Source organism: Luteimonas deserti, assembly GCF_013425765.1.
GTDB lineage: Bacteria > Pseudomonadota > Gammaproteobacteria > Xanthomonadales > Xanthomonadaceae > Luteimonas > Luteimonas deserti.
Genome location: NZ_JACCJZ010000019.1, coordinates 114254 through 202500, shown reverse-complemented (window position 1 = coordinate 202500; position 88247 = coordinate 114254). Strand labels below are relative to the sequence as shown.

The 88247-nt window shown below is 69.1% G+C and carries 75 protein-coding genes, 1 rRNA gene and 1 pseudogene (2 of these 77 running past the window's edge); 31 read left to right on the top strand and 46 right to left on the bottom strand.

What is annotated here, in order from left to right:
- A 16S ribosomal RNA gene (locus H0E82_RS12470) occupies positions 1 to 1443 on the bottom strand; it reaches 102 nt to the left of the window's first position.
- 555 nt (positions 1444 to 1998) lie between these two features.
- Positions 1999 to 3831, bottom strand: a complete 1833-nt coding sequence (gene glmS, locus H0E82_RS12465; protein ID WP_180545785.1) for a glutamine--fructose-6-phosphate transaminase (isomerizing) — start codon at positions 3829 to 3831, stop codon at positions 1999 to 2001.
- 123 nt (positions 3832 to 3954) lie between these two features.
- Here glmS and H0E82_RS12460 point away from each other — a divergent pair, with 123 nt between their 5' ends.
- On the top strand, positions 3955 to 5223 hold the full coding sequence (locus H0E82_RS12460) for an aspartyl/asparaginyl beta-hydroxylase domain-containing protein (RefSeq protein WP_235974303.1): 1269 nt from the start codon (positions 3955 to 3957) through the stop codon (positions 5221 to 5223).
- A gap of 13 nt (positions 5224 to 5236) precedes the next feature.
- On the opposite strand, the gene H0E82_RS12455 is transcribed toward H0E82_RS12460, so the two are convergent.
- Entirely contained in the window at positions 5237 to 6718 is a 1482-nt protein-coding gene (locus H0E82_RS12455; RefSeq protein WP_180545783.1) for a sulfotransferase family protein, read from the bottom strand.
- Between the two features lie 63 nt (positions 6719 to 6781).
- On the opposite strand from H0E82_RS12455, the gene H0E82_RS12450 reads away from it, so the two are divergent.
- Both H0E82_RS12450 and H0E82_RS12445 read left to right on the top strand, forming a co-directional pair.
- A complete protein-coding gene (locus tag H0E82_RS12450) occupies positions 6782 to 7264 on the top strand; it encodes a hypothetical protein (RefSeq protein ID WP_180545782.1) in 483 nt (160 codons plus the stop codon).
- Positions 7261 to 9111 carry a tetratricopeptide repeat protein gene (locus H0E82_RS12445; protein ID WP_180545781.1) on the top strand — a complete coding sequence of 617 codons (1851 nt, stop codon included), beginning with the start codon at positions 7261 to 7263 and terminating at the stop codon, positions 9109 to 9111. The genes H0E82_RS12450 and H0E82_RS12445 overlap by 4 nt, the downstream gene beginning before the upstream one ends.
- On the opposite strand, the gene H0E82_RS12440 is transcribed toward H0E82_RS12445, so the two are convergent.
- Both H0E82_RS12440 and H0E82_RS12435 read right to left on the bottom strand, forming a co-directional pair.
- The gene (locus tag H0E82_RS12440; RefSeq protein ID WP_180545780.1) at positions 9108 to 10691 is read right to left on the bottom strand and encodes a tetratricopeptide repeat-containing sulfotransferase family protein; all 1584 of its coding nucleotides are present in this window, start codon (positions 10689 to 10691) and stop codon (positions 9108 to 9110) included. The genes H0E82_RS12445 and H0E82_RS12440 overlap by 4 nt on opposite strands.
- Positions 10692 to 10841: 150 nt before the next feature.
- Entirely contained in the window at positions 10842 to 13703 is a 2862-nt protein-coding gene (locus tag H0E82_RS12435) for a TonB-dependent receptor domain-containing protein (RefSeq protein ID WP_180545779.1), read from the bottom strand.
- A 367-nt stretch (positions 13704 to 14070) separates the two neighbouring features.
- Between H0E82_RS12435 and H0E82_RS12430 the strand changes: the two genes are divergently transcribed.
- The 7 genes from H0E82_RS12430 to H0E82_RS12400 all read left to right on the top strand — a co-directional run bounded on the left by H0E82_RS12430 (position 14071) and on the right by H0E82_RS12400 (position 21694).
- Complete coding sequence (locus H0E82_RS12430) at positions 14071 to 15384, top strand: efflux RND transporter periplasmic adaptor subunit (protein WP_180545778.1); 1314 nt, start codon at positions 14071 to 14073, stop codon at positions 15382 to 15384.
- Positions 15385 to 15386: 2 nt separating this feature from the next.
- Positions 15387 to 15584 (top strand): hypothetical protein, encoded by a 198-nt coding sequence (locus H0E82_RS12425; RefSeq protein WP_180545777.1) that lies wholly within the window; start codon positions 15387 to 15389, stop codon positions 15582 to 15584.
- 46 nt (positions 15585 to 15630) lie between these two features.
- Positions 15631 to 16353, top strand: coding sequence for an ABC transporter ATP-binding protein (locus H0E82_RS12420; protein ID WP_180545776.1), 723 nt, complete (start codon positions 15631 to 15633; stop codon positions 16351 to 16353).
- 10 nt (positions 16354 to 16363) lie between these two features.
- A complete protein-coding gene (locus H0E82_RS12415) occupies positions 16364 to 17662 on the top strand; it encodes an ABC transporter permease (protein ID WP_180545775.1) in 1299 nt (432 codons plus the stop codon).
- Between the two features lie 51 nt (positions 17663 to 17713).
- Positions 17714 to 18946: an ABC transporter permease gene (locus H0E82_RS12410; protein ID WP_180545774.1), complete on the top strand. Its 1233-nt coding sequence runs from the start codon at positions 17714 to 17716 to the stop codon at positions 18944 to 18946.
- An 86-nt stretch (positions 18947 to 19032) separates the two neighbouring features.
- Complete coding sequence (locus tag H0E82_RS12405) at positions 19033 to 20376, top strand: sigma-54-dependent transcriptional regulator (RefSeq protein WP_180545773.1); 1344 nt, start codon at positions 19033 to 19035, stop codon at positions 20374 to 20376.
- A gap of 1 nt (position 20377) precedes the next feature.
- Complete coding sequence (locus tag H0E82_RS12400) at positions 20378 to 21694, top strand: sensor histidine kinase (protein ID WP_180545772.1); 1317 nt, start codon at positions 20378 to 20380, stop codon at positions 21692 to 21694.
- A 15-nt stretch (positions 21695 to 21709) separates the two neighbouring features.
- On the opposite strand, the gene glmU is transcribed toward H0E82_RS12400, so the two are convergent.
- A complete protein-coding gene (gene glmU, locus H0E82_RS12395) occupies positions 21710 to 23074 on the bottom strand; it encodes a bifunctional UDP-N-acetylglucosamine diphosphorylase/glucosamine-1-phosphate N-acetyltransferase GlmU (protein ID WP_180545771.1) in 1365 nt (454 codons plus the stop codon).
- A 60-nt stretch (positions 23075 to 23134) separates the two neighbouring features.
- Between glmU and H0E82_RS12390 the strand changes: the two genes are divergently transcribed.
- Complete coding sequence (locus tag H0E82_RS12390) at positions 23135 to 25150, top strand: hypothetical protein (protein WP_180545770.1); 2016 nt, start codon at positions 23135 to 23137, stop codon at positions 25148 to 25150.
- Between the two features lie 247 nt (positions 25151 to 25397).
- Entirely contained in the window at positions 25398 to 25781 is a 384-nt protein-coding gene (locus H0E82_RS12385) for a GtrA family protein (protein WP_180545769.1), read from the top strand.
- Positions 25782 to 25914: 133 nt separating this feature from the next.
- Here H0E82_RS12385 and H0E82_RS12380 read toward each other — a convergent pair whose 3' ends face one another.
- The 9 genes from H0E82_RS12380 to H0E82_RS12340 all read right to left on the bottom strand — a co-directional run bounded on the left by H0E82_RS12380 (position 25915) and on the right by H0E82_RS12340 (position 33291).
- Positions 25915 to 26337, bottom strand: a complete 423-nt coding sequence (locus tag H0E82_RS12380; protein ID WP_180545768.1) for a F0F1 ATP synthase subunit epsilon — start codon at positions 26335 to 26337, stop codon at positions 25915 to 25917.
- A gap of 118 nt (positions 26338 to 26455) precedes the next feature.
- Positions 26456 to 27877 (bottom strand): F0F1 ATP synthase subunit beta, encoded by a 1422-nt coding sequence (atpD, locus tag H0E82_RS12375; RefSeq protein WP_180545767.1) that lies wholly within the window; start codon positions 27875 to 27877, stop codon positions 26456 to 26458.
- Between the two features lie 144 nt (positions 27878 to 28021).
- Positions 28022 to 28882 (bottom strand): F0F1 ATP synthase subunit gamma, encoded by an 861-nt coding sequence (gene atpG, locus H0E82_RS12370; protein ID WP_180545766.1) that lies wholly within the window; start codon positions 28880 to 28882, stop codon positions 28022 to 28024.
- 126 nt (positions 28883 to 29008) lie between these two features.
- A complete protein-coding gene (atpA, locus tag H0E82_RS12365; protein WP_180545765.1) occupies positions 29009 to 30559 on the bottom strand; it encodes a F0F1 ATP synthase subunit alpha in 1551 nt (516 codons plus the stop codon).
- Between the two features lie 51 nt (positions 30560 to 30610).
- The gene (locus H0E82_RS12360) at positions 30611 to 31138 is read right to left on the bottom strand and encodes a F0F1 ATP synthase subunit delta (protein ID WP_180545764.1); all 528 of its coding nucleotides are present in this window, start codon (positions 31136 to 31138) and stop codon (positions 30611 to 30613) included.
- Positions 31139 to 31143: 5 nt separating this feature from the next.
- Positions 31144 to 31614: a F0F1 ATP synthase subunit B gene (locus tag H0E82_RS12355; protein ID WP_180545763.1), complete on the bottom strand. Its 471-nt coding sequence runs from the start codon at positions 31612 to 31614 to the stop codon at positions 31144 to 31146.
- Positions 31615 to 31727: 113 nt separating this feature from the next.
- Positions 31728 to 32015 carry a F0F1 ATP synthase subunit C gene (atpE, locus tag H0E82_RS12350; protein ID WP_180545762.1) on the bottom strand — a complete coding sequence of 96 codons (288 nt, stop codon included), beginning with the start codon at positions 32013 to 32015 and terminating at the stop codon, positions 31728 to 31730.
- Positions 32016 to 32091: 76 nt separating this feature from the next.
- Positions 32092 to 32889 (bottom strand): F0F1 ATP synthase subunit A, encoded by a 798-nt coding sequence (gene atpB, locus H0E82_RS12345; protein WP_180545761.1) that lies wholly within the window; start codon positions 32887 to 32889, stop codon positions 32092 to 32094.
- A 21-nt stretch (positions 32890 to 32910) separates the two neighbouring features.
- Positions 32911 to 33291 (bottom strand): hypothetical protein, encoded by a 381-nt coding sequence (locus H0E82_RS12340; RefSeq protein WP_180545760.1) that lies wholly within the window; start codon positions 33289 to 33291, stop codon positions 32911 to 32913.
- Positions 33292 to 33673: 382 nt separating this feature from the next.
- On the opposite strand from H0E82_RS12340, the gene H0E82_RS12335 reads away from it, so the two are divergent.
- A complete protein-coding gene (locus tag H0E82_RS12335; protein ID WP_180545759.1) occupies positions 33674 to 34594 on the top strand; it encodes a porin family protein in 921 nt (306 codons plus the stop codon).
- 86 nt (positions 34595 to 34680) lie between these two features.
- On the opposite strand, the gene lpdA is transcribed toward H0E82_RS12335, so the two are convergent.
- The 4 genes from lpdA to aceF form a co-directional block, all read right to left on the bottom strand.
- A complete protein-coding gene (lpdA, locus tag H0E82_RS12330) occupies positions 34681 to 36549 on the bottom strand; it encodes a dihydrolipoyl dehydrogenase (RefSeq protein ID WP_180545758.1) in 1869 nt (622 codons plus the stop codon).
- Between the two features lie 60 nt (positions 36550 to 36609).
- The gene (locus H0E82_RS12325; protein WP_235974301.1) at positions 36610 to 37722 is read right to left on the bottom strand and encodes a mechanosensitive ion channel family protein; all 1113 of its coding nucleotides are present in this window, start codon (positions 37720 to 37722) and stop codon (positions 36610 to 36612) included.
- 63 nt (positions 37723 to 37785) lie between these two features.
- Positions 37786 to 39390, bottom strand: coding sequence for a bifunctional GNAT family N-acetyltransferase/carbon-nitrogen hydrolase family protein (locus H0E82_RS12320; protein WP_180545756.1), 1605 nt, complete (start codon positions 39388 to 39390; stop codon positions 37786 to 37788).
- 16 nt (positions 39391 to 39406) lie between these two features.
- Positions 39407 to 41134: a dihydrolipoyllysine-residue acetyltransferase gene (gene aceF, locus H0E82_RS12315; RefSeq protein ID WP_180545755.1), complete on the bottom strand. Its 1728-nt coding sequence runs from the start codon at positions 41132 to 41134 to the stop codon at positions 39407 to 39409.
- A 467-nt stretch (positions 41135 to 41601) separates the two neighbouring features.
- Between aceF and H0E82_RS12310 the strand changes: the two genes are divergently transcribed.
- Positions 41602 to 42243 (top strand): OmpW/AlkL family protein, encoded by a 642-nt coding sequence (locus H0E82_RS12310; protein ID WP_180545754.1) that lies wholly within the window; start codon positions 41602 to 41604, stop codon positions 42241 to 42243.
- Between the two features lie 369 nt (positions 42244 to 42612).
- Here the strand turns inward: H0E82_RS12310 and H0E82_RS12305 are convergent, their stop codons facing one another.
- The 3 genes from H0E82_RS12305 to H0E82_RS12295 form a co-directional block, all read right to left on the bottom strand.
- A complete protein-coding gene (locus H0E82_RS12305; protein ID WP_180545753.1) occupies positions 42613 to 43152 on the bottom strand; it encodes a DUF1453 domain-containing protein in 540 nt (179 codons plus the stop codon).
- A 79-nt stretch (positions 43153 to 43231) separates the two neighbouring features.
- Positions 43232 to 44146, bottom strand: a complete 915-nt coding sequence (locus H0E82_RS12300; RefSeq protein ID WP_180545752.1) for a DMT family transporter — start codon at positions 44144 to 44146, stop codon at positions 43232 to 43234.
- Positions 44147 to 44209: 63 nt separating this feature from the next.
- Entirely contained in the window at positions 44210 to 45259 is a 1050-nt protein-coding gene (locus H0E82_RS12295; protein WP_180545751.1) for an NAD(P)-dependent alcohol dehydrogenase, read from the bottom strand.
- A gap of 129 nt (positions 45260 to 45388) precedes the next feature.
- Here H0E82_RS12295 and H0E82_RS12290 point away from each other — a divergent pair, with 129 nt between their 5' ends.
- Together H0E82_RS12290 and H0E82_RS12285 are read left to right on the top strand one after the other, a co-directional pair.
- Positions 45389 to 45871 carry a YajQ family cyclic di-GMP-binding protein gene (locus H0E82_RS12290; protein WP_180545750.1) on the top strand — a complete coding sequence of 161 codons (483 nt, stop codon included), beginning with the start codon at positions 45389 to 45391 and terminating at the stop codon, positions 45869 to 45871.
- Positions 45872 to 45879: 8 nt separating this feature from the next.
- Positions 45880 to 46428 carry a DUF1415 domain-containing protein gene (locus H0E82_RS12285; RefSeq protein WP_180545795.1) on the top strand — a complete coding sequence of 183 codons (549 nt, stop codon included), beginning with the start codon at positions 45880 to 45882 and terminating at the stop codon, positions 46426 to 46428.
- A gap of 27 nt (positions 46429 to 46455) precedes the next feature.
- Here H0E82_RS12285 and H0E82_RS12280 read toward each other — a convergent pair whose 3' ends face one another.
- Positions 46456 to 48672: a Tle-like phospholipase domain-containing protein gene (locus H0E82_RS12280; protein WP_180545749.1), complete on the bottom strand. Its 2217-nt coding sequence runs from the start codon at positions 48670 to 48672 to the stop codon at positions 46456 to 46458.
- Positions 48669 to 49511: an ankyrin repeat domain-containing protein gene (locus H0E82_RS12275; RefSeq protein WP_219338532.1), complete on the bottom strand. Its 843-nt coding sequence runs from the start codon at positions 49509 to 49511 to the stop codon at positions 48669 to 48671. The genes H0E82_RS12280 and H0E82_RS12275 overlap by 4 nt, the downstream gene beginning before the upstream one ends.
- A 346-nt stretch (positions 49512 to 49857) precedes the next feature.
- Between H0E82_RS12275 and H0E82_RS12270 the strand changes: the two genes are divergently transcribed.
- Complete coding sequence (locus H0E82_RS12270) at positions 49858 to 50874, top strand: cation diffusion facilitator family transporter (RefSeq protein ID WP_180545747.1); 1017 nt, start codon at positions 49858 to 49860, stop codon at positions 50872 to 50874.
- A gap of 496 nt (positions 50875 to 51370) precedes the next feature.
- Here H0E82_RS12270 and H0E82_RS12265 read toward each other — a convergent pair whose 3' ends face one another.
- The 3 genes from H0E82_RS12265 to H0E82_RS12255 are packed head-to-tail and all read right to left on the bottom strand — an operon-like array spanning position 51371 to position 53815.
- The gene (locus H0E82_RS12265; protein WP_180545746.1) at positions 51371 to 52054 is read right to left on the bottom strand and encodes an HAD family hydrolase; all 684 of its coding nucleotides are present in this window, start codon (positions 52052 to 52054) and stop codon (positions 51371 to 51373) included.
- Complete coding sequence (locus H0E82_RS12260) at positions 52047 to 52754, bottom strand: pseudouridine synthase (RefSeq protein WP_180545745.1); 708 nt, start codon at positions 52752 to 52754, stop codon at positions 52047 to 52049. Before H0E82_RS12260 ends, H0E82_RS12265 begins: the two co-directional genes overlap by 8 nt.
- Positions 52751 to 53815: a class I SAM-dependent methyltransferase gene (locus H0E82_RS12255; protein ID WP_180545744.1), complete on the bottom strand. Its 1065-nt coding sequence runs from the start codon at positions 53813 to 53815 to the stop codon at positions 52751 to 52753. The genes H0E82_RS12260 and H0E82_RS12255 overlap by 4 nt, the downstream gene beginning before the upstream one ends.
- 184 nt (positions 53816 to 53999) lie before the next feature.
- Between H0E82_RS12255 and H0E82_RS12250 the strand changes: the two genes are divergently transcribed.
- Entirely contained in the window at positions 54000 to 54257 is a 258-nt protein-coding gene (locus tag H0E82_RS12250) for a hypothetical protein (RefSeq protein ID WP_180545794.1), read from the top strand.
- A gap of 43 nt (positions 54258 to 54300) precedes the next feature.
- Here H0E82_RS12250 and H0E82_RS12245 read toward each other — a convergent pair whose 3' ends face one another.
- Positions 54301 to 56829, bottom strand: coding sequence for an ABC transporter permease (locus H0E82_RS12245; protein WP_180545743.1), 2529 nt, complete (start codon positions 56827 to 56829; stop codon positions 54301 to 54303).
- Positions 56826 to 57524 carry an ABC transporter ATP-binding protein gene (locus tag H0E82_RS12240; RefSeq protein WP_328797024.1) on the bottom strand — a complete coding sequence of 233 codons (699 nt, stop codon included), beginning with the start codon at positions 57522 to 57524 and terminating at the stop codon, positions 56826 to 56828. Before H0E82_RS12240 ends, H0E82_RS12245 begins: the two co-directional genes overlap by 4 nt.
- A 99-nt stretch (positions 57525 to 57623) precedes the next feature.
- Between H0E82_RS12240 and H0E82_RS12235 the strand changes: the two genes are divergently transcribed.
- The gene (locus H0E82_RS12235; protein WP_235974300.1) at positions 57624 to 58316 is read left to right on the top strand and encodes an arylesterase; all 693 of its coding nucleotides are present in this window, start codon (positions 57624 to 57626) and stop codon (positions 58314 to 58316) included.
- Positions 58317 to 58560: 244 nt separating this feature from the next.
- Positions 58561 to 58731: pseudogene (gene rph / locus H0E82_RS12230) on the top strand (ribonuclease PH); the annotation flags it as partial.
- A gap of 196 nt (positions 58732 to 58927) precedes the next feature.
- Here rph and H0E82_RS12225 read toward each other — a convergent pair.
- Together H0E82_RS12225 and H0E82_RS12220 are read right to left on the bottom strand one after the other, a co-directional pair.
- On the bottom strand, positions 58928 to 59602 hold the full coding sequence (locus H0E82_RS12225) for a M23 family metallopeptidase (RefSeq protein ID WP_180545740.1): 675 nt from the start codon (positions 59600 to 59602) through the stop codon (positions 58928 to 58930).
- Between the two features lie 2 nt (positions 59603 to 59604).
- Positions 59605 to 60576, bottom strand: coding sequence for a L,D-transpeptidase family protein (locus H0E82_RS12220; RefSeq protein ID WP_180545739.1), 972 nt, complete (start codon positions 60574 to 60576; stop codon positions 59605 to 59607).
- 326 nt (positions 60577 to 60902) lie between these two features.
- On the opposite strand from H0E82_RS12220, the gene H0E82_RS12215 reads away from it, so the two are divergent.
- Positions 60903 to 61469: a DUF3016 domain-containing protein gene (locus tag H0E82_RS12215; protein WP_180545738.1), complete on the top strand. Its 567-nt coding sequence runs from the start codon at positions 60903 to 60905 to the stop codon at positions 61467 to 61469.
- A 140-nt stretch (positions 61470 to 61609) separates the two neighbouring features.
- Here the strand turns inward: H0E82_RS12215 and H0E82_RS12210 are convergent, their stop codons facing one another.
- Positions 61610 to 63610: a BCCT family transporter gene (locus H0E82_RS12210; protein WP_180545737.1), complete on the bottom strand. Its 2001-nt coding sequence runs from the start codon at positions 63608 to 63610 to the stop codon at positions 61610 to 61612.
- 121 nt (positions 63611 to 63731) lie between these two features.
- Entirely contained in the window at positions 63732 to 64820 is a 1089-nt protein-coding gene (locus tag H0E82_RS12205; protein ID WP_235974299.1) for a hypothetical protein, read from the bottom strand.
- Positions 64821 to 65122: 302 nt separating this feature from the next.
- Here H0E82_RS12205 and H0E82_RS12200 point away from each other — a divergent pair, with 302 nt between their 5' ends.
- The 3 genes from H0E82_RS12200 to H0E82_RS12190 all read left to right on the top strand — a co-directional run bounded on the left by H0E82_RS12200 (position 65123) and on the right by H0E82_RS12190 (position 66155).
- Positions 65123 to 65407, top strand: a complete 285-nt coding sequence (locus H0E82_RS12200; RefSeq protein WP_180545736.1) for a DUF4031 domain-containing protein — start codon at positions 65123 to 65125, stop codon at positions 65405 to 65407.
- Between the two features lie 116 nt (positions 65408 to 65523).
- The gene (locus H0E82_RS12195; RefSeq protein WP_180545735.1) at positions 65524 to 65766 is read left to right on the top strand and encodes a DUF3297 family protein; all 243 of its coding nucleotides are present in this window, start codon (positions 65524 to 65526) and stop codon (positions 65764 to 65766) included.
- 14 nt (positions 65767 to 65780) lie between these two features.
- Positions 65781 to 66155 carry a YciI family protein gene (locus H0E82_RS12190; protein WP_180545734.1) on the top strand — a complete coding sequence of 125 codons (375 nt, stop codon included), beginning with the start codon at positions 65781 to 65783 and terminating at the stop codon, positions 66153 to 66155.
- Between the two features lie 481 nt (positions 66156 to 66636).
- Here H0E82_RS12190 and H0E82_RS12185 read toward each other — a convergent pair whose 3' ends face one another.
- From H0E82_RS12185 to H0E82_RS12145, 9 genes are all read right to left on the bottom strand, one after another.
- Positions 66637 to 67857, bottom strand: coding sequence for a Tle-like phospholipase domain-containing protein (locus H0E82_RS12185; protein ID WP_180545733.1), 1221 nt, complete (start codon positions 67855 to 67857; stop codon positions 66637 to 66639).
- Positions 67854 to 68540, bottom strand: coding sequence for a hypothetical protein (locus H0E82_RS12180; protein WP_180545732.1), 687 nt, complete (start codon positions 68538 to 68540; stop codon positions 67854 to 67856). The genes H0E82_RS12185 and H0E82_RS12180 overlap by 4 nt, the downstream gene beginning before the upstream one ends.
- 84 nt (positions 68541 to 68624) lie before the next feature.
- Positions 68625 to 69923: a DUF58 domain-containing protein gene (locus H0E82_RS12175; RefSeq protein WP_180545731.1), complete on the bottom strand. Its 1299-nt coding sequence runs from the start codon at positions 69921 to 69923 to the stop codon at positions 68625 to 68627.
- 31 nt (positions 69924 to 69954) lie between these two features.
- Positions 69955 to 70947 (bottom strand): AAA family ATPase, encoded by a 993-nt coding sequence (locus H0E82_RS12170; protein ID WP_180545730.1) that lies wholly within the window; start codon positions 70945 to 70947, stop codon positions 69955 to 69957.
- Positions 70944 to 72071 carry a DUF4350 domain-containing protein gene (locus H0E82_RS12165; RefSeq protein WP_180545729.1) on the bottom strand — a complete coding sequence of 376 codons (1128 nt, stop codon included), beginning with the start codon at positions 72069 to 72071 and terminating at the stop codon, positions 70944 to 70946. Before H0E82_RS12165 ends, H0E82_RS12170 begins: the two co-directional genes overlap by 4 nt.
- Entirely contained in the window at positions 72071 to 73684 is a 1614-nt protein-coding gene (locus tag H0E82_RS12160) for a DUF4129 domain-containing protein (RefSeq protein WP_180545728.1), read from the bottom strand. Before H0E82_RS12160 ends, H0E82_RS12165 begins: the two co-directional genes overlap by 1 nt.
- Positions 73674 to 74675: a stage II sporulation protein M gene (locus tag H0E82_RS12155; RefSeq protein WP_180545727.1), complete on the bottom strand. Its 1002-nt coding sequence runs from the start codon at positions 74673 to 74675 to the stop codon at positions 73674 to 73676. The genes H0E82_RS12160 and H0E82_RS12155 overlap by 11 nt, the downstream gene beginning before the upstream one ends.
- A complete protein-coding gene (locus H0E82_RS12150) occupies positions 74672 to 75355 on the bottom strand; it encodes an RDD family protein (RefSeq protein ID WP_180545726.1) in 684 nt (227 codons plus the stop codon). Before H0E82_RS12150 ends, H0E82_RS12155 begins: the two co-directional genes overlap by 4 nt.
- An 80-nt stretch (positions 75356 to 75435) precedes the next feature.
- The gene (locus H0E82_RS12145) at positions 75436 to 75978 is read right to left on the bottom strand and encodes a gamma carbonic anhydrase family protein (RefSeq protein ID WP_180545725.1); all 543 of its coding nucleotides are present in this window, start codon (positions 75976 to 75978) and stop codon (positions 75436 to 75438) included.
- Between the two features lie 85 nt (positions 75979 to 76063).
- Here H0E82_RS12145 and H0E82_RS12140 point away from each other — a divergent pair, with 85 nt between their 5' ends.
- Positions 76064 to 77464, top strand: coding sequence for a coniferyl aldehyde dehydrogenase (locus H0E82_RS12140; protein ID WP_180545724.1), 1401 nt, complete (start codon positions 76064 to 76066; stop codon positions 77462 to 77464).
- A 6-nt stretch (positions 77465 to 77470) separates the two neighbouring features.
- On the opposite strand, the gene H0E82_RS12135 is transcribed toward H0E82_RS12140, so the two are convergent.
- Entirely contained in the window at positions 77471 to 78829 is a 1359-nt protein-coding gene (locus tag H0E82_RS12135) for an amidohydrolase family protein (protein WP_219338530.1), read from the bottom strand.
- A 135-nt stretch (positions 78830 to 78964) separates the two neighbouring features.
- Between H0E82_RS12135 and xth the strand changes: the two genes are divergently transcribed.
- Entirely contained in the window at positions 78965 to 79744 is a 780-nt protein-coding gene (gene xth, locus H0E82_RS12130) for an exodeoxyribonuclease III (protein WP_180545722.1), read from the top strand.
- A 29-nt stretch (positions 79745 to 79773) separates the two neighbouring features.
- Here the strand turns inward: xth and H0E82_RS12125 are convergent, their stop codons facing one another.
- Positions 79774 to 80037 carry a GlsB/YeaQ/YmgE family stress response membrane protein gene (locus H0E82_RS12125; protein ID WP_180545721.1) on the bottom strand — a complete coding sequence of 88 codons (264 nt, stop codon included), beginning with the start codon at positions 80035 to 80037 and terminating at the stop codon, positions 79774 to 79776.
- Positions 80038 to 80107: 70 nt separating this feature from the next.
- On the bottom strand, positions 80108 to 81505 hold the full coding sequence (locus H0E82_RS12120; RefSeq protein WP_180545720.1) for an AMP-binding protein: 1398 nt from the start codon (positions 81503 to 81505) through the stop codon (positions 80108 to 80110).
- An 84-nt stretch (positions 81506 to 81589) separates the two neighbouring features.
- Between H0E82_RS12120 and H0E82_RS12115 the strand changes: the two genes are divergently transcribed.
- The 5 genes from H0E82_RS12115 (at position 81590) to H0E82_RS12095 (ending at position 87818) form a co-directional block, all read left to right on the top strand.
- Positions 81590 to 82240, top strand: coding sequence for a 4'-phosphopantetheinyl transferase family protein (locus H0E82_RS12115; RefSeq protein ID WP_180545719.1), 651 nt, complete (start codon positions 81590 to 81592; stop codon positions 82238 to 82240).
- 4 nt (positions 82241 to 82244) lie between these two features.
- Positions 82245 to 82883, top strand: a complete 639-nt coding sequence (rsmG, locus tag H0E82_RS12110) for a 16S rRNA (guanine(527)-N(7))-methyltransferase RsmG (protein ID WP_180545718.1) — start codon at positions 82245 to 82247, stop codon at positions 82881 to 82883.
- 346 nt (positions 82884 to 83229) lie between these two features.
- On the top strand, positions 83230 to 84039 hold the full coding sequence (locus H0E82_RS12105; RefSeq protein ID WP_180545717.1) for a ParA family protein: 810 nt from the start codon (positions 83230 to 83232) through the stop codon (positions 84037 to 84039).
- Positions 84036 to 84956, top strand: a complete 921-nt coding sequence (locus H0E82_RS12100; protein ID WP_180545716.1) for a ParB/RepB/Spo0J family partition protein — start codon at positions 84036 to 84038, stop codon at positions 84954 to 84956. Before H0E82_RS12105 ends, H0E82_RS12100 begins: the two co-directional genes overlap by 4 nt.
- Positions 84957 to 86171: 1215 nt before the next feature.
- Positions 86172 to 87818, top strand: a complete 1647-nt coding sequence (locus tag H0E82_RS12095) for a MutS-related protein (protein ID WP_180545715.1) — start codon at positions 86172 to 86174, stop codon at positions 87816 to 87818.
- 174 nt (positions 87819 to 87992) lie between these two features.
- Here H0E82_RS12095 and H0E82_RS12090 read toward each other — a convergent pair whose 3' ends face one another.
- Positions 87993 to 88247 carry the end of a S41 family peptidase gene (locus H0E82_RS12090; protein WP_180545714.1) on the bottom strand. 618 nt of this gene lie beyond the right edge of the window, so only the last 255 of its 873 coding nucleotides appear in the window; its start codon lies beyond the right edge, outside the window; the stop codon is at positions 87993 to 87995.

The following is an 88247-nucleotide window of genomic DNA, read 5'->3' as shown; positions in this document are numbered from 1 at the left end:
ACCTGCTTCTGGTGCAACAAACTCCCATGGTGTGACGGGCGGTGTGTACAAGGCCCGGGAACGTATTCACCGCAGCAATGCTGATCTGCGATTACTAGCGATTCCGACTTCACGGAGTCGAGTTGCAGACTCCGATCCGGACTGAGAGAAGGTTTCTGGGATTGGCTTGCCCTCGCGGGTTTGCAGCCCTCTGTCCTTCCCATTGTAGTACGTGTGTAGCCCTGGCCGTAAGGGCCATGATGACTTGACGTCATCCCCACCTTCCTCCGGTTTGTCACCGGCGGTCTCCTTAGAGTTCCCACCATTACGTGCTGGCAACTAAGGACAAGGGTTGCGCTCGTTGCGGGACTTAACCCAACATCTCACGACACGAGCTGACGACAGCCATGCAGCACCTGTGTCACGGTTCCCGAAGGCACCAATCCATCTCTGGAAAGTTCCGTGCATGTCAAGGCCAGGTAAGGTTCTTCGCGTTGCATCGAATTAAACCACATACTCCACCGCTTGTGCGGGCCCCCGTCAATTCCTTTGAGTTTCAGTCTTGCGACCGTACTCCCCAGGCGGCGAACTTAACGCGTTAGCTTCGATACTGAGTTCCTAATTGAACCCAACATCCAGTTCGCATCGTTTAGGGCGTGGACTACCAGGGTATCTAATCCTGTTTGCTCCCCACGCTTTCGTGCCTCAGTGTCAGTGCTGGTCCAGGTAGTCGCCTTCGCCACGGATGTTCCTCCCGATCTCTACGCATTTCACTGCTACACCGGGAATTCCACTACCCTCTACCGCACTCTAGCCTGCCAGTATCCAATGCAATTCCCAGGTTGAGCCCAGGGCTTTCACATCAGACTTAACAAACCACCTACGCACGCTTTACGCCCAGTAATTCCGAGTAACGCTTGCACCCTTCGTATTACCGCGGCTGCTGGCACGAAGTTAGCCGGTGCTTATTCTTTGGGTACCGTCAGAACAATCGGGTATTAACCGACTGCTTTTCTTTCCCAACAAAAGGGCTTTACAACCCGAAGGCCTTCTTCACCCACGCGGCATGGCTGGATCAGGCTTGCGCCCATTGTCCAATATTCCCCACTGCTGCCTCCCGTAGGAGTCTGGACCGTGTCTCAGTTCCAGTGTGGCTGATCATCCTCTCAGACCAGCTACGGATCGTCGCCTTGGTGGGCCTTTACCCCGCCAACTAGCTAATCCGACATCGGCTCATCTATCTGCGCCAGGCCCGAAGGTCCCCGGCTTTCACCCGTAGGTCGTATGCGGTATTAGCGTAAGTTTCCCTACGTTATCCCCCACAAATAGGCAGATTCCGATGTATTCCTCACCCGTCCGCCACTCGCCACCCAAGGAGCAAGCTCCTCTGTGCTGCCGTTCGACTTGCATGTGTTAGGCCTGCCGCCAGCGTTCACTCTGAGCCAGGATCAAACTCTTCACTTAAAATTTTCGACATCACCGAAGTGACGTCTAATGCTTCGAGTGCAGATGTCCTTCCTGAGCCCGAACTACTCGCCAGCATTTGCATGCTGTTGAATCTTTCTTGCTCTTTCTGGAACGTCTGCTAATGGACTAACACCACCAGCCAGACGTCCGCATAAGTATCCTGCGCACACTGTCAAAGATCTGCGGAAGCGGCCTCAGCGCCTGCTCCCCACTGCTTCGCCGTTTCCTCCGAAGCGAGCCGCCCATCTTAGCGCGGTTTTGGCTTTCGTCAACACCCCGTGAGGGGGAGAGTTCTGCCGGCTTCAGCGTTCGGCCCGAAGGCGTTTCGTCGAAGCGAGCCGCACATCTTACCGCGGCTCTCGAGTCTGTCAACACCGCGTGAAACCCGGTCTCGACTGCCTCACCCCGCCCGACCCGCCACCCCGAAGAGCAGCCCGCCGTGCGGGGCGCGAATTATGCACAGCGACAGCCTGCTTGCAAAGAGGGTGTCACGAAAATCCGAGCAATAGACCTGAATACATCGCCGTGTTCAGGACGATGCGCGCAACGGCGCTATTCGACCGTGACCGACTTCGCCAGATTCCGCGGCTTGTCGACGTCTGTACCGCGCGCCAAGGCCGTGTGATAGGCGAGCAGCTGGACCGGGATGGTGTGGACGATCGGGCTCAACACCCCGACATGGCGTGGCGTGCGGATCACGTGCACGCCTTCGGACGCGCTGAAATTGCTGTCCGCGTCCGTGAACACGAACAGCTCGCCGCCGCGCGCACGTACCTCCTGCATGTTTGATTTCACCTTCTCGAGCAGGCCGTCCTTCGGCGCGATCACGACGACGGGCATGTCCGCGTCCACCAGGGCCAACGGGCCGTGCTTGAGTTCGCCGGCCGGGTAGGCCTCGGCATGGATATAGGAGATCTCCTTGAGCTTGAGCGCGCCCTCCAGCGCGATCGGATAGTGCACACCGCGGCCGAGAAACAAGGCATGGTGCTTCGGCGTGAACTTCTCGGCCCACATCGCGATCTGCGGCTCGAGGTTCAGTGCGTGCTGCACGCTGCCGGGAAGCTGGCGCAGATCCTCGATGTACGCCGCTTCCTGCGCCTCGTCGAGACGCCCGTTGAGCTTGGCGAGCGTCACCGCCAGCGCGAACAGGCCGACGAGCTGGGTCGTGAACGCCTTGGTCGAGGCCACACCGATCTCGGCGCCGGCGCGGGTGTAGAACACCAGGCCGCTGGCGCGCGGAATGGCGCTTTCGGGCACGTTGCAGATCGAAAGCGTGCGCTCGTGTCCGAGTGACCTGGCGTACTTGAGCGCTTCCATCGTGTCGAGCGTCTCGCCCGACTGGGAGATGGTGACGATCAGATGGTCCGGGTTGGCCACCGCGGTGCGATAGCGGTATTCGCTCGCGATCTCGACCGAACACGGCAGCCCGCTGATCGCCTCGATCCAGTAGCGCGCCACCGAACCGGCGTAGAAGCTGGTGCCGCAGGCGAGGATCTGCACCCCCTTGACTCCGCGAAGCACCGCCCCGGCCTCGCGCCCGAACAGGGTGGGCTCGAACGCTGCGGCGTCGATGATCGCCTCCAGCGTATCGGCCAGCGCGCGTGGCTGCTCGTGGATCTCCTTCTGCATGAAGTGCCGGTAGGGCCCGAGCTCGAGGGAGGCGAGAGACACATCCGAAAGATGCTCCGGGCGCTCGACCGGCACGCCGTCGGCGCGGAAGACCCGCACGGCATCACGGCCGATCTCCGCCGTGTCCCCCTCCTCGAGGAAAATCACGCGCCGCGTCGCCTGCAGGATCGCCGACACGTCGGATGCGACGAAGTTCTCCCCGTCCCCCCGGCCGACCAGCAGCGGGCATCCCATGCGCGCCACCACCATGCGTTGGGGTTCGTCGCGATCGATCACCGCCAGCGCATACGCGCCTTCCAGTTCGGCCGCGGCCGCCTGCAGCGCAGCGAGCAGGTCCAGGCCCTGCCCCTGGTGGTGATGGATGAGGTGTGCGATGACCTCGGTATCCGTCTGCGATTCGAACACGTACCCGAGCGCCGAAAGCCGCTCCCGCTGCGCCTCGTGATTCTCGATGATGCCGTTGTGGACCAGGGCGAGGCGGCCATCGCTGACATGGGGGTGCGCATTGAGCTCGGTGACACCGCCATGCGTGGCCCAGCGCGTATGGCCGATTCCGAGTGGCGCCTGCAATGCCTCGGCGTCGGCAGCGGCCTCCATCTCGGAAACGCGCCCGGTGCGGCGTACCCGCCGCACTGCGCCATCGGCGACGACCGCGATGCCGGCCGAGTCATAGCCGCGGTACTCGAGACGCTTCAGCCCCTCGACGAGGAGCGGCACCACGTTGCGGCCTGCGATTGCACCGACGATTCCACACATGCGCGGCATACCTTGATTGCGATGCCACGATTGTAGAGCAGAGGCATCGCAGCGCCCCAAGCCGGCCCTGCCGGAAGCAATCCCTGCAAGCGATCTAGAATGGAGACGTCAGGGGAGAGCAGAATGTCTGAACAGATCCAGGCCTTGATCGCAGCGGCGGGCCGCGCGGCGGGCGAGCGCCGCTGGCAGGACGCGGAGGCGCTGTGGCGCCAGGTGCGTCTGCGCGAACCGCGGAATGCACAGGCCGCCTACAGCCTCGGCGTCCACGCCCATCAACGTGGCGATTCCAGCGCCGCACTGGTGCTGCTCGAGGAAGCTCGATCGCTGGCGCCGAACGATCCGATGGTCATGCTCACGCTCGGCGTCGTGCACCGCGATCGCGGAGACCACGAAGCGGAATGGAACGCGATCGGGGTCACGCTGGCCATCGACCCCTATTTTCTTCCGGGACTTCTGGCCAAGGCGGAGTTTCTCGACGCCCGCGGCAAGCGCCGACCCGCAGCCGGGGTGTTCCGCGACGCGCTCAAGGTGGCGGGGCCCGAGACGAGCTGGCCGGACGTATTGCGCAGACGGCTCGACGAAGCGCGCGTCGCCGTCGACAGGGATGTCGAGGAGCTCGCGGCATTCCTGCAGCAGGCACTGCCGACCCCGGCGGATGCCGCCCACCCCCTTCTGGCGGGGCGCTGGGAAGAGGCGGTCTCGATAGCGGCGGGCCGCACCCGCGCCTACGTTCCCGACTGCAACCAGCTCTACGTCCCGCGGCTTCCAGCCCACACGTTTTACGATAACGCGCTGTTTCCGTGGATCGCGGGCCTGGAAGAACGGACGGACGCGATCCGTTCGGAGCTGACGGCCATCCTTGCGGAGGGCCCCGACGCACTGGAGCCCTACATCGCCTACAAGCCCGGCGAGCCGGTCAACCAGTGGCAGGCGCTCAACCATTCGCGGAACTGGAGCTCGTTTCATCTGTGGGCCCACGGCGCTCCGGTGCATGCCAACCTGGCACGCTGTCCGGTCACCGCGCAGGCGTTGTCCGGGTTGGAAACCGTGCGAATCGCGGGTCTGTGCCCGAACGCGATGTTCTCCGTCCTCGCTCCCCGCACGCATATTCCGCCCCACCACGGGGAGACCAACGCGCGCCTCGTGGCCCATCTGCCGCTCATCGTTCCGCCCGACTGCAGCATCCGGGTCGGCTTCGACCGGCGCGGCTGGGAACCGGGCAAGGTCCTGGTATTCGACGACAGCATCGAGCACGAGGCGCGCAACGATAGCGACGCGCTTCGAGCTGTTCTCATCTTCGACGTCTGGAACCCGCTGCTTTCTGAGGAGGAGCGCGAGATCGTGAGAGCGTTGGCCAATGCGCTCCGCAGTTACAGGGAGTCATCCACATAGCGCCCACACCCGGTCATCGGAGTCGATCGAAGAAGCCCGGAAGATGCGCGCGATAGCGGCGCCAGCGGCCAGATGCGCTCGTGTGGAGGGGTTGCCTCACCTGCCAGTAGCTCGCCGTCTTGACGGAGCGCGCGGCGGCTTGGAACTGGAGGCATTCGGGCGCCCAGTCCAGACCGAGCCATGCGAGCAGTGGCCGAAGCGTGGCCTCGGGGGCGCGGACGAACGCATCGTAATCGAACGCGGCGATATCCCCCGGATAGAGCGCATTCCAGTGGGCCATCGTCCGCTCGTGCAGGGTGATTTCGTGCGCGATGCCCTGGAGCGTTCCCGCGTACGGGAACGCGGAGGGATTGAGATGTTGCATGTAGATCGACAGCGCCACGTCGCGGGGCTCCCTGACCGTGTGAACGAAGCGGGCTGCAGGGAACAGCCTCTTGATCAGCCCGATCAGGCGGTAGTTGTCAGGCCGCTTGTCGGTGGCGAACCGGCAGCTGGCCCGGGCCTGCGGCAGCCGGGCGCGTAGCGCTGCATGGTATTCGGTCGCATGCTCCCGCGCGGCGTGCGCAGTCAGTGACCTCGCCCCTTCGGGAAACGGAGCGAGCTGTCGCCAGGCAAGCCGCGGCAGAAGATCCAGTTCACCGGCGGCAGCGATGTCCGGGTGGCATCCGAGGACCTGCTCCAGCAGGCTGGAGCCGGAACGGAACAGACCGACGATGAAGATGGGTTCGGGCGAAAGCAAGCCGACTGCAGTGTGGCCAGGCACTGCCGCGTCGAACACTTGCGTGAGTGCCTCGACCTGCGCCTGCGCCGCCGACGGATCGTACGGCGCCACCCCCGAGTAGCCCCAGCGTTTCCCTTCGGAGAATGCGCGAAGCGCGGCCTCGGTCGCGTTCAGGCGCTCGAACGCGTGGCCCAAGGCGAACCATCCGTTCGCACGGACATGCGCATTGACATCGCTTCTCTGGACGACCCCGAGCAGGCGCGCCAGCCGCGGATCATCCAGGCTGGCGGGCTCCACGAGGTGCAGCATCCGGCCGAGGGCCTCGATCGAGGCATCACTGGCGGTATCACCGGCGGCGAGCAGCGTGTCGTAACAGCCGACGGCGTCGCCCCTGCGTCCTTGTTCCTCGTACAGATTTCCCAGATTGAGCAGCGCGATCGGATGCTCCGGACGCAATGCAAGCGCGGTTCGTAACGCGATTTCCGCTCCAGCCTCGTCCCCGACATGATCACTGAGGATCACCGCGCGATTGACATGGATCATGGCCGGGTCAGCGGCGTCCGCCCGGAGGGCCTGCGCGTAGGCGTCGAGCGCCTCCTCGAACTTGCCTGCGTGACGCAGCCCGTATCCGAGATTGAACCAGCCGTCGGCGTCCGACGGATGGAGCCTCACGAGCTCGCGGAACGCTCGAACAGCCTCGTTCCACTGCCGACGCGTCAGTGCGTGCTCTCCCTGCCGCCGCAACATGTCGATCCGCCCGGTACCTGCTGCCATACGTGCTTCCTTACCGCACCACGACCTGCCTAATATCACAGTACCTCCCGTCGGATGCCCACGATGCGCCAGGCTCCCGAGTCCACCTGCAGTTATTTATGGATTCCCCCCCTCGCCGCTTTGGCGCTCTGGACCGGAGTGGCACATGCGGACGCCGGCCACCCGTGCGCGGCCACCCCCGAACCAGCGAGCCGACTCGCCTGTTACGACCTTGCATTTCCGCCACCGGCGGAGGTCCGCGAAGCGAGCGCAGCCCGTGCGGTGCAGGAGTTCGGCCTGCCACGCGCGTCCCCGGTGCTGCGCAACCCTGGACAGCCCGACGAGGAGGCCGATCCGACGCGGATCGAAGGACGCGTTTCCCAGGTCGTGCAGGAGGGCGGACGCCGAGTCGTCGTGTTCGATGGTGGTCAGCGCTGGGCCATAGAACCTGGCGCGATCGCGCCTCTCAAGTCTGGAGATGTCGTGGAGGTGCGGCGGGGCGCGCTGGGCAGCCATCTTCTGAAAACCGCAGGTGGAGTGAGCCTGCGCGCACGACGCCTGCCATGACCCGCGCGGCACGGGTGAGCGCGCTCACCCGCGCGCAGGCATACACCGTGATCGCGGCTCAGGCGCTGCGTCAGCAGGGACGCCACGGCGAGGCTCTGTCGCTTGCCGGGATGCTGGTCAATGAGGCGCCGCTGGCTGCGGATGCGCACCAGTTGCTGGGGATGTGCCTGGCCGACCACGGCGATTCCCCGGGCGCCGACATCGCCTTCGCGCGTGCGCTCGAACTCGCGCCCGGCAGTGATGTCATCGCGTTGAACGTGGCGACATGGTGGCGTCGGCGCGGGCGGATCGCAGATGCCGTGACCGCGCTTGCAGGCGTCCCCGCTACGTCCCGCACGTGTCTGATGCTGGGTCGTCTGCAGCAGCAGTCCAGGCAATGGGCGTCGGCGCGCGCGAGCTTCCGGCGGGCGCTCGCTCTCGAGCCGGACCTCGCCGAGGCCTGGCGTGGGCTCGGGCAGGTCCTGCATCAGGAGGGCGCCGTCGAAGAGGCCATCGATGCGACGCGACAGGCGGCCGCACTCGATCCCCCGCATGCACCCACGTGGATGTTCCTCGGTGTCGTCCTGAGGGAAGCAGGCCGGCTGGACGACAGCCTGGCCTGTCTGCGTCGGGCAGGCGCCACAGGGCATGACGAGCGCGAGGTTGCCGATGCCGTGCATGGCGTGTTGCATGACGCCGGCCGCATGTCCGAAGCGCTCGAGGGTGCGCATCGTCTCGTGGACAGGGATCCTGCATTCGTCGCGGGGCACGAGACGTTGGCCCATCTGCAGTGGGAGCGCAGCTCACGTGGCGACGCATCGCCCGACCCGCTGGCCCGGTTCGAGCGCGCGGCCCGGGAACAGCCGGGGCACGTCGCCCTGCATCTGGCGCTGGTCCGGGCCCTCCTCCAGGCGCGTCGGCCTGTGCAGGCGCTGGTCTGGCTGGAGCCGATGCTGGCACGGGAGGCGGACAACCCTGCCCTCCTCTGGCTGACCGCCGAGGCCCTCGATGCATCCGGGCGCAGCTCCGATGCCTATCCGCTCTACATCGCCGCCGCCCGCCGTTACGGGGCAACCCGCGCCGACTTCCTCAACGCCCACATCCGTCATCTGATCCGCTCGGGCCGCATCGAGCACGCCCGTCGGATCGCGGAGCAGGCAGTGAGCCAGCATCCCGACAACCAAGAGGCTTGGGCACTGCGGGGCGTGCTCTGGAGGCTCGAAGATGACCCGCGCGAGTTCTGGCTCTGTGACTACGACCGGTTGATCGGAGAGATCGAGGTCGAATGGAACACGCCGGAGATGCCGGACCCGCTGGGATCACTGAGGCAGGTTCTCGCCGGGCTGCACCTGCAGGCAGGCGAACCGATGGCGCAGAGCGTGCGCAACGGGTCGCAGACGCCCGGGCGTCTGTTCGGCCGGAATGAGCCGGTGCTGCAGGCTGCCGCTACGGCGCTCCGCGATGCGGTCGAGCAGTGGGTGGCTCGCCTGCCGGCCGACGTCCGGCATCCCTTTCTGGGAAGAAAAGGGACAGGCGTGCGCTTCGCCGGATCTTGGTCCGTGCAGCTTGTCGAGTCGGGGCGACACGCGAACCACATCCATGACCAGGGATGGATGAGCTCGGCCTTCTATGTGTCCGTGCCGCGCACGGTACGCGAGGCTTCGGCCGATGCAGCCAGCGGATGGATCCAGTTTGGCCAACCGCTGGAGACCCTCGGATTGACACTCGCTCCGCGTCGCCTGATCCGGCCGCAGGAGAACCGTCTGGTCGTGTTTCCGTCCTACATGTGGCATGGAACGGTTCCCTTCAACGGGTCGGAGCCTCGCCTGACCGTGGCCGCCGATCTCCTGCCGGGCAGCATGCCCTAGCGGGCCTGCAGGCCCGCCGCGGCAAATGTTTCAATCAATGGCGCAAGCCGCTCGCGATGGCGGCGCGAGCTGCCTACCGAGCGGGCGTGGACCGGCTCCCGCACCTGCGCCGCGCTGGCGGTGGTGAACGCGGCCTTCTGCGGCGCAGCGCCGTAGCGGATCGAAGCATCGTAGGGCAGGCGGCACCACTCCAGTACCCGCTTGGCCTCACCCTCCGGATCCGAGACCAGATCCTCGTAGCGCACGTCGAGAATCCCGTTCGGCATGACGGAATGCCAGTGCGCCATCGCCTGCGCGTACGCGACGTAATAGCGCCCCAGTTCCTCGAGGTCGTAGGAGAAATGGTAGGCGCTGAAGAACAGCGTCTTGAATATCGCCCAGCAGCTGTCGACCGGGTCACGCGTGAGATGGAGAATTCGAGCGTTCGGAAGCGCCTTGCGGATCAGCCCGCAATAGAGATAGTTGACGGGCATCTTGTCGATGAATCGCGTGGCCCCGGCCGCTTCGGAGGCGCCCCGCGCGTATTCGCGCCCGAGTGCTTCGAAGTCGATTCCGCGCGAAGCTTCTGCAGGCGACACCTCCGGTCGGCCGCCTGCGGCCTGCCGCGTGTACTGCGCGACGAGTTGAGCGAAATCCAGGGGCTCTCCGGCAGAGCGGACATCGCCCCCCTGCACGAGAATGCGCTCGAGCAGAGTGGTTCCGGTCCGCGGCATGCCGACCACGAAAATCGGATCCGCGGCCTCGTGGCCAGCGGCGGCCTCGTTCATGGCCGTCTCCGAATAGGCGTCGCACACGGACACGATCGCGGCGCACTCCGCGGCGATGTCGTAGGTCAGAGTCGAGCGCTTAACCGCTGCGCCGCGCACGATCGCATCGAAGGCGGCGTCATGCTCGCCCAGGTCCTCGAGTTCCTTGCCCAGTGCGTACCAGGCGCCAGCCTCCCACTCGGCACGGCCGACACCGCTGGCCAGTCGTTGCCGCAGCGCGTCGACATGATTGCGGGCATCCGTCTGGCGACGCACGGTGCTGCGCAGGTAGAGGGCGTGGCCGGCATCCGGGACCATGCCGAGCATCCGGTCCAGATTGAGCTCTGCACCCGCGAAGTCGCCGGTGAAGAACTGGGCCACCGCCAGATCGTACAGAAGGCCGGGATGATCCCCGAGCGAGACACGCGCCTGCTCGTACAAGCCGATTGCCTCGGCAGGCCGGTTGCAGTTGACCATGATGCTGGCGAGCTGCCAAAGGGCCTGCCCATTGCCCCGCGCCCCGGCCGATGTCGTCGTCTCCATGGCAAGCGCACGCGCATCCGCGCGACGCCGCATGTGCACCAGCAATCCGGCCTGCTTGATCTTCAATGGCAGGGAGCCTCCGCTTGCCTCGATTGCGCTCTGAAGGCGGCTGCGGGCCATCTCGAGATCGCCGACCGCGAAGCAGGCTTCGCTGAGGAACACCAGCACGTCGACGTCGCGTGGAGCCCGGCTGGCCAGGCGTTCGCCGTGTTCGACCGCTTCACGGAAGAGGCCCTGCCGGAGAAGGTCGTAACCTGCTTTGATCGGGGATTGCTCGGATTCGCTCTTCATCATCTCGTGGGTTGGCTGGAATGAAAGGGCATCACGCCGCACTGGGCGGCGCGCGTCGCCACTCTATCGGACCCGGAGCGCAAGGCCAGCTGCACTGGAAAAAAAACGGCGGGCCTATGCCCGCCGTTTCGATCACACTTGAACGCGACGTCAGAACGTCACAGCAACACTCGTGAAGAAGTAGCGCCCCGCCTGATCGTAGCCGCCGAGCGCATTGGCATTGGCCGGCGTCAGACCACTTCCCACCATCGGCGGCGCCTTGTCGGCGATGTTGTTCACGCCCGCAGTCCACGTGATCTTGTCACCGATCTGCGCGGAGCCGGACAGGTCGAAATAGTTGAACGCGGACTGCTTGCCTCTGCCACGCAGGAAGTAGTCGGTGGTCAGCGCATTGCCGTCCGTATCCCGGTAGTCCATCTCGCCGATGTAGCGCCAGCGCAGATTGACGGCGTAGCGGTCGAAGCCGTAGCGCAGGCTGGTGATGTGACGCCATTCCGGCGTCGCGCACTGCGTGTTGACCAGCCCCTCGCAGCTGTAGTCGGCGGAGTTGTCACCCGGCACCGGCTGGAACGAGCGCTCCAGCACATAGCTGCCGACGTAGGACGCGGACAGCCTGCCGACACCCACGTCCATCGCGTAGCGTCCGGTGAAATCGATGCCGCGATACCGCCGGCTGCCGAAGTTGCCGTTGGTATTGACCACCAGACCCGAGGTCTCGGGATCGCTGCCGCGGAAGAGGTCGCCAGTCACGGCATTACGACGGATCAGGCCGCATACCGCATCCTGCCCATCGGCACACAGGTTGATGATTGTGCGGGCGCCGATGGTGCCGATCACGTTCTCGAGCTTGATGTCGTAATAGTCGACGCTGAGGTCGAGGTTGTCGATCGGGCTGGCGGCGAAGCCGACCGTCCAGGTGTCGGCGATCTCGGGCTCGAGATTGACGTTGCCACCGATCAGCTGGTTGTTCTGTGCCGCCGCGTTGGCCGCGATGTTTCCGTACTGGGCCGCGGTCACACCCGTCCGCTGGCACTGAGCGAGGGTGAACTCCGGTGTGGCTCCGGCGCAGGGGTCGGTACCCGGCCACAGTGCGATCTGCTGGTCGGAGAAGAGTTCGTTGATATTGGCGCCGCGGATGGCGCGGTTGAAACCGGCGCGGAAGCGGAACCGGTTATCGAGGAAACTCGCGCCGAGTCCCGCTTTCCACGTGTTGACGTCGCCCGACGTGCTGTAGTCGGTGTACCGGTAGCCCAGCTGCAGATCCAGGCTGTTGAGCGGACCGGCATCGGCAACCAGCGGCAGGTTGGCCTCCATGAATACCTCATCGACGTCGTAACCGCCGCTCAGGTTCGTGGTCGGGCCGCCGAGACCGGTGAAATTGCCCGTCGCCATGTTGGTGTCGGCGACGCGGGTGAAGCGCTCGGAGCGGGTCTCGACACCCACCACCATGCTGGCCTGCCGGTCTGCCGCGGACGGGAGGGAAAACCCGAGGTCGCCGGTGACGTAGGCGTTGAACACCCGCATGTCGGTGCTGTAGTTGACGATGCCCACGCCCTGCAGGGCTTGCGCCTGCTCGGGCGTCACGCTGTTCGTCCACACGTCGTAGGGAAGACATCCGTTGAACGCGCCGTCGGGGCATCCGAGGAGCGCGTCGCGCACCCGCGTCGTGATGAAGTCGTTGATGTTCTCGGATTTCACGCTCGTGCGCGCGTACTGCAGCGATGCGTCCCAGGTCCAGCCGCCGTCGAAGAAGTTGCCACCGGCGCCTGCGGTGATGCTGTAGTTGGTGGCCTCCTCGTTCGTGATACGCGGCCCCCCCTCGACGTTGCGCTTGGCGACATACACTGTGAACTCGTCGTCGGTGATGCCGACATCGGCGCACATGGTGCCGATCACCGGCGTGTCACACCTCACCTGGATATCGGTGAAGAACGCACCGGACGGCGCGATCTGCGTACTGGAGCGCCGGTTGACGAACATCGTCTCGAGGTACGGCGAGAAGTATTCGTTGACGTCGTACTTGATGACGCTGCCCGCGGTGAAGCGCGTGTCCGGACGCTGGTAGTAGTTCACCGGCGCGAAGTTGTAGATGTTCGGGCCGTCCGGCACGAACCAGCCCGACGCCGACGGCAGCACATAGGTGTAGAGACCGGACGTCGGCGCGACGATGTAGAAGTTGGCCGGATCCGCGGTCGGCGATCCGCCGCAGGCGGTGCCTGCGGGGTTGAGGGCGCATGAGGAGTAGTCGCGCTGCCCCTGGAGCAGGGCGTCGTTCTTGCGCCAGGTGGCCCAGGCCACGGCGTGACCGGACTCGCCGAAGGCGCCGCCGATGGCCACGTCGACATTCTTGGAGATGCCGTCGAAACCCGAGTCGCCAGTCGGATAGTCGAAATCGCGCTGGTCCATCAGTCCCTGGATGTAGCGATCGTCGTTGTTGTGCTGGTAGGCCGAATACCCGAAGTTGACCGACACGCCTTCGAACTGGTCGTCAAGGATGAAGTTGACGACGCCGGCGATCGCGTCGGAGCCGTACACCGCGGACGCGCCGCCGGTGAGGATGTCGACGCGCTGCACGATGGCGGGGGGCACGATGCTGATGTCGGCGGTCTCGCCGAGGCCCTTCGGAATGCGCCGGCCGTTCACCAGCGCGAGTGTGCGATTCGCACCCATGCCACGAAGGTCGACCGTCGCGTAGCCCTGCGACCCGTTATTGAGGAAGTTGTCGAAGTCCAGCGCGAGCTGCGGGTACTGGTTGACCAGATCTTCCACCTTGCTGGCTCCGGAGAACTGGAACTCCTCCTTGGAGATCTCCGCCACCGGGCTCGACGCGGTCATGGTCTGGCTGCGGATACGCGTACCCGTCACCGTGATGGTGTCGAGACTGGTCGGCGACTGGGTCGACGCCGGATTCGCGTCCTGTGCCAGGGCGCTGCCGGCGGCGGTCACACTGCCGCCTCCCACCGCGAGCGCGACCAGAATCGCGTTGCGGAGCTTCGTGGTCTTCGGTGTCATCTTTCTCTCCAAGTGATGGGTCCCTCGATCCTCCCCATACCGCACCTGACGCAAATCGAAACGACAGGTTCGGCAAACACGCCCGATGGTATTCGTCTAGAAACAAAAAATAAACATGTGCTAAACGAACGCGTGGCAGAGGCTCAAGTTCGGCGCTTGGCTGTTCCGGCGCGCCACTTTGGGTCGCGCGTTGCCTGTCCGCGTGTCGACCTCGGGCGCCACCGAGTTCAGGGAAATGTCGTGCCGCCGGCACGCCCGACTCGTCCGGGCGGACGTCCAGCACGGATGCCGGACGCGGACGACATCATAAGAAATCATTTGCAATCAACGAGTTGAGATTGGCACGCGATCTGCTTGGGTAGAGGGCATGAACAGCTCTGACCCCCGCCTCCCTCACCGCCCTGCCGGGATCCGCGACACCTCCGCCCAGGACACCGTGAATCCGGTGATGCCCGTCCGACGCTATCGACGCTGGATGGTTGCCGGTGGCGCGGCCGTGTTGCTCGCGGGCGCGGGCCTGTGGCTGGCCGGTGGATGGGCGGGTGGGGCGCGCTCGGTGGACGCGGGCCGTCTGCGCTTTGCCGAAGTCACCCGGGGCGACCTGGTCCGCGACATCGCGGCCGAGGGCCGGGTCATCGCCGCCAACAGCCCCACGCTCTATGCGATCTCGGGCGGCATGCTGACCCTGCACGTGGTGGCAGGCGACCGCGTCGAGCGCGGACAAGCCCTGGCCGAGATCGACAGTCCGGAGTTGCGCAGCCGCCTCGCCCAGGAAGAGGCCACGCTGGCCGGATACGAGGCCGAGGCCGGCCGGGCCGCGCTCGACGCGCAACTCAGGCGGGCCGAGGCCCGCAAGACCCTCGACCAGGCGCAGATCGATCGCACCGCGGCCCAGCGGGATCTGGAGCGTTACCAGCGCGCGTTCGAAGGCGGCGCAGTCGCGCAGGTCGATCTGGCCCGTGCGCAGGACACGCTGAAGAAGACCGAGATCGGCGTTTCCGCCGCCACCGAGGACATGGGCCTCCAGGGGCGCGGCGCGGGCCTGGACACGCGCAACAAGCAACTGGTCGCCGAGCGCCAGCGCAGCGTGGTCAACGAGATGCGTCGCCAGGTCGAAGCGCTGACCCTGCGCGCGCCCTTCGACGGCATCGTCGGCCAGGTGCAGGCGGTACAGAGCAGCAATGTGGCCGCGAATGCGCCGGTGCTGTCGGTCGTCGATCTGTCGGTGTTCGAGGTCGAGATCCGGGTGCCGGAAAGCTTCGCACGGGATCTCGAGATCGGCATGCCGGCCGAGCTGCGCAGCGGCGGCACGGCGTATCCGGCGAAAGTCTCGGCGGTGTCGCCGGAAGTCGTCAACGGGGAAGTCGTCGCGCGTCTGCGTTTCGACGAGGGCAGCCAGCCGCCGGGCCTGCGCCAGAGCCAGCGCCTGACCGCGCGCATTCTGCTGGACACCCGCAACGACGTGCTGATGGTCGCGCGCGGCCCGTTCGTGGATCAGGACGGCGGCCGCGTTGCATACGTCCTCGATGGCAGCACCGCCGTGCGTCGACCCGTCGTCATCGGTGCCAGCAGCCTGTCCACGGTGGAAATCGTGGAAGGCCTCCAGCCCGGCGAGCGCGTCGTCATCGCCGGCACCGACCAGTTCGATAACGCGGAACGCATCCGCATCTCGGGACTCTGACCATGAACGCTCGATTCGACTGCCCCTTCCCTGCCGCCTGGACCGCCGATGAGCTCGCCGATTCGGTATCGCGGCCGGTGTCCTCGCTGTTCGTGTCCGGCATTCCGCTCGCCCCTGACGCCACGCGCCGGTCGACCGGCGCGCGGCTCCGCACACGACCGCTCGATCGCGGACTGCCGGTGCTCTTCCGCGTTCGCTGACCGCGACGCAGTCTCTTCCTTCCGCTCCAGCCCAGGACACACTCCCATGCTCGACATGCGCCAGGTCGCCAAGGTCTACCGTACCGAACTCGTCGAAACCCATGCCTTGCGCTCGCTCGACCTGCACGTCGCCGAGGGCGAATTCGTCGCCGTGACCGGCCCGTCGGGCTCGGGCAAGACGACCTTCCTCAACATCGCCGGCCTGCTGGAGACCTTCACCGGCGGCGAGTACCGGATCGACGGCGTCGAGGTCCGCGGCCTGGGCGACGATGCGCGCTCGAAACTCCGCAACGAGAAGATCGGGTTCATCTTTCAGGGCTTCAACCTGATTCCCGATCTGAATCTGTTCGACAACGTCGACGTCCCGCTGCGCTACCGCGGCATGGCCGCCGCCGACCGCAGGCTGCGCATCGAGGAGTCGCTGTCGCTGGTCGGACTGGGCTCGCGCATGAAGCACTACCCGGCTGAGCTCTCGGGCGGCCAGCAGCAGCGCGTGGCGATCGCACGCGCCCTCGCCGGCAGCCCGCGCCTGCTGCTCGCCGACGAGCCCACCGGCAACCTGGACTCGCAGATGGCGCGCAGCGTGCTCGAGCTGCTGGAGGACATCAACGCGCGCGGCACCACCATCGTCATGGTGACGCACGACCCGGAACTGGCCGCGCGCGCGCATCGCAACGTGCACATCGTCGACGGCCTGGCGACCGACCTCCAGCCACTTCGGGCCGTGTCGTCGCCAACGTCGACACCTCGTGTTTCAGCCGGCGCCTGAGGAGAGCGGCATGTTCGGTTACTACCTGCAGCTTGCGCTGCGCAGCTTCCGCAACAGCAAGGTGCTCACGGCGCTGATGGTGCTGGCGATCGCACTGGGCATCGGCGCCTGCATGACCACGCTGACCGTGTTCCGGGTGCTGTCGGGCGACCCGATTCCCGAAAAGAGCGATCGTCTGTTCTACGTGCAATTGGATCCACGCACTGCCCGCGGCGCATCGCCGGGCGAGGATCCGGAGACCCAGGTCACCCGTTTCGACGCGGAAACGCTGTTGCGCGAAGCCAAGGGCCTGCGCCAGGCGATGATGACCGGCGGCTCGGTCTCGGTGACGCCGGAGCGTGCGGACCTGCCTCCCTTCTTCTCCCCGGCGCGCTACACGAGTCGAGATTTCTTCGCGATGTTCGACGTTCCGTTCGAACATGGCGCGGGCTGGAGCGCCGAGGACGACGCAGGCAGCGCCCGCGTGGCGGTGATCACGAAATCGCTCAACGAGCGCGTCTTCGGAGGTGTCGACAGTGTCGGGCGCACGCTGATGATCGGCGGCAACGAGTTCCGTGTCGCCGGCGTCCTCGATACGTGGCGCCCCACCCCGCGCTTCTGGGACATGTTCAGCCAGACCTTCGGCGACGGCGAGGACATCTTTCTGCCCTTCTCGACATCGCGCGCCCTGTCGATGGGGCGCAGCGGCAACATGAACTGCTGGAACACCACCGCCGACGATACCGGCCTCAACGCGCCCTGCGTCTGGATCCAGTACTGGGTGGAGCTGGAGACACCTGCGCAGGCGGCCGACTTCAAGGCCTACCTCGACAATTACTCGGCGCAGCAGAAGGCGGCCGGCCGGTACGAGCGCGACCCCAATACGCGGCTGAGCAATGTCATGGAGTGGCTGACCTACAACCGCGTGGTGCCCCGCGACGTGGTGATGCAACTGTGGCTCGGTTTCGGCTTCCTGCTGGTGTGTCTGCTCAATACCGTCGGCCTACTGCTGGCCAAGTTCCTGCGTCGCAGCGGTGAAATCGGCGTGCGCCGTGCCCTCGGCGCATCGCGCCGCGACATCTTCATGCAATGCCTCGTCGAGGCCGGGACGATCGGCGTGGCCGGGGGCGTGTTGGGGCTCGGCCTGTCGCTGCTGGGGCTGTGGGGCGTTCGCCAACAGCCGGCCAGTTACGCCGGGCTGGCCCACCTGGACGTGCCGATGCTGCTGACGACGTTCGCACTGGCGGTCACCGCCAGCCTGCTCGCGGGTGTCCTGCCCGCCTGGCGCGCCATGCAGATCACTCCGGCGATCCAGCTCAAGACACAGTAACCCTCCTTTTCGTGCGCCGCATGCGCGGCGTCGATACCGTCCGAGGTCACCATGGAAATCCGTCCCATTCTTTCCACACTGCTGCGTCACAAGACCGCCGCCACGTTGATCGTGCTGCAGCTGGCAGTCACCTGCGCGATCATCTGCAATGCGATGTTCATGATCGGCGACCGCCTCAAGCAGATGGGCGAAGTCAGCGGCATCGCCGAGCAGGAACTGTTGCGGATCCAGATCGTTCCGGTGGGTGGGGACGGCAACGCAGAGGCCCAGACCCGATCCGATCTCGCCCTGCTGCGCGGACTGCCGGGCGTCACCGGAGCCACGTCGGTGAACCAGGTTCCGTTCGTCAACTCGTCCTGGAACAGCAGCGTGAACCTGCGCCCCGGCCAGGAACAACCAACGTTGAATGCGTCGAACTACATGGCCGACGAGGCGTTCATCGACACCTTCGGGCTGACGCTCGTCGCGGGACGCAACTTCCTGCCTGACGAGTACATCCCGTTCGCTTCGCTCAATGCGGCGGAGGGCGAGGCCGTCGTGCCGTCGGTGATCATCACCCAGGTCATGGCCGAGCGGCTGTTTCCGGGCCAGGACCCGCTCGGCAAGATCCTCTATGTCTTCGGCGACGCGCCGAGCCGGGTCGTCGGCGTGGTCGAGCACCTTGTGCGTCCAAGCATGCAGGGCGGTCCCACGGCGCGCGAGCTGGCCATGATCTTCCCGGTGGTCGCCAGTTACGACCTGGGCGGCAACTACGTGATCCGCACCTCGCCCGAGCGCCGCCAGGAGGTGCTCGAGGCGGCGACCGCCGCGCTGCAGGGCAACGGACCGCGTCGCGTCGTCATCGAGAACGCCACCAAGTCTTTCGAAGCGCTGCGGGACGAGTTCTACCAGCAGCAACGCTCGATGGCCTGGCTGCTGGGTATCGTGTGCGTGGCGCTGCTGGTGATCACGGCACTGGGGATCGTCGGGCTGGCGAGCTTCTGGGTGCAGCAACGCACCCGGCAGATCGGTATCCGTCGTGCACTGGGCGCGACGCGGGGGCAGATCCTGCGCTATTTCCAGACCGAGAACTTCCTGCTCGCCACGATCGGCATCACCCTCGGCATGCTCGCGGCCTATCTGCTCAACCACGTGCTGATGTCGCGCTACGAACTGGGCCGATTGCCGGCGATGTATCTGCCGGTCGGGGCGGTCGCCCTCTGGCTGCTCGGGCAGATCGCGGTCTACTGGCCCGCGCGCCGCGCCGCCTCGGTGCCGCCGGCGGTCGCGACCCGCGGCGCCTGACCGTCGCTCCGCCGGTTGCGTCCATCGCTGCCGGCGAGGACCATGCCTGTCGTTCTCGCACGCCGTTACCGGATCGCACGCGCCCGATGCCCACGATTCTCGTCATCGACGACAACCTCGCCGTCGCCACCGCGCTGACGGTGCTGTTCTCGCTGCACGACATCGCCACCGAACATGCGGCGTCCCCCGAGGCCGGCCTCGCACACCTGCGTGCTGGGGATATCGATCTGGTGGTGCAGGACATGAACTTCCATGCCGACACCACGTCCGGCGAAGAAGGGGTTGCCCTGTTCCACGCGATCCGCGCGATCGACCCCGATCTGCCGGTGATCCTGCTGACGGCGTGGACCCGTCTCGATGCGGCGGTCGAGCTGATCCGCTCCGGCGCCGCGGACTACCTGGGCAAGCCCTGGGACGATGGCAAGCTGATGGCCACCGTCAATACCCTGCTCGAGCTGTCGAGCACCCGTCGCGAACTCGCCACGCGCGTCCGCGACGATGCGCGCAGACGCGAGCGTCTCGCCGCGGACCACGCGCTCTGCGGGCTGGTCTACGCCGATCCGGCGAGCGAGGCGACCCTGCTGCTGGCCCTGCAGGTGGCGCGCTCGGACCTGCCCGTGCTGATCACCGGTCCCAACGGGGCGGGCAAGGAGAAGTACGCGGAGATCCTGCACGCCAACTCGGCGGTGCGTGGCGGTCCGTTCGTCGCACTCAACTGCGGCGCGCTGCCCCACGAGCTGATCGAAGCCGAGCTGTTCGGGGCCGAGCCCGGCGCCTATACCGGCGCGAACCGGGCGCGGGAAGGCAAGTTCGAGGCCGCCGACGGCGGCACCCTGTTTCTCGACGAGATCGGCACCCTGCCGCCGTCCGGCCAGGTGAAGCTGTTGCGGGTGCTGGAAACCGGGCGGTTCGAGCGGCTCGGCGGCAACCGCGAGCGGACCGTGCGCGTGCGTGTGATCAGTGCGACCAATGCGGACCTGGGGACGATGATCGCCGATGGGCGGTTCCGTGAGGACCTGTACTACCGCCTCAACGGCATCGAGTTGCGCCTGCCGCCGCTGGTCCGGCGCCCGCGCGACATCCTGCCGCTGGCCCGGCATTTCCTTGGCGATCGCAAGGTGCTGGGCGAGGACGCCGAACAGCGGCTGCTCGCACACGCGTGGCCGGGCAACGTGCGTGAGTTGCGCAATGTCGTCCAGCGCGCGGTCCTGCTCGCCCAGGGGCAACGCATCGGTGCGGGGGACCTCGGCCTGCCCGACGCGGCACCGGCATCGCCGTCACACCCCTCTGCAGACGAGCCCGACCGCGCGGACATCGAAGCCGCGCTCGCGCGGTGCGGAGGTGTTCTCGCGCAGGCCGCCAGCGAACTCGGACTGTCGCGCCAGGCCCTGTACCGCCGGCTGGACCGCCTCGGCATTCCGCGCAGCTGACATGCCCTGGCACCAGCGCCTGCCGCTGACACTGACCTTGACGCTGGTGGCCCTGCTGCACGTGGCCGGCGCCGTTTTCCTCGCCTTGACCCTGCTGCGCTGGTTGCCTGCCTGGCAGGCGGCAGGCCTGGCGACCGCGACCTCGTTGCCGAGCCTGATCTGGGCATTGCTGCGCATCGTCGCGCCGGCGCAGTCGCTGTTCCGGGCGCTCGCCGGCACCGTGAGCAGTTACCGCGATGGCGACTACAGCTTCAGCCTGTCCTGGCAGGGGCGCGGCACGCTGCGCGAACTCGTCAACGCGCACAACGAGCTCGGCGAGACGTTGCGGGCACAGCGCCAGTCACTGGTGCAACGCGAGCTGCTGCTCGACACCATGGTGCAGAACACGCCGGTGGCGATGCTGCTGGTCGATCCCAACGGTCGCATCGTGCACGCCAACCTGGCGGCGCGCAGAACCTTCGGCGGCGGACGCCGGCTCGAAGGCCAGGAGTTCGCCGCACTGCTCGCCAGCGCCCCGCCGAGCATGATCGATGCGTTCGCCGCGGGCGGGGACTGCATGTTCAGCGTGGGCGACGGCGATGCCGAGGACATCTATCACCTGTCCCGGCGGCGCTTCCGCCTCAACGCGCGTCATCACGAACTCATCCTGCTGCGCGAGATGACCAGCGACCTGCGCCGCCAGGAGGTGCAGACGTGGAAGAAGGTGATCCGCGTGATCAGTCACGAACTCAACAACTCGCTGGCGCCGATCGCATCGCTGGCGCATTCGGGACGCGAGCTGTTGCGCCGCGGCCAGCTCGAGCGCCTGCCCGAGGCGCTGACCACGATCGAGGAGCGTGCGCGTCATCTCGAAGGCTTCATCCGGGGCTATGCGCGGTTCGCCAAGCTGCCGGCGCCACGTCGCGACCCGGTGCAGCTGGCGACGTTCGTCGACCAGCTCTGCTCGCAGATTCCGTTCGCGCTGGAGGGAACGGTGGACCTGGCCGCGATCGCGCATTTCGATGCCGCTCAGGTCGAGCAGGCGCTGATGAACCTGCTGCGCAATGCGCACGAGTCGGGGTCGGCCCCCGATGCGGTCCGGCTCGCGCTCCGGCGCACGACCGACGGATGGCGCATCGACGTGCTCGATCGCGGCCCGGGCATGAACGAAGCCGTCCTCGACAATGCCCTGCTGCCGTTCTATTCGACCAAGCGCAACGGCACGGGCCTCGGGCTCGCCCTGGCACGCGAGATCGCCGAGGCCCACGGCGGGCGCATCGCACTGCTTAACCGGCCCGAAGGTGGCCTGTGCGTGTCCCTGCTCCTGCCCGCCGGCTGATCGCGCGCCGCGTCGTCAGCGCTTCTTCGGGCGCACCCAGCCCTCGACGACCGTCTGCCGGCCGCGTGCCACGGCGAGCTTTCCGGCCGGGACGTCGTTGACGATCACCGAGCCCGCGGCGGTGGTCGCGTCGTCACCGATGCGCAGCGGTGCCACCAGCGACGCATTGGAACCGATGAAGGCGCGATCGCCGATGACGGTCTTCGACTTGTTCACGCCGTCGTAGTTGCAGGTGATGGTGCCGGCGCCGATGTTGCTGCCTGCGCCGATTTCGGCATCGCCGAGATAGGTGAGATGGTTGGCCTTGCTGCCGACCCCCATCAACGTGTTCTTCGCCTCGACGAAGTTGCCGATATGCACGCCGTCGGCGAGCACCGTGCCCGGCCGCAGACGTGCGAAGGGGCCGATGGTCACGGCGCCCTCGGTCACGGCGCCATCGAGGTCGCAATGGGCGCGCAATTCCGTGCCCTCGCCGAGCCGCACGTCCTTCAGGCGGCAGAACGGCCCGATGCGCACGCCGTTGCCGAGCTCCACGCGGCCTTCGAACACCACGTCCACGTCGATCTCCACATCGGTGCCCACCACCACCTCCCCGCGGATATCCACCCGTGCCGGATCGGCCACGCGCGCCCCCTGCAGGCACAGCGCGCGTACCGCGCGCAGCTGCCAGGCGCGTTCTAGCTGGGCCAGCTGCCAGGGGTCGTTGGCGCCCTCGGCCTCGAGCGGGTCGTCCACCATCACGATCTCCGCAGCGCTGTACTCGCCGGCGGCCATCGCGAAAACGTCGGTCAGGTAGTACTCCCGCTGCGCGTTCTCGGCCGACAGCCCCGCCAGCCAGCGCTTCAGCGCCGTGGCCTCGGCGGCGATGATGCCGGTGTTGACCAGGGCGATGCGGCGTTGCTCGCCGGTCGCGTCCTTGTGCTCGACGATCGCGCCGACATGGCCCTCGGAATCACGCACGATGCGGCCGTAGCCCGTGGGGTCGTCGAGCTCGGCCGCGAGCACGGCCAGCCGTTGGCCCACCGCCACCAGCCGTGCCAGGGTTTCGCTGCGCAGCAGCGGGACGTCGCCATAGAGCACCAGGACCTGGGCCCCGTCCGGCACCCCGGGCATCGCCTGCCGCACCGCATGGCCGGTGCCGAGCTGCTCGGCCTGTTCGGCCCAGACCAGGTCGTCCGCGCCCTCGAAGGCCGCGCGCACCTGCTCGCCGCCGTGGCCGTGCACGATGTGGATACCCGCCGGCGCCAGCGCGCGTGCGGCCTCCACCACATGCCACAGCATCGGCCGTCCCGCGATCCGCTGCAGCACCTTGGGGCGCAGGGATTTCATGCGTTTGCCCTCGCCCGCGGCGAGGATCACGACGTGAAGCGGTGCGGTCATGGCATTCGGAACCTGGACGGCGTTCGATGATAATCCACGCCCGGATGGCCAGGATCGATGATGTCCCGCACTGACGCAGCGCCACATGCCGCTCCCGCACCACGCTGGGCCACCGCAGTGTGGCTGGCCGGTCCGGTGCTCGTCGTCGCCGGCATGTTCTGGCACGGACTGTGGAGCGAGCTGCCCTGGGAGCGCTTTGCGCTGTCGCTCGGGCTCGCCGGGGCGAGCGGCCTCCTGGCCTGCCCGCTGGTGCGCTGGCGGCAGTGGTCGTGGTCGTCCGCACTGGCGGTGGTGTGGTGCGCCGCGCTGGTGCTATATGCGGGCCCGGTACCCGCGCTGGCGACTACGCTGCTCGTAGCGGCATCGCTTGCGCTCGGTCTGCGCTGGACCCCGGACACACTGCCGAGCCGCGTCGCAGTGGCCGCGGTGTCCGGGTACGCGGTGCTCACGGGGGCTGCCGGCTGGGTTCTCTCCGCGCCGGTGCACGCCCCCGCGGTATGGGCGGTGCTGCTGGGCGGGTCGATCGTGATCAATCGTCGACCACTCGTCGCCGAACTGCGCAATTCGCACGCGGCGTGGCGGGTGGTCGACGCGGCACATCCACGGGGCCTGAGCGCGGTGGTCGTCCTGCTCGGGCTTGCCTCGACCGGCGCCTGGCTGCCGACAATGCAGGCGGACGACCTCACCTACCACCTCAATCTGCCGGCCCAGCTGGTGCAGCACGGGCGTTATCTCGCCGACCCCGCATTCAGCGCCTGGGCCTTCGCGCCGTGGATGGGCGACGTCGGCCAGGGCATCGCGTGGCTGCTGGGCGGGCAAGAGGCTCGAGGCGCGGTCAACTTCGGCTGGCTGGTGGCTGCGGCGGTCGGCCTCGCGGGTTGCATGCAGGCCCTGGGCGCGGTGCAGGCCGAACGCCTGGCGGGCGTTGCGCTGTTCGCCAGCTTTCCGCCGCTGGCCTGGCTCACGGCCGGCATGCAGACGGAACTTCCCGCGATGGCGGTGCTGTTCGCGCTGGTCGCACTGGTGCTGCATGACCGCCAGGGCCGGCACCTCGCAGCCGCGACGATCCTGTTTGCTGCGCTCGCGGCCCTGAAACCGATGCATGCGCTGGCGGCATTGCCCGTGCTGGCGCACTGCGCCCTGCGCAGCGACGCCCGGCTGTTGCTTCGACGGGTGCCATTGATGGTCGCCCTCTTTCTCGGGATCGCCGGCTCGAGCTACGCCCAGGCCTGGTGGCACACCGGCAACCCGGTCTTTCCGTTGTTCAACGCGACGTTCGAGTCGCCGGACTATCCGCTCGAGAACATGACGGATACACGCTGGCTGAGTGGCTTCGGCCCTGGACTGCCGTGGCGGATGACGTTCGATACCAGCCACTTCCTCGAAGCCTGGAACGGCGGGATCGGCTTTCTGTGGATCGGCCTGGCGGGCGCCTGGCTGCTGGCGCTGCGCCGCCGCGGCACGCGCGTCCTGGCGCTCGTGGCGCTGTGTGTCGCGGTGCTGCCGCTGATTCCAATCCAGTACGCGCGCTATGCGTTCCCTGGCCTGGTGTTGCTGATCGTGCCGGCACTGACCGGCAGCCTCGGCGAGGTCGGCCGCCGACGTCTGTGGATCGCGCCGATCGTGCTGCTGTGCATGTTCAACCTCGCATTCCAGGCAAACTCCGGCTGGACCCATCATTCCGCTGCGCTCAAGCGCGCGATCCGCGCGCCCGGGGATCCGGCGGCCGTCCTTCCCTATTACGTCGCCGAGCGGACCCTGCTCCGCGGCCTGCCGCCCGACCCGGGAATGGTCCTGGCCACCGATCCGGCACGCGGCTTCGTCGCCGAGCTCGGCGGCAACGGCCGCCTGATGTCGGTGCATGCGCCAGTGCTGTCGATCGCGCGTGAAGCGGCCGACCTCGACGCCACTGGCGTCGCTTGGCGCGCGATATTCGACGATCTCGACGTCCGCTGGCTGCTGGTCAGCGAGGCGGCGGCATCGCTTGCGCTCGTCCGCGCGCTGCAGGACGACCCTGGAGTCCGACACGTGCGCTCGCTCAATGGCGTGGCTTTGTGGGCTCGGGAGGCGCGATGACCCGCGATCTGGATCCGTTCCCGACCCGGCCGCGGCGATCGCGGGCGGTCCGGCCTGACGGCGCACCTCGCCGCTGTGCGCCGTCTCGCGCCGACAGGGCGACGGGCACGCGGCCCTGGCCGCTCCGACGGCGGCGCGACGCTGCCGCGTGCCAGATGGGACGCCTGCGCGCTCGCCTGTCGTGCAGTGTGCACAGGCGCATGCCCGTGACGCCGAGCAACGCATGTGTCGCGCAGGAGCGACCGCTATGAGCCTGACCCGCCAGGGACGCGACTATCTCGCGATCGGACTACTGCAATGGCTGCTCGACTGGGGCGTCGTCGTCGGCCTGACCCATCTCGGTCTGCCGGTCGCGCCTGCCAACGTGACCGGCCGCATCGCCGGCGCCTTGCTGGGGTACTGGCTCAACGGCAAATGGACGTTCGCCAGCGAAGACACGGCGATCGGCCGGACCCAGTTCCAGCGGTTCATGACCATGTGGATCGCGACCACGCTGGTCAGCACCTGGGCGATGACCCACATCGACGACCTTTTGGGGCTGCGCTGGGTCTGGGCGGCCAAGCCGGTGATCGAGGTCGCGCTGGGCGCCGTGGGCTTCGTGCTGTCGCGCTACTGGATCTACAAGCGCTGATCGTCCGGGCAGTGCCGGCTCCGGGCTCGTCACGGATGCCTGCCGCCACCGCGGAAACAGGCCCCCCGCAACGCAGCGACCCCGCCGGGGCGGGGTCGCATGCAAGGCACGGTGCCAGGGGCGTCGCGGCCGGTCAGTGCTTGAGCGTCTTGCGCAGGCGCTCGAGCGCCTGCAGCTGGACCACGGCTTCGGCCAGCTTCTGCTGCGCCTCGGCCACGTCCATCGCCTCGCCACGTCCGGCCAGGATGCGCTCGGCCTCGTCCTTGGCCGCCTTCACTGCCGCCTCGTCGATGTCGTCGGCGCGGATCGCGGTATCGGCGAGGATCGTCACCACCTGTGGCTGCACCTCGAGGATGCCGCCGCCGATGGCGAAGTCGAGGATCTCGCCGTTGGCCTGGGTCACGACGACCTTGCCGGGCTTCAGGCGCGTGATCAGCGGCGCGTGGCGCGGCGCGATGCCGAGCTCGCCGAGTTCGCCGGTCGCCACGACCAGGGTCGCTTCGCCGTGGAAGATCTCGGCCTCGGCGCTGACGATGTCGCAACGGATGGTGTTCATGGGCTTGGTTCGCTCTGCTCGATCAACGTGAAGGATGCCCCGTCACCGGCCCGGCCACGTCGCCTGCGGGTTCGTACGAACCGCAGGCCACCCGGTCCGGATCACCGGAGAACGCCGCTTACGCGGCGAGCTTCTTCGCCTTTTCCACCGCTTCGTCGATCGTGCCGACCATGTAGAACGCCTGCTCCGGCAGGTGGTCGTACTCGCCGTCGACGATGCCCTTGAAGCCGCGGATGGTGTCCTTCAGCGACACGTACTTGCCCGGGGCGCCGGTGAACACTTCGGCCACGTGGAAGGGCTGGCTGAAGAAGCGCTCGATCTTGCGGGCGCGCGACACGGCCTGCTTGTCCTCTTCCGACAGCTCGTCCATGCCCAGGATCGCGATGATGTCCTTGAGCTCCTTGTACTTCTGCAGGGTCTGCTGGACCCGCTGCGCGGTGCTGTAGTGCTCGTCGCCGATCACCAGCGGATCCATCTGGCGGCTGGTCGAGTCGAGTGGATCCACCGCCGGGTAGATACCGAGCGAGGCGATCGAACGCGACAGGGTCACGGTCGAGTCGAGATGCGCGAAGGTCGTGGCTGGCGACGGGTCGGTCAGGTCGTCCGCCGGCACGTACACGGCCTGGATCGAGGTGATCGAGCCGGTCTTGGTCGAGGTGATGCGCTCCTGCAGCACGCCCATTTCCTCGGCGAGCGTGGGCTGGTAGCCCACCGCCGACGGCATGCGGCCGAGCAGCGCCGAGACTTCGGTGCCGGCCAGCGTGTAGCGGTAGATGTTGTCGACGAAGAACAGCACGTCGCGGCCCTTGCCGCTCTCGTCCTTCTCGTCGCGGAAGTACTCGGCCATCGTCAGGCCGGTCAGCGCGACGCGCAGGCGGTTGCCCGGCGGCTCGTTCATCTGGCCGTAGACCATCGCCACCTTGGACTCCTTGGGGTTGTCCTTGTTGACGACGCCCGACTCGATCATCTCGTGATAGAAGTCGTTGCCCTCGCGGGTGCGCTCGCCCACACCGGCGAACACCGACAGGCCGCTGTGCGCCTTGGCGATGTTGTTGATCAGTTCCATCATGTTGACGGTCTTGCCGACGCCGGCGCCACCGAACAGGCCGACCTTGCCGCCCTTGGCGAAGGGACACATCAGATCGATGACCTTGATGCCGGTCTCGAGCAGCTCGGTGCCCGACGACTGCTCGTCGAACTTCGGCGCGTCACGGTGGATTTCCCAGGTGGTCGCGGCATCGATCTCGCCGGCCTCGTCGATCGGCGAACCCAGCACGTCCATGATGCGACCCAGCGTGCCGGTGCCCACCGGCACCGCGATGCCGCGGCCGGTGTTGACCGCCACCAGGTTGCGCTTCAGGCCGTCGGTGGAGCCGAGCGCGATCGCGCGCACGATGCCGTCGCCGAGCTGCTGCTGCACTTCCAGCGTGATGGCGGTGCCTTCGACCTTCAGCGCGTCGTAAACGCGCGGCACTTCGCTGCGCGGAAACTCGACGTCGACGACCGCGCCGATGATCTGAACGATCTTGCCCTGACTCATGTTGTCGCTCCGGTTAACTTGTTCTGCTCTGATGGCTCGCGCCATCCGGATGGGTTCGTGCCCGGTGATCCGCGGTTCGTGGTCCGGGAAAGCGCGATTCGCTGCTCTTCCGGACCGCACATCGCCGATCCCCGCCTAGCGCTCTCAGACCGCCGCCGCGCCGCCGACGATCTCGGAGATTTCCTGGGTAATCGCCGCCTGGCGGGCCTTGTTGTAGACCAGGTTCAGGGTGTCGATCAGCTTGGTGGCGTTGTCGCTCGCGGCCTTCATCGCGACCATGCGCGCCGCATGCTCGGAGGCGACGTTCTCCATCACCGCCTGGTAGACCAGCGACTCGATGTAACGCGTGAGCACGTGTGCCAGCACGGACTCGGCATCGGGTTCGTAGATGTAGTCCCAGTCGTGCTTGACGACCTTGTTCTCAGCCGGCGGCAGCGGCAGCAGCTGGTCGAAGCTGCCCTTCTGCACCATGGTGTTGACGAACTGGTTGTAGGCCAGGAACACGCGGTCGAGGCGGCCGTCGGTGTAGCCGTCCAGCATCACCTTGATGATGCCGATGAGCTGCTCGACCTCGGGCGTGTCGCCGATGTGGGTGACGCTGGCCAGCATCTCGACCTTGAGGCGGCGGAAGAACACCGTCGCCTTCTGGCCGATCGTGACCACCTGGACCTCCACGCCCTGGTCCTGCCACTGCCGGATCTCGCCGAGCAGCTTGCGGAACAGGTTGTTGTTGAGGCCGCCGGCCAGGCCGCGGTCCGAGGACGCGACGATGTAGCCAACGCGCTTGACCTCGCGCTCCACCAGATAGGGGTGCTGGACCTCGGAGTTGGCCTGGGCGAGGTGGCCGATGAGCTGCTTCATCGCATTCGCGTACGGACGCGAGGCCTTCATGCGGTCCTGCGCCTTGCGGATCTTCGATGCGGAAACCATTTCCAGCGCGCGCGTCACCTTGCGGGTGTTCTGCACGCTCTTGATCTTGGTCTTGATTTCTCTGCCGCCGGCCATTTCGCTTGCTCCGCTCGCTGTGATCGGTGACCCGTGACCCGGGATCCGACAGAGCGAATCCCGTTCTCACCGCACCATGCTGTTGCCGTTACGAATCACCAATCACGAATGACCCGTCCCACCGGTTCAGTAGGAGCCGGTGGCCTTGAACTCGCCGATGCCCTTCTTGAACGCCGCCTCGATGTCGTCGTTCCACGCACCGGTGGTGTTGATCTTCTCGACCAACGCACCGTCGGTATTGTCGAAATGCGAATGCAGGCCGGCCTCGAACGCGAGCAGCTTGGCCACCGGCACGTCGTCGAGATAACCCTCGTTGACGGCGTAGATGGTCAGCGCCTGATGGGCCACCGACATCGGGCGGTACTGCTTCTGCTTCATCAGCTCGGTGACGCGCTGGCCGCGCTCGAGCTGCTTGCGGGTCGCCTCGTCGAGGTCGGACGCGAACTGCGCGAACGCCGCCAGTTCGCGATACTGCGCGAGCGAGATGCGGATGCCGCCCGAGAGCTTCTTGATGATCTTGGTCTGGGCGGAACCGCCCACGCGCGACACCGAGATACCCGCGTTCACGGCCGGGCGGATGCCCGCGTTGAACAGGTCGGTTTCCAAGAAGATCTGGCCGTCGGTGATCGAGATCACGTTGGTCGGCACGAACGCCGAGACGTCGCCGGCCTGGGTTTCGATCAGCGGCAGCGCGGTCAAGGAACCGGTCCTGCCCGTGACCGCGCCATTGGTGAACTTCTCCACGTACTCCTCCGACACGCGCGCGGCGCGCTCGAGCAGGCGGGAGTGCAGGTAGAACACGTCGCCCGGATAGGCTTCGCGACCCGGCGGACGCTTGAGCAGCAGCGAAATCTGGCGATAGGCCACGGCCTGCTTGGACAGGTCGTCGTAGACGATCAGCGCGTCTTCGCCGCGGTCCATGAAGTACTCGCCCATGGTGCAGCCGGAGTAGGCGCTGATGTACTGCATCGCGGCCGATTCGGACGCGGTCGCAGCGACGACGATGGTGTGGGCCAGCGCGCCGTTCTCCTCGAGCTTGCGCACGATGTTGGCGACGGTCGAGGCCTTCTGGCCGATCGCCACGTACACGCACTTGATGCCGGTCGACTTCTGGTTGATCACCGCGTCGATCGCCAGCGCGGTCTTGCCGGTCTGGCGGTCGCCGATGATCAGCTCGCGCTGGCCACGGCCGATCGGGATCATCGCGTCGACCGACTTGTAGCCCGTCTGCACCGGCTGGTCGACCGACTTGCGCCAGATCACGCCGGGCGCGACACGCTCGACAGGCGCGCTCAGCTTGGCGTCGATCGGACCCTTGCCGTCGATCGGCTCGCCCAGCGCGTTGACCACGCGGCCGAGCAGCTCCGGACCCACCGGCACTTCGAGAATGCGACCGGTGGTCTTGGCCACGTCGCCTTCGCGCAGGTGCTCGAAGTCGCCCAGGACCACGGCGCCGACCGAATCACGCTCGAGGTTCAGCGCGAGCGCGAAGGTGTCGTTGGGCAGTTCGATCATCTCGCCCTGCATCACGTCGGCCAGGCCGTGCAGGCGCACGATGCCGTCCGAGACCGAGGTCACGGTGCCTTCGTTGCGCGACTCGGCGGACAGCTTGACCTTCTCGATGCGGGACTTGATCAGCTCGCTGATCTCGGAGGGATTGAGTTGCGTGGTAGCCATCGGGGGTTCCCTTGGGCCGGCGTTACCGCCGACGTTGCAATTGAAATCGTGTCAGTGGGCGAGCGCGGACTGCAGCCGGGCGAGCTTGCCCTTCAGCGATCCGTCGATCACGACGTCGCCGGCGGCGATCACCGCGCCGCCGATCAGGCGCTCGTCGACCGCGGTCTCGAGCTGCACCTCACGACCGAACCGGCGCTTGAGCGCGGCGCGGATCTGCTCCACCTCGGACTCGGGCAGCGCCGCGGCGGACGTCACCTTGGCCAGCACCACGCGTTCGGCGTCGGCGCGCAGTTCGTCGAACAGGCCGGCGATCTCGGGCAATGCGGAGAGCCGGCCGTTCTCGGCGAGCAGCGCCAGGAAGGACGCGACCTTTCCGCCTGCGGCGTCGGGCGCGACCAGGGCAACCGCTTCGTCGTGCGACAGCCCCGGGTGGCCGAGCAGCGCCGCGGCCTGCGGATCGGCCGCGACGCGCGCGGCGAAGGCCAGCGCGTCGGACCAGGCCGCGAACTGACCCTCGTCGCGTGCGAGAGCGAATGCGGCACGGGCGTACGGGCGGGCGATCGTGATGGCCTGGCTCATCGGGCTCAGATCTCCGCGGCGAGTTCGTCGAGCAGCGCCTTGTGGGCGTCGGCGTCGATCTCGCGCTTGAGCAGACGCTCGGCACCGGCGACCGCCAGCATCGAGACCTGGCGACGCAGGTCCTCACGGGCGCGCGTGGCCGAGGCCTGGAGTTCGGCGTCGAACATCGCCTTCTGGCGCAGGCCTTCGGTCACCGCTTCGGCCTTGGCGGCCTCGACGAGCTGGTTGGCGCGCTGGTGCGCCTGCTCGATGATCTCGTTGGCCTTCGCGCGCGCGGCCCTGAGTTCCTCGTTGGCGGTTTCCTGCGCCTGGGCCAGCGCACGCTGGCTGTTGTCGGCGGCGGCCAGACCTTCGGCGATCTTCTTCTGGCGCTCTTCGATGGCGTTGAGCAGCGGCGGCCAGATCTTGGTCGCGATGATCCAGATCAGCGCGGCGAAGGCCAGGGCCTGGGCTAGCAGGGTGAGATTGAGGCTCATGGTCGTGGGACTGCCTGTCGTGAAGGGGCGGGCATGCGGACATGCCCCCTGTCATCCGGCAGTGCGGTCATGCCCTCGGGCACGCACCGCACCGCGGATACGCCGGGCGTGGATCAGCCGATCTGCGCGGCGACCGGGCCGACGAACGGCGACGCGAACGCGAACAGCAGGCCGACCGCGACCGAGATGATGAACGCGGCGTCGATCAGGCCGGCGGTGATGAACATGCGGACCTGCAGCACCGGGATCAGCTCCGGCTGGCGCGCGGCCGACTCGAGGAACTTGCCGGCCATGATGGCCAGGCCCAGACCCGCACCCAGCGCGGCCAGGCCGATCATGATGCCGATGGCCAGAACGGTCGAAGCCTGGATCTGGGCGAACGAGGTCAGTGCGATTTCCATTGTTTTCTCCGGAACGGATTGCTTGAAGGGTGAGACGGAAGGGGTGGAACGAAAGCGGGTCGCGCGGTGCCGCCGGTCAGTGGTCGTCCTCGGCGAGGCTGAGGTAGACGATCGACAGCATCATGAAGATGAAGGCCTGCAGCGGGATCACCAGCAGGTGGAACAGCATCCAGCCGAGGCCGAGCACGCCGCCGCCGAGCATGCCGAGGATGCCGGCACCACCGAGCACCCAGATCAGCAGGAAGACGATCTCGCCGCCGAACATGTTGCCGAACAGTCGCATCGCCAGCGAAATCGGCTTGCTCAGCCACTCAACGATGTTGAGGATCAGATTGAACGGGACCATCCACTTGCCGAACGGCGCGAACAGGAACTCCTTCGACATGCCGCCGATGCCCTTGGCGCGCAGCGCGAAGAACACCGTCAGGAAAAACACGCTGAGCGACAGGCCGAGGGTCGCGTTGACGTCGGCGGTGGGGACGGGCTTCCAGTAGCCCACGCCCAGCAGCTCGAGCGGCCGCGCGATGAAATCCGCCGGAATCATCTTCAGCAGATTCATCAGCAGGATCCAGAAGAACAGGGTGATCGCGATCGGCGTCACCAGCCTGCTCGACCCGTGGTAGGTGTCGCGGGCCTGCTTGTCGACGAACTCGAGACAGATCTCGACGAAGGCCTGCCACTTGCCGGGTACGCCCGCGGTCGCCTTGCGCGTGGCCAGCCAGAACATCAGGACCATCAGCCCGCCCATCAGCACCGCGGTGATGAAGGTGTCCAGGTGCAGGGTCCAGAAGCCGCCCTCGCCGGTGGAGACGGTCAGGTTCTGCAGGTGATGCTGGATGTAGCTGGTGGGGGTGAGGTCCGCGTCAGCCGCCATAAGATCGGAAATCCTGCCTGGTTAACGATTCTGCGCGTGGCCCGAGGCCATCGCGATCAACTGCGCGAACAGGGCGACGACGACACCGGCCAGCATCGGCACCGGCGGCAGGCCCATGGCCCCGACACCGAGCCACAACGCGGCCAGCACCACCACCCACTTCAGCGCCACACCGGCCAGCAGCCGCGCAAGCGCGCCGCCGGACGGATTCACCCCGCCCCCCAGGGCCACCACGCTCGACAACCAGCCGCCGATCGCGATCGCCGCGCCGCCGACCAGGGCCGCCAGCGCCCAGACCGCGCCCTTTGCAAGGAACGCCAGCGCCGTCACCGCGATCGCCACCGCCTGCCAGACGATTGCGCGCTGTGCCAGCCGCCGACCCGCAGCGACGGACGTCAACACATCAGGATCCTGGTCTTGGAAGGGTCGGGTACCCGTCGAAACGGCCCCGTCGAGCCGCCGAAGTATAGCAGTGGCCGGCTTTGAGCGACAACCGGCAAAGGCCCTGCGCTGGCGACGGCGGCCCGGACTCGCCCCCTGGAAACGTATTCAGAATTTTCTGCGTTGCACAAAGGAACTCGCGCGCGCCGCGGCGGTCGTACCTGACGTGCCCGATCTGCCGCACTTTCCTCGTCGGTTTCGTCCGCAGATCGCCACCGAAGCCCTGGCCCGCCGCCAGGGCTTCTTTTTGGGGCTTGGAGCGGCCCGGACGCCGGGGCGCTTCACATGGGAACGACCTGGGCTTAACCACGATGGCGCCCCTCCCCTTCCCTGGCGCTCGATCATGTCCCAATCCCCTCTCGGTTCTCTGGCTGTCTGCGCGATTCCGGCGGCCGTGATGCTCGCGATGCTGGCCTTGCCGGCACAGGCCCAGAGCCGCGACGACCGGTTCGTGCTCCGCCTGAGCGCATTCAATCCGGAAGCCGAGCTCGGGTTCTCCGGCAACGGCGTGGTGACCGACGGCAGCAGCGACGCGACCTTCGGCTTCAGCGAAGACTTCGACACCGGTCGCGAGTGGCGTCCGCGCGGCGCGATCGGTTTCCGCATCAGCGAGCGACAGGCGCTGGTCGGCAACTACTACGATTACCGCCGTGACGAGACCTGGGAGTACGGCGGCACGGTGCTCGATACCGGAACCATCATCGGTGGCGGCGAGCAGATCGAAATTCCGTCTGCGCGCATCGACGGCCGCCTCGCATTCAACCTGGCCAGCCTCAACTACGAATACGCCGTCATCAAAAACGAGACGTTCGAGTGGGGCCTGGGCCTGGGCGTGACCTGGGCGGAGCTGGAAGCGCGCGCGAGCGGCGCGTCCGAAAGCACGGATCTCGTCGACGAACAGTTCGAGACCGTCAACTGGAAACGTGACGGATTTTCGCCGGGTCTGCACACCCGCCTGACCTGGATTCCGGCCGAGCGCTGGAGCGTCGGCCTCGAGGCCCAGTACCTGGACACCCGCTGGGGCGATTTCCTCGACGAGCGCGGCCACTTCGAGCGGGGCGGCCTGATCGTGGAGTACATGATCAACGAGCGCGTCGGCATCCATGCCGGCTACGACTGGTTCCGCCTGAAGCTGTCGGACGACTACCGCGGGACCGCGCGCGCCCCGGACGGCGTCGACGCCGGCCCGTTCCCGTATGCGGGCAAGCTCACCGGCGACCTCAAGGTGCATGGCCCGCTGGCCGGCGTGACCTTCCGCTTCTGATCCCCTCGGCATCCGGGACACCGGCGCCGCAAAAAAAAAGCCCCGGCATGCCGGGGCTTTTTCTTGCGTGGGCGGACGCCCCGCGTTTACTTCTTCTTCGGGAGATACAGATCGGTGATCGTGCCGTCGAACACCTCCGCCGCCATCGCCACCGATTCGCTGAGGGTCGGGTGCGGATGGATCGTGTGGCCGATGTCGGCGACTTCGGCGCCCATTTCGATCGCCAGAGCCGCCTCGGCGATCAGATCACCCGCGTGCACACCGACGATGCCGGCACCGACGATGCGGTGGGTGGCCTCGTCGAAGATCAGCTTGGTGAACCCCTCGGTGCGACCGATGCCGATCGCGCGACCGCTGGCCGCCCACGGGAACTTGCCGACGCCGACCTTCAGGCCCTTGGCCTTCGCTTCGGTCTCGGTGATGCCGACCCACGCGATCTCCGGATCGGTATAGGCGACCGACGGAATCACCCGGGCGACCCATTCCTTCTTCTCGCCGGCAGCGACTTCGGCTGCGAGCTTGCCCTCGTGCGTGGCCTTGTGCGCGAGCATCGGCTGGCCGACCAGATCACCGATCGCGAAGATGTGCGGCACGTTGGTGCGCATCTGCGCATCGACAGCGATGAAGCCGCGCTCGCTGACGCGCACGCCGGCGTTGCCCGCGGCGATCTTGCCGCCGTTCGGCGTGCGGCCCACGGCGACCAGCACGCGGTCGAAGATCTTCGTATCGGGAATGCTCTCGCCGTCGAAGGTGACCTCGATGCCGGCCTTCGCGGCCTTCGCCTCGACGACCTTGGTCTTCAGATGCGTGGACACGCCCTGTTTCTTCAGGCGATCGGCGAGCGGCTTGACCAGGTCCTTGTCGGCGCCGGGCATCAGCTGGTCGGCGAGTTCGACCACCGTCACCTCACTGCCCAGCGCGTGATACACCGTCGCCATTTCGAGACCGATGATGCCGCCGCCGACGACGAGCAGCTTCTTCGGCGTTTCCGCCAGTTCCAGCGCGTCGGTGGAATCCATCACGCGCGGGTCGTCCCACGGGAAACCGGGGAGCTTCAGCGCCTGCGAGCCGGCGGCGATGATGCACTGCTCGAAGCGCACCAGCTGGGTCTTGCCGTCGGCGCCGGTGACTTCGATCTCGTTGGGCGATACGAACAGGCCTTCGCCGGTGACCACGCGCACCTTGCGCTGCTTGGCCATGCCGGTCAGGCCCTTGGTCAGCTGGCCGACGACTTTGTTCTTGTAGCCGCGCAGCTTGTCGAGATCGATCGTCGGCGCGCCGAAGTCGACACCGTAATCGCTGGCGTGGCTGGCCTGGTCGATGACTTCGGCCGCATGCAGCAGCGCCTTCGATGGAATGCAGCCGACATTGAGGCAGACGCCGCCGAGGGTGGCGTAGCGCTCGATCAGCACGGTGTCGAGACCGAGATCGGCGGCGCGGAAGGCGGCGGTGTAACCGCCCGGGCCCGAGCCCAGCACCACGATGCGGCACTCGACATCGGCCTGGCGGCCCGACGCGGGCGCCGCTTTGACCGGCTCGGGCTCCGACGGCGCTGCAGGCGAGCGGGACACCGGCGGGCGGCTCGCGGCACCGCCGTCGGTCGGCGCTTCCGCGATCCCGGGCGTCGAACCCGAGGCGGCCGCACCGGTCGAACCGGTGGCCGCGGACCCGTCGCCGCGCGATGTCGGCTCGGCCTGCGATGCATCCCCGGCGCCTTCGGCCTCGATGATCGCGACCACGCTGCCTTCCGAAAGCGTATCGCCGACCTTGACCTTGAGTTCCTTGATGACGCCTGCGGCCGAGGCCGGCACTTCCATCGTGGCCTTGTCCGATTCCAGCGTGACCAGGCTCTGATCCTTGGCGATGGTGTCGCCGACGGCGACCAGCACCTCGATCACCGGTACGTCGTCGTAGCCGCCGATGTCGGGGACTCTCACTTCCAGGGTGTTTGCCATCAGGGTCTCTCCAGTAATCGCGCTTCGTCTGTGCGCCCTCGGCGGACGCAGTGCATTGGATCAGCGGGCGGCGGGAGCGCCCGGCGCCGCCGTGTTCGTGTCGCGCAGGGCCCGCGCCGCATCGGCGCCGGCGTCTTCTTCCAGACCGCGTACGGCATCGTCCTGCGCATCGTTCCGCGCCAGCGCCGCGCGTTCGTGGGCGGCGAGCGCCGCGGCAGGGGCGGAGGTCTGTACCGGACGGTCGACCGGGCTCGGCGTCCCGTGCAACGCGGCCAGCGCGTCCGCGCCGCGCAGATCGAACAGGCTGCGCACGTGCAGGTCGCGCTGCGGGAACGGAATCTCGATGTTGTGCCGCTTGAGCGCCGAATCCAGCTCCCACAGGTAGGCGGCCTTGATCGCGGCGTTGCGACGCGCGGCGGCTTCGTTGAGCCATACCGCGAGAATGAACTCCACCGCGCTGTCGCCGAAGCCCACCAGCCAGACCTGGGGCGCCCGGGCATCGTCGCCGGTCAGCGTGAACGGCACCCGCTCGGCGGCCTCCAGCGCGGCCTTCTTGACGATCTCCTTGTCGACGCCGTAGGCCACGCCGAAGGGCACGCGGATGCGCCGGTGTTCCGATCCGTGGGTCCAGTTCACGACCCGGCCGTTGACGAACTCCGCGTTCGGCACGATCACGTCGATGTTGTCGTTGGTGGTGATCAGCGTGGCACGGATGTTGATCGCGCGAACCGTACCGCGCAGGTCAGCGTCGAGCTCGACGAAGTCGCCCACCTTCAGTGATCGGTCGAACAGCAGGATCAGGCCGGAGACGAAATTGCTGAAGATCGCCTGGAGGCCGAAACCGAGACCCACACCGATCGCGCCGGCGAAGACGGCGAACTTGCCCACCGGAATGCCGGTGATCTCAAGCGCCAGCAGCACACCGATGACCAGCACCGTGTAGTGCGCGAGCCGCGAGACGGTGTAGAGCGAGGCCTGGTTGGCGTTGGGGTGCAACGTGCCGTAGCGCCGGATCCCGCGTCGCACGACGACCGAGATGCCCCAGGCGGCGCCCAGCGCGAGCAGTGCCGAGAGGATCGCAGCGAGCGTGACGGTGACGCCGCTGATCTGCGCCAGCGGGTATCGCAGCAGACCCAGGACGTCGCCACGGGCGACCAGCTGCCCCAGGCTCATGGACATGCCTTGGGCCTGCCGGCGATGCGCGGCAGCGCAGCCCGCAGCCCGGGGCGGGCGGCGTCACGCATCGGAGCCTCCACCCACCGCGACCCGCGAGGCCGGACGCCGTGCCCAGCTCAACGCGTAGAGATCGTGCCGGCGGTCGTTGAGGTTCTGCACCGTACCGTCGTTGCGCGCGACCACGAGATCGTTGAGACGCAGGTCGGCGAATGCGACCTGCTCGACGTTCGGCGTGGTGTCGGCCGCGACGCCGTCGCGCGCGAACGGGAAATCGCAGGGCGTCAGGATGCAGCTCTGCGCGTACTGGATGTCGAAATTGTTCACGCCGGGCAGGTTGCCGACATTGCCCGACAGCACCACGTAGCACTGGTTCTCCACCGCCCGCGCCTGCGAGCAGTAGCGCACGCGCAGATAGCCTTCGCGGGTGTCGGTGCAGAACGGCACGAACAGGATCATCGCGCCCTGGTCCACCAGGTGCCGGCCGAGCTCGGGAAACTCGCTGTCGTAGCAGATCATGACCCCGATCGGCCCGCAGTCGGTGATGATCGCCTGCGCGCTGTCGCCGCCGCCGATGCCCCACCAGGTGCGTTCGTTGGGCGTGGGGTGCAGCTTGTCGCGGGTGTGCAGCGAGCCGTCGCGCAGCGCGACGTAGCAGATGTTGCGCACCTTCGCGTCCGGTCCGTCGCTGGTCCGCGTGGGGTGCGAGCCGCCGATGATGTTGATGTTGTGGCGCACCGCCAGTTCGCACAGCAACTGGGCGAAGCGCTCGGTGTAGCCGGTCAGCGCGAGCATCGAATCCTGCGGCGACAGCGGCCTGTTCTCGACCGACAGCAGCTGCAGGGTGAACAGCTCGGGGAAGACCACGAAATCGGCGCGGTAATCGGCGGCGATGTCGACGAAGTACTCCACCTGCGTCGCGAATTCCTCGAACGAGGCCACGCGGCGCTGCTGGTACTGCACCGTCGCGACGCGCACCGATTCGGGCAGCGGCCTAGCGGAGGGGCGCGCATCCGCGCGGGGGTCGATCTTGGGGTTGCGCCACACCAGATGCGCGGCATTGCCCCGCGATTCGGTGTCGCCGGGCAGGTAACCCGGCAGCACGCCGATCAGCTCGAAGCCGTTGCGCAGCTGGAAACTCAGCGCGCGATCGCGCAGGCGCCCGGCGCAGACGGCTTCGACGTAGGCCGTCACGTCGTTGCCGAACTTCTTTGCGCGCCGGCCGAAGCCCGGCAGCCGTCCGCCGAAGACGATGCCCTTGAGCCCGAGCTCCTGGCACAGCCGCTTGCGCAGCTCGTACAGGCGCCGGCCGATCCGCAGCCCGCGATGCGCGGGATCGACGCAGACCTCCATGCCGTAGAGCCAGTCGCCGGTCGACAGGTGGCGCGAGGCGTAACCGCCACCCGAGATTTCCAGCCAGCGGTGCGGCGCCATCGCGGTCCGCTCGTCGATGCGGAACGTGGCGCAATAGCCCACTGCGACGTCGTCGTAGATGGCGACGAACACGCCCTGCGGAAACTGCGCGATCTGCCCGGTGAGCATCTCCGCGGTGTAGCCCCCGTCCCCGCCGTAGACGCGCTCGCTCAGCGCGGCGATCGCCGGAATGTCCGCGATGCCGGCATGACGCAGCGTCAGTCGCGCGCGCTCGCGGATGGGCGCCTCGCTCATGCCGGCCGCCGGACGCTTACAGCAGCACCCGGCGCATGTCGCCCAGCAGCTGCGCCAGCGTCGCGGTGAAGCGCGCGGCCGCGGCGCCATCGATGACGCGGTGGTCGTAGGACAGCGACAGCGGCAGGGTCAGGCGCGGCTGGAAGGCCTTGCCGTCCCACACCGGCTTCATCGCCGACTTCGACACGCCGAGGATCGCGACCTCCGGTGCGTTGACGATCGGGGTGAAGCTGGTGCCGCCGATGCCGCCGAGCGAGCTGATCGAGAAACAGCCGCCCTGCATGTCGGCCGGGCCCAGCTTGCCGTCGCGCGCTTTCTTCGCCAGCGCGGACATCTCCTGCGAAATCTCCATGACGCCCTTCTTGTCGGCGTCGCGGATCACCGGGACGACCAGGCCGTTCGGGGTGTCGGCGGCGAAGCCGATGTGGAAATACTTCTTGAGCGTCAGATTCTCGCCGGTCGCGTCGAGCGAGCTGTTGAAGCGCGGGTACTGCTTGAGCACCGCGACCGAGGCCTTGATCAGGAAGGCGAGCATGGTCAGCTTGACGCCGGCCTTCTCGTTCTCCTTGTTGAGCTGCACGCGCAGCGCTTCGAGATCGGTGATGTCGGCATCGTCGTGCTGGGTGACGTGCGGGATCATCGCCCAGTTGCGGGCGAGGTTCGCCGCCGAGATCTTCTGGATGCGGCCCAGCTCCTGGACTTCGATCTCGCCGAACTTGGCGAAATCGACCTTTGGCCACGGCAGCAGGTTGAGACCGCCGCCCGCCGCTGCCGGCGCGCCGGACGCGGCCTTCGCACCGCCGCCCTGCAGCGCGCTCTTGACGAAGGCCTGCACGTCCTCACGAACGATGCGGCCGCCCTTGGCGCTGCCCTTGAGTTGCAGCAGGTCGACACCGAGCTCGCGCGCGAACAGGCGCACGGCGGGGCTGGCGTAGGGGACCTTGTCGGGCAGGATCGCGTCGGCGTCGAAGCGCACGGGCGGGTTGCCGCCGCCCGGTGCACGATGTTCGATCGAAGCTTGGGCGATCTTGTCGGGCTTGCTCTGCGCCGCAACGGGCTCGACCTTGTTGTCATCGGTGCTCTTGGCCGGCGGTGCCGCCGGCTCGGCAGGCGTTGCAGGCGCATCGCCCGCGGCTTCGATGATCGCGACCACCGCGCCTTCCGACAGCGTGTCGCCGACCTTGACCTTCAGTTCCTTGATGACGCCGGCGACCGCGGCCGGCACTTCCATCGTGGCCTTGTCCGATTCCAGCGTGATCAGGCCCTGGTCCTTCTCGACCGTATCGCCGACCGCGACCAGCACCTCGATCACCGGCACGTCGTCATAGCCGCCGATGTCGGGGACCTTGGATTCCTGCGCGCCACCGCCGCCGGACGGCGCCTTCGGCGCCTCGGTCTTGGCAGCGGGTGCGGCTGTCTCGGCGGCAGGCGCGGCCGCCTTTGGCGCTTCGTCCTTCGCGGGTGCCTCGGCCTTCGCCGGAGCCCCGGCCTGGGCGTCTCCACCCTCGGCTTCGATGATCGCGACGACGCCGCCTTCCGACAATGTGTCGCCGACCTTGACCTTCAGTTCCCTGATCACGCCCGCGAACGGCGCCGGGACTTCCATCGTGGCCTTGTCCGATTCGAGCGTGACCAGCCCCTGGTCGGCCTCGACGGTATCGCCGACCGCCACCAGCACTTCGATCACCGGGACATCGTCATACCCGCCAATGTCGGGAACGCGCGCTTCTTTCAGGTCGGCCATGCGGCCCTCCGGGCAGGTCGTGACCGGCTATTGTGGGCCCAGTGCCGCGCAGCGCCAACTATCCCGCCGGATCGCACGGCTGCCCAGTCGCCCGGTGTCATCCGCTTCGCGACGCGCTTGCCGCGGAACGGGTGCGCAGAGCCGGATACGCGCCCCGTTCTGGCCTGCGTTCTCCATCCTGTGCATTGCGTATTCGGCTGCGGTTCAACCGTCCCGCAATCGCCCGAGCGCCGGCCAACGGCGGCACGAGCGATGTCCTGCTGAACGCATCGTCCAGCCTTGGGACGGTCGGGTGAAGCGCGGACAGATGTTCAGTCTTCCCCCGGGGACCTATTCAGCGCGAGGTCGCCAGCATGGCCCGGCCTTCCCGCAGAGGGAGGTTGCAGGTCCGGCATCCGCCGCCCTGCAAGACGACCCATCGCTGGACCGGCGACGGGTCGACACAGACGAACCCCGAGGAGATCCCCATGACATTCCGTACCCGCACTCTCGCTCTCGCCACCTTCGCCGCCCTCGCGGCCGCGCCTGCCGCGTTCGCCCAGGACGGCTATGCAGGGGGCGAAACGGCCGCCGGCAAGCGCGTCTCGATTGTCGGTGGCGCCACGCTGCTGCAGCCCAACAACGACACCGGCCGCAACGATGGCATCAAGGTCGACGGCGGTCCCGCCCCGACCGCCTCGGTCTCCTACCACGTCACCGACAACATCAGCGCCGAGCTCTGGGGCGCGCTCGATTCGTTCGATCACCGTGTCCGTGCCGATGGCGCCAAAATCGGCACCGTCGAGCAGCGGCCGTTGGCGCTGAGCGGCCAGTACCACTTCGGTGACGTGGACAATACCTTCCGTCCGTTCGTCGGCCTGGGCTATCACCATTCCAATATCGACAACGAAGATCTCAATCCGGGTGGGAACCACGTGTCGCTGACGACGCCCAAGGGCGCGATCGGCACCGTCGGTGTCGACATGAACATCACGCCGACCTGGTTCGCCCGCGCCGACGCGCGCTATCTGCGCAGCCGCGCCGACGTGCGCGAGGCGGGGGTCAATACCGGGCAGGAGCTCAAGCTCGACCCGTGGACCGTCGGTTTCGGTATCGGCGCACGCTTCTGACCTCTCGCGTCGGACAGGCACTCTGGAAAAGACCCGCTTCGGCGGGTCTTTTTTTGTTGTGACCCTCGGTGCAGGCATGGCGACGCCGCGAGGTGTTCCGGAGCGTCGCGCGGCTTGGGGCATGGACGACGTGGCCCCCCGGTCGTTGCGATTCTCCGGTCGCCGGTGATCGCGTCCAGACGGCGCCCGGACAGCCGTCATCGAGCGTGGCAGTCCCACAATCGTGCGCGCGATTCGACCCGTCGGCCGTGAGGGGGCGTGCGCGGGCGGGAATCGAGGGCCCCGATCGCAGGCTGGTGCCTCTTTCATGGGTCGAGGCATCGGAAGAACGCGTCGAACGGCAGGCACGTCGTCGAGATGAACCGGAACTCAGCGCAGCCAAGGCCCCAATCGCCGCTGCAGCAGGACCGCATAGGCCGCGTGGTAGCCGATCACCAGACCGGCCACGGCAAAGAGGCCGGCCGGCTCGCCCAGCGGTCCCCATGCGGCGAGCACGTCGTACTGGCCACGCCAGCGCTCCCATGCCTGCCAGATGCCGGCGAACACGCGTGCGACCACCACCAGGGTCAGCGCGAGCACCAGCCAGCGATTGGGCGTGTACCAGACCCGACCCGGCTGATGTTCGACACGGGTCAGCGCCCAGCCCACGGCCCCGATGGCCAAACCGGCGCCCACGCCGAGTGCGGCGTAGGGAAACGCGTGCGCCACGAAGAGCTGCGCCAGCGCCATCCCGCCCAGAAACACCAGGGCCGACGCCGGAATGAGCACGGCGTTGAGCCGGGTGAGCCAGCGCAGCGGCTGCCGGCGCGATGTGCCGACGCGATAGCGGTTCCACAGGGCCAGTGGCCACAGCAGCAACATCAGCGCGAACAGCGCCAGCACAACGACGATCAGCAACAGGATGGGCATGGCGGCGCGGTCGGCTCGGATCTGCGGGCGGATCGCGATGATCCGCGATCACGGCGCTGGAGGCGATGACGGTCGCCGGCTACGGCGGCGGCGTGGTGTCCGGGCGGTGCGACGGCGACACGGCGACCACCCGCTCGCGGCGGATCATGTAGAGCCCGCTCGCGACGATGATGCCGGCGCCCAGCCAGGTCATGGCGTCGGGCAGCACCTGCCAGACGAACAGGTCCAGCAACACCACCCAGACCAGCGCGGTGTATTCGAGCGGTGCGACCTGGCTCGCTTCGCCCAGCCGGAACGCGTGGGTCAACGCGACCTGCCCCAACGCGCCGGTCACGCCGATCAGCGCCAGCACCGGGAGATGCTCGACCTGCAAAGGTCTCCAGTCGCGCCAGGCCAGCACGCCCGCGAACAGCGCCAACAGCACGAGGAACCAGAACACCAGGGACTCGGGACTGTCGCGCTGAGCCAGCGAACGCACTGCGATCGAGGCGATGGCGTAACACAGCGCGCCGCCGACCACGGCCAGCCCGGCCAGCGTCGCGACGCCCTCGCCGCTGGGCCGCAGCACCACCAGCACACCGACGACACCGACCGCGATCGCGGTCCAGCGACGCGGCCCGACCTTCTCACCGAGCAGGGGGACGGCCAGCGCGGTCACCATCAGCGGGGAGACGAAGACGATCGCGTAGGCGGTCGACAGCGGCATCCGCGCCAGGCCGTAGACGAAGCCGGCGATCATGCCCACGCCGAGCGCGCCCCGCAGCAGGTGCAGCGGCCAGTGGATGCGCAGCAGGGTGCCCGCGCGGCCGCGCAGCACGATCCAGCCCAGCACCAGCGGCAAGGTGGCGAGACTGCGGAACACCGCCACCTGGAACGCCGGGTAATCCTCGGCGATCCATTTCATGCCCGCGTCCATGCCCGCGAACGCGAGCACCGCCAGCAGCATCCACAGGGCGGCGACGCGGGGCTGGGTCGATACGACGGTGCGGGCCATGGCGGGAGACGACCGGGACGGCCCGGCATCCTCGCACGGACGCCGGGACGGTCGCACCCGGGTTCAGTGAGCGAGCGTGGCGATGTCGATGACGAAGCGGTAGCGCACGTCGCCCTTGAGCATCCGCGCGTAGGCGGTGTTGATGTCGGCGATGTCGATGATCTCGATGTCGGAAACGATCCCGTGCTCGGCGCAGAATTCCAGCATCTCCTGGGTTTCGCGGATGCCGCCGATCAGCGAACCGGTCAGGCGTCGGCGCTGCATGATCAGCGAGCCGGCAGCGACGGGCGCGGGCTGGTCGGGCACGCCGAGCAGGATCATCGTGCCGTCGACCTTCAGCAGCGACAGATAGGCGTTGTAGTCGTGCGGCGCGGAGACGCTGTCGACGATGAAGTCGAAGGTCTTGGCCAAGGCCTCGAATGTCGCGGGGTCGCGCGTTGCGGCGAAGTCGTGCGCGCCGAGCTTCAGCGCGTCGTCGCGCTTGGACTCCGACGTGCTGAGCACGGTGACGCGCGCGCCCATCGCCACCGCGAACTTCACCGCCATGTGGCCGAGGCCGCCGAGACCGACCACCGCGACCGCGTCGCCGGCCTCGACGCCGAAATGGCGCAGCGGCGAATAGGTGGTGATGCCCGCGCACAGCAGCGGCGCCGCGGCATCGAGCGGCAGGGCTTCAGGCACGCGCAGCACGTAGTCCTGGTCGACGGTGATGCGCGTCGAATAGCCGCCGTAGGTCGGGGCGCTGCCGTCGCGCTCCGTCGCGTTGTAGGTCGCCGTCATGCCCTGCTCGCAGAACTGCTCCTCGCCGGCCTCGCACTGCGCGCAGGACCGGCAGGAATCGACGAAGCAGCCGACACCGACGGCATCGCCGATCTTGAACCGCGTGACGTCCGCGCCGACCTCGGCCACGCGGCCGACGATCTCGTGGCCCGGCACCATCGGGAAGATCGAGCCGCCCCACTCGTCGCGGACCTGGTGCAGGTCGGTGTGGCAGACGCCGCAATAGGCGATGTCGATCAGGACCTCGCGGGCTCGCGGGGCACGACGCTGGATCGTCGTCGGGGCGAGCGGCGTGGTGGCATCGGCCGCGGCGTAGGCAGGGGTGTCGAGCATGGGACGGGCTCCTGGCAGGAAGCCGGGTATTGTCGGCGGCGGACCGTTCGCCCAGCGTGGCGACGGGCGGAACAGGCCATGCCACGGGTGCGGTACCCTGCGCGCCTTCGTCCTACCCGCAGGTGCCCCATGCCCTCCTTCGACATCGTCTCGGAAGTCGACACCCACGAACTGACCAATGCCGTCGACCAGGCCAATCGCGAGCTGACCACGCGCTTCGACTTCAAGGGCGTGGACGCGGCATTCGAACTCGAGGACGCGGTGATCAAGCAGTCCGCGCCGAGCGATTTCCAGGTGCAGCAGATGACCGAGATCCTGCGCCAGCGCCTGGCCGCGCGGAAGATCGATATCAAGTGTCTCGAATTCGGCGACATCGAGACCAACCTCGCCGGCGCGCGGCAGACGGTGACCGTCAAGCAGGGCATCGAGCGCGATCTCGCGAAGAAGATCCAGACCACCCTCAAGACCGCCAAGCTCAAGGTCGACAGCCAGATCAACGGCGACAAGCTGCGCGTGACCGGCAAGAAGCGCGACGACCTGCAGGCCGCGATGGCACTGCTGCGCGGCACCGATTTCGAGCTGCCGCTGCAGTTCGACAACTTCCGCGATTGAGCCGCGTCGTGCAGCGCAGCGCCGACCCGGTCGCCGATACACGCCTGTGGCTAGAGCGCGCGGTGATCGGGCTGAATCTTTGCCCATTCGCCAAGGCGGTGCTGGTCAAAAACCAGGTGCGTTTCGTGCTGAGCGATGCGACCACGCCCGAGGCGCTGCTCGAAGAGCTGGGCGAGGAACTGCTGCGCCTGCGCGACACGGACGCCGCCGAGATCGACACCACACTGATCGTGCATCCGCAGGTGCTCGGCGACTTTCTCGACTACAACGATTTCCTCGACGAGGCCGATGGGCTGGTCGAAGCGCTGGAGCTCGACGGCGTCCTCCAGGTGGCGAGCTTCCATCCCGACTACCAGTTTGCCGGCGCCGCGCCCGACGACATCACCAATTTCACCAACCGCGCGCCGTATCCCACGCTGCACCTGTTGCGCGAGGACAGCGTGGCCCGCGCGGTGGATGCGTTTCCCGATCCCGATTCCATCCCCGACCGCAACGTCCAGACGCTCGAGCGGCTGGGGCATGCGGGTTGGGCGGGGCTGTTCCCCGCCGACCGCTAGCGCGCCGGCCTACACCACGCCGCGCTCTCAGCGTACGTACGCCTGCTCGGCTGCCCGCACGGCATCGGGGATCGTGGCCGCCGGGTAGCCGGTCTCCGGCGCTGTGCAGCGTGCGTCCGCTTCCATCTGCTGCTGGCCATAGGCCAGCCACTCGCGCGCGCCGCGGGTGTCGAGCAGCGTCTGCGAGGCACGCGCCACAGCGGCCGCATCTCCATTCCGTGCGGACGTGAGCAGCTGCGACATCGCGATTCCGGCATCGCCTGTCAGCAGTGACGGGATGCCTTCGCGCACCGAGCTTCCCGACCCGGCGCGCGCCGGACGCGGCAGCAGCTGCCGCGCAGCCTGTTCCTGATCGTCGATGTACCGCTCCAGGCTGGGCAGAACGGCGCTGTCCATGCCGTGACGCCCGACCGACTCTCGTAGCCCACCGAGGCCGTCGCGAGCCAACCGGACGGCTCCGTACCAATGGGCGGGCGCCTGGGGATTGACGCTGGCGAAGGTGGATACGGTGCCGAGCGCAACGCCGCTCGTGCCGCCAAGGGCCGCACCGGCCACGGGCGCGTACCCGCTGATGCGGGTGAGCTGCGCGCCGACGACGACGAAGCCGGCATCGAGTCGCTCTCCGACGTAGACCAGGGTGTCCCGGCTGCGTGTCCCTGTGGCGACCGCGCCCGCGCGCAGGCCTTCGCCCACTGCCTGCGCGGCGTCACGACGCGCCTCGGCAGCCTCGCGCCCGCGAGCCAGGGCGGCGTCGGCGTCGGCGCGTCCTTGAGCGCGTACCGACCCGGCCGCAGCGTCGGCGCGCTCGGCGCGTGCGTGCAGCACGTCGCGCCAGGCCTCCGAGACGGGGCCCACAGCATCGCCGAACCAGCGCCAGCCTGCGCCCTGCGTCTCCAGTGCGCCGGACACCGTGCGACTCCGGCCTTCGGCCACCGCCGATTCGATCCGGGCACCGGCCATGCGGGCCTCCGCGGTGAGAGTGCCCAAAACCTGTGCGCCCTGATCGAAGGCCATTCCGACGCCGACATGGCTGCGCTGCAGAGCGGCCCCGGCAATGATCGCGCCGCTGTCGATCCGCTCGCCCGCCGCGCCTAGGCCGGTGCCGAGCGCCTGCCCGTGCCCGGCGACGACCTGGCCCGCCCGCGCGCCGGAGTTAGCGCCGCGGACACCGTGCATCGCCACATCCAGCACGGGGCCGGCCAGCAGATGGAGCTCGCCCAGCGAGACGCGCGACTCACGCTCAACCAGGTGCAGTTCCTGGCGTGTCATTGCGATCAATGGCGGTTGGCGTTCGCCTGCAGCCTGCGGCAGGTCACGGATCAGGCTTGCCGCATCGCCCTGCTGCAAACGGTCCAGCAGTGCGTGCACCGCCGGATGTGCGGTCTCAGGCAAAGTGCCGATCAACCTGGCCTCGAGCATCCGGCGCCCGTGCGGGGTGCCCTGGAGCAGCTCCACCGTCTCCGTCAGCAGCGAGCCCATCCGCTCGCGATGGCGGTCGCTCATGCCGCGCAGCTCGGTCTGCACGCCATCGTTCAACAGCTCGCCCTGGACCTGCCACGCGGAAACGATTCTGCCGGTATCGAACAACGGCAGGCCGCCATTGCGCTGCGCGAACTGCGGCGCCGTGTCCGGATGCAGGCCGGCCGCATTCCAGGTCACGGCCCGCATTCCGCTGACCGCGGCGGCCGCCGACGCCATGCCGCCGCCGAGGCTGTGGCCGGCGAGATCGAAGTCGATGCCCTTGCGGCGCAGGGCGACGGCGACACTCATTGCGCGATCGTAGTAGTCAGTCTGCAGACCCATCGACTGGGGAATGTTGTTGCCAAGGAAATCCTCGGCCGCGGTGGGCCGTCGGATGCCGTCATCGCCGATCACATGGCCTGTCGAGCCCTTGAACACAACGGTAGGCTTGTAGCCGGGACCGAGAACTGCCGGGTCCGGCAGGTAGATCTCGGCGCGGAACCCGGACTCGCGCGGCGACAACAACTCGCGGAGTTCGGCATCGCTCAAACTGAGTTCCGGCATCGCCTTCCGCAACTGGTCGAGATCGGCCGTTGCCCGGGTCCAACCCGGAGGAGGGGTGCCGGTACCAAGAGCAGCGGCATAGACATCGTGCGACAGCTCGGCCATCTCACGTGCGTGGTAAGCGCCCTGGAGCATCGTTGCCGTATCTCGTGCCGCCGCGGAGCGTTGCGCTCGCAACTGCTCAATCAGGGCCCTTTGCGCATCGTGACGTGACGTCATGTCCCCTCTCCTGTTTCATCCATGTCAGGCAGCGGTATCCGACCTTCTTCATGAGGAAATCCAAAAGTCTGTCGCATCTCGCGGTAATGCCGCGGCATAGGCGGGCGGCTGTGGCCACGCGCCAGCAACCACTGCTGGCAAGCTACCTGCCAGCTCGGATCGTCCGGATCGCCCGGATGCCAGAAGATCGCCTCGATAGTTGTGGCATCGGGCGCGTGGACAGGCTTCCCGTAGGCGTAGTCGAGCGTTGGGTCTGCGCCTTGTCGAAGCAACCAATGCACCATCATGAAGCCACCGCGACCGGCGTACATCGATACGATCGTGCCCCCCATGCCCGCCAAGACATTCACGTCCGCGCCCCGTTCCACCAGTATCTGAACATTGCGCCACTTGTTCTGCTTGATGTAGGCGTGGAACAGCAGCGCCTCGTTGTTCGCATTGCGCGTATCCGGGTCCCCGCCATGGTCCAGCAGCATCTCGAGGTAGACCGAATCCTCCTGCTCCGCCGCCCAGACCATCGCGTTCGAATGATTGGTGTCCGAGCGACCTTCTTCGCGCGGATAGGGTCTGGCCACATTCGGATCCGCGCCGCTCTCCAGCATCGCCTTCAGGCCGTCCGGATTGCTCCGATAGATCGGCCACACCAGCAGCGGAATGCCGCCGCTCGAACCCCAGAACACGACGTCGGGATCGATCCCCTCGTCCTGCATCAACCGCCGGACCGTCTTCGCATCGCCGGTCGCCGCCGCGACGGCCAGTGCGCGCACGCCGGGATCCTCGAAGCGGCGCGCTGCCAGGGCCTGCTCGTTCGACGTGTCCGCGAACGGCGCGGCGGGCATGCACGCGGACGGCCCCAGGGCCGTGACCAGGCACACAGCCATGATGGCGGACAGCCGCCAGCGGCCGATCCGTGCCGGGCTCCAACGGCGTCCTGCCCGATCTCCAGTTTCCATACCCACCCCGACATCCTGACGCGGTCGACCCGAGGGTAACGCAGACCGGTGACCGGCTTGACGCGCGATCCACGCGTCATGTTCCGGTTTGCCGCCGTGGCCCGTCGGGAACACCCCCCGGCGTTCGGGTCGCCACCGCCCCTGGCAGGACACCGCCGTCGCGCGCCACGCCAATGACGCCCCCGGTTTCCGTATCGTGAGGCCACTGTCCCGCCCGACGCCCGTCTCGCCGATGCCACACGTCCACCACGATCACGCGCACGGGCACACGCCTGCGGTCTCGTCGACCAACGAACGCGTGGTGCTGAGCGGCTTCGTGCTGACCGCCGGCTTCATGGTGGTGGAAGTGGCCGGGGGCCTGTGGTCGGGCTCGCTCGCGCTGCTCGCCGACGCGGGCCACATGCTCACCGATGCGGCGGCGCTGCTGCTGGCGTGGCTGGCGTTCCGCATGGGCAGGCGTGCATCGGATGCGCGTCGCACCTTCGGGTATCTGCGCTTCGAGGTGCTGGCTGGTCTGGTCAATGCGCTCACGCTGTTCGCGCTGGTGGCGTGGATCGTCTGGGAGGCGATCCAGCGTCTCCGCGATCCCGCCGAGGTGCTGGCCGGGCCGATGCTGGCTGTGGCCGTCGTCGGCCTGGGCGTGAACTGCCTCGTGTTCTGGATCCTGCATCGCGGCGACCAGGGCCACGTCAACATCCGGGGCGCCACGCTGCACGTGCTCGGCGACCTGCTCGGTTCGGTGGCCGCGATCGCAGCGGCGCTCGTGATCCGGTTCACGGGCTGGATGCCGATCGATCCGATCCTCTCGGTCCTGGTCTGCCTGCTGATCCTGCGCAGCGCCTGGGCGCTGCTGCGCGGCTCGTTCCACATCCTGATGGAGGGCGCGCCGCCGGATGTGGACATCGAAGTGCTGCGCCGCCATCTGCTCGACGCGGTGCCCGGGGTCGCAGCGGTGGACCACGTGCATGTCTGGTCGATCACCTCGGGCCGGGTGCTGGCGACGCTGGAGCTGGCCCTGGCCGACGGCGCCGCCCCGGCGCGCGTCGTGCCCGCGGTCAAGCGCGCACTCGCCGACCGCTTCGCGATCGGCCATGCCACGGTCGAGGTGGTGCACGCGCCGCCGGCCGACTGTGCGCTGGCCGGCGAGCCGCGGGGGGGCGCGGCGCACGGCGGAAACCGCGCGGATGCCGGTCACGACCATCACCACCGCCACGGGCCCGATTCGCCGCCGCATGATGCTGTCCGCTGATCCGCCGACGATGCAGGGCTGACGCGGTCGGACGAGGCGAGCAGCCCGGTTCGATGTCGCTCATTTCTGCTGCTGAAGCAGGCGGTGTCGACGCGTCGCGGCGGACTCGTCGGCCCCGATCCCGCGGCCGGGATCGGTCGGGCCCTGGTGGACCACCCGGTGGCAACCGGGGACCTGCCCAATGTGCGATTGCGCGCGAGCGGCGCGTCGACCAACGGCCAAGTCGATGCCGTCGATGTCGGCTCCGACAGCCCGATGCCTCAACCGCCTGCGCCTGTCGATGGCGAGTCGATATCCCGATGGCGGTCGATGGAACGCGCGTGTGGCACCGACGTCCCGCAGCCGCGATCGGGCGGTCGCCTCATCCCGTCGCATCGCGCTCCGTGCCGCCAGCGCCGAGCGCCCGACCGGACGAGGACGCAGGCGCTCGCGGCCTGCGCGCCGGTTACACCGGCACGCGGTTGCGTTCACACGCCGCCGGGCGGATCGAGAACGCTCAGCGTAGTGCCAGATGCGGCACCAGCAGCGCCTGCGCCGCGCCCAGGGACGCCACGATGCGATGCCCCAGCGACCGCGCTTCGGCGTCGGGTGTCAGCAGGTCCGGTACCTGGATCGGGGTCATCCCGGCCGCCAGCGCCGCACGCACGCCGGTCGGCGAATCCTCGAGCACCACGCAACGCGCCGCCTCCACGCCGAGCCGTCGTGCCGCGAGCAGATAGACATCGGGCGCCGGCTTCGGCTGCGCGACATCGCTGCTGGTACAGACGTGCGCGAACCGGTGCAGCAGACCGGCCGCGGCGAGCTTGCGCTGCGCCAGGGGCGAGCGCGTGGACGTCGCCACTGCGCACGGGATGCGATGCAGCGCGAGCAGGTCGAGCAACGCCAGCACGCCAGGACGATGCGGCAGGCCCGCCTCCGCCATGGCGATGTAGCGCGCGTGTCCACGCTCCAGCAGCTGGTCCGTGGCCGGCGTGCCGATACGCTCCACCAGCATCGCGCGGCAGACCGCATCTCCGAGGCCGATCATGCCCAGCCACCAGTCGGATTCGATGTCGGCCCCTTGCTCGGAGGCAGCCTCGCGGAAGCAGTCGAGGATCGCGCGCTCGCTGTCGAGCAGCAGGCCGTCCATGTCGAAGATCACCGCCGAAGGCCGCGACGGCAGTGGTTCCACCTCAGTCATGGGCGGTCATCAATGTCTCGACGTCGTCCGGGCCGAGTACGCGCCATGCGCCTTCGGGCAGGGCCTCCAGCCCCAGGCCGCCGACGCGGCTGCGATGCAGCGAGACCACGCGGTTTCCTGTCGCGGCGAACATCCGCCGCACCTGGTGATAACGCCCCTCGGTCAGCGTGAGCCGCGCGCGGTCGGGTCCGAGTACCTCCATGCGCGCTGGCTTGAGCGGCGTGGTTTCCGAATCGAGCATCAGGGTGCCGCTGGCGAACAGCGCCGCCTCGTCGCCGCGCAGCGGGTCGGCCAGCGTCGCCTCGTAGACCTTCGGCAACGCGGCCTTCGGCGAGATGATCCGGTGCAGCAGCTGGCCGTCGTCGGTGAACAACAGCAGGCCACTGGTGTCGCGGTCGAGCCGGCCGACGGTCGACAGGACCGGCGATCGCAGCCTGAAACGCGGCGGCAGCAGGTCGTAGACCAGGCGCCCCGTATCCTTGGTCGAGCAGGTGTAGCCGGACGGCTTGTGCAGCAGCAGGGTCAGGCCCTGCGGCGGATCGAGCGGCTCGCCGTCGACGCGCACGGTGTCGTGGCCGACCTGGTCGTCCGCGTACAGAACCTCGCCTGCCGCATCGGTGACCCGGCCTTCGCGGAACATCCAGGCAACCTGCTTGCGGCTGCCGTAGCCGAGATTGGCGAGCAGTCTGACCAGCTTCATGCGCGGTGCCTCATCGGGGCCGCGTGGGCACGCACGGCATGGATCACCTTGAACGCGCCGCTGGACGCGATCTCGTGGACCTCACTGAAACGCGAATCGAGCACGTCCTCGTAGGGCAGGTGGCGGTTGGCGACGAGCCACAGCGCGCCACCCGGATTCAATGCGGACGCCGCGGCGGCGATGAAGGCCCGGCCGATGTCGGGCCGGCCCTCGCGACCGAGCGCATGGAACGGCGGATTGCTGACGATGAAATCGTAATGCCGCGGCAGGCCGGCAGTGACGTCGTGCCAGTGGTAGTCGAGCGCCGTCCCCGCGCCGAGCGCGGCGAGATTGTGCCGTGCCAGCGCGAGCGCGCGCCCTTCGGCTTCGTAGAGATCCAGGGCCGTGATCCCCGGGCAACGCTGCAGAAGCTCGGCGGAAAGGAACCCGTACCCGGCGCCGAGATCTGCCCCGTGACCGGCGAGCGTGACCGGCAGATGCGAGGCCAGCAGGGCCGAGGCCGGATCGACACGGTCCCAGGCGAACACGCCCGGTCGGCTGCGGAAGCGGCCCTCGAGCACGTCGCGCGGACGATCCAGCGCGGCCCAGCTCTCGACCAGCGCGAGGTCGACGGTCTCGCCCGCCTGCGCCCAGAACACCCGGCACTTGTGCTTGGAGAGGGCGCCGATGTTGCCGGCGACACGCGCCAGATCGTCCTGCGCGGATCGGGCGCCTTCGTCGTTGGCGACGCTGGCGACCACCCAGCCGCCGAGCGTCACCGCCTGCAGCGCGCGCGCCAGCACGGCGCGCGATTCGTCGCGCTGCCGCGGCGGCAGCACCAGCACCAGAGACTTGCGGGGCAGGACCGGATCGCCCCCTCCGGCCGGCAGCACCTCGAGCCCGCTGCGCGCCAACGCCATGTGCGAGGGCTGGAAGCTCTGCTCGCAGACCAGGCCCGGCCAGCGTCCTCCGGTCGTCGGTACGCCCGCGCGGGCGCGCAGGAACAGCGCACCGTCCGCCGGCCAGGGGATCTGGCCCTGCTGGAGCGGCAGGAAGAGGGCATCGAGCGCGGCGTCGGACATGAGGCGCAGGGAAACGGACCGGGCTGCGATTCTACCGGGCGCCTGCCGGGTGCCCGGTCGCCCGCCGAACGATCGCGGCGGCGACGCGTTCATCGGTGGCAACGGGAGGTTGATCCGATACCAACACCTCGGGCCGCACGATGCAGCGGCAGCTTTCCCAAGCAGAAGGAGACCGTGAATGCCCATCCATGCCCTCTTTGTCGGCGGCACGATCGACAACAGTGAGCTCGATCTGGACGGCCAGGAGCCGCCGCAGCGCTACCCGCCCGACACGGGCGGCGGACAATCGCGCTACCGCCTGCACGCCATCGGCCGGCGTGACGACGAGGTCGTCTATGCGGTCTACGGCGGCCCCGACATCGCACACGAGGACGTCCAGCGCGTCAGCGAGGAGCGCAAGTACGCCAAGCGGTTCGAGGCGACAGAGACGATCGTCGGCTGAGCCTGCAGCGCGCCCGGCGGTTCGCGCCGGGCGCGCGTGCCCATCAGTCCTGCAGGGCCCGCAGCGTCACCGAAGGCGGGGCGTCGAGCACGCGGCGCGTCGCCCACAGTCCGGCCAGCAAGGTCATCAGCACGCCGATGCCGCCACCTGTCGCGGCCAGCGCCCAGTTCGGCGTCCACGGCAGGTCGAACACCCGCACGGCCACGACCCCGGCCAGTACCGACGCTGCGATGGACGCGACGAGTCCCGCGAGCAGACCGATCGCGGCGAACTCCGAGGCTTGCGCCAGGCGCAATTGCGCCCGCTTGCCGCCGAGTACGCGCATCACCCCGCCTTCCAGCAGGCGCTCGTCCTGGCTGGCACTGACCGCTGCCAGCAGCACCAGCACGCCGGCGACCAGCGAGAACCAGAACACCACCTGCACCACCGTCGAGACCTGGTCGGCGGTGCTGCGCACCTGGTTGAGGACCGCGTCGACGTCGATCACCGACAGGTTGGGAAACTGCTGCACCAGATCGGCGGTGAACCTCGGTCGCTCCGGCGGCACCCGCACCGCCGTGATGTGGCTGGCGGGATAGCCGTCGAGCGCGCCCGGGGAGGCAACGACGAAGAAGTTCGGACGGAAACTCTCCCACTCGATGCTGCGCAAGCTGGTGATCGGCGCCTCGAACCGCTGGCCGGCGATATCGAACGCGATGCGGTCGCCGAGCTGCCAGCCCAGATCCTTGGCGAAGTTCTCCTCCACCGAAATCTCGGGCGTCGCCGGCCTGTCCTCGCCCCAGAAACTACCGGCGGTCACCTGGTTGTCGTCGCGCAGATCGGTCTGCATCGACAGGTTGAACTCGCGTTCCGCCCGGCGCTGCGCCTGCTGGTCCTGGGCGTCGTCGCCGCTGCGCCCGGCATAGTCCTCGCCGCGCACCGGCGCGCCGTTGCGCTCGATCAGACGCGCGCGGATCATCGGAAACAGCACCGGCGCATCGACGCCCTGTCCGGCGATGAAGGCGCGCACCGGATCCAGCTGCTCGGGCTGCACGTTGATGATGAAGCGGTTGGGAGCATCCTGCCCCAGCGCGAGCTGCCAGCGATCGAGCAGATCGGTACGCACGAAGGTCAACAGCAGCAGCGCCATCAGGCCGAGGCCGAGCGCCGTGACCTGGGCGACGCTGGTGCCCGCGCGCCGGCTCACGTTGGCCAGGCCGTAGCGCAGGCTGCCGCGCAGCCGGGTACGCAGCGCGCGGACCAGCAGGATCAGCCCCCACGCCAGCAGCGCGAGCACCGCGAAGGTCACCGCGATGCCGGCCAGCATCGCGCCGCCCAGCGTCGCCGAGCCGGCTTTCCACCACACCAGCGCGGCCAGGCCGACAAAGCCCGCGCCGCCGACCAGCCAGGCACTGGGTTCGAACCCGCCGAGATCACGCCGCAACACACGCAGGGCCGGCACCCGGCGCAGCGCCAGCACCGGCGGGGCGCCGAAGGCCATCAGTACGACGAGGCCGACGCCATAACCCTGCAGGGCCGGCATCAGGCCGGCGGCGGGAATCGACAGGCCCAGTAACGATTCCAGCCAACGGCCGATGCCCCATTGCAGTCCGAACGCGATGACCACACCCAGCGTGCACGCGATCACGCCGAGCAGCAGCAGTTCACCGACATGGATGCCGACCAGCGTGCGCTGCTGCGCGCCCATGCAGCGCATCACCGCGACGGACGTCAGATGTCGCGCCGAATGCTGGCGCGCGGCCATCGCGACGGCGACCGCGGCGAGGATCACCGACACCAGCGCCGCCAGGCCCAGGAAACGACCGGCGCGATCGAGCGAGGAGCGCACTTCCGGGCGCGCATCGCCGATGGTCTCCACGCGCTGGCCGCGACCGAGATTCGCGCGCGCCGCCGTGGCGAACCCGTCGACCGCGTCCGCATCGCCGGCCACGACCAGGCGATAGCGGATGCGGCTGCCCGGCTGGATCAGCCCGGTGGCGTCGAGGTCCGACAGGTGCAGGAAGACCTTGGGCGCGACGTTGAAGTAGTCGATCGACGCGTCGGGTTCCTGGAGGACCAGTGCCGTCAGCCGGAAGCTCGAGGCCCCGAGCACGACGGTGTCGCCGATCGCGGCACCGAGCGTGTCGGCGCCGGCGCGGCTCATCCAGGCCGTGCCGGGCTCGGGGACGGCGGACGCGTCCCGCTCGACGTCGTCGGCGCCGGCGATGCGGAAGCTCCCGCGCAGCGGGAATCCGTCGCCGAGCGCGCGCACATCGCCCAGACGCAGGTTGGCCGCGTCGCCTGCGCCGACCCGGATCATGCTGTCGAGCTCGACCGTGTCCACGACCTGCAGTCCGGGCCCCCCAGCGGCCTCGCGGATCGCGCCGGCGATCGGCGCGTCACCGCGGACCACCGCGTCGCCGCCGAGCAGACGGTTGGCCTCGATCGCCAGCGCGCGTTCGGCGCGATCGGTGACGAATCCCACCGCGGTCACCGCGACGACGGCGAGCACCAGGGCGGCGAACAGGATCCGAATGTCGCCCGCCTTGAAATCGCGGCGCAGCTGGCGCCACGCGAGCGCGGCGGTCCTCATGCGGTCATCGCCTCGTCCGCGACCAGACGGCCGCTGTCGATGCGCAGGCGGCGCTTGCAGCGCTGGGCCAGATGATCGTCGTGGGTGACCAGCACCAGCGTGGTGCCGGCATCGGCATTGAGCGCGAACAGCAGTTCGATGATCGACTGGCCGGTCGCGGTGTCGAGGTTGCCGGTGGGCTCGTCGGCGAACAGCAGCGACGGCCGGGTGACGAACGCACGCGCGAGTGCCACGCGCTGCTGCTCCCCGCCCGAGAGCTGACGCGGGTAATGACCGAGGCGCTCGCCGAGGCCCACGCGCGCGAGGACGTCGCGCGCCGGCGCCTCGACCTCGCGATCGCCGCGCAGCTCCAGCGGCAACATCACGTTTTCGAGCGCGGTCAGCGACGGCAGCAGCTGGAAGCTCTGGAAGACGAAGCCGACCTTCTCGCCGCGCACCTTCGCGCGCCCGTCCTCGTCGAGCGTCGAGATCGGCGCGCCGCCCAGCAGTACGCGCCCGCTGCTCGGCGTGTCGAGACCGGCGAGCAGCGACAGCAGCGTGCTCTTGCCCGAGCCCGACGCGCCGACGATGGCGACCGTGTCGCCGTGCGCGACGCGGAAGCCGACGTCCTGGAGGATCGTCAGTTCCCCCGAAGGCAGCGAGACCCGCTTGCCCAGTGCCTCGACGTCGAGGGCGGCGGGGGTTTCAGCTTGCATGGGGGTGGCGTCGGGCATAGATATCCTTCGATGTTTCGATAGCCGCACCGCGCGCTGGCCCCGGAGGCCGGCGTCGCCGGACCGACCGGAGACGTGGGAATGACACAGGGAACTGCGGCCGCGCGCCGCTGGATGCAAGCCGGCCTGCTGCGCTGGGTGGCGGCGTGCCTCCTCGCGCTGCCGGTTTTAGCACAGGCCCAGGCGACTGCTGCTGCCGCGGCCGCGCCGGGAACGCAGAAGACGATGCTGATCATGGGCGATTCACTTTCTGCGGGGTACGGCATGTCCGCGGCCCAGAGTTGGGTGGGCCTGCTGGAGCAGCGCCTGCAGCGCGAGGCGCCGGACTGGCGCGTGGTCAACGGCAGCATTTCAGGCGAGACCACGGCCGGCGGCGCCTCGCGCATCGTGCAGGCGGTGGTGCGCGAGCGTCCGGCCGTGGTGGTCATCGCCCTCGGTGCCAACGACGGCCTGCGCGGCCTGCCACTGGCCGATGCGCGGCGGAATCTGGCGCGGATGATCGGCGCCTCCCAGCATGTGGGCGCGCAGGTCCTGCTGGTCGGAATGCGCATGCCGCCCAATCTCGGCACGGACTACACCGCGGGCTTCGAAGCGAACTACCGGTTGCTCGCGGAGACCTTCGATGTGCCGCTGCTGCCGTTCCTGCTCGAGCCGATCGCGACCGACCGCGTCAACTTCCAGGACGACAACCTGCACCCCACGGTCGAGGCCCAGGCGAAGATTCTCGACCACGTCTGGCCTGCGCTGCAGCCGTTGCTGCGCGCGCGCCGTTGAGCGTCACGCCAGCACTCCGGAGGTCGGCGCGTACGGGCCGTACAACGGCGCACTGACATGGAGCAGCATTCGCTGTTCCGACGCTGGCTGTCGACGGGCGGCGTCCATACGCGTGGTCGACGTCGTTGCGGACGCTGCGCGACGCTAGGGTCCGGACGCTGATCGTGCGCGTGTGCCAACGGGGAGCGCATGCTGAGGCAGGTGAGGCGTCGCCCGGATCCGCCACCGGCACGGGGATGTGCATGCGATCGCCGCGGTCGCGGCGGGACTCTGCCGCGGCATGCCGCTGCCGGAACTCGACGATGCCGAGGACGGCGACTGCAGAACCGCGTCGAACATCGTCATGAACGATCGCGGTGGTTTCATCGAAGACCAGGGAACAGCCGAGGGCCCCGCGGTCCGTCACAGCGAGCTGGGCGATCCACGCTGCATGGGCATCGGGATCTGGATGCCCGTGCGGCAATCCGGATAGGCACGAGCCGTTTCAAGATCGCAGCCGCCGTGTGTTCAGCGACGCCCTGTCATCGGCTGCGCCGCGTGGCGAGGCGGAATCCGCCACGCGCTCGACACGCCTCATAGGATGCGACCCTCGCGGGCCGTGCGTCGTGCGCTCAGCGCCCGCCTTGCAGCAGTGGCCAGGGATTCACCGGCTCGCCGGTCCACCACTCCCGCTCCGGCGTGAGCCGGAACACCGCGAAGTGCAGGTGCGGCGCCGCGGGGTCCGCATTGCCGCTGCTGCCCACCGTGCCCAGTTGCTGGCCACGGCGCACCTGCATGCCTTCGGCCAGCCCCGGCGCATACGCCTGCAGGTGCGCGTAGTAATAGCTGAAGGTGCCGGTGGGCTCGAACTGGTAGATCGTCAGTCCGCCACGGTCGCTGGTGAACAGCTTTTCGATCGTGCCGTCGGCCACTGCGAGCACGGGGGTTCCAGCGGGCGCCATGATGTCGATCGCCTCGTGCACGCGACCGCCGCCGTCGCGTTCGTCCTGGAACGTGTCGGCCACGGTCGCCACATCGATGCCCTGGACCGGCATCAGCAGTGGCGAAGCCGCGCTCGGAGGCGCGCCGGCCCGGGGCGCGCCCGGGTCGCCCGGCGGCCGGAGTGTCGCCACGGCTGCGGACGGCGAATCGGCTCGATCGCCCAGCGGCTCCTGCCGTGCGTCCGCCTGTGACGTGACCGCGGCCGGCGGCGGCGATGCCCCGCCGCGCTCGCGCCACCACCACGCCGCGATGTTGGCCAGCAGCAATCCGAGCACCAGCACCAGCCAGAACGCGACCCGGCCCATCGTCACTCTTCCAGCACGACCTTCATGCCCGTGCCGACCACGCCGGCAAGCCGCCGCGCGGTCCAGTTGGTCACGCGGATGCACCCGTGCGACTGGGTCTTGCCGATGCTGGACGGCTCGGGGGTGCCGTGGATGCCGTAGTGGGGCTTGGAGAGGCCGATCCACACCGTGCCCACCGGATTGTTGGGGCCCGCCGGCAGCGTGGCCTTGGCATGCGCCGGATCCGCATCCCAGAACAAATCCGGGTTGTAGTGGTAGGTCGGGTCGGTGGCCACGTTCTCGACCGTCCATTCGCCGACCGGAAGCGGATCGCGCTCGCTGCCGGACGAGGCCGGAAACTGGGCGTAGACCGTGCCTTCTGCATCCACCAGGCGGACGACCGCGTCCGAGCCGCTGACCAGGATGTGGTCGGGGCGCGCCAGCGGCGTGGCATCGCGCACATTGGGCACGCGGATCCGCGCGCCGGCCTCGAGCGCGACGTCGGGGTTGAGCCGCTCCAACAAGGCGGGCGCGGCATGGAAACGTTCGCCGAGCGCTTCGCGGGCGGAGACATACCCCAGTGCGTCGAGCGACGCCTGTTCCATCATGTCGTCGGGCAGCGGCCGGAAGGGCCCTGCCACGTCGGCTTCCGCGATCGTGTAGTCGACCAGGGCGGGTGGTGCATCGGCCGTCAGTGCGGCCCAGGTCTCCGCATCGAGTTCGCCGCTGGCATCCAGTCCACGGTGGCGCTGGAACGCGGCCACGGCGCGCGTGGTGTTGGTACCGCCGCGCCCGTCGATCTCGCCCGGCGAGAAATGCAGGCGGTCGAGCAGCACCTGCGCGCGCAGCAGGGCCGCGTCGCCCGCATCGCGCGCGGCGGCGTTGACCGCGTCGGGCGTGAGCGGTGTCTGTGCGTGCACGGCGGACAGCCCGAACGCGACGATCAGCAGGGCGACGCAGCAGCGGCGGAGGTGGATGGCGATTCGATGGCCCATCGGGCGTGGTCCTGGACAGCGGATGACGGTCTGCATCCTGCCGGCCGCAGGCCCGCACGCGGCGTGAAGCCCGCATCGTGAGGTACCGGACTGCAGTGCGACGCATCGCGCCGGTGCGAAGCGGCGGAGAGGCGACGGTGCGCCCGCTGACGACCGACGGACGGCGGCCTGCCCGCCCGTCTGACCCGGCCCGGACGCGATGGCCCTGCCCGGGGCCCGCCCCCGGCCCGGCCGGACCGCACGGTTTGATTGCAGGTTAAGCCGGTCCAGCGCACGATCCGGAGACGTCCACATCTGCCCGGCCATCGCCGGGCCCGGAGACCGACATGCGATTCCGTACCGCTCCACTGCTGCTCGCCGCGGCGCTGAGTGCGATTGCCGCCCCCCTGCTCGCCCGTAACGACGTCACCGATCCCGAACATCCCCGCCAGCTGGCCGGAGACAGCCTCGTGGCCGTGCAGTGGACCGATCCGGCTGCGTTCTCGGACCTGCGTTTCAGCGGCAACCGCTGGGAAGCGCGACGCGGCAACTGGGTCGCCCAGATCGCCGAGCACGTGCGGCGTCGGGCGGAACGCGAACTGCCGGCAGGCGCCACGCTCGACGTGACCATCCGCGACATCCGGCGCGCGGGCATGTACGAACCCTGGCGCGGCACCCAGCTCGATCACGTGCGGATCATCCGCGACCAGTATCCGCCGCGGATCGATCTGGCCTTCGTGCTGCGCGACGCGTCGGGCAACGTCATCGCCGACGGCGAGCGCGAACTGCGCGACATGGGCTTCCTCAACCGTCCCAGCGCGACAATGAGCAGCGATGCGCTGCGCTACGAAAAGCAGCTCATCGACGACTGGCTGCGCCGCGAACTGCGTACGCCGGTCGCCGCACGGGACTGACCCCCGCAGACACTCCGGAGGCCGCGCACTGCGCGGCCTTTTTTTCGCCTGTCATCCTGGCACCGACGGGCACCGCCGTGGCGCGGCGTGCGCGGCCTTCGACCGCGTTGCATGCGCGCGAATGCTCTTCACCGCGCGCGTCAGCGCACCACGTCCAGGAAGTGCATGTGGCGCTGGTACTGGTCCAGGACATCGTGGATCAGCCCGTCCTTGCGCCAGCCCATGACGTCGTACTCCTGCCCGCCTTCGCGTAGATGGACCTCGGCGCGGTAGGACTGCGCGTCGTCCGCGCGACGCCGCCGCGGATCGTCGAGCATGAAGGTCGGCGGCGCATACGGCACCGGCCGGACGGAGTAGAAGAAATCCATCTCTTCGCCGTGCCCCACCTGCAGCCAGATCCGGCCGTCCTCGCCTTCGGCCACCTCGACCGGCAGCGACTGCTTGCGCAGCTCGGCCGCCACGTCCTCGAATGCGGGCCGCACCTGGGACTGCAGGAACGCCAGGACCTCCTTGCGCGAGGCGTGATGGGCGAGCGCGCGCAGGCGTGCCTGCCAGTCGCCGCCGCCAGTGGCCACGGGCGCGATGCGGGCCTCGCGCACCGAGCGGCGCTTGACCAGTTCGAGCTTCATCGCCCGCACCATGCCCCAGCACATCAGGATCATGACCACGGTGAACGGCAGGGCGGACGCGATGGTGCCGGCCTGCAGGGCACCGAGCCCGCCGGCGATCAACAGCGCGATGGCGATCGCGCCCACCAGCACGGCCCAGAAGATCCGTTGCCACACGGGCGATTCTTCCTCGCCCTTGGACGAGAGCATGTCGATCACCAGCGCGCCCGAGTCGGCAGACGTGACGAAGAAGATGATGACCAGCAGCGTCGCGACCGCCGAGGTCAGCATCGACAGCGGATAGTCCTCGAGGAACTGGAAGATCGCCACCGAACTGTCGGCCGACACCGCAGCCACCAGCTGGGTGGAGCCTTCCACCATCACCTGGTAGAGGGCGCTGTTGCCGTAGATCGTCATCCACAGAAAGGTGAAGCCCAGCGGCACCAGCAGCACGCCGACCACGAATTCGCGGATGGTGCGTCCGCGCGAGATCCGCGCGATGAACATGCCCACGAACGGCGACCAGGCGATCCACCAGCCCCAGTAGAACAGCGTCCAGCCGCCCAGCCAGCCGGTCGGCTCGTAGGCGTAGAGGTTGAAGGTCATCGCGAACACGTTGGAGATGTACATGCCGGTGTTCTGCACGAAGGCCTGCAGCAGATACACCGTGGGGCCCATCGCCAGCACGAAGACGAGCAGCGCCACCGCCATCACCATGTTGAACTCGGAAAGCCGGCGCACGCCGCGGTCGAGGCCCGCGAAGACCGAGCCCGTGGCGACCAGGGTGATCCCCGCGATCAATGCGACCTGCACCCCGACGCCGACCGGCGCGCCGAACAGATAGCTGAGGCCGGAATTGATCTGGATCACGCCGAGGCCGAGCGAGGTCGCCAGACCGAAGATCGTGCCGAGCACTGCGAACGTGTCGACCGCATGACCGATCGGGCCGTGGATCCGTTCACCAATCAGCGGATACAGCGACGACCGGATGCGCAGCGGCAGCCCGTGGCGATAGGCGAAGTAGGCCAGTGACAGTGCCACCACGGCGTAGACCGCCCAGGCGTGCACGCCCCAGTGGAAGAAGGTGATGCGCATCGCCTGGCGCGCCGCCGCGACCGTCTGTGCGTCGCCGATCGGCGGTTCGACGTAATGCATGATCGGCTCGGCGACGCCGAAGAACATCAGCCCGATGCCCATTCCAGCCGCGAACAGCATCGCGAACCAGCTCCCGTAGCGGTAGTCGGGCCGGCTGTGATCGGGCCCCAGGCGCAGGCGCCCGAAGCCGCTGACCGCCACGCACACGATGAACACCAGGAAGCCGGCCACGCTGAGCACGGTGAACCAGCCCGCTTCCTCCGCCACCCAGATCTTGGCCGCGTTGAACGAGGCTTCCGAGGTGTCCGGCGCGATGAAGGACAGCGCCACCAGCACCAGCACGATCAGTGCGGAGGGCACGAAGACCGGCGTGAGGATACGGGAGTGCCAGCGTGCGGCCGGCGGAGGCGGCGCGGCCGGCGTTCGGGGTTCGCTCATGGGACATCCTTCGCTGCGGGACGCGGCCTGCGCAGCGTGCGCCGCCGGCAGGCCCGTCCGGGTGAAACCGGCGGTCCGGCCGGCAGGGGTCGCGCACGGCACCGCTGGGGCCGACGTGCGATCAGAAGTAGAAGCCGAGGTTGACGTTCAGCCGTGAATGCCAGCCGTCGTTGGCCGGATCGCGTACGCCGATGCCCGGACCGCCGATGAACCACATGTTCTTGCCGGCGATCCAGTCGATGTAGGTCAGCATCCGCCCCTTGCCGAGACTGCAGCCGGTGACGTTCTGGATCGACTCGCGCAGACCGGGATCACGATCGACCGGCAGCGTGGCGCTGGCATTGCTGTAGCAGGTGATGCTGCCGAACCAGCCGGTGCGCTGCACCGCCCAGGCGACGTTGAGCGTCGGCACGTCCGCCTCGGTTGCGATTTCGAACGGAACCATGAAGGCCGACATGGCGATACGGGGTTCGGGATTGGCGTAGCGGTAGCGCGCCCACTGCGCCTGCAGCGTCAGCGGGCCGCGCACCCATTGGCCGTGGACCGTACCGCCGGTGTGCGCGTGCGTGCCGCCGTCGATGCGGTTCTCGATCCGGCCCGCGAACGCCGACGCGCCCCAGGTCGTTTCCCGGCCGCTCGCTCCGCTGCCGTGCTCGTAGCGCACGATCCCGCGCGTGCGTTCTCGGTACGGCAGATCCTCGATGGTCGCGACGTCGAAGGAGTAGCGGTCGAACTCGGCGCCAGTGCCGTACTCGTCGCCGGCGAACACGCCCGCATGCCACCGATGCGCGCCGGACTGCCTCTGCCACACCACGCCGAGGTCGTAATCGTCCTCGATTCCGAGGTAGTAGCCCGAGCCGAACCAGAAACTTTGCGACGCGGTCGGCAGCAGACCGAACGGCACCTGCTGGATGCCGACGCGGACGTCGGACGAGGCGCCGCCCGGGGCACGTTCGATCGCCCAGCCCGCATAGGCGTGATGCACCGCATCGAAGCCGTCGTACCAGCGGTACTGCAGGGATGCGAACAGCGGGCCGGCGTTGCCACGTGCGTCGATGCGGACGAGTTCGGGCTCGACGCCGCTGCTGCCGCCGTAGTCGAGCCATGCGTAATTGAAGCGCACCGCGCCACCGAGTTCGAAAGCGGCAGGCGCATCCGTCGTCCCCTGCGCCGACGCTGCAGGCATCACGGTCACCAGAACACCGAACATCCCCCACACTGCACCACGCGGAATCACGACGGTTCTGCCCTCCTCGAGCCACTCGAATATGTATCAACGGCCGGCCATCCTGACGGCCGGGCTGCCTCCGAACTCCGGCGAGCGCGCTGCACCACGAAAACAGCCTGCAAATGCGGCATCCGGTCGTTCCGGCCGCCGTCGTGGGACGCATCCGTCGCACCGGGCACGGGCGTCGCAAGGGCCGATCAACGCTGCGCGTCCGGCGAGCACGCAGCGCGGCAGGCGCGGGCTATGATCGCGGCGCGACGATGAGCTCGATGTGCAGGCGACGTATGACGGTCTATGTCGACGATGCGGTCCACCCGTGGCGCGGCGAACGCTGGGCGCATCTGCTCGCCGATACGCTGGAGGAACTTCACGCCTTCGCGGCAGCGCTCGGACTTCCGCGGCGCGCCTTCCAGGATCGCGCCAGTGGCGCGCACTACGATGTCACCGCCGCGCTGCGGGATCGCGCGATCGAGCTCGGCGCGACGCCGATTTCGCGGCATCGCGACCGGGCCCTCGTGCGGGCGGTGATCGCCCACGCCCGGCGCCAGGGCCGCGGCGAGGCCTGCTGAGCCTGCGAGCCGGCATCGGGCGCATCTTCGGCGGACACGGCGCGACCCGCCGGTGGAGATGAAGCCACGACCGCGCAGCGGTATCCTTCCAGCGTTTCCACGCAGACCACGCCCCCATGTCCGATACACCGCCCGACCGCCTGTCCAACGATCCGCGCAGCCCGCACTACGACGCCGCCGCGATGAACCGCGGCATCGGCATCCGCTTCAACGGCACCGAGCGTCGGGATGTGGAGGAGTACTGCGTCAGTGAAGGCTGGATCCGGGTGGCCGCCGGTCGCGCGCTCGATCGCCGCGGCCAGCCGCTGACGGTCAAGCTGCGCGGCACCGTGGAGCCCTATTTCCATCTCGACGCCTGAGCGGGGACGCGCCCATGCAGTACCTGCTGTTGATCTACACCGACGATGCGCTGCTGGGCGATCTGGCCGAGGGCGAGTTCGACACGCTGATGCGCGGCTGCCTGCACAATGCCGACCGGCTGGCGTCACAGGGCACCCTGATCGACACCCGTCAGCTCGAGCATGCGACGACCGCCAAGACCGTCCGCAGCCGCGACGGCAAGGTCCAGGTGCTGGACGGACCGTTCGCCGAGACCAAGGAGATGCTGGCCGGTTTCAACCTGATCGAGGCCGACAGCGAAGACGAGGCCCTTCGCATCGCGCGCGAACTGCCCTGGGCGCGCACCGGCAGCATCGAGGTCCGTCCGGTCCGCGATCTCGACGCGGTGCGCGCGCGCGTCGGCGCATAGGGCGGTCGCGCCGCGGCACCTCTCGAGTCCCGCGTGGTCGACGGCCACGGATCGATACAGGTGCGAGCGCCACGGATCGACGCATGCCGCGGCGACGGCGGGCCCGGTACCGTGCGCCGCCGCGGAACTGGATCCGGACATCACTCGACGATGCCGCCTGTCCGGGGCCTGCCGTGCCATCCGAGAACGCCGCATGCGCATGCGCTCGATCGAGTGCCGGCGAGCCTCTTTGCAGGACCGTCGAGCCGGGTTCGGGCAGACCCCACCCCGTGGATTCGATCGCGGCACACGAAGGCCGGGAAGATCCTGCCGGCGGCATGCGGATGAAGCGCGGCGTCGCCCGGCGAGTAGACCTCCAGCATGCGACCGGCACGGGCGCTGCCGCCTGCGGCGGATGTGCGAAGCGGCCACGCCGGGCACGGCTCGCGCAGGCCAGACGGCGCGCCGGCCCGCACGGCGTCGAGGGACGGGCCGGCGCCTCTCAGCCGCGCGCGATCTGCGAGGTCTCGTGGGCGCCCGCGTCCTGCTGGGGCGCGTGTGCCTGCGCGGCCACAGGCGCGAGCTCGGCGCGCGCTTCGGCCACGCGCGCCGCGAACGCATCACCGGTGGACGAGGCCCGCAGCTGGTCGAGTGCGGCCCGCGCGCCGTCGCCTCCGGGCTGGATCGATTCGAACAGCCGCTGCACGTCGGCATGGCGACTGGGGTCGGCGCGCGCGGGTGTCGCATGGCCGGCGCCACGGTCCGTGCCCGGCACAGCCCGCTCGCGCTCGGCGGGTGTCCCCGCCGGCACGGGCGGATTGCGCGCTCGATCGAGCGCGTCGATGACGCCGCCCACGACTCCACCACGACCGATGAACGTGGCGGCACCGCGCAGGCCGCCGATGTCGCCCCGGTAATCCTCGATCACCCGGCTGTTTTCGTCTGCGCGTCGGCGCATCGCCGGATCGGCCAGCGCCGAGACATCGCGGCGACCCTCGCCATCCACGGGCAGGAAGTGATGCATGCTGTGCGAGCCGCCGTTGGCGATGGCCGCGGCCACGGGCATGTCCCGGCGCAGCACATCGAGCACGGGATTGGCGTGGTAGCCGGCAACGGACAGACGGTTGATCTCCGATTGCGCCGCGTACACCACCACCTTGCCGTAATGCGGGCTGGCGGCGCTGACCGCGTCTCCGGCCATCACGTGGTTGGTCACCCGAGTGCCGCCCTCCGGGATCCTTCGATCCAGGCTCGCCGCGCCATAGGCGTTGAAGGTTTCGCCGCGCAGGTCGAAATGATGCGCCGTGATCTGGGCCAGGGTTCCGCCGAGCGAGTGGCCGGTGACCGTGACCTCACGTGGCGCCGTTCTGTCCCGCACGGCATCGCGCTGGGCCATCTCGATCGCCGCGCGCGTCAGCGCCACGGCATCGGCCGCCTGCGCATTCGTCCTGGCGAAGACCATCCCGCCATCCGCCACGACGCCGTCACGGAACGCTTCCCGCCCGAACTCGGTGCCGCGGTGGGCGACAACGAGATCACCGCTGCCCATGTGCTGGTAGATCGTGCCTTGATAACCGCTCGCGGGATTATCCGTGTGGCTGCGGATCGTGTAGCGCTCACCGTTGATCTGGACGTCCTTGCCGACCAGGGTCGCCAGGCCGACGCCGCCCCGATCGTAGGTATGGTCCGCGAGATCGGCGAACCGCTGGGACGGACCGCTCATGGACGCACCGCCTCGCTCCGGAGCTGGATGGAGAAGAGCGCCTCATCGGCGAGATCCGCCGGCACACGCTCGCGTCCTGCGATTCCCAGGTCTGAATAGTTGGCGGGCGAGGTTTGCGGATAGCCCTCCTTGAGGAAGTAGAAGTCCACGGTCTGCTCGGGCGAGGCCTCGTGCGCCGAGAGGCTCGGCAGGAAGATCGTCTCGCCATCGGCGCCGGTCGCGCGCAGGTGCACGCGCGTGCCCATCCACTGCCAGACACACGTGCCGCGGCCGTGGTAGTCCTCGTCGAGCATCGCATCGGTATGGAAGGTGCCCACCCAGGCACCGTCCGCGTCGCGCGCCAGCGGGATCTCGAGATCCATCGTCGGCACCGGCGATTGCCGCCCTCCGGGATTCGAATCGGGGGGCGGCAGGCACTCGCGGTTCTGCACGTCGAACTGGGCCAGGGCGACGATGGACCCGAACGGACCGGGTGCATCGTCGATCCGCATGGTCAGCCGGTAGGCCTGTTGCGGGGCGGGATTCTGGCGGTATTCGGGAGACGCACTCGTGGTCATGGTCGGGCTGCAGGCAAGGAGGGAAAGGGGCGCCAGCGCGACGGCACCGGCGGTGGCCAGCGCGCGCAGGGCGGGGCGGGTGCGCGGCGTGGGCGCGCTCGGACTCTGTCGGGGGATGCGGGTCATCCAGCGGTTCTAGAAGCCGACTCCCGGACGGTCAAGTCGGGAAACACCGCGTCGGCCATGGACTGTGACCGCGGTGGGGCCCGCTCAGAGCCGTCCGTCGCGCTTGACCGCCAGATAGCGCTCGACCAGCGCGCCCGGAAGTTCCGGCCCGGTGACGTCGAGCACGGTGATCCGGTGATTGCGCAGCGCGTCATGGGCCGCCCGCCGCTGGGCCAGATAGCGCGCGGTGGCGCCGACGCGGACGGCGTCGTCATGGTCGCGCACCTCGGCGTCGAGGACCTCGTCGAGGGCGCGTTCGCGCAGCGAGGCCACGATGACCAGGTGCCGCCGCTGGAGCATGCGCACGGCGGCGAGCACATCTTCGATGTCCTCGTCGCGCAGGTTGGTGACGAACATCAGCAGGCCACGGCGCCGCTGGCGCAGCGACAGCTCGGTGGCCGCAGCCAGATAATCGGTGGCCACCGGTTGCGGCTGCAGGTCGTAGCTCACCCGCAGCAACGCATCGACGGTGCCCATGCCACGCTGCGGCGCCATCCAGCGCGATTCGCCGCCGGTGGCCAAGAGCCCCACCGCGTCGCCCTGGCGCAGCGCCAGATACGAGACCACGAGAGCCGCATCCAGCGCATGATCGAAATGCGACAGGGTGTCGTCCTGGGCGAGCATCCGCCGGCCGGTATCGAGCACTACGACGAGCTGCTGGTTCTTCTCGTCCTGGTATTCGCGCGAGATCAGCTTGCGCGCGCGGGAACTGGCTTTCCAGTCGATCTGGCGCAGGCTGTCGCCTACCCGGTACTCGCGCATCTGGTGGAAATCGGTGCCCTCGCCGCGACGCCGCTTGATGTGCGCACCCACCAGACGCGAGGCGCGATCGGCGCCGAGCAGGGCCAGGCGGGTCAACGGCGCGAAGTTGGGAAACACGCGCACGCGTCGCGGCGCACCGGCCATGCGCGACTGCCACCACAGACGCAGCGGCGACCGCAGGCGCAGCTGGACGCCTTCGAACACGGCCTCGCCGCGCGCGGTCGGACGCAGACGGTATTCGACTTGGCTCACCGTGCCCGGCGTCAGCCGAACCCGGCGCGGCAGGCCCTCGGCCTGCCAGGCCGGTGGATGCAGGTCGTGGACATCCACGCGCTGTACTCGGCTGGCCTCGATCCGCAGCGCGACATCGCGGGCCACGCCGATCGGCCAGGCCTCGGGCATGACCCGGGCGACGTCGGGGGTGGGTTGGCGCACCAGTGCCACGAGGTCGGCGATCGACAGCAGCAGCAGCATGGTCCCGATGCCCTGCCAGGGCAGGACCGCCGGCGCCCACAGCGATGCGGCCACGCCCGCCAGGCCCCAGACGACGAGCAGCGCGACGAGCGGCGAGGCGGGCCTCATGCCGGCATCCCGTCGACGTGGCGGCAGCGCCTCACCGGCGCGGCGCTTCGACCTTGGCCAGCAGGGCCTGCAGCACCTGGTCGGTGCTCTGGCCCTCGATCTGCAGCTCGGGTGCCAACGCGATGCGATGCCGCAGGGCCGGGGTGGCGATCTCGCGGACATCGTCTGGGGTGACGAAATCGCGGCCGGCCAGCACCGCGTGTGCACGTGCCGCGCGCACCAGCGCGAGACTGCCGCGCGGGCCGGCCCCGAGCGCGATGCCCGGCCAGCGCCGCGTGGTCGCGGCCACGCGCACGGCGTAGTCGATCACCGCCGCGTCCACCACCGTCGTCGCCGTGCCCTGCTGCAGGGCGACGATCTCGCCGGGCTGTAGCACCGCACGCAACTGCGAGAGATCGAAATCCGAGGCGACCTTGCCGCCGCTGATCGCGGTCACCATCGCCACCTCGTCGACATGCTCCGGATAGTCGATCAGCACCTTCAACAGGAACCGGTCGAGCTGCGCTTCGGGCAGCGGATAGGTGCCCTCCTGCTCCACCGGATTCTGAGTGGCCAGGGTCATGAACGGCGGCGGCAATTCGAAGCTGTGCCCCTCGATGGTGACCTGCTGCTCCTGCATGGCCTCGAGCAGGGCGGACTGGGTCTTGGCCGGCGCGCGGTTGATCTCGTCGGCCAGCAGCAGGTTGGTGAAGATCGGGCCGCGGCGGACGACGAACGACTCGCTCTTGGTGTCCCACACCGCATGACCGCTGACGTCGCTGGGCATCAGGTCGGGGGTGAACTGCACCCGTGCGTAGCCGCAGCCCAGTACCGCCGACAGCGCACGCACCAGCAGGGTCTTGCCGAGCCCGGGCACGCCTTCGATCAGTACGTGGCCGCCGGCCAGCAGTGCGACCAGGATCTGGTCGAGCACGTCGGGCTGGCCGATGAAGGCCTTGGCGACCTCGTCCCGGACAGCGGCCACGCGCTCTGCGAGGGCATCGCCGGTGATCGGGGCGGTCGGGGGTGCGGGCAGTTCGGTCATAGTCGCTGTCTCATCTGGATCAGTCGGGCGATCCGCTGGCGGAAGCCCGCGGCATCATCGGGTCGAGGCGCCTGAAGTGCATGGCGCACGTCGCGGGGCGGCAGTCCGGTGCGCGCGGCGATCGCCTCGACGCCGGCATCGCCGTCCAACGCCGCCGCGAGCGGATCGCGGCGGCGCAGACGCTCGAAGAACGCGGTACGCACCGCGTCGTAGAGCACGGGGGCGCGTCCGTAACGCACCATGTGCTCGCCGCTCGCGCGCACGTGTTCGAGCAGCGCGCGACGCGCGACCGCCGGCGACGGGATCCGCGGTCCGAAGCGCTGGGTGCGCAGCCACAGCCACGCCGCGAGGGCCAGCAGCAGTGGCCCCCACGCCATCCAGCCGCGGGTGAGGATCGACAGCCAGAGCGGCGGCACGCTGGCCGCGTAGACGAGATGCATCGTGCCCTCGCCCCAGTTCGGCGCGAGCACCTGCCGGGCGAGGATGTGGTGCGGCGCCTCGCGCAACGCGTCGTTGAGGAGGAAATCGAAGTCGGCGAGCACGTCCACGCGGCCGGCGCCGTGCACGAGGCGCGCATACACCAGGCCGTGTTCACCGTTGTCACCCCACAGCCGCTCGGGTGCCTGGCCGACCAGGAGGAACCGCTGCCCCGCGCAGAACTCGACGTGCGACGACTGCCCGGGGATGACCAGCGGCGCGCAGCGCCCACGACCTGCGACCGGACGCACGCCGAGCCGCTCCAGCAGACCCCAGGGACGTGCCAGTCGCTCCCGCGCGCTCGGCGCCGGCGTCCGCACCAAGAGGTGGCCGCCGGCGTCCACCCAGTCGAGCAGCCGTTCGACATCGGCCGGCGTCGTGGTGTCCGGGCTGCCCAGCATCAGCACCGTGTCGCGTGGACCGAGTGCGAGACCGGAGCGCTCCAGGCGGCGGCGCGATTCGGCCGGCACGCCCGCTGCGCGGAGCGATTCGCGCAAGGCGTACAGCGGGTTGTAGGCCGCCTCGCCATGCGGGGGAATCGGCACGCTGTCCTCGACGCGCTCGTGGGTGTGCAGGAACCAGCCCACGCCCCCCGCGACCACCGCGGCTCCGAGCAGCGCGAGCGCCAGCGTCATCGGCCAGCGCATCAGCGGGCCCAGCCGAAACGCGGCGCCAGCGTGGCGAGCAGCGCCTCGAGTCCGGCATCGTCGGGCAGGCGCTGGCCGTAGGCCGCGCGCTGCCAGACCCGCACCATCTCGGCGAACGCGCCGCGGTCGGCGGGGTCGGGCATGCGTCGCGAGGCGCGCAGGCACTCCGCCTCGGTGGCGCCCGGCACCAGATGGACGTCGGCGCGCCGGGCCATCGCCTCGACACTGCCGCGGTAGAGCAGCGCCAGCGCGCGCCGGCGCTCACCGGCCTCCCACAGCTGGCGCACCGCGGCCACCAGTGCGTCGGGCAGCGCCTCGGGCAACGGCGGCGCGTCGCTGACCCGCACTTCGCGTTCCTCCGGCGGAGACACCAGCACCCCGCGCATCCAGGGCCACCAGCGGCGCGCCGTGAGCGCCAGCGCCAGCACCAGCAGGCCGAGCAGGATCCACAGGCCGAACTCGACCAGCAGGGCGAAGGTCCGGGCGATGGCCGCGAGGACGCCGGCGTTCGGCGTAGACGCGGCCTCGGGTGTCCGCGCCTCGCGATCCTTGCGCTGCCAGCGCACCACCGTCCGCGAGGACCCGAGCAGCGGATCGGCATAGGCCTGCTCCACGGCGCTCGCGAACCGGGGATCCTCGACCGGCTCACCGAACACGGCCGGCAAGGTGGGTTCGCCGCGCGACTCGCGCGCGGCACGTGCAGCGCGCGCACCGGGCGTCCAGGTCGTCGTGGGGGCGGTCTGCGCGCCGTCGGCCGCCCCGGGCATCTCCCGCCCGGGTGTCTGCGCGTGTCCGCCGGGAGCGGCGGCCAGCAGGACGGACACCAGCACGAGGCCCGCCAGCGACGCGGCGGTCGGCTGCAGCCGCGCCCGCAGGCGCCGGAAGGCGATCTCGAGGTCCCAGGCCTCGAGATGGGTGCGCCGGTTGAGGTAGAGACCGAACCCGGCGCCGACCTGGAACGGCGCGACGGCCGACACCGCCAGCCAGATCGCCAGATTGCCCAGCAGCTGCACCCAGCGCGGCGGATGCTCGGACATCAGGGCCCACATCGCACGCGCGGATTCCGACAGCAGCTCGGTCGGAACGAACAGCAGCACCAGCAGCAGCTGCGACATCGCCAGCGTCAGCACGAAGACATGACCGATGGCCGTCAACAGCAGGGCGTGCCCGCCGACGCCGTCCACCACCACCCGGCGCCGCTGCGCCAGCTGCGGCCCGCGCACGCCTTCGAGCAGCGCCACGGGCATCGCCACCGCGCGCCACGGGCTGAAGCGTCGCCAGGTGAGATAGCCCAGAAGCGGGCGCCAGCCCCAGTCCACCTGGGCGCGCACGGTCTGTGCGAGCGTCGGCGCCGCGCCGAAGACCGCGCGCGACAGCACGAACAGGGGAACCCGGTCGAGCAGCGGCAGCAGCCACCACAGCAGCAGCATCGGCAGCCACATGCGGTCGAGCCACCAGCCCACTGCGTTCAACGCGGCGAACAGCGGCAGCGAGACCAGCAGCCAGGCCCCCCAGATGCCACGGGCGTGCCGCCGGACCAGCGCGTTGCCCAGCTCCATCGCCTCCCAGCCCGAGCGGGGGCGCAGTTCCACCTGCACGGTCTCAACGCGCACCGGCCAGCCCTCGCCCGCCGCGCCACAGCCACAGCAGCACCAGCACCCACAGGGCGCCACCCACGCTGAAGCGCACCGGATCGGGCACGGCCGCGTTCGAGGACCAGAACGCCTCGACGAATGCCGCGAACACCAGCATCGCGAAGATGCCCAGGCACAGCAGTCCACCGTCTCGCCCGGCCTGCACCAGCGCGTCCACCCGGCGCAGGCGTCCGGGCGCGAGCAGGGCCAGGCCGAGCCGCAGCCCGCCTGCGCCCGCGATCACGATCGCGGTCAACTCCGGTGCCGAATGTCCGACCACGAAGCGCCAGAACGGACCGCCGTGACCGATCGCCTGCAGGTGGCCGGCGATCACTCCGAAGAAGGTGCCGTTGAAGATCAGCACCGCGATCGTGCCGACACCGGCGAGCAGGCCGCTTGCGAAGGTGCGGAAGCCCAGGCTGACGTTGTTCCAGACATAGAACCCGAACATCTGCATGTCCGACTGCGCCTCGCGATTGCCGCTGTGCCGCGCCACGTCCGGGTCGTACATCGTTTCCATCTCGCCCAGCTGCTGCGGCGACAGCACGCCGTAGGCCAGCTCCGGCGAGTGCAGCACGAGTCCGTAGAGCATCAGCATCGGCAGCGCGAACAGCGCCAGCGACGCCCACAGGCAGCCGCGCTGCGCCCGCACCAGGCGCGGAAACCCCGCCATCATGAACTCCAGCGCGCGCCGCCAGGGCGGCGGCGGCGGCCGGTAGAGCAGGTTGTGGCCGCGCTGCATCAAGGCCTGGAGGCGGTGTGTGACCTGGGGGCTGTAGCCACGTCGACGCGCCAGCGCCAGCTGCTGGCACAGCCGCCGGTAGTGCGACGGCACGTCCTCGTCGGCGATGCCCTGCCACTCGCGCCGGGTGGCCCGGGCGCGGCGCGGACTGGTCTGGCGCGCATCGAGCCAGCGCTCGAAGGCGTCCCACTCGGCCGCATGCCGCGCAACGAAGGTCGCCTGCTTCACGCGCGCCGCCCGAGCAGCCAGTTGCCGATGCCCAGCAGGCGCATCACCCCGGCCTCGCCGCGAGCGCCGCTGACCGGCGCCACGATGTCGGCCAGTTCCTGCCTGCGGGCTTCGCTCAGCAGGTGCGCGCGCTCGGCGAACCCGATCACCGCGAGCTGCTCATGGGTCTGCAGCGGCGTGCCGGGCACCAGCGGCGCAACGGCGAGCGCCTGCATCTGCACGGCGTGGCGCGGCGCGTGGATCACCAGGGTGCCGGCGACCATGTCGCCCAGACGCCGGCTCCACGGATCGGCGAGGCTGGCGACCAGCCCCGCGCCGTAGCCGAACGGCAACATGTCGACCACCCGCATCAGGTTGCGCACGAAGCTCGCCATCCAGCCGATCGGCGCGCCGTCGGCCGACACCACGCGCAGCGACAGCGCGCGCTTGCCCGGCGTCTGACCGTCGTAGAGCGCCTCGAACGCGACCGGATAGCCCCAGACGATCAGGAACAGCACCACCAGGTAGAGCCCGGCCCCGAAGCGGCCGAGCATGCCGAAGAGCATCAGCGCCAGAAACACCAGCGCTCCGCGGATCACGAGGTCGATCAGCCACGCCGCCGCCCGCGGCACCGGGCCTGCCGCGGGCAGGCGCAATGCGACGCCCTCCGGCGTATGCACCTCGCGCACGGTATCGAGCATCAGGCGGTACGCTCCCGTTCGATCATCCCCGCGTCCACACCCATAGCGTCTCCGTGTCCATGCCCGCGCGCGCCTGCCGCTCAGCCCGCCTGCGCCGCGAGATACTCGTCCTTGAGCCGCACGTAGTGCCCGGCGCTGTAATGAAGACCCTCGATCTGGGCGTCGGTGAGTCGCCGCACGCAACGTGCCGGGCTGCCCACCCACAACTCGCCCTCGCCCACCTCGCGGCCCGGCGGCACCACCGCGCCGGCGCCGATCATCGCGTGCCGCCGCACGACCACCCCGTCGAGCAGGATCGCGCCCATCCCCACCAGGACGGTGTCCTCGATCGTGCAGGCATGGATGATGGCCTTGTGGCCGATGGTGACGTCGTGGCCGATCACGGTCGCGAATCCGCCGAGTTTGGCGTGCGGACCGGCATGGCTGACGTGGATCACGCTGCCGTCCTGCACGCTGGTGCGGGCGCCGATGCGCACGTGGTTGACGTCGCCACGGATGACCGTCGCCGGCCACACCGAGACGTCGTCGTCGAGCACCACGTCGCCGATCACGCTCGCGGCCGGATCCACATAGACGCGCGCGCCGAGCTGCGGCGCGGTGTCGCGATAGGGTCGCAGGTTCATCGCGGCAGTATGCCCGGCTGCGCCTGCCGAGGGCACCGCCCCCCGCCTGCACGCCACCGCGGGGTGCGCTGGCTAGACTCGGCCGATGACCGATCTCCCGACGCCGCCCGACGCCCTGCCCGCCACGCTGCAGACCCTGCGGACGGCCTGGCAGGCGCGGCGCCCCGACGCCGCCCAGCGCCGCGACGATCTGGCCCGTCTGCGCGCCGCGCTGCAGCGCCGTCTGGACGAGATGGCCGGGGCGATCTCCGCGGATTTCGGCCATCGCTCGCGCCACGAATCGCTGATCGCCGACGGCATGACCGTGCTCGCCGACATCGACCACCTGCGGCGCGAGTTGCGCGGCTGGATGCGCCCCCGGCGCGTCGCGGCGGGCTGGCGGCTGTGGCCGGCGCGTGCCCAGCTGCGCTCCGTGCCGCTCGGGGTGGTCGGGGTGATCGCGCCCTGGAACTATCCGGTGAACCTGGCGCTGATCCCCTTGGCCACCGCGATCGCGGCCGGCAACCACGTCTACCTCAAGCCCTCGGAACACACCCCGCGTACGAGCGCGTTCCTGGCCGCGCTGCTGGCCGAGGTCTTCCCGCCGGAGCGGGTGGCCGTGGCGCTGGGCGATGCGGATGTCGGCGCCGCATTCGCCGCGTTGCCGTTCGACCATCTCGTGTTCACCGGTTCGACCGCCGTGGGACGCAAGGTCATGGCCGCCGCCGCGCCGAATCTGACCCCGCTGACGCTGGAGCTGGGCGGCAAATCGCCGGCGATCGTCTGCCCCGGCCACCCGCTCGAAGCTGCCGCCGCGCGGCTGGTCAGCGGCAAGCTGTTCAACGCCGGACAGACCTGCATCGCGCCGGACTACGTGCTGGTGGATGCGGCACGCCGCGACGCCCTCGTCGAGGCGCTGCGCGCGGAGGTCGCCCGGCGCTACGCCGATCCCGCCGGGCGCGCCGACGACTACACCCACATCGTCAGCGCCGCGCAGTTCCAGCGCCTCTCCGGCCTGCTCGAGGATGCCCGCGCACGGGGCCTTGACGTGCTGCCGCTGCTGGAGATGACCGGCGCGCGCGCGTTCCCGCCGACGCTCGTCGTCGACCCCGGCGACGAGGCGGCGGTGATGCGCGAGGAGATCTTCGGGCCGGTGCTGCCGGTGATCGGCTACACCTCGCTCGACGCGGCGATCGACTCCGTCAACACGCGCGAGCGGCCGCTCGCGCTGTATCCCTTCGGCGACCGCGCGCAGGTGGAGCACATCCTCGCGCGCACCGTGTCCGGCGGCGTCACCGTCAACGACACCCTGCTGCATTTCGCCGCGAACCGGCTGCCGTTCGGCGGCGTCGGCGCCAGCGGCATGGGCGCTTACCACGGTCGCGCGGGCTTCGATTCGATGACCAAGGCGCTGCCGGTGCTGTGGCAGCCGCGGATCGCCGCGACCGACTGGCTGCGCCCGCCGTACGCACGCATCTCCGCACTGATCGAGCGGATGGTGCGCTGAGTCGGTTCAGCGCGGGCCGGCACGTTCCAGCAGGGCGCGCGCCGAGGCCCGCGCCGCCTCACGCACCCGCGGCAGGTCCACGCCGACCAGTTCGCCGTCGTGCTTCACCAGGCGTCCGTCGACGATCACCGTGCGCACATCGGTCGGCGCGGCGGAATACACCAGCAGCGCCGCGGGGTCGCCGCCGCCGAACCCGGCCATCTGCAGCGAACCGGGCGCGATCACCTGCAGATCGGCACGCTTGCCCGGGACCAGGGTGCCGGTGACCGCGCCGAGGCCGAGCGCATCGGCGCCACGCCGCGTCGCCAGCTCGAGCAGCGCCCGCGGAGCGACCGCCGTCTCGTCCCGCGCCCCGCCGCTCCAGGTCAACGCCGCCAGGCGCATGGCCGCGAACATGTCGCCACAGCCTGCCAGGGCATTGCCGTCGATGCCGAGGCCCTGACGCGAGACGCCCTCGAAGTCGTCGAGCCGGGTCAACCCGTAACCCACGCGGTGCTCGCTGACCGGCGTCAGCGACAAGGCCCCGCCCGCGGCTTCCAGCGCCTGCAATTGCACGGGCGTGGCATCGGTCGCGTGCACCAGGCTGAGGGCCGGATCGAGCAGGTCACGCGCGATCAGGGCATCGAAGATCGGGCCCGGCTGGACGCTGACGTGCACCTGCACGGGAAGGCCCAGCGCACGCGCCACTTCGCGCTCGCGGTCGCGCATCGCCCAGTTGCCGGCGTCGTCGAGATCGCGCGGCAGCCGCCATGCGAGGCCGAGTCGCACCCGTGCTGCCTGGTCACGCGCGCCGGCCAGGGCGGACAGATGCGCGAGATCGATCGGCTGGCGGGTGCTCTTGTCCGGGCCGCCGTAGTACAGCACCGCGCGGATGCCCGATGCCTCGAGCGCGGCGAGGCCGGCCTCGCCGTGGGCGGGCGAACGCACGTTGTCGAAGAAGTCGCCGGTGGAGGTGATGCCGCCGTCGAGCAGTTCCAGTGCCCCGAGGTGCATGGCGATGTGCACGTCGTCGGGCGTCATCACCGGCGACAGATGCTCGGCGACATCGAAGTAGCGGCCGTCGGCGTTGCGGAACTGGCCGCGCATCGTGGTCGTGTAGAGGTGCGAATGGGTGTCGACGAACCCGGGCAGCACGTACGCGCCCGCCGCGTCGATCACCCGTGCGTCGCCTGCGTCGAGGTCCGGCCCGACCGCGACGATGCGCCCGTCACGGACCAGGATGTCGGCGCGGGGAAGATCGCCCGTCGCGGCGTCCATGGTCAGGACGTGCCCGTTGCGCACCAGCAGCGCGCCCCCGTCCGCGCCCGCTGCCGCCGATATCGACGCGAGCAGAACGCAGGTCAGCCACACACGTATCGCTCGCATCGGATGCACTCGGGCCATGCCACGGGGTGCCCAGCCTCGCGCATTGCCCGTGCAGGCGGCATCCACACCGCGTCGGGCGGCGCACCGGGCCGCGCCCCGTACAATCGCGCCCTTGCCGGAACTGGACACCCGTCGATGAAGATCGCCAGCTGGAACGTCAATTCGCTCAACGTGCGACTGCCGCACCTCGAGCAGTGGCTGCGCGACGCCCGACCCGACGTGGTGGGCCTCCAGGAAACCAAACTCGAGGACGCGAAGTTTCCCGACTCCGCGCTGGCCGCACTGGGCTACCGCAGTGTGTTCGCCGGACAGAAGACCTACAACGGCGTCGCCCTGCTCGCGCGCGACCGCGCGATCGAGGCCGTGCAGGTCGGCATCCCCGGGTTCGAGGACGAACAGAAACGCGTGATCGCCGCCACCATCGACGGCGTGCGCGTGGTCAACCTCTACGTCGTCAACGGTCAGGACGTGGGCACGGACAAGTACGCCTACAAGCTGCGCTGGCTGGCGGCCGTGGAGGCGTGGCTCGAGCACGAGCGCCGCGCGCACCCCGACCTGGTGGTACTCGGCGATTTCAACATCGCGCCGGACGACCGCGACGTGCACGATCCCGCGGTCTGGAACGAAAGCCACATCCTGACCTCGGCGGACGAGCGCGCCGCGCTGCAGCGTCTGCTCGGCCTCGGCCTGCACGACGCCTTCCGGCTCCACCACACCCAGGGCGGCATCTTCAGCTGGTGGGACTACCGCCAGGCCGGCTTCCGTCGCGATCTCGGGCTGCGGATCGATCTCACCCTGGTCTCCGACAGCCTGCGCGACCGCGCGGTCGCTTCGGGCGTCGACCGTGAGCCCCGCACCTGGGACCGCCCCAGCGACCACGCGCCCGCATGGGTGGAGCTGCGCCGCCGCGACTGACCTGCCGCGGCGCGCGGCGCGGCGGCCGCCTAGCGCCGGAAGAGGTTGACGATCGCCAGCAGGATGACCGCGCCGATGAAGGCGGTGACCAGGAAGCCGAGCCAGCCGCCGCCCACGCTGAGCCCGATCATCGGCAGCAGCCAGCCGCCGATGAAGCCGCCGACGATCCCGACCACGATGTTGAGCAGGATGCCCTGCCGGTGCGCGGTGCGCATCAGCAGGCTCGCCAGCCATCCGGCGATGCCGCCGACCACGAGATACACCACCCACTGCCACAACGACGACGGTTCCATTTCCAGCTCCCCTGCAGGTCTGAACGTGCGCGCGATGATCCGGACGGCGCGGTGAAGCGGACGTGGCCGCTCAGGCGGGATCGACCGCCAGCAGCGCGTCGAGCGCCGCGCGCGGAAGCTTGCCGGTCTCGTTGCGCGGCAGCGCCTCGACCCGGCGCAGGCGCCTCGGGAGGAACACCGGATCCACCGCCTGGCGCAGTGCATCGAGGACGGCGGCATCGTCGAGCGCGGCGTCGGCCACCACGAGGGCGGTCAATCGGCGCACCCCGTGCGCGTCCGTCTCCCCGGCCTGGCAGATCACACCGTCGCGCACCCCGGGAATCGCCAGCAGCCGGCGGGTGAGGTCCGCGAGCGACGCCCGCTTGCCGGCGATCTCGATCATGTCGGCCTGGCGCCCGCACAGCACGAAGCGACCCGCGCCGTCGAGTTCCACCAGGTCGGCCAGCATCCGCGCCTCGGGCAGATGCGGCGCGTCGACCAGCGTGCCGTCCGGCACCGGCTGCATGCGTACGCCGGGAAACGGCGTCCATGCACACTCCAGCGCGGTGCGCCGGCGGGCGACGATGCAGGTTTCGGTCGACCCGAAGAGCTCGCGCACCTCGCAGCCGAAGCGCGCCTCCGCGGCCGCGGCCAGCGATTGTGCGAGCGGCGCGGTCGCGGTCGCGATCGCCGCCAGCGGCGGCAGGGCGACGCCCGATTCGACCAGTGTGCGCAGGTGCACCGGCGTGGTCACCAGCAACGGGGGGCGCGGCGCGTCGCGCAGGGCGGCGGCGATGTCACCGGGGAAGAACGGCCGCGCGCCGTGCACGGACACGTCGCCCAGCATCGGCAGCAGCACCGACATCTCCATGCCGTACATGTGCTGCGGCGGCACGGTCGCCACCACCGGCAACGTGGCTTCGCCGTGGAGGTCGGCGAGTGCCGCGAGGTTCTGCAGCGTGCCCGTGTGCAGGGCGCGCCAGGTCTTGGGATTGGCTGCCGGAACGCCGGTGCTCCCCGAGGTGAATCCGATCGCGACCAGCGCGTCGGCCGCGAGCATCGGCACGCCACCGGGCCGGCGCGGCAGCTGGTCGGGCAGCCGCACGTAGTGGGGCGGCGTGGGTGCGTCCGCGGCGTCGTACACGCCGTCGCAGCCGCAGTCGTCGCGATCGCCGATGCAGTAGCTGTGCGGATGGCGCGCACGCACGTCCTCGATCGCACCCCGAGTGCGCGCGGGCGGCAGCAGGGTGGTCTGCCCGCGCAGTGCCACCGCGCAGAACGCCACGAGAAAACGGTACCGGTCCTCGCACAGGTTCAGCGCGTACGGGGCATCGGGCAGCAATGCGGCGACGCCGTGGACGTGGCCGAGGAAGGTCTGCAGCGTGGTCGCACCGTCCGCGTCGAAGGCGACCGCCCGCTGCCCGTCCCCGCGGAGCAGCGGCAGCCTGACCGTGTCGGCCGTGTCCTGTTCGCAAACCACTGCCGACATCCGGATTCCGCTCCTGCCTGGGGGCCTGTCCGCGCCGACCGGGCGCGAATACGACGTTTTAGCTTACGCTGGACGCCCTGTGGCATGCCAAATGCGATGTTCAGCGAAGACTGCAGCCTGCGCGCCGGCCCGGTGCGCTGCGCCTGGCGCGACTACCACCGCGGCCAGGCCGCCGAGTCACTCGTGCGCCCGTGGCTGGCCCTCGAACTCGACCGCCCCGACGCCGCCCTGGACCTGACGCGCGACCCGCGCGGTCGTCCTGCCCTGCGAATCGACGGCCGGCCGCCCGGCGCGGCACCCGACGTCAACTGGAGCCACAGCGGCGGGCTGCTGCTGGCCGCGCTGGGCGACGGCGTGCGGGTCGGCGTCGATGTCGAATGGCTGCGCCCGCGTCCGCAGGCGATGGCCCTGGCCCGGCGTTTCTTCACCCCCGGCGAGGCTGCCGCGCTCGCCCGCATGGCGCCTGCCGCCGCCGAAGCCGCGTTCGTGCGGCTGTGGTGCGCGAAGGAAGCGGTCCTCAAGGCGCATGGTCACGGCCTGTCGTTCGGACTGGACCGGCTGGAGTTCACCGCGCGCGACGACGCCTGGATGTTGAGCGCCTGCGATCCGGCCCTCGGCCTGCCGGACGACTGGTCGCTGTACGCGTTCTCGCCCCGACCCGACTACCTGGCGACCCTCGCCTGGCGGCCGCGTGCGCACGCTCCGCCGACGCCTGCGGTGCGGCCCGTAGACTAGGCGGATGATTCCGTCCGACGATCCCGCGCTGCGCGCCGAGCTCGATGCGGGCCTGCACACGCTGGGCCTGGCCCCGATGCTGGCCGGCCCGCTGCTGGTCTACCTCGACCTGCTGGCGCGCTGGAACCGCACCTACAACCTGACCGCCATCCGCGACCCGCGCGAGATGGTCACCCGCCATCTGCTCGATTCGCTGGCGATGGTGCCGCACGTGGCCGGAGTGCCGACGCTCGCGGACCTCGGCACCGGCCCGGGCCTGCCGGGCATTCCACTGGCGGTCGCCCTGCCCGGCCTGCAGGTCACGCTGGTCGAATCGAACGGCAAGAAGGCCCGGTTCCTGCGCGAGGCGGTGCGCACGCTTAGGCTCGCGAATGCCGAAGTCGCCGAGTCGCGGATCGAAGCCGTCGAGCGGCCCGGCGCGTTCGCCGCAATCACCGCCCGTGCGCTGGCCACCTTGTCCGACATCCTGGCCGCGGGCGGTCACCTTCCGGCACCCGGCGGCCGCCTGCTGGCGATGAAGGGCCTGCGTCCCGACGACGAAATCGCCGCGTTGCCTCCGGGCTGGGGCCTCGTGGCCGTGCATCCGCTGCGGGTGCCCGGCCTGGATGCGGAACGGCATTTGGTGGTGGTCGAGCGGACCTGATGCGGCCACGCCGCCGCTGACCCTGCGGGTCGCGGTCGCGCGTCGCCGTGCCGGGCGATGCCGGGTCTGCAGGCAGCCTCGCGACGGCCGGGCCACACACCCGCCTGCTGCGCCCGACGGGCGATCGGCCCCTGTGCGCGGAGACGCCGGCGATCGCGCGCGGAACGCCGCCCCGCCCGGCACGGCGCACCCGTGGGGGCAGCCCCGCTCCACCGCGCGGCCCCCCGCGCGGCGGCCGCGACGGGCGGCGGGCCGTCGGGTACCCCCGATGTCCCGCGGGGGGCATAATCCCCGGTCCGGCCGTCGTCCCGACGTCCGGCTTCCTTCCTCGGATACCCCGGAGCCCATGGCCCGCATCATCGCCATCGCCAACCAGAAGGGCGGCGTCGGAAAGACGACGACGGCCGTCAACCTGGCCGCGGCGCTCGCGCGCACGCCGCTGCGCGTGCTGCTGGTCGATCTCGACTCCCAGGGCAACGCGACCATGGGCTGCGGCATCGACAAGAGCATCGTGCCGGTGTCCACCTGCGACGTCCTGCTGGGCGAGGTCGAGGCGGGCGATGCGATCGTGCAGACCGAGGAAGACGTCGATCTGATTCCCGGCAACACCGACCTCACCGCCGCCGAGCTGGAGTTGATGGCCGCCGAGGGTCGCGAGCAGCGGCTCAAGCGCGCACTCGAACCGCTGCGCACGCGCTACGACTTCATCATCATCGACTGCCCGCCCGCCCTGTCTCTGCTGACGCTCAATGCGCTCACCGCGGCCGATTCGGTGCTGGTGCCGATGCAGTGCGAGTACTACGCGCTGGAAGGCCTGAGCGCGCTGCTGCAGACGATCGACGCGCTGAAGCAGAACCTCAATCCCGGCCTCGAGATCGAAGGCGTGCTGCGCACCATGTTCGACGTGCGCAACAACCTGGCCAATGCGGTTTCGGCCGAGCTCACCACGCATTTCGGCGACAAGGTGTTCCGCACCATCGTGCCGCGCAACGTGCGGCTGGCCGAGGCGCCGAGCCACGGTCAGAGCATCGTCGGCTACGACCGCGCCTCCCGCGGCGCGGTGGCCTATCTCGGTCTGGCCGGCGAGATCGTCCGCCGTCAGCGCGAACGCACGCAGACGCCCCAGGACGCTCCCGCGATGGATACACCGGCATGACCGCAGCGAAGACGCCCGCCAAGAAGCGCGGCCTGGGTCGCGGCCTGGAGGCCCTGCTCGGCCCCAAGGCGGCCGCCGAGGCGCCTCCGAGCCTGGAGGCCACCGAGGCGGACACCCTGCGCGCGCTGCCGGTCGACGCGCTCACCGCCGGCAAGTACCAGCCGCGCAAGCACTGGGACGCCGACAAGCTCACCGAGCTGGCCGAGTCGATCAGGGCCCAGGGCGTGATCCAGCCGATCGTCGTGCGCGAGCTGCCCGACCGCACCTACGAGATCATCGCCGGCGAACGGCGCTGGCGCGCGGCCAGGCAGGCCGGCCTGGCCGAGGTGCCGGTGGTCGTGCGCAACGTCGAGGACCGCACGGTCGTCGCGATGGCGCTGATCGAGAACATCCAGCGCGAGGACCTCAATCCGCTGGAAGAAGCGCAAGCCCTGCAGCGGCTGATCGACGAATTCGACCTCACTCACGCCCAGGCCGCCGAGGCCGTGGGCCGCTCCCGCGCAGCGGTCTCCAACCTGCTGCGCCTGCTGGAGCTGCCGCCCGCGATCCGCGTCCTGCTGGAATCCCGCCAGCTGGAAATGGGCCATGCGCGTGCACTGCTGACGCTCGCGCCGGAGCTGGCCAGCAAGCTCGCGACGGATGCCGTCGAGCATGGGTGGTCGGTGCGCGAAGTCGAACATCGCGCCCAGCAGTTCGCCGCCGGCCGGGTGCCGGGTGGCAACACGCGCACCGTCGCACGCAGCAAGGCACGGCCGCAGGCCGATATCGTCTCGCTGGAGAACGAATTGTCGGAGACCCTGGGCACGCGTGTATCGATCGCCAACGGCCGCGGCAACAAGGGCCGGCTGGTGATCCACTACGGCAATCTCGAGGCGCTGGACGGCGTGCTGGAACGACTGCGCGCGCAGCGCAACTGAGACACGGGCGCCGCGCGCCGCGCATTCGCGTGCGGAGATCTCCGTCCGCAACCGCGTCATCGTCGCCGCCACCACCGCCCGATGTGCGCCGGCGCCGATCACCGGATGCACTGTGACCGCGCCAGCGAGCCGGTACGAACGGTCCGGTCGTGCCGACACCCGCGCCGTCGCGCTGCAGGACAGCGTCGCCGGCCGCAGCGCCCGCCGTGTTTCCAGGAAGACCGGGGCCGGGATGGCGGGTTCGACCAGCGGCTGCGGCCCGGTCGCGCCGACAGGCGCAATGCGATCCATCTGCGGGCATGCCGGGTCCCGTTGGTTATGCCGTAGGCGCCGCCTTTTGCGATGGACAAGCCGGCCGGCGGCACGCGCGCCCGGGCCTTCGGCCCATGACCGCCGATCGATGCGACCCACGCGTCGCGAGCCGGGCTTCTTCAGCAACCCGGCGTCCGCGATCGGCCGTGCATGTGCGTGCGGCACCGGGTTCCGTCCGTGGACACCCGGAAAGTGAGCGTGGCGTTCCGGCCGACGCCCTCCACCCACTGCAGGCGACCATGGGCCCGATGCGTGCACGACGCCGCGTGCGTCCCTGATCCACAGCAGGAATGCATCGGGACTGCGCCGGCTCGGGCCTTGATCCGAATAGACCAGGAAGCGCGCAGTGTCCGTCGGCCCCACGGGACGCTTCGTAACGCGCGCTCCGATCGTGCCCGAGCGCGCAATTCCATCCCTCCGTACCGCCCGGGGGCACGAATTCCACGTGGAATGGATGGATTAGAAAGGGCTCGTTCTTCCCGTTGACGGGAAATGCGATACGCCCGTGGGGCCGTTGCTGATCTCGACCATCGCCGTGTCCGATTCCATGCTCTCGAGGCAGGCACCGGTGCGATCGCGACTCCGGCGTGCCTCCCAGGGCGGGCATGGAGACATCCGGCCAGCAGCGCGCCCATCGCAAGCGGGAGGACGCGTCGCATGCGATGCATGCGCCGTGGGGCCGGTCCTGTTCGTGGCGGCACCACGAACAGCACACGGATCATCGGTACACCTCCAGCAGGCGTCGCCGCATTGCACGCGTGCGACGGTCACATCCGATGCCGACCCGACGTCATCGAGAGGATGTGCCCGCGCGCGATCCGTTCGCGCCGTGCCGGTGTCGCGTCGGCGTGCAGCCTCCGCGCTGCGCCCGGCCGCGGTCTCACTCCAGATCAAGGACGGTCCATGGCCTGTCGCAACATGCTCGACTCGATCCGCCACGCAATGCTCGACGCACTGTTTCCCCGGCGAGGCGCGCTGCGCGCCCTGCGCGCGAAATGGGGGGCACCGGGAGCGCGAGAGGTCATCGCGGCATCGCAGTACTTCGCCCTGACGCGCGGCGCCGCCCCTGACGACTTGGTGGACGACCAGACCTGGACGGACCTGGAATTTCCCCGGCTGTTCGCCGATCTCGATGCCACCGAGACTCCACTCGGCAGCCAGTATCTCTATCGCCAGCTGCGCACCTGGGGTACTGCGTCCGACATCGTGGCCACGCACTACGCCAGCTGCCGCACGCTGCAGCGCGAAGCCGCGCTGCGCGAAACGATCCAGCTGCGCCTGGCCCCGCTGGACACCCTGGGCGCAGCGCGGATCGCGGGCTTCGTCTTCGGCCCGCCGCCCGGGATCGAGCGGCTGCAGCGGTGGCTTCCGGCCTGGAGCCTGGCGTGCGCAGCCCTGCTCGTCGCCATATTCGTGCTCGCGTGGCCGATCTGGATCTTCCTGCTTGCGGTGGGCGTCAATCTCGGACTGATCCTGCGCTACTCGGCGCCGCTGTTCCGCGACATCGAACAGCTCAAGGGTTGCCACCGCATGCTCCGCACCGCCGATGCGCTCGCTGCACTCCGGCATCCGGGTCCGGAACTGCCGCAACTCGCGCGCCTCGCCGCCGAGGCGCCGCTGCGGCGCAAGGTGCACCGCGCACTCGGCTGGATCGCGATCCTCTACTCGCCGTGGGTGCAGAGCGTGGCGGTGTGGTTGAACCTGCTGTTCCTGGTTGAGCTGTCCGCCCACGCGCGCACCGTGTCGCGCTTCGACCGCGTGCGCGCGGAGCTGGCCTGTATCTTCGACAGCGTGGGCGCGCTGGACGCGGCCATTGCCGTGGCCTCGTATCTGCAGTGCCGGCCGGCGCACTGCGAGCCCGTGATCGCGGACGGTCCGCTGTTGGACCTCGTCGATGCCACCCATCCACTGGTTGCCCGCCCCGTTCCCAACAGCCTCCGGCTGGATGGCCGGTCGGCCCTGATCACCGGCTCCAACATGGCCGGCAAGACCACCTTCATCAAACTGGTCGGCGTCAACCTCATCCTCGGCCGCACGCTCGGGTTCTGCTTCGCGCGCGCCGCCACGTTGCCCGACACCCGCGTCATGGCGGTGATCCGCGGCGAGCATTCGGTCGAATCCGGCAAGAGCCACTACTTCGCCGAGATGACCGCCATCGGCACCTTCATCGACCGCGCGGCGCGCGGCAGCTGCCGGCTGTTCCTGATCGACGAACTGTTCAACGGCACCAACACCGTCGAACGCCTCGCCGCCGGCCGCGCCGTGCTCGAACGCATCGGCCGTGACGCACAGGCTCTGGTCACCACGCACGACGTCGAGCTGCAGGACGACATCACAGGCCCCTACGACCTGTACTACTTCCAGGAAGACCCGGACGTCGACGGCTGGTTCGATTATCGCCTGCGACCCGGCCGCACCGACCGCCGCAATGCGATCCAGCTGATGGCGCGGAACGGGTTTCCGGCGGACCTGGTGGCCGATGCCTTGCGATATGCGGCCATGTACGGCGGGAGGCAACAACCGCCTCCGTCTGCGGCAGGCCCTGGATGAGCTCTGAGGCGGCCGGCGTACGAAGTCCGCCTGAGCCCGAAGCACGAACACATCATCGAGCTGCCAATGACGCATTGGCTATCCGCTGCAGCCAAGGCCAGGCGTTGAAGCGTGCTCTGCGGGTTTGCGACATCGCGCAGGAGAGCGGGGTCGATTGGGACGAATCATCAGCGCTCACCCACGCCGGCATCGACGCGAGACCCACCGTGCCGCCTCCTCGACAGGGCGCTCGGTCGAGACGTCCGGTTCGATGTGTGCATCGAACACCCTCCCGTGCCTGTCGAGCGTAACCGCGGTCGTGATGTTGACCGCACCGCCATTGGGCAGCGCGAACGTGGAGTTCGCGGTGGAGTGACCCGAGGTCGGCTGGCCGAACAGACGCACGTTGGTCTGGCCGTGGAACATGATTGGAACGATCTCGCCGGAGCT

Bases quoted from the DNA above. Each gene is read 5' to 3' on its own strand.
- H0E82_RS12260 (WP_180545745.1), bottom strand. From the start codon at position 52,754: ATGAAGCTGGTCAGACTGCTCGCCAATCTCGGCTACGGCAGCCGCAAG.
- H0E82_RS12405 (WP_180545773.1), top strand. From the start codon at position 19,033: ATGCCCACGATTCTCGTCATCGACGACAACCTCGCCGTCGCCACCGCG.
- H0E82_RS12320 (WP_180545756.1), bottom strand. From the start codon at position 39,390: ATGAGCGAGGCGCCCATCCGCGAGCGCGCGCGACTGACGCTGCGTCAT.
- H0E82_RS12335 (WP_180545759.1), top strand. From the start codon at position 33,674: ATGTCCCAATCCCCTCTCGGTTCTCTGGCTGTCTGCGCGATTCCGGCG.
- H0E82_RS12145 (WP_180545725.1), bottom strand. From the start codon at position 75,978: ATGAACCTGCGACCCTATCGCGACACCGCGCCGCAGCTCGGCGCGCGC.
- H0E82_RS12120 (WP_180545720.1), bottom strand. From the start codon at position 81,505: ATGTCGGCAGTGGTTTGCGAACAGGACACGGCCGACACGGTCAGGCTG.
- atpB (WP_180545761.1), bottom strand. From the start codon at position 32,889: ATGGCGGCTGACGCGGACCTCACCCCCACCAGCTACATCCAGCATCAC.
- H0E82_RS12175 (WP_180545731.1), bottom strand. From the start codon at position 69,923: ATGAGGCCCGCCTCGCCGCTCGTCGCGCTGCTCGTCGTCTGGGGCCTG.
- H0E82_RS12205 (WP_235974299.1), bottom strand. From the start codon at position 64,820: ATGTTCGGTGTTCTGGTGACCGTGATGCCTGCAGCGTCGGCGCAGGGG.
- H0E82_RS12355 (WP_180545763.1), bottom strand. From the start codon at position 31,614: ATGAGCCTCAATCTCACCCTGCTAGCCCAGGCCCTGGCCTTCGCCGCG.
- H0E82_RS12190 (WP_180545734.1), top strand. From the start codon at position 65,781: ATGCAGTACCTGCTGTTGATCTACACCGACGATGCGCTGCTGGGCGAT.
- H0E82_RS12325 (WP_235974301.1), bottom strand. From the start codon at position 37,722: ATGAGCCTGGGGCAGCTGGTCGCCCGTGGCGACGTCCTGGGTCTGCTG.
- H0E82_RS12280 (WP_180545749.1), bottom strand. From the start codon at position 48,672: ATGACGTCACGTCACGATGCGCAAAGGGCCCTGATTGAGCAGTTGCGA.
- H0E82_RS12380 (WP_180545768.1), bottom strand. From the start codon at position 26,337: ATGAACACCATCCGTTGCGACATCGTCAGCGCCGAGGCCGAGATCTTC.
- H0E82_RS12440 (WP_180545780.1), bottom strand. From the start codon at position 10,691: ATGAAGAGCGAATCCGAGCAATCCCCGATCAAAGCAGGTTACGACCTT.
- H0E82_RS12425 (WP_180545777.1), top strand. From the start codon at position 15,387: ATGAACGCTCGATTCGACTGCCCCTTCCCTGCCGCCTGGACCGCCGAT.
- lpdA (WP_180545758.1), bottom strand. From the start codon at position 36,549: ATGGCAAACACCCTGGAAGTGAGAGTCCCCGACATCGGCGGCTACGAC.
- glmS (WP_180545785.1), bottom strand. From the start codon at position 3,831: ATGTGTGGAATCGTCGGTGCAATCGCAGGCCGCAACGTGGTGCCGCTC.
- H0E82_RS12360 (WP_180545764.1), bottom strand. From the start codon at position 31,138: ATGAGCCAGGCCATCACGATCGCCCGCCCGTACGCCCGTGCCGCATTC.
- H0E82_RS12290 (WP_180545750.1), top strand. From the start codon at position 45,389: ATGCCCTCCTTCGACATCGTCTCGGAAGTCGACACCCACGAACTGACC.
- glmU (WP_180545771.1), bottom strand. From the start codon at position 23,074: ATGACCGCACCGCTTCACGTCGTGATCCTCGCCGCGGGCGAGGGCAAA.
- H0E82_RS12310 (WP_180545754.1), top strand. From the start codon at position 41,602: ATGACATTCCGTACCCGCACTCTCGCTCTCGCCACCTTCGCCGCCCTC.
- H0E82_RS12400 (WP_180545772.1), top strand. From the start codon at position 20,378: ATGCCCTGGCACCAGCGCCTGCCGCTGACACTGACCTTGACGCTGGTG.
- H0E82_RS12240 (WP_328797024.1), bottom strand. From the start codon at position 57,524: ATGCAAGCTGAAACCCCCGCCGCCCTCGACGTCGAGGCACTGGGCAAG.
- H0E82_RS12300 (WP_180545752.1), bottom strand. From the start codon at position 44,146: ATGGCCCGCACCGTCGTATCGACCCAGCCCCGCGTCGCCGCCCTGTGG.
- H0E82_RS12270 (WP_180545747.1), top strand. From the start codon at position 49,858: ATGCCACACGTCCACCACGATCACGCGCACGGGCACACGCCTGCGGTC.
- H0E82_RS12220 (WP_180545739.1), bottom strand. From the start codon at position 60,576: ATGGGCCATCGAATCGCCATCCACCTCCGCCGCTGCTGCGTCGCCCTG.
- H0E82_RS12135 (WP_219338530.1), bottom strand. From the start codon at position 78,829: ATGCGAGCGATACGTGTGTGGCTGACCTGCGTTCTGCTCGCGTCGATA.
- H0E82_RS12460 (WP_235974303.1), top strand. From the start codon at position 3,955: ATGTCTGAACAGATCCAGGCCTTGATCGCAGCGGCGGGCCGCGCGGCG.
- H0E82_RS12170 (WP_180545730.1), bottom strand. From the start codon at position 70,947: ATGACCGAACTGCCCGCACCCCCGACCGCCCCGATCACCGGCGATGCC.
- atpG (WP_180545766.1), bottom strand. From the start codon at position 28,882: ATGGCCGGCGGCAGAGAAATCAAGACCAAGATCAAGAGCGTGCAGAAC.
- H0E82_RS12450 (WP_180545782.1), top strand. From the start codon at position 6,782: ATGCGCCAGGCTCCCGAGTCCACCTGCAGTTATTTATGGATTCCCCCC.
- H0E82_RS12455 (WP_180545783.1), bottom strand. From the start codon at position 6,718: ATGGCAGCAGGTACCGGGCGGATCGACATGTTGCGGCGGCAGGGAGAG.
- xth (WP_180545722.1), top strand. From the start codon at position 78,965: ATGAAGATCGCCAGCTGGAACGTCAATTCGCTCAACGTGCGACTGCCG.
- H0E82_RS12305 (WP_180545753.1), bottom strand. From the start codon at position 43,152: ATGCCCATCCTGTTGCTGATCGTCGTTGTGCTGGCGCTGTTCGCGCTG.
- H0E82_RS12225 (WP_180545740.1), bottom strand. From the start codon at position 59,602: ATGGGCCGGGTCGCGTTCTGGCTGGTGCTGGTGCTCGGATTGCTGCTG.
- H0E82_RS12210 (WP_180545737.1), bottom strand. From the start codon at position 63,610: ATGAGCGAACCCCGAACGCCGGCCGCGCCGCCTCCGCCGGCCGCACGC.
- H0E82_RS12215 (WP_180545738.1), top strand. From the start codon at position 60,903: ATGCGATTCCGTACCGCTCCACTGCTGCTCGCCGCGGCGCTGAGTGCG.
- H0E82_RS12200 (WP_180545736.1), top strand. From the start codon at position 65,123: ATGACGGTCTATGTCGACGATGCGGTCCACCCGTGGCGCGGCGAACGC.
- H0E82_RS12185 (WP_180545733.1), bottom strand. From the start codon at position 67,857: ATGAGCGGTCCGTCCCAGCGGTTCGCCGATCTCGCGGACCATACCTAC.
- H0E82_RS12410 (WP_180545774.1), top strand. From the start codon at position 17,714: ATGGAAATCCGTCCCATTCTTTCCACACTGCTGCGTCACAAGACCGCC.
- H0E82_RS12265 (WP_180545746.1), bottom strand. From the start codon at position 52,054: ATGACTGAGGTGGAACCACTGCCGTCGCGGCCTTCGGCGGTGATCTTC.
- aceF (WP_180545755.1), bottom strand. From the start codon at position 41,134: ATGGCCGACCTGAAAGAAGCGCGCGTTCCCGACATTGGCGGGTATGAC.
- H0E82_RS12385 (WP_180545769.1), top strand. From the start codon at position 25,398: ATGAGCCTGACCCGCCAGGGACGCGACTATCTCGCGATCGGACTACTG.
- H0E82_RS12415 (WP_180545775.1), top strand. From the start codon at position 16,364: ATGTTCGGTTACTACCTGCAGCTTGCGCTGCGCAGCTTCCGCAACAGC.
- H0E82_RS12095 (WP_180545715.1), top strand. From the start codon at position 86,172: ATGGCCTGTCGCAACATGCTCGACTCGATCCGCCACGCAATGCTCGAC.
- H0E82_RS12140 (WP_180545724.1), top strand. From the start codon at position 76,064: ATGACCGATCTCCCGACGCCGCCCGACGCCCTGCCCGCCACGCTGCAG.
- rsmG (WP_180545718.1), top strand. From the start codon at position 82,245: ATGATTCCGTCCGACGATCCCGCGCTGCGCGCCGAGCTCGATGCGGGC.
- H0E82_RS12245 (WP_180545743.1), bottom strand. From the start codon at position 56,829: ATGAGGACCGCCGCGCTCGCGTGGCGCCAGCTGCGCCGCGATTTCAAG.
- H0E82_RS12150 (WP_180545726.1), bottom strand. From the start codon at position 75,355: ATGCTCGATACCGTGCGCGAGGTGCATACGCCGGAGGGCGTCGCATTG.
- H0E82_RS12420 (WP_180545776.1), top strand. From the start codon at position 15,631: ATGCTCGACATGCGCCAGGTCGCCAAGGTCTACCGTACCGAACTCGTC.
- H0E82_RS12430 (WP_180545778.1), top strand. From the start codon at position 14,071: ATGAACAGCTCTGACCCCCGCCTCCCTCACCGCCCTGCCGGGATCCGC.
- H0E82_RS12445 (WP_180545781.1), top strand. From the start codon at position 7,261: ATGACCCGCGCGGCACGGGTGAGCGCGCTCACCCGCGCGCAGGCATAC.
- H0E82_RS12165 (WP_180545729.1), bottom strand. From the start codon at position 72,071: ATGCGCTGGCCGATGACGCTGGCGCTCGCGCTGCTCGGAGCCGCGGTG.
- H0E82_RS12100 (WP_180545716.1), top strand. From the start codon at position 84,036: ATGACCGCAGCGAAGACGCCCGCCAAGAAGCGCGGCCTGGGTCGCGGC.
- H0E82_RS12180 (WP_180545732.1), bottom strand. From the start codon at position 68,540: ATGACCCGCATCCCCCGACAGAGTCCGAGCGCGCCCACGCCGCGCACC.
- H0E82_RS12295 (WP_180545751.1), bottom strand. From the start codon at position 45,259: ATGCTCGACACCCCTGCCTACGCCGCGGCCGATGCCACCACGCCGCTC.
- H0E82_RS12105 (WP_180545717.1), top strand. From the start codon at position 83,230: ATGGCCCGCATCATCGCCATCGCCAACCAGAAGGGCGGCGTCGGAAAG.
- atpA (WP_180545765.1), bottom strand. From the start codon at position 30,559: ATGGCTACCACGCAACTCAATCCCTCCGAGATCAGCGAGCTGATCAAG.
- H0E82_RS12435 (WP_180545779.1), bottom strand. From the start codon at position 13,703: ATGACACCGAAGACCACGAAGCTCCGCAACGCGATTCTGGTCGCGCTC.
- H0E82_RS12115 (WP_180545719.1), top strand. From the start codon at position 81,590: ATGCCAAATGCGATGTTCAGCGAAGACTGCAGCCTGCGCGCCGGCCCG.
- H0E82_RS12195 (WP_180545735.1), top strand. From the start codon at position 65,524: ATGTCCGATACACCGCCCGACCGCCTGTCCAACGATCCGCGCAGCCCG.
- atpD (WP_180545767.1), bottom strand. From the start codon at position 27,877: ATGAGTCAGGGCAAGATCGTTCAGATCATCGGCGCGGTCGTCGACGTC.
- atpE (WP_180545762.1), bottom strand. From the start codon at position 32,015: ATGGAAATCGCACTGACCTCGTTCGCCCAGATCCAGGCTTCGACCGTT.
- H0E82_RS12235 (WP_235974300.1), top strand. From the start codon at position 57,624: ATGACACAGGGAACTGCGGCCGCGCGCCGCTGGATGCAAGCCGGCCTG.
- H0E82_RS12275 (WP_219338532.1), bottom strand. From the start codon at position 49,511: ATGCCCGCCGCGCCGTTCGCGGACACGTCGAACGAGCAGGCCCTGGCA.
- H0E82_RS12390 (WP_180545770.1), top strand. From the start codon at position 23,135: ATGTCCCGCACTGACGCAGCGCCACATGCCGCTCCCGCACCACGCTGG.
- H0E82_RS12125 (WP_180545721.1), bottom strand. From the start codon at position 80,037: ATGGAACCGTCGTCGTTGTGGCAGTGGGTGGTGTATCTCGTGGTCGGC.
- H0E82_RS12255 (WP_180545744.1), bottom strand. From the start codon at position 53,815: ATGTCCGACGCCGCGCTCGATGCCCTCTTCCTGCCGCTCCAGCAGGGC.